The organism is Mesorhizobium sp. M0910, from assembly GCF_040319465.1.
GTDB lineage: Bacteria > Pseudomonadota > Alphaproteobacteria > Rhizobiales > Rhizobiaceae > Mesorhizobium.
Map to the genome: position 1 here is coordinate 226,304 of NZ_JAMYNZ010000006.1, position 114,075 is coordinate 340,378.

Annotated in this window: 105 protein-coding genes, 1 tRNA gene and 1 other RNA gene (2 of these 107 only partly in view); 40 read left to right on the forward strand and 67 right to left on the reverse strand. The window is 63.5% G+C overall.

The annotated features are described in order from the left end of the window. The 4 genes in view from infB to rimP are tightly spaced (at most 46 nt apart) and all read right to left on the reverse strand, a layout consistent with a single transcriptional unit that may run on beyond the window. A protein-coding gene (infB, locus tag NKH78_RS17110; RefSeq protein ID WP_352740335.1) for a translation initiation factor IF-2 crosses the window boundary here: on the reverse strand, positions 1-707 show its start. 1,861 nt of this gene lie to the left of the window's left edge; 707 of the gene's 2,568 nt are visible here — the first part of the coding sequence; its start codon is at positions 705-707; the stop codon falls past the left edge of the window. Further along, positions 704-1,354 (reverse strand): RNA-binding protein, encoded by a 651-nt coding sequence (locus NKH78_RS17115; protein WP_352740334.1) that lies wholly within the window; start codon positions 1,352-1,354, stop codon positions 704-706. Before NKH78_RS17115 ends, infB begins: the two co-directional genes overlap by 4 nt. A 38-nt stretch (positions 1,355-1,392) precedes the next feature. Then, positions 1,393-2,988, reverse strand: a complete 1,596-nt coding sequence (nusA, locus tag NKH78_RS17120; RefSeq protein WP_352686820.1) for a transcription termination factor NusA — start codon at positions 2,986-2,988, stop codon at positions 1,393-1,395. 46 nt (positions 2,989-3,034) lie between these two features. Beyond that, on the reverse strand, positions 3,035-3,667 hold the full coding sequence (gene rimP / locus NKH78_RS17125; RefSeq protein WP_352740332.1) for a ribosome maturation factor RimP: 633 nt from the start codon (positions 3,665-3,667) through the stop codon (positions 3,035-3,037). A 281-nt stretch (positions 3,668-3,948) separates the two neighbouring features. Here rimP and NKH78_RS17130 point away from each other — a divergent pair, with 281 nt between their 5' ends. Next, a complete protein-coding gene (locus NKH78_RS17130) occupies positions 3,949-4,113 on the forward strand; it encodes a hypothetical protein (protein ID WP_352644412.1) in 165 nt (54 codons plus the stop codon). A gap of 60 nt (positions 4,114-4,173) precedes the next feature. Here NKH78_RS17130 and trmB read toward each other — a convergent pair whose 3' ends face one another. The 17 genes from trmB to NKH78_RS17215 form a co-directional block, all read right to left on the reverse strand. After that, on the reverse strand, positions 4,174-4,875 hold the full coding sequence (gene trmB / locus NKH78_RS17135; protein WP_352740330.1) for a tRNA (guanine(46)-N(7))-methyltransferase TrmB: 702 nt from the start codon (positions 4,873-4,875) through the stop codon (positions 4,174-4,176). A gap of 11 nt (positions 4,876-4,886) precedes the next feature. Further along, positions 4,887-6,176, reverse strand: a complete 1,290-nt coding sequence (metK, locus tag NKH78_RS17140; protein WP_023719567.1) for a methionine adenosyltransferase — start codon at positions 6,174-6,176, stop codon at positions 4,887-4,889. 331 nt (positions 6,177-6,507) lie between these two features. Continuing rightward, positions 6,508-6,927: a helix-turn-helix domain-containing protein gene (locus tag NKH78_RS17145; protein ID WP_023676895.1), complete on the reverse strand. Its 420-nt coding sequence runs from the start codon at positions 6,925-6,927 to the stop codon at positions 6,508-6,510. A gap of 137 nt (positions 6,928-7,064) precedes the next feature. Then, a complete protein-coding gene (lnt, locus tag NKH78_RS17150; RefSeq protein WP_352686826.1) occupies positions 7,065-8,651 on the reverse strand; it encodes an apolipoprotein N-acyltransferase in 1,587 nt (528 codons plus the stop codon). A gap of 69 nt (positions 8,652-8,720) precedes the next feature. Continuing rightward, entirely contained in the window at positions 8,721-9,794 is a 1,074-nt protein-coding gene (locus NKH78_RS17155; RefSeq protein WP_352702339.1) for a hemolysin family protein, read from the reverse strand. A gap of 28 nt (positions 9,795-9,822) precedes the next feature. Further along, positions 9,823-10,320, reverse strand: coding sequence for an rRNA maturation RNase YbeY (ybeY, locus tag NKH78_RS17160; protein ID WP_352740329.1), 498 nt, complete (start codon positions 10,318-10,320; stop codon positions 9,823-9,825). 17 nt (positions 10,321-10,337) lie between these two features. Beyond that, on the reverse strand, positions 10,338-11,330 hold the full coding sequence (locus NKH78_RS17165) for a PhoH family protein (RefSeq protein WP_352464821.1): 993 nt from the start codon (positions 11,328-11,330) through the stop codon (positions 10,338-10,340). An 83-nt stretch (positions 11,331-11,413) separates the two neighbouring features. After that, complete coding sequence (gene miaB / locus NKH78_RS17170; protein WP_352883345.1) at positions 11,414-12,823, reverse strand: tRNA (N6-isopentenyl adenosine(37)-C2)-methylthiotransferase MiaB; 1,410 nt, start codon at positions 12,821-12,823, stop codon at positions 11,414-11,416. 62 nt (positions 12,824-12,885) lie between these two features. After that, positions 12,886-13,686 (reverse strand): lyso-ornithine lipid O-acyltransferase, encoded by an 801-nt coding sequence (gene olsA / locus NKH78_RS17175; RefSeq protein ID WP_352702343.1) that lies wholly within the window; start codon positions 13,684-13,686, stop codon positions 12,886-12,888. A gap of 21 nt (positions 13,687-13,707) precedes the next feature. Continuing rightward, on the reverse strand, positions 13,708-14,202 hold the full coding sequence (rimI, locus tag NKH78_RS17180; RefSeq protein WP_352702345.1) for a ribosomal protein S18-alanine N-acetyltransferase: 495 nt from the start codon (positions 14,200-14,202) through the stop codon (positions 13,708-13,710). Continuing rightward, positions 14,202-14,894 (reverse strand): tRNA (adenosine(37)-N6)-threonylcarbamoyltransferase complex dimerization subunit type 1 TsaB, encoded by a 693-nt coding sequence (tsaB, locus tag NKH78_RS17185; protein ID WP_352702347.1) that lies wholly within the window; start codon positions 14,892-14,894, stop codon positions 14,202-14,204. The genes rimI and tsaB overlap by 1 nt, the downstream gene beginning before the upstream one ends. A 159-nt stretch (positions 14,895-15,053) precedes the next feature. Next, entirely contained in the window at positions 15,054-16,160 is a 1,107-nt protein-coding gene (locus NKH78_RS17190; RefSeq protein ID WP_352702349.1) for a DUF1513 domain-containing protein, read from the reverse strand. A 2-nt stretch (positions 16,161-16,162) separates the two neighbouring features. Further along, positions 16,163-17,236, reverse strand: coding sequence for an imelysin family protein (locus NKH78_RS17195; protein ID WP_352740325.1), 1,074 nt, complete (start codon positions 17,234-17,236; stop codon positions 16,163-16,165). Then, the gene (locus NKH78_RS17200; RefSeq protein ID WP_352740323.1) at positions 17,236-18,840 is read right to left on the reverse strand and encodes a di-heme oxidoreductase family protein; all 1,605 of its coding nucleotides are present in this window, start codon (positions 18,838-18,840) and stop codon (positions 17,236-17,238) included. Before NKH78_RS17200 ends, NKH78_RS17195 begins: the two co-directional genes overlap by 1 nt. A gap of 12 nt (positions 18,841-18,852) precedes the next feature. Next, a complete protein-coding gene (bfr, locus tag NKH78_RS17205) occupies positions 18,853-19,338 on the reverse strand; it encodes a bacterioferritin (protein WP_023676883.1) in 486 nt (161 codons plus the stop codon). Further along, entirely contained in the window at positions 19,304-19,615 is a 312-nt protein-coding gene (locus NKH78_RS17210; RefSeq protein ID WP_352506130.1) for a (2Fe-2S)-binding protein, read from the reverse strand. Before NKH78_RS17210 ends, bfr begins: the two co-directional genes overlap by 35 nt. A gap of 54 nt (positions 19,616-19,669) precedes the next feature. Beyond that, on the reverse strand, positions 19,670-20,962 hold the full coding sequence (locus tag NKH78_RS17215; RefSeq protein ID WP_352740346.1) for an imelysin family protein: 1,293 nt from the start codon (positions 20,960-20,962) through the stop codon (positions 19,670-19,672). A 422-nt stretch (positions 20,963-21,384) separates the two neighbouring features. Between NKH78_RS17215 and NKH78_RS17220 the strand changes: the two genes are divergently transcribed. Further along, positions 21,385-22,635, forward strand: coding sequence for an NAD(P)/FAD-dependent oxidoreductase (locus NKH78_RS17220; RefSeq protein ID WP_352740321.1), 1,251 nt, complete (start codon positions 21,385-21,387; stop codon positions 22,633-22,635). A gap of 120 nt (positions 22,636-22,755) precedes the next feature. Continuing rightward, positions 22,756-23,358, forward strand: a complete 603-nt coding sequence (locus NKH78_RS17225) for a sulfotransferase family protein (RefSeq protein ID WP_352644430.1) — start codon at positions 22,756-22,758, stop codon at positions 23,356-23,358. Between the two features lie 63 nt (positions 23,359-23,421). Here the strand turns inward: NKH78_RS17225 and NKH78_RS17230 are convergent, their stop codons facing one another. From NKH78_RS17230 to ffs, 13 genes are all read right to left on the reverse strand, one after another. After that, positions 23,422-24,699: a 4-aminobutyrate--2-oxoglutarate transaminase gene (locus NKH78_RS17230; RefSeq protein ID WP_352740320.1), complete on the reverse strand. Its 1,278-nt coding sequence runs from the start codon at positions 24,697-24,699 to the stop codon at positions 23,422-23,424. A 144-nt stretch (positions 24,700-24,843) separates the two neighbouring features. Continuing rightward, a complete protein-coding gene (locus NKH78_RS17235) occupies positions 24,844-25,593 on the reverse strand; it encodes an ABC transporter ATP-binding protein (protein WP_352702353.1) in 750 nt (249 codons plus the stop codon). Next, positions 25,590-26,423, reverse strand: a complete 834-nt coding sequence (locus tag NKH78_RS17240) for an ABC transporter ATP-binding protein (protein ID WP_254816190.1) — start codon at positions 26,421-26,423, stop codon at positions 25,590-25,592. Before NKH78_RS17240 ends, NKH78_RS17235 begins: the two co-directional genes overlap by 4 nt. Continuing rightward, positions 26,420-27,340 carry a nickel transporter permease gene (nikC, locus tag NKH78_RS17245; protein ID WP_352740318.1) on the reverse strand — a complete coding sequence of 307 codons (921 nt, stop codon included), beginning with the start codon at positions 27,338-27,340 and terminating at the stop codon, positions 26,420-26,422. The genes NKH78_RS17240 and nikC overlap by 4 nt, the downstream gene beginning before the upstream one ends. 13 nt (positions 27,341-27,353) lie before the next feature. Further along, on the reverse strand, positions 27,354-28,421 hold the full coding sequence (locus tag NKH78_RS17250) for an ABC transporter permease (protein WP_254816192.1): 1,068 nt from the start codon (positions 28,419-28,421) through the stop codon (positions 27,354-27,356). 18 nt (positions 28,422-28,439) lie between these two features. Further along, complete coding sequence (locus NKH78_RS17255) at positions 28,440-30,083, reverse strand: ABC transporter substrate-binding protein (RefSeq protein WP_352740317.1); 1,644 nt, start codon at positions 30,081-30,083, stop codon at positions 28,440-28,442. Continuing rightward, a complete protein-coding gene (locus tag NKH78_RS17260) occupies positions 30,080-30,238 on the reverse strand; it encodes a hypothetical protein (RefSeq protein WP_352475995.1) in 159 nt (52 codons plus the stop codon). Before NKH78_RS17260 ends, NKH78_RS17255 begins: the two co-directional genes overlap by 4 nt. Positions 30,239-30,283: 45 nt before the next feature. Beyond that, complete coding sequence (locus NKH78_RS17265) at positions 30,284-31,516, reverse strand: lytic murein transglycosylase (protein WP_352740316.1); 1,233 nt, start codon at positions 31,514-31,516, stop codon at positions 30,284-30,286. 223 nt (positions 31,517-31,739) lie between these two features. Further along, positions 31,740-32,345 (reverse strand): recombination mediator RecR, encoded by a 606-nt coding sequence (gene recR / locus NKH78_RS17270; RefSeq protein ID WP_352740908.1) that lies wholly within the window; start codon positions 32,343-32,345, stop codon positions 31,740-31,742. Positions 32,346-32,491: 146 nt separating this feature from the next. Then, positions 32,492-33,430 carry a cell wall hydrolase gene (locus tag NKH78_RS17275; protein ID WP_352740906.1) on the reverse strand — a complete coding sequence of 313 codons (939 nt, stop codon included), beginning with the start codon at positions 33,428-33,430 and terminating at the stop codon, positions 32,492-32,494. A 412-nt stretch (positions 33,431-33,842) separates the two neighbouring features. Further along, a complete protein-coding gene (locus tag NKH78_RS17280) occupies positions 33,843-34,166 on the reverse strand; it encodes a YbaB/EbfC family nucleoid-associated protein (RefSeq protein WP_352740904.1) in 324 nt (107 codons plus the stop codon). 31 nt (positions 34,167-34,197) lie between these two features. Next, a complete protein-coding gene (locus tag NKH78_RS17285) occupies positions 34,198-36,024 on the reverse strand; it encodes a DNA polymerase III subunit gamma/tau (RefSeq protein WP_352644438.1) in 1,827 nt (608 codons plus the stop codon). A 104-nt stretch (positions 36,025-36,128) separates the two neighbouring features. Next, positions 36,129-36,225: signal recognition particle sRNA small type (ffs, locus tag NKH78_RS17290), an RNA gene on the reverse strand. 360 nt (positions 36,226-36,585) lie between these two features. Here ffs and NKH78_RS17295 point away from each other — a divergent pair. Genes NKH78_RS17295 through NKH78_RS17305 form a run of 3 tightly spaced genes read left to right on the forward strand, consistent with a single transcriptional unit; the run spans position 36,586 to position 38,312 of the window. Then, on the forward strand, positions 36,586-37,005 hold the full coding sequence (locus NKH78_RS17295; RefSeq protein ID WP_023676868.1) for an HIT family protein: 420 nt from the start codon (positions 36,586-36,588) through the stop codon (positions 37,003-37,005). Positions 37,006-37,042: 37 nt separating this feature from the next. After that, entirely contained in the window at positions 37,043-37,984 is a 942-nt protein-coding gene (gene nudC, locus NKH78_RS17300) for an NAD(+) diphosphatase (RefSeq protein ID WP_352475999.1), read from the forward strand. Between the two features lie 25 nt (positions 37,985-38,009). Then, positions 38,010-38,312, forward strand: a complete 303-nt coding sequence (locus NKH78_RS17305) for a Dabb family protein (RefSeq protein WP_254816201.1) — start codon at positions 38,010-38,012, stop codon at positions 38,310-38,312. 25 nt (positions 38,313-38,337) lie between these two features. Here the strand turns inward: NKH78_RS17305 and NKH78_RS17310 are convergent, their stop codons facing one another. The 9 genes from NKH78_RS17310 to NKH78_RS17350 form a co-directional block, all read right to left on the reverse strand. Further along, positions 38,338-39,279, reverse strand: coding sequence for a 2-hydroxyacid dehydrogenase (locus tag NKH78_RS17310; protein WP_352686856.1), 942 nt, complete (start codon positions 39,277-39,279; stop codon positions 38,338-38,340). Between the two features lie 95 nt (positions 39,280-39,374). Then, positions 39,375-41,003, reverse strand: coding sequence for an ABC transporter ATP-binding protein (locus tag NKH78_RS17315; protein WP_352740902.1), 1,629 nt, complete (start codon positions 41,001-41,003; stop codon positions 39,375-39,377). After that, complete coding sequence (locus NKH78_RS17320; RefSeq protein ID WP_352506117.1) at positions 41,000-41,500, reverse strand: type II toxin-antitoxin system VapC family toxin; 501 nt, start codon at positions 41,498-41,500, stop codon at positions 41,000-41,002. The genes NKH78_RS17315 and NKH78_RS17320 overlap by 4 nt, the downstream gene beginning before the upstream one ends. Continuing rightward, the gene (locus NKH78_RS17325) at positions 41,500-41,733 is read right to left on the reverse strand and encodes a hypothetical protein (RefSeq protein WP_352506116.1); all 234 of its coding nucleotides are present in this window, start codon (positions 41,731-41,733) and stop codon (positions 41,500-41,502) included. The genes NKH78_RS17320 and NKH78_RS17325 overlap by 1 nt, the downstream gene beginning before the upstream one ends. A 224-nt stretch (positions 41,734-41,957) precedes the next feature. Beyond that, a complete protein-coding gene (locus tag NKH78_RS17330) occupies positions 41,958-43,097 on the reverse strand; it encodes an ABC transporter permease (RefSeq protein ID WP_254816204.1) in 1,140 nt (379 codons plus the stop codon). Next, positions 43,097-44,191: a microcin C ABC transporter permease YejB gene (locus NKH78_RS17335; RefSeq protein ID WP_352740900.1), complete on the reverse strand. Its 1,095-nt coding sequence runs from the start codon at positions 44,189-44,191 to the stop codon at positions 43,097-43,099. Before NKH78_RS17335 ends, NKH78_RS17330 begins: the two co-directional genes overlap by 1 nt. A 30-nt stretch (positions 44,192-44,221) precedes the next feature. After that, on the reverse strand, positions 44,222-46,090 hold the full coding sequence (locus tag NKH78_RS17340) for an extracellular solute-binding protein (RefSeq protein ID WP_352740898.1): 1,869 nt from the start codon (positions 46,088-46,090) through the stop codon (positions 44,222-44,224). After that, positions 46,090-47,973, reverse strand: coding sequence for an extracellular solute-binding protein (locus tag NKH78_RS17345; RefSeq protein ID WP_352740896.1), 1,884 nt, complete (start codon positions 47,971-47,973; stop codon positions 46,090-46,092). The genes NKH78_RS17340 and NKH78_RS17345 overlap by 1 nt, the downstream gene beginning before the upstream one ends. 173 nt (positions 47,974-48,146) lie before the next feature. Continuing rightward, complete coding sequence (locus NKH78_RS17350) at positions 48,147-48,791, reverse strand: c-type cytochrome (RefSeq protein WP_352740894.1); 645 nt, start codon at positions 48,789-48,791, stop codon at positions 48,147-48,149. A gap of 191 nt (positions 48,792-48,982) precedes the next feature. Here NKH78_RS17350 and NKH78_RS17355 point away from each other — a divergent pair, with 191 nt between their 5' ends. Continuing rightward, positions 48,983-49,711, forward strand: coding sequence for a 3-deoxy-manno-octulosonate cytidylyltransferase (locus tag NKH78_RS17355; protein ID WP_352506112.1), 729 nt, complete (start codon positions 48,983-48,985; stop codon positions 49,709-49,711). Positions 49,712-49,744: 33 nt separating this feature from the next. Further along, positions 49,745-50,608, forward strand: coding sequence for a prephenate dehydratase (locus NKH78_RS17360; RefSeq protein ID WP_254816209.1), 864 nt, complete (start codon positions 49,745-49,747; stop codon positions 50,606-50,608). Positions 50,609-50,615: 7 nt separating this feature from the next. On the opposite strand, the gene NKH78_RS17365 is transcribed toward NKH78_RS17360, so the two are convergent. After that, positions 50,616-50,972 carry a hypothetical protein gene (locus tag NKH78_RS17365; RefSeq protein ID WP_352702377.1) on the reverse strand — a complete coding sequence of 119 codons (357 nt, stop codon included), beginning with the start codon at positions 50,970-50,972 and terminating at the stop codon, positions 50,616-50,618. 55 nt (positions 50,973-51,027) lie between these two features. Continuing rightward, positions 51,028-51,972 (reverse strand): methyltransferase domain-containing protein, encoded by a 945-nt coding sequence (locus NKH78_RS17370; RefSeq protein WP_352740891.1) that lies wholly within the window; start codon positions 51,970-51,972, stop codon positions 51,028-51,030. A gap of 109 nt (positions 51,973-52,081) precedes the next feature. Here NKH78_RS17370 and NKH78_RS17375 point away from each other — a divergent pair, with 109 nt between their 5' ends. Further along, positions 52,082-53,092 carry a ligase-associated DNA damage response exonuclease gene (locus NKH78_RS17375; protein ID WP_352702546.1) on the forward strand — a complete coding sequence of 337 codons (1,011 nt, stop codon included), beginning with the start codon at positions 52,082-52,084 and terminating at the stop codon, positions 53,090-53,092. Between the two features lie 238 nt (positions 53,093-53,330). Further along, positions 53,331-54,932, forward strand: coding sequence for a cisplatin damage response ATP-dependent DNA ligase (locus NKH78_RS17380; protein WP_352739409.1), 1,602 nt, complete (start codon positions 53,331-53,333; stop codon positions 54,930-54,932). Positions 54,933-55,033: 101 nt separating this feature from the next. Here the strand turns inward: NKH78_RS17380 and NKH78_RS17385 are convergent, their stop codons facing one another. Beyond that, the gene (locus NKH78_RS17385) at positions 55,034-56,179 is read right to left on the reverse strand and encodes a hypothetical protein (RefSeq protein ID WP_352777904.1); all 1,146 of its coding nucleotides are present in this window, start codon (positions 56,177-56,179) and stop codon (positions 55,034-55,036) included. Between the two features lie 341 nt (positions 56,180-56,520). Between NKH78_RS17385 and NKH78_RS17390 the strand changes: the two genes are divergently transcribed. Beyond that, positions 56,521-56,596 (forward strand) — tRNA-Thr (locus NKH78_RS17390). 192 nt (positions 56,597-56,788) lie between these two features. On the opposite strand, the gene NKH78_RS17395 is transcribed toward NKH78_RS17390, so the two are convergent. The 5 genes from NKH78_RS17395 to NKH78_RS17415 all read right to left on the reverse strand — a co-directional run bounded on the left by NKH78_RS17395 (position 56,789) and on the right by NKH78_RS17415 (position 63,720). Further along, complete coding sequence (locus NKH78_RS17395) at positions 56,789-58,378, reverse strand: indolepyruvate oxidoreductase subunit beta family protein (protein WP_352739405.1); 1,590 nt, start codon at positions 58,376-58,378, stop codon at positions 56,789-56,791. Continuing rightward, positions 58,371-60,524 (reverse strand): thiamine pyrophosphate-dependent enzyme, encoded by a 2,154-nt coding sequence (locus tag NKH78_RS17400; protein WP_352739403.1) that lies wholly within the window; start codon positions 60,522-60,524, stop codon positions 58,371-58,373. The genes NKH78_RS17395 and NKH78_RS17400 overlap by 8 nt, the downstream gene beginning before the upstream one ends. Before the next feature lie 44 nt (positions 60,525-60,568). Then, on the reverse strand, positions 60,569-61,048 hold the full coding sequence (locus tag NKH78_RS17405; RefSeq protein WP_352739401.1) for a MarR family winged helix-turn-helix transcriptional regulator: 480 nt from the start codon (positions 61,046-61,048) through the stop codon (positions 60,569-60,571). Continuing rightward, a complete protein-coding gene (locus tag NKH78_RS17410) occupies positions 61,048-62,619 on the reverse strand; it encodes a phytoene desaturase family protein (RefSeq protein ID WP_352739399.1) in 1,572 nt (523 codons plus the stop codon). The genes NKH78_RS17405 and NKH78_RS17410 overlap by 1 nt, the downstream gene beginning before the upstream one ends. A 309-nt stretch (positions 62,620-62,928) precedes the next feature. Next, positions 62,929-63,720, reverse strand: coding sequence for a cyclase family protein (locus NKH78_RS17415; protein ID WP_352506100.1), 792 nt, complete (start codon positions 63,718-63,720; stop codon positions 62,929-62,931). A 117-nt stretch (positions 63,721-63,837) separates the two neighbouring features. Here NKH78_RS17415 and NKH78_RS17420 point away from each other — a divergent pair, with 117 nt between their 5' ends. The 16 genes from NKH78_RS17420 (at position 63,838) to NKH78_RS17495 (ending at position 80,800) form a co-directional block, all read left to right on the forward strand. Next, entirely contained in the window at positions 63,838-65,412 is a 1,575-nt protein-coding gene (locus NKH78_RS17420) for a phytoene desaturase family protein (protein WP_352777905.1), read from the forward strand. Positions 65,413-65,519: 107 nt separating this feature from the next. Beyond that, entirely contained in the window at positions 65,520-67,046 is a 1,527-nt protein-coding gene (locus NKH78_RS17425) for an ABC transporter substrate-binding protein (RefSeq protein WP_352476014.1), read from the forward strand. A 64-nt stretch (positions 67,047-67,110) separates the two neighbouring features. Continuing rightward, positions 67,111-68,118 carry an ABC transporter permease gene (locus NKH78_RS17430; RefSeq protein WP_352506097.1) on the forward strand — a complete coding sequence of 336 codons (1,008 nt, stop codon included), beginning with the start codon at positions 67,111-67,113 and terminating at the stop codon, positions 68,116-68,118. Beyond that, positions 68,111-68,959, forward strand: coding sequence for an ABC transporter permease (locus NKH78_RS17435; protein ID WP_352739395.1), 849 nt, complete (start codon positions 68,111-68,113; stop codon positions 68,957-68,959). The genes NKH78_RS17430 and NKH78_RS17435 overlap by 8 nt, the downstream gene beginning before the upstream one ends. After that, positions 68,956-69,846: an ABC transporter ATP-binding protein gene (locus NKH78_RS17440; protein ID WP_352739394.1), complete on the forward strand. Its 891-nt coding sequence runs from the start codon at positions 68,956-68,958 to the stop codon at positions 69,844-69,846. The genes NKH78_RS17435 and NKH78_RS17440 overlap by 4 nt, the downstream gene beginning before the upstream one ends. Continuing rightward, the gene (locus tag NKH78_RS17445) at positions 69,839-70,669 is read left to right on the forward strand and encodes an ATP-binding cassette domain-containing protein (RefSeq protein WP_352476018.1); all 831 of its coding nucleotides are present in this window, start codon (positions 69,839-69,841) and stop codon (positions 70,667-70,669) included. The genes NKH78_RS17440 and NKH78_RS17445 overlap by 8 nt, the downstream gene beginning before the upstream one ends. An 80-nt stretch (positions 70,670-70,749) precedes the next feature. Continuing rightward, entirely contained in the window at positions 70,750-71,349 is a 600-nt protein-coding gene (locus NKH78_RS17450) for a VOC family protein (RefSeq protein WP_254816229.1), read from the forward strand. A 143-nt stretch (positions 71,350-71,492) separates the two neighbouring features. Then, a complete protein-coding gene (locus NKH78_RS17455) occupies positions 71,493-73,787 on the forward strand; it encodes a bifunctional salicylyl-CoA 5-hydroxylase/oxidoreductase (protein ID WP_352739390.1) in 2,295 nt (764 codons plus the stop codon). Then, positions 73,784-74,557 carry an SDR family NAD(P)-dependent oxidoreductase gene (locus tag NKH78_RS17460; protein ID WP_352739388.1) on the forward strand — a complete coding sequence of 258 codons (774 nt, stop codon included), beginning with the start codon at positions 73,784-73,786 and terminating at the stop codon, positions 74,555-74,557. Before NKH78_RS17455 ends, NKH78_RS17460 begins: the two co-directional genes overlap by 4 nt. Further along, complete coding sequence (locus tag NKH78_RS17465; protein WP_254816232.1) at positions 74,551-75,021, forward strand: MarR family winged helix-turn-helix transcriptional regulator; 471 nt, start codon at positions 74,551-74,553, stop codon at positions 75,019-75,021. The genes NKH78_RS17460 and NKH78_RS17465 overlap by 7 nt, the downstream gene beginning before the upstream one ends. Further along, complete coding sequence (locus NKH78_RS17470) at positions 75,018-75,830, forward strand: enoyl-CoA hydratase family protein (RefSeq protein WP_352476021.1); 813 nt, start codon at positions 75,018-75,020, stop codon at positions 75,828-75,830. The genes NKH78_RS17465 and NKH78_RS17470 overlap by 4 nt, the downstream gene beginning before the upstream one ends. 237 nt (positions 75,831-76,067) lie before the next feature. Further along, the gene (locus tag NKH78_RS17475; protein ID WP_352739386.1) at positions 76,068-77,216 is read left to right on the forward strand and encodes an acyl-CoA dehydrogenase family protein; all 1,149 of its coding nucleotides are present in this window, start codon (positions 76,068-76,070) and stop codon (positions 77,214-77,216) included. Positions 77,217-77,289: 73 nt separating this feature from the next. After that, positions 77,290-77,685: a RidA family protein gene (locus NKH78_RS17480; protein WP_352506088.1), complete on the forward strand. Its 396-nt coding sequence runs from the start codon at positions 77,290-77,292 to the stop codon at positions 77,683-77,685. A gap of 176 nt (positions 77,686-77,861) precedes the next feature. Continuing rightward, positions 77,862-78,653: an ABC transporter substrate-binding protein gene (locus NKH78_RS17485; protein WP_352506087.1), complete on the forward strand. Its 792-nt coding sequence runs from the start codon at positions 77,862-77,864 to the stop codon at positions 78,651-78,653. A gap of 108 nt (positions 78,654-78,761) precedes the next feature. Continuing rightward, on the forward strand, positions 78,762-79,436 hold the full coding sequence (locus NKH78_RS17490) for an amino acid ABC transporter permease (RefSeq protein ID WP_292656040.1): 675 nt from the start codon (positions 78,762-78,764) through the stop codon (positions 79,434-79,436). Between the two features lie 71 nt (positions 79,437-79,507). Beyond that, positions 79,508-80,800, forward strand: coding sequence for a cysteine desulfurase-like protein (locus NKH78_RS17495; protein WP_352506086.1), 1,293 nt, complete (start codon positions 79,508-79,510; stop codon positions 80,798-80,800). Here the strand turns inward: NKH78_RS17495 and NKH78_RS17500 are convergent. Continuing rightward, positions 80,731-81,603 carry an NAD(P)H-dependent oxidoreductase gene (locus NKH78_RS17500; protein ID WP_352739417.1) on the reverse strand — a complete coding sequence of 291 codons (873 nt, stop codon included), beginning with the start codon at positions 81,601-81,603 and terminating at the stop codon, positions 80,731-80,733. The genes NKH78_RS17495 and NKH78_RS17500 overlap by 70 nt on opposite strands. 93 nt (positions 81,604-81,696) lie before the next feature. On the opposite strand from NKH78_RS17500, the gene NKH78_RS17505 reads away from it, so the two are divergent. Next, complete coding sequence (locus NKH78_RS17505) at positions 81,697-82,617, forward strand: LysR family transcriptional regulator (RefSeq protein WP_352506084.1); 921 nt, start codon at positions 81,697-81,699, stop codon at positions 82,615-82,617. A gap of 22 nt (positions 82,618-82,639) precedes the next feature. Here NKH78_RS17505 and NKH78_RS17510 read toward each other — a convergent pair whose 3' ends face one another. The 6 genes from NKH78_RS17510 to NKH78_RS17535 all read right to left on the reverse strand — a co-directional run bounded on the left by NKH78_RS17510 (position 82,640) and on the right by NKH78_RS17535 (position 88,719). Further along, positions 82,640-83,470, reverse strand: a complete 831-nt coding sequence (locus NKH78_RS17510; RefSeq protein ID WP_352739384.1) for a dipeptide ABC transporter ATP-binding protein — start codon at positions 83,468-83,470, stop codon at positions 82,640-82,642. After that, positions 83,467-84,342, reverse strand: a complete 876-nt coding sequence (locus tag NKH78_RS17515) for an ABC transporter ATP-binding protein (RefSeq protein WP_023676824.1) — start codon at positions 84,340-84,342, stop codon at positions 83,467-83,469. Before NKH78_RS17515 ends, NKH78_RS17510 begins: the two co-directional genes overlap by 4 nt. A gap of 4 nt (positions 84,343-84,346) precedes the next feature. Next, positions 84,347-85,264, reverse strand: coding sequence for an ABC transporter permease subunit (locus tag NKH78_RS17520; protein ID WP_023676823.1), 918 nt, complete (start codon positions 85,262-85,264; stop codon positions 84,347-84,349). A 1-nt stretch (position 85,265) separates the two neighbouring features. Continuing rightward, positions 85,266-86,273 carry an ABC transporter permease subunit gene (locus NKH78_RS17525; RefSeq protein ID WP_254816243.1) on the reverse strand — a complete coding sequence of 336 codons (1,008 nt, stop codon included), beginning with the start codon at positions 86,271-86,273 and terminating at the stop codon, positions 85,266-85,268. Between the two features lie 58 nt (positions 86,274-86,331). Beyond that, positions 86,332-87,924 carry an ABC transporter substrate-binding protein gene (locus NKH78_RS17530; RefSeq protein WP_352739382.1) on the reverse strand — a complete coding sequence of 531 codons (1,593 nt, stop codon included), beginning with the start codon at positions 87,922-87,924 and terminating at the stop codon, positions 86,332-86,334. Between the two features lie 165 nt (positions 87,925-88,089). Beyond that, positions 88,090-88,719 carry a hypothetical protein gene (locus NKH78_RS17535; RefSeq protein ID WP_352739380.1) on the reverse strand — a complete coding sequence of 210 codons (630 nt, stop codon included), beginning with the start codon at positions 88,717-88,719 and terminating at the stop codon, positions 88,090-88,092. A gap of 16 nt (positions 88,720-88,735) precedes the next feature. Here NKH78_RS17535 and NKH78_RS17540 point away from each other — a divergent pair, with 16 nt between their 5' ends. Continuing rightward, complete coding sequence (locus NKH78_RS17540; protein ID WP_352739378.1) at positions 88,736-90,367, forward strand: long-chain-fatty-acid--CoA ligase; 1,632 nt, start codon at positions 88,736-88,738, stop codon at positions 90,365-90,367. Positions 90,368-90,374: 7 nt separating this feature from the next. After that, on the forward strand, positions 90,375-91,109 hold the full coding sequence (locus NKH78_RS17545) for a class I SAM-dependent methyltransferase (protein ID WP_352739376.1): 735 nt from the start codon (positions 90,375-90,377) through the stop codon (positions 91,107-91,109). Here NKH78_RS17545 and NKH78_RS17550 read toward each other — a convergent pair. The 3 genes from NKH78_RS17550 to NKH78_RS17560 all read right to left on the reverse strand — a co-directional run bounded on the left by NKH78_RS17550 (position 91,093) and on the right by NKH78_RS17560 (position 93,713). Next, on the reverse strand, positions 91,093-91,815 hold the full coding sequence (locus NKH78_RS17550) for an HAD family hydrolase (RefSeq protein ID WP_352506078.1): 723 nt from the start codon (positions 91,813-91,815) through the stop codon (positions 91,093-91,095). The two genes, NKH78_RS17545 and NKH78_RS17550, sit on opposite strands and share 17 nt — an antisense overlap. A gap of 5 nt (positions 91,816-91,820) precedes the next feature. Continuing rightward, positions 91,821-93,464: a glucose-6-phosphate isomerase gene (gene pgi, locus NKH78_RS17555; RefSeq protein WP_352739374.1), complete on the reverse strand. Its 1,644-nt coding sequence runs from the start codon at positions 93,462-93,464 to the stop codon at positions 91,821-91,823. A 93-nt stretch (positions 93,465-93,557) separates the two neighbouring features. Next, positions 93,558-93,713: a hypothetical protein gene (locus NKH78_RS17560; RefSeq protein ID WP_254816186.1), complete on the reverse strand. Its 156-nt coding sequence runs from the start codon at positions 93,711-93,713 to the stop codon at positions 93,558-93,560. Positions 93,714-93,718: 5 nt separating this feature from the next. On the opposite strand from NKH78_RS17560, the gene pdxR reads away from it, so the two are divergent. Both pdxR and NKH78_RS17570 read left to right on the forward strand, forming a co-directional pair. Further along, positions 93,719-95,212: a MocR-like pyridoxine biosynthesis transcription factor PdxR gene (pdxR, locus tag NKH78_RS17565; RefSeq protein ID WP_352702400.1), complete on the forward strand. Its 1,494-nt coding sequence runs from the start codon at positions 93,719-93,721 to the stop codon at positions 95,210-95,212. Positions 95,213-95,404: 192 nt separating this feature from the next. After that, entirely contained in the window at positions 95,405-96,994 is a 1,590-nt protein-coding gene (locus tag NKH78_RS17570; protein WP_352702402.1) for a trimethylamine methyltransferase family protein, read from the forward strand. A gap of 3 nt (positions 96,995-96,997) precedes the next feature. On the opposite strand, the gene chrA is transcribed toward NKH78_RS17570, so the two are convergent. From chrA to NKH78_RS17590, 4 genes are all read right to left on the reverse strand, one after another. Continuing rightward, on the reverse strand, positions 96,998-98,386 hold the full coding sequence (chrA, locus tag NKH78_RS17575) for a chromate efflux transporter (RefSeq protein ID WP_352739371.1): 1,389 nt from the start codon (positions 98,384-98,386) through the stop codon (positions 96,998-97,000). Beyond that, positions 98,383-99,216, reverse strand: a complete 834-nt coding sequence (locus tag NKH78_RS17580; RefSeq protein WP_352739369.1) for a chromate resistance protein ChrB domain-containing protein — start codon at positions 99,214-99,216, stop codon at positions 98,383-98,385. The genes chrA and NKH78_RS17580 overlap by 4 nt, the downstream gene beginning before the upstream one ends. Before the next feature lie 271 nt (positions 99,217-99,487). Next, a complete protein-coding gene (locus tag NKH78_RS17585) occupies positions 99,488-101,293 on the reverse strand; it encodes an IlvD/Edd family dehydratase (protein WP_352739367.1) in 1,806 nt (601 codons plus the stop codon). A gap of 232 nt (positions 101,294-101,525) precedes the next feature. Further along, positions 101,526-102,710: an Mrp/NBP35 family ATP-binding protein gene (locus NKH78_RS17590; protein ID WP_254816180.1), complete on the reverse strand. Its 1,185-nt coding sequence runs from the start codon at positions 102,708-102,710 to the stop codon at positions 101,526-101,528. A gap of 195 nt (positions 102,711-102,905) precedes the next feature. Between NKH78_RS17590 and NKH78_RS17595 the strand changes: the two genes are divergently transcribed. Next, a complete protein-coding gene (locus NKH78_RS17595; RefSeq protein WP_352739415.1) occupies positions 102,906-103,283 on the forward strand; it encodes a VOC family protein in 378 nt (125 codons plus the stop codon). A gap of 41 nt (positions 103,284-103,324) precedes the next feature. Here NKH78_RS17595 and NKH78_RS17600 read toward each other — a convergent pair whose 3' ends face one another. Continuing rightward, positions 103,325-104,329 carry an inorganic phosphate transporter gene (locus tag NKH78_RS17600; protein ID WP_352506070.1) on the reverse strand — a complete coding sequence of 335 codons (1,005 nt, stop codon included), beginning with the start codon at positions 104,327-104,329 and terminating at the stop codon, positions 103,325-103,327. Continuing rightward, positions 104,329-104,970: a DUF47 domain-containing protein gene (locus tag NKH78_RS17605; protein ID WP_254816177.1), complete on the reverse strand. Its 642-nt coding sequence runs from the start codon at positions 104,968-104,970 to the stop codon at positions 104,329-104,331. Before NKH78_RS17605 ends, NKH78_RS17600 begins: the two co-directional genes overlap by 1 nt. Positions 104,971-105,163: 193 nt before the next feature. Between NKH78_RS17605 and NKH78_RS17610 the strand changes: the two genes are divergently transcribed. The 7 genes from NKH78_RS17610 to NKH78_RS17640 all read left to right on the forward strand — a co-directional run. Continuing rightward, the gene (locus NKH78_RS17610) at positions 105,164-106,063 is read left to right on the forward strand and encodes a LysR family transcriptional regulator (RefSeq protein WP_254816176.1); all 900 of its coding nucleotides are present in this window, start codon (positions 105,164-105,166) and stop codon (positions 106,061-106,063) included. A 133-nt stretch (positions 106,064-106,196) separates the two neighbouring features. Beyond that, a complete protein-coding gene (locus NKH78_RS17615) occupies positions 106,197-106,676 on the forward strand; it encodes a formate dehydrogenase subunit gamma (protein ID WP_352702411.1) in 480 nt (159 codons plus the stop codon). Beyond that, positions 106,673-108,229: a formate dehydrogenase beta subunit gene (locus NKH78_RS17620; RefSeq protein ID WP_352739365.1), complete on the forward strand. Its 1,557-nt coding sequence runs from the start codon at positions 106,673-106,675 to the stop codon at positions 108,227-108,229. The genes NKH78_RS17615 and NKH78_RS17620 overlap by 4 nt, the downstream gene beginning before the upstream one ends. Before the next feature lie 12 nt (positions 108,230-108,241). Then, positions 108,242-111,154, forward strand: a complete 2,913-nt coding sequence (gene fdhF / locus NKH78_RS17625) for a formate dehydrogenase subunit alpha (protein ID WP_352739363.1) — start codon at positions 108,242-108,244, stop codon at positions 111,152-111,154. A 202-nt stretch (positions 111,155-111,356) separates the two neighbouring features. After that, complete coding sequence (gene fdhD / locus NKH78_RS17630) at positions 111,357-112,184, forward strand: formate dehydrogenase accessory sulfurtransferase FdhD (RefSeq protein WP_502899815.1); 828 nt, start codon at positions 111,357-111,359, stop codon at positions 112,182-112,184. Beyond that, positions 112,174-112,482 (forward strand): formate dehydrogenase subunit delta, encoded by a 309-nt coding sequence (locus NKH78_RS17635; RefSeq protein WP_352739359.1) that lies wholly within the window; start codon positions 112,174-112,176, stop codon positions 112,480-112,482. The genes fdhD and NKH78_RS17635 overlap by 11 nt, the downstream gene beginning before the upstream one ends. Before the next feature lie 107 nt (positions 112,483-112,589). After that, positions 112,590-114,075: the 5' portion of an alpha/beta fold hydrolase gene (locus NKH78_RS17640; protein ID WP_352883370.1), read on the forward strand. The gene runs 68 nt beyond the window's last position; 1,486 of the gene's 1,554 nt are visible here — the first part of the coding sequence; it begins with the start codon at positions 112,590-112,592; the stop codon falls past the right edge of the window.

Consider the following 114,075-nt stretch of genomic DNA (forward strand, 5'->3'; position numbering starts at 1 on the left):
GAATTCAGCGTCAGCTTGCCGCGGCGGCGGTCTTCCTCGCCCTTGGTCGGCTTGGCAGGACGTGCCACTTCGGGCGTGACCAGACGGCGCACCGGTGCACCGGCACCGGCCCGCTTCGGCTTGACCTCTTCCTCGTCATCGACTGTCGCCAGTTCGGCGGCGAGCGGCGCACGGCGGCGCGCCTCTTCCTCGGCACGGCGGCGGGATTCGGCCTCGGCTTGCAGCCGTGCCTCTTCCTCGGCCTGACGCCGAGCCGATTCCTCGCGCTCGCGGCGGCGGCGCTCTTCGTCCTCGCTGCGGCGCTTGGCCTCCTCGATGGCGCGCTGGCGATCCTCGACGTCGCGGACCTTCGAGCCCTCGAGAGCCCGGCGGCGTGCTTCCATTTCCTGGCGCGACAACTCGTTCAGCACCATGCCGCCGCGTTCGATCGGCGGGGGAGGCGGCGGCGCCTTGGGAGCTTCCTGCACGGCAGGCGCTGCCGCGACCGGCTTCGGCGTGAAAACGGACACAGGCGCTGCCGCCGGCTCCGGCTTGTCGCCAGGCAGCGAGAACTTGCGTTTCTTGGTCTCGACGACCACCGACTTGGTGCGGCCATGCGAGAAGTTCTGGCGCACCGTGCCCTGTTCCATACCGGGGCGCTTCAGCGTCAAGGTCTTCTTCGGCGTAACACTCAGCGTCTTGTCGTCGCCCGATTTCGTATCGCTCATTCCATATCCTCTGCGGCATCATCTTCGTCAGCAACGGCCGCAAGCATTGCCAGATCGTCCGGGGAACCGCCCCGATATCGGTCGAGCGCAACCATGCGCTTCTGGACCGCCCTGCCCGCGTCTCCCGCGAGAACGGCAGCATGTATCACATTTGTACCCCCCAATGCCAAGCTCAACTCGGCCTCGGAGAAAAGTTTGTAAGCGCGGATCGCAGGCCCGCCGAGGTGGACGGTTGCCCGTCGCGCCTGGCTTATCTTGCGGACGCCATCGTCGGAGGCCTCGGTCGCGTGGAGCACGAAAAGTGCAAGTCCGCCGCGCACGACGCTCTCGACCTTGGTCGCTCCGAGCGCTATGGCGCCCGCCTTGCGGGCCAAGCCAAGCATGCCCAGAGCGGACCTGGAAAGCAGCGCGTCGACCATACCGCCAAGATCGGCTGGCACGCTCACCTGCGCCTTGAAAGCACGGGCAAACAGGTTTTTGGCCGCCGCCTTTTCTATATGTAGGCGGTCGGCCGTCACCCAGCAACCGCGGCCGGGCAGGTTTCTCTTGATGTCCGGAACGACGGCCGAATCCGGGCCGACGACGAAACGGATCAGCTCATCCGGTTCGGCTTGCCTGCGGGTGACGATGCAGGTGCGATCGTTCATCTCGTCCAAGGGCGGGTTCGGTGCGATGCGGTTTCACCTCACGCACCGACGGTTTCGTCAGCCGGCGCACCCTCGGCGGCAAGCTCGTCTTCGGTGATCCAGCCAGCCTTCAGGCGAGCCGCCAGGACCATCTGCTCGGCATCGGCGCGTGATACGCCATGGTTGGCGAGCACACCCGGGAATACCTTCGTCTCGCCGTCCTTGCGTTCTTTCCAACCGGTCAGGTCGTCGGCGGCGTAGCCGGCGAAATCCTCGATCGTCTTCACGCCGTCCTCGCCGAGCGTCACCATCATGGCGGTGGTGATGCCGGGAATCTCCCGCAATTCATCCTTGACGCCGAGGGCCTTGCGCTTCTCGTCGTGCTCGGCTTCGATCTTCTCCAGATATTCGCGGGCGCGGGTCTGGATTTCCGAAGCCGTGTCCTCGTCGAAGCCGTCGATCGACGCGATTTCGCCGGAATCGACATACGCGACTTCCTCGACGCTGGTGAAGCCTTCGGACGCGAGCACCTGGCCGACCATCTCGTCGACGTCGAGGGCTTCCATGAACAGCGACGACCGTTCGACGAATTCCTTCTGGCGGCGTTCGCTCTCTTCCTGCTCGGTCAGGATGTCGATATCCCAGCCGGTGAGCTGCGAGGCAAGACGGACGTTCTGGCCGCGGCGGCCAATGGCCAGCGACAGCTGATCGTCGGGAACGACGACCTCGATGCGCTCGGCATCCTCGTCGAGCACGACCTTGGCAACTTCCGCCGGCTGCAACGCATTGACAATGAAGGACGCCGCCGAAGGCGACCACGGAATGATGTCGATCTTCTCGCCCTGCAATTCACCGACGACCGCCTGGACGCGGCTGCCGCGCATACCGACGCAGGCACCGACCGGATCGATGGAGCTGTCGCGCGAGATGACAGCGATCTTGGCGCGCGAACCCGGATCGCGGGCGACCGACTTGATCTCGATGATGCCGTCGTAGATTTCCGGCACTTCCATGGTGAACAGCTTCGCCATGAACTGCGGATGGGTGCGCGACAGGAAGATCTGCGGGCCGCGCTGTTCGCGGCGCACGTCATAGACATAGGCGCGGACGCGATCGCCATACTTGTAGTTTTCGCGCGGAATCAGCTCGTCGCGGCGGATGATCGCCTCGCCGCGGCCGAGATCGACGATGACGTTGCCGTATTCGACACGCTTGACGGTGCCGTTGACGATCTCGCCGATACGGTCCTTGTATTCGTCATATTGCCGGTCGCGCTCGGCCTCGCGCACCTTCTGCACGATGACCTGCTTGGCCGACTGGGCGGCGATGCGGCCGAAATCCATCGGCGGCAGCTGTTCGGCGATGAAATCGCCGAGCTGGGCGTCCGGATTTCGCTCGCGCGCCGAGGAAATGGCAATCTGGGTCGCGTAGTCGTCGACCTTCTCGACCACTTCCATCAGCCGCTGCAGCTTCATCTCGCCGGTATTCGGATTGATATCCGCCCGGATATTGGTTTCCTGGCCGTAGCGCGAGCGCGCGGCCTTCTGGATCGCATCGGCCATGGCGGCGATGACGATCGACTTGTCGATCGACTTTTCACGCGCGACCGCATCGGCGATCTGCAGCAGTTCAAGCCTGTTGGCGCTTACAACCATCTTCTTTCTCCCGAGCTTGTCGCCGACCTTACCGCCGGGAGCCCAATCACATTTCCTGTTCGGTTTCGTCTTCCGCACCCGCTGGTGCGTCTTCGGGTTCGCCGCGGCGTTTCCTGGCTTCCTTGCGCGCCCGGTTGTCCTTCGACAGTGCATCGCGGATAAGATCGTCGGTCAGAACCAGCCGCGCTTCGGCAATCGCATCGTAGGGAACACGCACCGTCGGCTCCTCGCCGTAAGCGGCCTTGTCGCGCTCGATCACCACACCGTCCGCGTCGCTTTCGGCGATCCTGCCCTTGAAGCGCTTGCGGTCGGCGACGAGAACCGACGTCTCCGTCTTCACCAGATGGCCGGTCCAGGCTGCAAAGTCCGATTTGCGGACCAGCGGCCGGTCGATGCCCGGCGACGACACTTCGAGATGATAAGCCTTCTCGATCGGATCATCGACATCGAGCGCCGGCGACACCGCCCGGCTGACCTCTTCACAATCCTCGACCGTCATGGTGCCGTCCTCGCGCTCGGCCATGATCTGCAGCGTCAGCCCGTTCTGGCCCGACAGGTGCACACGTACCAGGCGGAAGCCAATGGCCCGCAGTACCGGCTGAACGATCAGCGCGATGCGCGCATCGATGCCGCTTTCGCGGATGATGCGATCGTCGCCTTCGCTTGCCATGACTGTCATTCGGTCCTGTCGCTCGATCCCTGTTGGTCGGCAGGTAATAAAAAAGAGCGGGACCGGGTGGACCCACTCTTCGTCATACCGACCAAGAATTTGAAGCTGATATAGACGATCGTGGTCCTCGTTTCAAGCCCGTCGTGCATGACGGCAAGGCTCCGAGTCCGCAGCGCTGCGCCAAATGCATGGCGCCCATGCAGTGATCCCCCTTTGAGCACCGGCCACGCACGACTATCTATATTGCATTGCACAATTGGAGCGCTCACTGCGCTCGAAAGGGTACGATCATGAACAATCGTGGATTTTTTTCAGCCATAGGCGATGTCTTTAGCGTGTTCGGCAGCGCCGTAGCAGCGTCGCGGGCTGTGGAAAACGGTCGCAAGCCGCGTGCGCATGATCTGCGCAATCTCGGCATGGAGCCGGCAGCCTTCGACAATATCCGTCGCTTCTGAGCCAGGTGAGCGCCGAGAGCCTTCGGCCCGCTCGCCTTGTGCTCAGCTCTAATTTCCCGATTATTTCCGCACGAAGGTCAGATAGGCGGGCCGTCGGCCTTCGCGAATGGCCTTGGCCTCATAGCGCGTCCCCGGCCAGCCATCATAGGGCCGATGCCAGTCGGCGGCTTCGCTTGCCTGCCACGTGAAGGCGCCGTGCGCACGGCAATGCAGCAGCGTCCAGTTCACATAGCTGTCGATGTCGGACGCAAAGTGGAACTTTCCGCCGTGCTTCAGGACGCGCCCGAAGCGGTCGAGATTGACCGGGCTGACGAAGCGCCGCTTCCAGTGCTTCTTCTTCGGCCACGGATCCGGATAGAGGAGGTCAATGCCGTCAAGCGAAGCCTGCGGCAGCCAGTCCAGCAGGCGCGTGGCGTCGTCATCATAGACGCGCAGATTGGCAAGCGGCCGCTCCCGGACCGCCATCATCATCTTGGCCATGCCGTTGACGAAAGGCTCGACGCCGATAAAGCCGGTCGCCTGGCTGGCCGTAGCACGGTGCAGAAGATGTTCGCCGCCGCCAAAACCGATTTCGAGCTGGACAGCGGAAACTTCGGCTTCGAAAAGGCTGCGCAGATCGGCCGGCGGTTCAACCGTCAGATCGAGCCTGTAGGCGGCGAAGCCGCTCTCCAGCGCCGCTGCCTGCTGTGGTCGAATGGTCTTGCCGCGCCGGCGACCGAAAAAGGCCTCGGTCGCACGGCTTGGCCGGTCCTTCGGGTCCATAGGCGCCGCGGTTAGGCGGCGACTGCTTCGGCGACCGGTTCGGCGAGAGCGTCCTTGAGCGCCTTGGCGAGATCGGTCTTCTCCCAGGAGAAGGATCCGTCGCGGCCGGCCTTGCGGCCAAAATGGCCGTAGGACGACGTCTTGGCATAGATCGGCTTGTTGAGATCGAGGTGGCGGCGGATGCCAGACGGCGACAGGTCCATCACGGTGCGCAGTGCACGCTCGAGCTTTGCCTCGTCGACCTTACCGGTGCCGTGGAGGTCGACGTAGATCGACAGCGGCTGGGCGACACCGATCGCATAGGAAAGCTGGATAGTGCAGCGATCGGCGAGCTTCGCGGCAACCACGTTCTTGGCGAGATAGCGCGCCGCATAGGCGGCCGAGCGGTCGACCTTGGTGGTGTCCTTGCCGGAGAAAGCGCCGCCGCCATGGGGCGCAGCCCCACCGTAGGTGTCGACGATGATCTTGCGGCCGGTCAGGCCGGCGTCGCCGTCGGGCCCGCCGATGACGAACTTGCCGGTCGGGTTGATGTACCAGTTGCAATTGTCGGCGATCTTCAGGTCGCCCAGTGCTTCGCGAATATAGGGCTCGACGACGTTGCGCACCTTCTTCGAATCCCATGTCTCATCGAGATGCTGGGTCGACAGCACGATCTGCGTCACTTCCGCCGCTTTGCCGTCGACATAGCGGACGGTGACCTGGCTCTTGGCATCCGGCCCGAGCCTGCCTGCATCACCGCTGCCTTCATGGCGCGCAGCGGCCAGCAGTTCGAGGATCTTGTGGCTGTAATAGATCGGCGCAGGCATCAGGTCCGGGGTTTCGCGGCAGGCATAGCCAAACATGATGCCCTGGTCGCCGGCTCCCTCCTCACCTTGCCGGTCGGAGGCGTTGTCGACGCCCTGGCCGATATCCGGCGACTGGCCGTGCAGCAGGACCTCGATCTTGGCCGTCTTCCAGTGGAAGCCGGCCTGCTCGTAGCCGATTTCGCGGATTGCCTTGCGGGCGACCGACTTGAACTTGGCCGGGTTGACAATCGGATGGCCGGCCGCATCCTTCAGGACATTGCCCTCCTTGTCCTTCTTGAGCAGCGTCTCGGGGACGCGCACCTCGCCGGCGATGACAACGCGATTGGTTGTCGCAAGCGTCTCGCAGGCAACGCGGACCTTCCACGGGTCCATGCCGGTCTTTCTGGCTTCGCGATAGACGAGATCGACAATCTCGTCGGAGATGCGGTCGCAGACCTTGTCGGGATGGCCCTCGGCAACGGATTCCGAGGTGAAGAAGTAATTGTGCCGCGTCACGGGTGTCCCCTCTTGAAAAAATATCGGCAGGCCGCCGATTTTGGCGCGCCAGTTGTTAACGGTGCCGGGCGCCGCTCGTCAAGCCATGCAGCCGTTCTGGCATGAATTTTGACGTTATTTATCTCTGCATCCCGAGACGGCGGCAGGGCGCACTGCGATCAGCCCTTGCGCCAACAGACTGAGGGAAAACGACGTCGAGGAAGCGTGTCGAGCAAAATCGATCCGCGCTTTAGCGCATCGGCGGAACGCACATCCCTCGATGCGGGCAAGCGCGAGAAATTGCGTGCCCAGCGACGACGAACTCTACCTCTTTGAACTCTTCGCGAGCCAGTCAATCGACCTCGTCGGTGGAGAGCGACTTCACAAGCTCAATGATCTTACGGCGCACTTTCACGTCGGCGATCTTGACGAAGGCGCGGTTCAGTTGGAGCCCTTCCGGGCTGCCGCAGAATTCGACGGCGGAGGTCATCGACGCATCCTCGGCAAATCCACGGTTGCCCACGGGCTCCTGACCGGGCGCATCCTCAAAAAAGAAGGCGACGGGCACGCCGAGTATGGAGGCGATTGCCTGCAAACGGCTGGCGCCGACGCGATTGGTGCCCTTTTCGTACTTTTGGATCTGCTGGAACGTTATGCCGAGGTTTTCGCCCAGTTTTTCCTGGCTCATTCCCAGCATATTGCGGCGAAGCCGGATGCGGCTTCCGACGTGGATGTCGATCGGATTCGGCTTTTTCTTGTTTTCTTCTGTCATTTTGTCCTCGCCGAATTTTTCCGGCTTTTTCTATTTTGCTGCCCAAACGACGCCGCGGCCCGTGCCCCAACAGAACGACCTTATCGACTTCGAAAATTTTCAGGCGCTTACAGTATGAGTTTCTAATGTGTCGGCTGTCAATTCGCCCGTAGCCTTTGCCTTACGTTCAAAATGCATGCCGCTACGGCGAGCAAAAACATGATCAGCATTCCGTTAATGCGTCGTTGGCTGGAGGAAACGATGGCTTGGTTGGAGATCGGCACACGCACATCGACGGCGCCGCGTGCATCGATTGCCAGCGCGTCGACGATGCGGCCGCGCGGGTCGACAACGGCCGAAATGCCGTTATTAGCCGCGCGCAACAGGGGTACCCCATTCTCCACCGCCCGGATCTGCGCCTGCCTGAAGTGCTGGTACGGCCCTGGCGTGTCGCCGAACCAGGCGTCATTGGTGACGTTCACAATAAGCTCGGCTGACGTTGCGTCAACCGCGACGAGATCGGAGAAGATGACCTCATAGCAAATAAATGGCAGCGCTCGGATCCCGCCGGGCAGCGTGATCGGGTGCCGCTCATTGCCCGCCGCGAAGGTCATCGGACCGGCAACAAGCTGCTCAAGCCCGAAGCGGCCGAGCAGATCGGCGAAAGGCAGATATTCGCCGAAGGGCACCAGGTGGACCTTGTCCACGGCATCGACGATTTCGCCCCTGTCGTCGATCGCCACGACCGAGTTGTAGTAACGGCTGCGGGCCGCCGAGCCGCCTTCCTCGCGAACGACGCCGGCAACCAGCATCTGGCCATCGCCAAGCATCTCTCCGATGGCAGGCAAGGCATCCGGACGTTCGGTGAACAGAAACGGCACCGAGGTCTCCGGCCACAGGATCAATTGCGGCCTGTTATGGCCGGGTTCCGGTGCCTTGGCCGAAAGCCCCATCATGGTAGCGAAGATGCGGTCACGCACCGAGGCATCCCATTTTTCCGTGAGATCGACGGCAGGTTGCACGATACGGACGTCGAGGCTATGGGCCGCCGGTTTTTCGGGGGCGGCGAGCCGGATATAACCGAAGCCGGCATGGGCGGCGACGAGAACGACAAGCAACGCCGCGCCCAGGCGAAGATGCTGGCGCGCCGCAAGCAGCGCCGGCAGCGCGAAGACGAAGACCGCCAGCGCGTTCATGCCGACCATGCCGGTCACCGAGACGCTCTGCATCAGCAAAGGCACCGGCATCGCCGCATAGCCGACGGCATTCCACGGAAAGCCGGTGAACAGGAAGCCGCGCAGCCATTCCGCCAGCGCAAAGCCGAAGGCGAGCGCGGCGATGCGGCCGATGTCGTTGCTCCACAACAGCCGGGCAACCACGGCAGCGAAACCGTAAAAGAAGGCCAGCGCGAGGGGGATGCCGACCACCGCGAACGGCAAGGCCCAGGCAAAGCTGTCGGCCTCGACCAGAAGCGCCGAGCCGACCCACCAGAGACCGGCAAGAAAGTAGCCGAAACCGAACCACCAGCCGACGGCGAAAGCCGGCCGCAAGCGCCGCAGAAAACCGTCCGAGGCTTCGCCGGTCGCGCCATCGAGAAGCCACACCAGCAGTGGGAACGAAACGAAGCAGACGGCGAAGAAATCGTAAGGCGCCTGGGCAAGAACCGCCAGCGCCCCGGCAAGAAACGCCACCAGCGCGCGCCGCCAGCCCCAAAGCAGAATTATCCGGCCGGCCTGGCGCTCCATCAATGCTTCCGAGTCGTGCGAATCAGGACGCAAGATTTATCAGGCCGCGGGCTTGCCTCCAAACAAACCCTAAGCCTGCTCGGTGCGCACGGCGCGGCGCCGCCGCTCGCCCTTCAAGGTCTCGACGATGCGCACGCGCTTGACGCGGCGCGGATCGGCGTCGAGCACATGGAACTCGAAGCCGGGTATGGCCTGCACCACTTCGCCGCGCGCCGGCACCCGGCCAAGCGTGTTGAAGATCATGCCGCCGATCGTGTCGACATATTCGCCGTGCTCGCCGGCGGCGAAATCCTCGCCGATCATCTTGGCGACATCGTCGATCTCGGCCTTGCCGTCGACGATGAAGACGCCTTCGCCGGCCTGTGTAATCATCGGCTCGTCCTCGTCGTGCTCGTCCTCGATGTCGCCGACCACCATCTCGACGATATCCTCGAGCGAGACGAGACCGTCGGTGCCGCCATATTCGTCGATGACCAGCGCCATCTGGGTGCGCGTCGTCTGCATCCGTCCCATCAGGTCAGAGGCGAGCATCGACGGCGGCACGAACAGCACCGGTCGGATCAGGTTGAGATCGCCGATGGTGCGCGCCAGATCGACCTGGGCGAGATCGAGAACCGTCGCGACCGGGGTTTTCCTGGTCGTCCTGCCCTTTCTGACGCGGGCGACCTTGGTGATATGCGCCAGCACGTCGCGGATATGAACCATGCCGCGCGGGTCGTCGAGCGTCTCCGAATAAACCGGCATGCGGGAGTGGCCGGACTGTTCGAACAGCCCCAGAAGATCGCCGAGCTTCGTCGTGATCTCGACCGCCTCGATGTCGGCGCGCGGCACCATGACGTCCTCGACCCGCACTTCGCGCAGGCGCAGGATGTTATTGAGCATGGCGCGTTCGCCGGGCGAGAAGGATTCTGCATCGCTCGCCGTTTCGGCAAGCGCACCGGCAATTTCCTCGCGCAGGCTGGTGCCGTTGCGATGCCTGAAAAGCCCGAGCACGCGATCGAACAGGGAAGGACCGGCAGGCGATGCCTCGGTGGCGAAGCTGCCGGTCGTGGTACTCGGACTCGAGCCCTCTTCCGTCGTTTCGGAAGGCTTGATCACACTGCCGGCGTCGGAGCGGGCGGCAGTCTCTGGTTTGTCGTTCATCATCGTCCGGTCAATTGGTCTTTTGTAATTACGTGTAGGGATCGGGAATGGCAAGCCTCGCAAGTGCTGCGCGCTCTGTCGCTTCCATCAGATCCGCTTCGGCATCCGTTTCGTGATCATAGCCCAGCAAATGCAGCAGGCCATGGATGACGAGATGGGAGATATGGTCCTCGACGGGCTTGTCTTCCAGTGCCGCCTCGCGCGCGACAGTCTCGGCGGCCAGCACGATGCCGCCGAGCATCGGCGGCAGAGGCCCGCCCCTGGTAAAGGGAAAAGCCGGAAAAGACAGGACGTTGGTCGGCTTGTCCTTGCCGCGCCAGCCGGCATTGAGCGTACGGATATGGGCATCGTCGGAGAAGACGATGCTGAGCTCGGAACGGCCGTCCGCACCGGTTTCGACAAAGGCGGCCGATACGGCGTGGTCGACCAGCCGCGTCAGCGTCGTCTCGTCGGGCCAGTCGCCCGCCTCTATGGCGATATCGATCTCGACGGGAAGCGGCCCTCCCGCCTTTTGCTCCTCAGCCATGCGGCCGCATAATCATATCAGCTTTCGACACCTAAGCCCCTGGCCAGCTTGCCGTCACGGTCGTAGGCCTTGACGATCTCGGCGACCAGCGGATGTCTGACGACGTCGCCTTCATTGAAGCGGACCGTCACCATGCCGGTAACGCCGTCGAGAATTCTCAGCGCCTCGACCAGGCCGGACTTGGTGTTCGGCGGCAGATCGATCTGGGTCGGATCACCGGTGACGATCATGCGCGAGTTCTCGCCGAGCCGGGTCAGGAACATCTTCATCTGCATCGGCGTGGTGTTCTGCGCCTCGTCGAGGATGACGGCGGCATGCGCCAGCGTACGGCCGCGCATGAACGCCAGCGGCGCGATCTCGATGACCTCGGCGGCAATCGCCCGCTCGACCTTGTCGGCCGGCATCATGTCGTAGAGCGCGTCATAGAGCGGCCGCAGATAGGGATCGACCTTCTCCTTCATGTCGCCCGGCAGAAAGCCAAGCCGTTCGCCGGCCTCGACCGCGGGGCGCGACAGCACAATGCGTTCGACCATGCCGCGTTCGAGCAGCATTGCCGCGTGCGCCACCGCCAGGTAGGTCTTTCCGGTGCCGGCCGGGCCGATGCCGAAGACGAGTTCCGACCGCTCCAGCGCGCGCATATAGGCGTCCTGGTTCAGCGAGCGGGCATAGATGGTCTTCTTGCGTGTCGATATCTGGGCGGCGGACACCTTGCCCTTGCGCTCCAGCGTCGGCAGCGTCAGCTGGTCGTCGGTGGCGATCGCCATGCGCACCGCACCGTCGACATCGGACTGGCCGATATCAGTGCCTTTCTGCAGAATGCCGTAAAGATTGTCCAAGGCGCGGCGTGCCTGCTCGGCGGCCGAGGAAGAGCCCTTGATGGTCAATTGGTTGCCACGCGAGCGGATGTCGACGCCGAGCTTCTGCTCGAGCCTGGCCAGATTCTCGTCGAACTGGCCGTAAAGGGCGCTGGCAAGCTTGTTATTGTCGAAAGTCAGTACGATGTGCGCCATATCCGAGGCCCCGGAGGGTAGATTCTGGGGCAGGTTCTTGACTTCAGCAGCGCTCAACCGTCTCTCCTCATCTGCCGAGGCCTTCAGGCCAATTCGGCGAACAGGCTGTTGTAGCCTGTCTTCGTGATTCGTACCCGGATAATGTCACCGATTTCGCCAGCCTTTTCATCAACAATAACCGGCTGCAGCCACGGCGAGCGGCCAACCTTCTGGCCGGCTTGGCGGCCCGGCTTTTCGATCAGCGTGTCGATGGTCTTGCCGACCAGGCTTGCGCCGAAATGCTGCTGCTGTTTCAGAAGCAGCGCTTGCAATCGCTGCAGGCGCTCGTCCTTGACGGCCTCCGGCACCTGATCGTTCATTTCGGCGCCCGGCGTGCCGGGCCGCGGAGAGTATTTGAACGAGAAGGCCGAGGCATAGTTGACGTCTTCCACCAACTGCATCGTCGCCTCGAAATCCGCTTCCGTCTCACCGGGAAAGCCGACGATAAAATCGCCGGACAGTGCGATGTCGTTCCGCGCGGCACGGATGCGGTCGATCAACGTCAGGTAGTCCTTGGCCATATGCCTGCGGTTCATCGCCTTGAGTATGCGGTCGGAGCCGGATTGCACCGGTAAATGTAGATAGGGCATCAGCGCAGGCAAATCACGATGGGCGGCGATCAATTCATCGTCCATGTCGCGCGGATGGCTGGTCGTGTAGCGCAGCCGCGCCAGACCTGGAATCTCTGCGAGCCTGAACAGCAGCCGGCCAAGGCCCCATTCCTCGCTGTCTTCGCCTCTTCCATGCCAGGCGTTGACGTTCTGGCCGAGCAGCGTCACCTCGCGCACGCCGGCATCCGCCAGGCGCTCGGCCTCGGCGACGATCTGTGCCACCGGCCGCGAGACTTCCGAGCCGCGCGTATAGGGCACGACACAGAAGGTGCAGAATTTGTCGCAGCCTTCCTGAACGGTCAAGAACGCCGTCACGGCGCGCCTGATCAGTTCGGCGCGCTTGGGCTGCGGCAGATGTTCGAACTTGTCCTCGACGGCATAGTCGGTCTCGACGATCTTTTCTCCGCTCCGCGCCTTCGCCAGCACAGCGGGCAGCCGGTGGTAGGTCTGCGGGCCGATGACCAGATCGACCGCCGGCGAGCGACGGATGATCTCGGCACCCTCGGCCTGCGCCACGCAGCCGGCGACGCCGACCAGCATTTCGCGCCCGGCCTTGGCACGTTCCGCCTTCAACTCCCGGATGCGCCCAAGTTCGGAATAGACCTTTTCCGCCGCTTTCTCACGGATGTGGCAGGTGTTGAGCAGCACCAGATCGGCCTCGCCAATGGCGTCTGTCGCGGCATAGCCGTCGGTCGCCAGAGCATCGGTCATGCGCTGCGAATCGTAGACGTTCATCTGGCAGCCATAGGTCTTGACGAAGACCTTCCTGGTCGCGGCAGGCGGAACGACCAGGTCTTCGGCGGCAGCGCCGATGTCGTCGCGTTCTATCGTGTTCAATTCCATTTCGCGGCTTCTAGCGCCTTTCCCTGACAAAAAACAGACGAATCTGGCCGGTACCGCGCAGACTACCGGCTCGGGCGCGGTTCGGCGAGCGCCGCCTGCACCATCTCGCGCACCTGGCGTTCCATCTGCTTTGCCGTCTCCTTGCGGCTGGAGCCCTTGGAGAAAGCAATCGCTTCGCCAAAATGCACCTCGACGTCGAGAGCGCCCTCGGCCATCAGCACCCTGAGGTGCGGCATCAGTTCCTCATCGCCGATCCAGGCGGCAACCGGCCGATGCCGGCGGCCGAGTGGCACGCCATGCAGGCGCGTATAAACGATCGCCACCGGCTGGATGAAGACCTGTTCGGCCGCCCCTTCAGCAATCGCCATCGTAGCGGCGCCGAACAGTGTGCTCTTGAACGGCAGGATCATGTTGCCGTCGCCGGTTGAGCCTTCGGCGAACAGCACCATGGCGTCCCCCTTGGCCATCCGGCGGGCGATCTCGCTCGCCTGGTCGCCCGACGAACGTTTGCGCTCACGTTCGATGAAGACGGTGCGTTGCAGTTTCGAGAGCATGCCGATCAGCGGCCAGCCGGCCATATCGGCCCTGGCGATGAACGTCACGTCGACCATCGATCCCAGCACCATGATGTCGGTCCAGGAGATGTGGTTGGCAGCAATCAGCAATGGGCGTTGGCCGGATAGCGCGCCTTTGACATGGATGCGCAGCCCGAGCGCCCTGATGATCATCCTGTGCCAGATCTTCAGGATGAAGGTCTCGCGCCAGAGCCCGGTCTTCATCGACAAGACCTGCAGCGGCACAAGCACCAATGAGCCGACGACAACCAGCCCCAGCGCCAGGAAAATCCTGATTTTTCCTATCATCCGCACCACCCCGGCGTTTGGCTAGCGAAGATCGCGGCGCATGACAAGCGCGCCGGTCGGGCCGTGCTCCGGCGACTTGTAATAGTTGGCGCGCTTGCCGACCTCGCGGAAGCCGAGCCGCCGGTAGAGCGCGATCGCGGCGACGTTGGTCTCGTCGACCTCAAGGAAAAGCGCCTCGGCGCGCTGTGCGTGCAGTTCACGCAGCACCGCATCCATCAACTGCCAGCCGAGCCCCCGGCGCCGGTGCGAGCGTGCCACCGCGACCGTCAGGACCTCCCCCTCGCCGGCGGCCAGCCGCGCCAGCACGAAGCCGACCGGCGGCTTGGCACCCTGTCCGGTCTCGCGCGCGGCATAGCCGAACACCGTATCCTGCTCGAGCAGCGCGGCGAATTCGTCGTCGGTCCACGGCCGCGCGAAATCCTCGCGATGCAGCACCGACATGGCCGCGCTGTCGGCAACCGTCAGCGGCTCGAGCGCATAGTCCCTGCGACGCGGCTGGAGGAAGGGAATGCGCATCAGTTTTTTTGCCTCGACAAAACAAAGCCGGCCTGCGGCTTGGCGTCGGCACCCCGCAGATAGAGCGGTTTCGGCTTTTCGCCCTCGCCGTGTTTACCGGCACCTTGGGCCGCGGCCAGCCGGGCATAGACGCCGATGTCGGCGGTGGCCGCCGTCTCGCCGAGATCGAAGCTGCGTCCGGCCGCCGCGGCAATTTGGGTTGCCGCCGTGCCCGCCAGAACCGGAGAGATGTCGATCGCCATGGCTGCGGCTTGCGAGAGCGTGGCCACAGCCGGACCATAGATCAGAACCGACCTCTCATCGTAAAGTGCCGCATGGATCTCCTCGCGGCCTGCATCGAGCGCTGCGAGCACGGCGCGGCGGGGAAATATCGCTGCGGTCTCTGCCGCCAGTGCCTCCAGAGTCGTCACGCCGATCGCCGGGATTTTCAGCGCCAGCGCCAGGCCGCGCGCCGCCGAGACGCCGACTCGCAGACCAGTGAAGGAGCCCGGACCCGTCGAAACGGCAATGGCGCCGAGGCCGGAATAGTCGGTTCTGCTGGTCCCCAACGCCTTTTCGATGACACCCATCAGATGCTCGGCATGACCCTTACCGAGATCGAGCACCGAACGGCCGAGTTCTTTCCCGGCCGCCGCGTCGTAGACGCAGGCGGCGCAGAGATTGGCGGCACAGTCGATGGCAAGCAATTTCATGAAGCGGCCGGTTGAGACAGGTTTGAAAACAGCTTCCCTCTGCCCGCCAGGGCTGATCCCTGCAAGGGAATAATGGATAAATCGTCAGGCGACTTGGCTTCGGCGCGCGTCCAAGAATGTAAGTTCCAACGCACGCAATCGCCACAATGGGTATCGGGACTAGCCGACCTGCTCGATACGCAGCACGTGATTGTCCCAGACATAGTCCGGCTCGGAACGTATCGAGCCACCGGACTCGACGATATCGCCGGCGCCGGTCGTCGCCATGAAGCTTTCCCCATCGGGCGCAACGCCGCAAACCTCGACCAGCACTTTGGTGGCGACGATGCGGCCGCTGGCCGTGTCGATCACGGCAAGCGAATTCCCCTCAGGCGAAGACACGGCGACGGTGCCGGCGGCAGGGTTGGCGGCGACCGAGCCGATATAGTTCCTGAAGCCGGAGAGCACGTCCTGCGGCATATCGAGCAATTGCAACTCCTTGCCGCGCGGCGCGCGGCCGAGCAGTGGGGGACGATTGTTACCCGGCCCCCTGTACTGACAGCCGAACCAGACGGTGCCGGACCGGTCGGCATCCATATGGCGGATCGACAGTTGGTGTAGCGCCGGCGGCAATTCGTGCTTTTCGGTGAGATCGCCGGTAAGGCGGTCGACCAGAACATAGGAAGGCTTCATCGTTGCGATATTGAGCTCGGCGCGGCCATAATCCGGATGCGTCTCGATGCCGCCATTGGCGACAGCGATTGTCCTGCCGTCGGAGAGAAGCAGAAGTTCGTGCGGCCCCATGCCGTAGGTCGGGAACTCGCCGATACGCTTGAATTTCGCATGCGCGTCATAGACGCCGACGACGCCGGCGGCATTGTCGAAATCGTTCTCGGTTGCGTAGAGCAGCGTGCCATCGGCCGAAAACACGCCATGGCCGAAGAAATGCCGGCCGGCAACGCTGGCAATGGTGTGCGGTTCATCGCGGCCGGTATGGTCGAAGACGACAGCAAAGGTGCCCGGCTGCCTGGCAAACACCACCGAACGCTTAGACACCGGGTCGAAGGTAACGTCGTGGCCCCGATCGGGCAGATCGATCGTGTGCAACAACTTGCCGGCCTCGGACAGGACGGCCGCGCCATAGCTGCCGTCGCGCTTGACGAAAGCCGTGGCGAAGACCGCGTCGGCGTCGAGTGTATTTGCCCAGGCCGACGGCGCCATCGCCGCCACGAAACCAGCGCCCGCGGCCCTCAGGAAATCGCGCCGATCGATCAGCGGCGTCTTCATGATCAGTCGCCATCCAGTGACGAGAACCCGGCGGTCAGGCCGAATTCGGCGGTCAGCCTGGTGCCGATCAGGGCCGTCAGGCTGGATGTCACCAGTGCGAAGTAGTCGAGCTTCTGGCGCAACGTCGGATCGGCTAGTGCCTTGTCGATCGGACCCCTGATCGCCTTGGCGGCCTCGTTCCCGTTGGTGAATTGGATGTGGACCGATTCCGCCATCCAGCGTGCATCAGGCGGCAGCGCATCGCCAAGGTGGGAGGCCTGGAACAGCGCATCCACGCCCGCCAGATTGCCGGTCAGCGAGCGTGCGGTGTTCTGCGAGCGCCAATAAATCGCCTGTTTCGGTTTGTCGGCCTCCGGCTTGGCGCCCAGGAAGCCTTTCAGGCGCACGTCGCGAACCATTTCCAACTCGTTGATGAAGACGCCGACCAGTTCGGTCACCGCTTCAGTGCCGTCGTGATAGAGCGCGTTCTGCGGACCGGGATTGGCCCAGAGCGCGGCAAAGCCGTCGGGCTTGTTCCAGGCCTCGCCGACCTCGCCGGCAATCGTCTCGACATTGCCGGCAATGGCTGCACCATAGGCGCAGCGATAGGCGTCGCCCTTGCCGGCCAATTGACCGGCCCCATCGCCGTAGAGCACGAACTCCAATGCGCCGAGCCCTTGCATGGCGACACTCTTTGTCGCCAGTTGGGCCGGATCGGCGGCCGCCGGATCGTTGCCGGCCAGTGCTGCCTGCACCTGCTTCAGGCCGATGCTCTTGCGGTCCGGCCAAAACAGCATGCGCTCAAGCCGGTTGTTTTCGGCGATCGGCCCGAAACGGATGATTTCCACCACCGACCAGGCATCCACGACGCCTGAGAATTCGGCGCGTGCCGCATCGAGAGTATCTTGCGAAGGCGCCTGGCAAAGCGCGTGCATGGTCTTGGCCAAGCTGTCCGCATGGTCATGCAGCCTGGCATAGGCCGGGCGGACGAAGCCGTCGATCGCCCGCTGGATCACATCCGAAGCCTTCACTGCGGCGGATGCCGACAGCGCATCGGCGAGGACCAGCATCAGCGCGAGTGCAAGACGCTTCCGCATCAGAGCGACTCCAGAAACTTGATCAGCGCGGCGCGTTCGGCCGCATTGGCAGCGGCAAAGCGGTCACGCGCTTTCTGGCCCTCGCCGCCATGCCACAGGATTGCCTCTGCCAGGCTGCGTGCGCGCCCGTCATGCAGGAAGAAGGTGTTGCCGCTGACGGTCTGGGTGAGCCCGATGCCCCACAGCGGCGGCGTGCGCCATTCGCTTCCCCTGGCCTCGCCCACCGCCTGTCCGTCGGCAAGGCCGGGTCCCATGTCATGCAGCAGGAAATCGGAATAAGGCCAGATCAGCTGGAAGGCCTGCGCTTTGTTCGGGGTGCCGCGACGGGTGACGAATTTCGGCGTATGGCAGGAGATGCAGCCCATATCGTAGAACAGTTTTTTGCCGGCGAGCACGTCCGGTCTGTCGAGATCGCGCCGAGCCGGCACGGCAAGGTTTTGCGAATAGAAGGTCACGAGGTCCATGACCGGCGGCGGCGCTTCGACCGGACCGAGGCGCTCCTGCACACCGTTGGGTAGGGCAAGGCAGGTCTTTTCTGCGGCGCTGCAATCGCCCCAGTGCCTCGGCACCTCAGGCGTCGAAATGCCGATATCGCCGGCAAAAGCGTCCGCCGATTGCTGACGGATCGAAGCCGCCTGCGCCTTCCAGCCGAAACGGCCGAGCGTCAGTTCACCGCTGCTGCCGTCGCGTATTATGTTGGGCCTGCCGGAAATCCCGTCACCATCGCGGTCGGTCGCGTCGGCATGCGCAAGGATGTCGGCAGGAGCGATCTGCTCGACCAGGCCAAGGCCGATCATCGGCGGTGTCATGCGCGGCGACAGCGTGGTGTGCGGATCGAGCGGCCCGTAGGCGAGACCCTCGACCGAATAGCTCGGCTTGCGCAGCGACACGACGCTGCCGTCCGCCAGTTTTACTTTTTGCTCCTGATAATCGACATGCATCCTGCCTTCGCCCTGCAGGCCGGGAACGGCTAGCTCCTGAAGTTGTGTGCCATAGACCGGGTCGGGAAAGTTGAGCACCTTGTGATCGGCGAGCGCGGCTTTCTCCTCCTCGGTACTGGCTTCCCTTGCCAGGCGCAGGAACATCGAGGTGGTGCCGCTGTCCCCTTCGGGCGGATGGCCGCGGCCGTCCTTCAGATGACAGTTTTGGCAGGCGCGCTCGTTGAACAGCGGACCGAGCCCATCCGAGGCTTGTGTCGAGGATGGCGACGACACCCAGTTCTTGCGGAAAATGGCATTGCCGAGCTTGAAGGTACCCTCTTCCGCAAAGCCGATGTTGGCGGAGGATTGCGAGAAGGCATCCTTGTTGACGTCCTTCTTCGAGGTGCCGGCGCCGCCCTGCATCAATTCGAATTGCTCGGGCTTGGAGAAATCGCTGGTCGGCCTGGTGATCGCGATGACGCGCGCCAGATCCTTCGGCGTCAGATCGGTGCGGCTGGTGGCAAGCCCCGCCGGTTGCGGCGCTCCGGCCAGCGCCGAGGCTGTGAGCGTCGCCACCACGGCAAGAAAAGGGCCGCGAAGGATCCCGTACCGCGGCTTCTTCTGAGGCGGCAGGCCGCAATCTTCGGCCGGCAAGCGGCGCAAGAAATCTAGGGGGCGCCGCATTCCGGCATGTCCTTATTCCGCCTCGTCGGCCGACGCTGCGTTGAGTTGGCCGTACTTTTCCTCGCCGATGGAGGCGAGCAGGTCGAGTTGCGTCTCGAGGAAGTCGATGTGACCTTCCTCGTCAGCCAGCAATTCCTCGAACAGCTTCATCGTCACGTAGTCGCCTGCTTCGTTGCAAACCTCGCGCGAACGCTTGTAGGCGGTGCGCGCGTCATATTCGCCGGCAAGATCGGATTCGAGCACTTCCTTGACATTCTGCCCGATACGCAGCGGCGCCACGGACTGCAGGTTCGGATGGCCCTCAAGGAAGATGATGCGCGCCACGAGCCGGTCGGCATGGTGCATTTCTTCGATCGATTCAGCGCGTTCCTTCTTCGCCAGCTTGGCGTATCCCCAGTCTTCCAGCAGCCGGAAATGCACCCAATATTGATTGACCGCTCCAAGTTCCAGAAACAGAGCCTCGTTAAGCCGCTCTATGATCTGCTGTTCGCCTTTCATGGATTCTGCTCCCGTATTGGACGCGCAGGCCTCTGACGCGATCCAGGTGTGAAACGATGTCCACGCCGCTCGCCGCCGAGCGGGCGTGATAATTTTCGGTGACCCGAATGATCGTTTCGACCACATTTGGGAAGCAGCCGCAACAGCGACCGCGCTTGTGCATGGCATGGTAGACCTTCGCCGGCACGATCAGCTGCCAGGGGTCCTCATCCAGCAGTCCGACGATCGTCTGCTCTATCTCCTTTTCGGTGATGATGTTGCAATGGCAGATCAGCATTTGTCGCTCTGGCTAACGGCGCTCATTGCGCCGCGTGGCTGTTGGTTTCGAAGTTTACTGGAACACCTTGTCCGGTGAATCGAGGCTGTCCGAGCCCTCGAAGGCGATGGCATTGAGCTTCAGGGTGCCGACGGCGCGTTCGATCGACTTGGTCTGATCGACCAGCGCGTCGATCGCCGCCTGCACGGTGGCGTTGCCGTCAGCGTTACCCTCGGCGATCTGCTGGTCATAGGCCTCGCCGGCAAGCGCCCGCGCCTTGATGGCCTCCATCTTGGCGATGGTGATATCCAGTTTAGCCGACAATTCCTTGTCGATCGCCGGATCGGCCGCCTTGACCATGTCGGCCACCGACGGCCCCTCGACGACAGTGCCGTCAAGCCGCGTGTAGCTGCCGTGATAGGCGGCACGGATGCCGATCGCATCGTAGAGATGGGAGTTGTAGGTGTTGTCGGAGAAGCAATCATGCTCCTCTTCCGGATCGTGCAGCAAAAGGCCGAGCTTCATCCGCTCGCCGGCGAGTTCGCCATAGGACAGCGAGCCCATCCCGGTGAAGATGGTCGAAATGGCGGCGTTCGGCTCGCCATCGACAAGGTTCTTGCGGGCGGCGCCGCCTTCCTTCCAGTAGTCGACCATATCCTTTAGATCGGAAACCAGAAGGTCGCTCGCCGATTTCAGGTATCGCGCCCGACGGTCGCAATTGCCGCCGGTGCAATTGGCGAGGTCGTAATCGGTGTAGGGCCGCTCGCCGGCGCCCGGACCGGTTCCGTGCAGGTCCTGACCCCAAAGCAGGAATTCGATGGCGTGATAGCCGGTCGCCACATTGGCCTCGATACCGCCGGCCTCCTGCAGGGTGCCGGAGAGGAACTCCGGCGTCAGATTGGTGGCGTCGACCTTCTTGCCGTTGATCTCGATCGACTTATTGGCGATCACATTGGCGGTGTATAAAGCGTTGGCATCCGACTCGGTGCCGTAGCCCTTGGCGACATAGTCGATCAAGCCCTCGTCGAGCGGCCAGGAGTTCACCTTGCCTTCCCAGTCGTCGACGATGGCATTGCCGAAGCGATAGACCTCGGTCTGCTGATAGGGAACGCGCGATGCCTTCCAGGCCTCGCGGGCGGCGTTCAGCGTCTCGGCCGATGGCTTGGCGAGCAGCGCATCGACAGCCTTGTCGAGCGCCTCGGCCGTGATCAGCGAATCCTCGTATTTGGCGAGCGCGATGTCGGAATAGGTCTTGATGACCGCCTTGGCATCGGTTTGCGCCTTGGCCGGCAGCACGAACACCGCCGCCGTGAGCATCGCGGTGGCGCCGATCGCCGCAAGCCTGCCGCCATACCGTGCCGTGATCATCGTTCTCATGACTGTCTCTCCTCGGGAATCAATGAAATGCCGGCGCCGCGGCGGGCAGCTGCCAGCGGGCAAAGAAGGGTCGCGCCATCGCGCGGTTCGCGGAAGAAAGACACCGAAATGCCTCCAATCGAAAGGGTTCAAGGCCCAGACATCAAAGGGATGCGCTGACGCGCGAGCTTCCATAAAACGGCGAAGACACCGGATGTCAACTGGTGGCGTAGAAAAAATTCAATTGAAACAATAGTTTAGAATTATTCTAAACTAGAACTGTCAACTTTAACACCGATGTATAGGAATGCCGGCGCATGACGCGGTTGACAGGCGGCCGTTCCGGGTGCGACCCGGATCGGCGCTCTTGCGGCGGGACCAGACAATCGCCACCTGGCGGGACGTCCTAGATTTGGGTGAGGAATCGGGCTGTTATGAAGGTCGGGGTCGTCATTGTCGGTGCGGGTCATGCGGGCGTGCAAGCGGCCGCCAGTCTGCGCGAAGAAGGCTATGACGGGCCGGTAATCCTGATCGGCGACGAAAACGAATTGCCCTACCACAAGCCGCCGCTGTCGAAGACCTTCATCAAGGATCAGCAAGCAAAACCGCAGCCGTTGCGCGGCGAGGCTTTTTATACCGGCAGCGCCATCGACTACCGGCCAGGCCTCCGGGTCGAGCGGATCGACGTCGCCGGCCGCCGGCTGGAGATATCAGGCGGCGTGCTGCCGTTCGACCGGCTGATCCTCGCCACCGGCGCGCGTCCGCGCCTGCTGCCGCTGCCGGGTTCGAAGCTTTCTGGCGTTGTGTCGCTGCGCTCGCTCATTGATGCCCGCCTGATCCGCGAATTGAGCGCGCAAAGCGAGGAGGTCGTCATCCTCGGCGGCGGCTTCATCGGCCTTGAGATTGCCGCAACGCTCACCGCCGCCGGCCGCAAGGTCACGGTGGTCGAGGCGGTTGACCGGCTGCTCGGCCGCGCCGTGGCGCCGGTGATCGCCGGCCATGTGCGCCAGCGGCTGGAGGCGACCGGTGTGCGCATTCTTACCGGCACCACCATCGAACGGCTGGAGGGCGAGAACGGCCGTGTTTCGGCTGCAATCACCTCATCTGGCGAAGGATTGCCGGCGCAGATGGTCGTCATCGGCATTGGCGTCGTGCCGAATGTCGAATTGGCCGAAGCCGCCGGCATTGCCATCGCCAACGGCATCCGCGTCGACCAGCAGATGCGCACGTCGGTGCCGGAAATCCTCGCCATCGGCGACGCGGCGTCCTACCGGCACTGGTTCACAGGCGGCGACGTGCGGCTGGAATCGGTGCAGAACGCCACTGACCAGGCGCGGCTCGCCGCACGCACCATCGCCGGCCACACCGACAATTACTCGGCGGTGCCGTGGTTCTGGTCCGATATCGGCGACATGAAGCTGCAGATGGTCGGCCTGATTGCGGGCGGCGACAGCCATCTCGTGCTGGGCGACGTGGCCGAGAACAAATTCTCTATCTATCACTACGCCGAAAGCCGGCTGCTCGGCATCGAATCGGTCAACCGGCCCGGCGACCACATGCTTGGCCGCAAGATGCTCGGCGCCGGCTTTTCGCCGTCGCCGCAGATTGTCGCGACTGGGCCCGACGGGCTGAAGGCGGCGCTCGCCGCCTTCCAGGAAGAAGAGCCTGTCCGCGCTGCGGGATAAGATCAAACCCAATCACCCTGAATGACCTAGTCTAGTTCGACCGGGAGCTGACCTTCAAACATATAGCGAAGTAAAGGAAACAGCGGTATTTTGACCAATTGAAATCGTCGGGGGGTGCTCATGGCTCTATATGTCATTGGCGCAGGCATGGGTCGCACTGGCACATATTCGCTGAAGCTCGCGTTGGAGCATCTTGGGTTCGGGCCGTGTCATCACATGGCAGATGTCCACGCCAATCCCGAGCAGAAGACGCTGTGGCGCGCAGCCGGCCAGGGACAACTCCCGACCTGGGATGCGGCATATGCCGGCTATCTTTCGGCGGTCGATTGGCCAACGGCGCATTTTTGGCGCGAAGTGAGTGACCACTACCCTGATGCGAAGGTTATCCTGACAGTTCGTGACCCCGAAGCCTGGTATGACAGCATGGCGCAAACAATAGGGCTCACGATGGATGCTGCTACCAATGATCCACAGTCCTTTGGTGTGGCGGTGATTGGAAACACTGTCTTTGGCGGTCGATTTGATAACCGTGATCACGCAATCGCTGTCTATGAAGCACATAACGCTTCCGTGAAATCAACGCTGCCACCTGAACGCCTTCTTACTTATCAGGCCTCCGAAGGGTGGGAGCCGCTTTGTGCCTTTCTCGGTGTACAGTTGCCTTCCGAACCGTTTCCACGCACCAATTCGACTGCCGAATTTCGTGCTCGCATAGGGCGTTGAACGGCGGCTTGCCGCCTATCTCGGCCTTCGCCGCAGTTGAATCCCAGGCGATATCCTCGCCGCTTAGGCGGCGCGGGCGTCGCGGATCGAACTTTCCAGGATGTCGAGCGCCTCGTTCATGACGCCGTCCTGGATGGTGATCGGCGCGAGGAAGCGGATGACGTTGCCGTAGACGCCGCAGGTCAGCAGGATCAGACCCTTGTCGAGCGCCTTCAGCCGGACCGCATTGGCGAGTTCCGGCGACGGCAGGCCCTTCGTCACATCGTTGAACTCGACCGCGTTCATAAAGCCGGGGCCCCTGATATCGACGATCTCCGGCGCTTCGTCACGGATCGATTGCAGGCGCTGCTTCAGACGGTTGCCCAGCGTGTTGGCGCGGTCGCAGAGCTTCTCCTCGTCGATGACGTCAAGCACGGCATGCGCCGCGGCGACGCCGATCGGACTGCCGCCATAGGTGCCGCCGAGCCCGCCGGGATTCGGCGCATCCATGATCTCGGCACGTCCGGTGACCGCCGCCAGCGGAAAGCCGCCGGCAAGGCTCTTGGCCATGGTGGTGATGTCGGCCGCCACCTCGTGGTGGTCCATGGCGAACATCTTGCCGGTGCGGGCAAAGCCGGTCTGCACCTCGTCGGCGATCAGCAGCATGCCATGCTGGTCGCAGATCTTGCGCAATGCGGTCATGAAGTCGCGCGGCGCCTCGTAGAAGCCGCCCTCGCCCTGCACCGGCTCGACGATGATGGCGGCGACGCGGGCCGGATCGACATCGGCCTTGAACAGCCGGTCGAGCGCCGCCATCGAATCGGCGACCGAGACGCCGTGCAGCGCCACCGGGAACGGCGCATGGAAGACATCCGCCGGCATGGCGCCGAAGCCGACCTTGTAGGGCACGACCTTGCCGGTCAGTGCCATGCCCATGAAGGTGCGGCCGTGAAAGCCGCCGGAAAAAGCGATGACCGCCGGCCGGCCGGTGGCGTTACGGGCAATCTTGATAGCGTTCTCGACCGCCTCGGCGCCGGTGGTGACAAAAATCGTCTTCTTGTCGAACTTGCCGGGCAGCATGCCGTTCAGCCGTTCGGCCAGCCGGATATAGCTCTCGTAGGGCACGACCTGGTAGCAGGTATGGGTGAAGCGGTCGAGCTGCGCCTTGACCGCTTCGATGACCCTGGGGTGACGGTGGCCAGTGTTGACGACAGCGATACCGGACGAAAAATCGATATAGCGGCGGCCTTCGACGTCCCAGATTTCCGAGTTTTCGGCGCGATCGGCATAGATCTGAGTGGTCATGCCGACGCCGCGCGAAATCGACTGGTTCTTGCGTTCGGAAATGGCTGAATTTGTCATCGTATCCCTCACCGGACCGGCGCCCGCTCTCGTTTGATGGCTGTTGAGACTCTTTTGGGGTTATTTCAGGTTTTCCTCAAGTTGGCACCGTCGCCCGGCGATTGGGCCTGTCGATGCCGATGTCGGCAACCGAAGGCCCGTCGCTCATGCCGTCCTGACAAACCCCTCGCTCGCCCTCAGCAGATTGCGCGTGTAGTCCTTGGCGACGCGGCGCTCGACGAGGTCGCCGGCGCTGAGGTGCTCGACCGCCTCGCCGTTCTGCATCACCATCAGCCGCTCGCACATATGGGTGATGATGGCGAGGTCGTGGCTGACCATCAGGAAGGTCAGCTTGCGCCGCCGCCGGATCTCCTCCAGCAGGTTCAGCACCTCCGCCTGCACCGAAGCGTCGAGCGCCGAGGTCGGCTCATCGAGCAGCAGGATCGACGGTTCGAGGATCAGGGCACGGGCGATTGCCACGCGCTGGCGCTGGCCGCCGGACAATTGATGCGAATAGCGAAAACGGAAGCCGGTGCCCAGGCCGACCTCGTCCAACGCCCGCTGGATGCGCTTTTCGCCGTCAGCAAAGCCGTGAATGGCGAGCGGCTCCTGCAGCAAGCGGTCGACGGTCTGGCGCGGGTGCAGCGAGCCGTACGGGTCCTGGAAGACCATCTGCACCTCGCGGTAGAACGCCTTGTCGCGGCGCGCGCCGAGCTGTTTGCCGTTGACGGCGATGGTGCCCGAAGCGGCCGGCGCCAGGCCGGCGATTGCCCTGAGTAACGTCGACTTGCCGGAGCCGGACTCGCCGACCAGGCCGAAGGATTCACCGGACTCGACTTCAAGGCTGACGCCCTTCAGCGCGCGAAAACGGTCGAAGACCACCTCCAGCCGGTCGACGGAAAGGGCTGCCGTCATGCCGCCCACTCCGGCTTGCGGTCGAGCACCGGCAGCGGGTGACGGTCGGCGCCGATCTTGGGCATGCAGTTGAGCAGGCCGCGCGTATAGGGATGCTGGGCACGGCCGAGCTCCGAGGCTTTGAGCTGTTCGACCACCTTGCCGGCATACATGACGATGACACGATCGCAGAAAGATGAGACCAAGCGCAGGTCGTGCGAGATGAAGATCAGCCCCATGCCGCGCTCGCTGACCAGCCGGTCGAGGATGCCGAGCACGTCGAGCTGCACAGTGACGTCGAGTGCCGAGGTCGGCTCATCGGCGATCATCATCTCCGGCCCGGCGATCAGCATCATGGCGATCATGGCGCGCTGGCCCATGCCGCCGGAAACCTCGTGCGGATGCAGGTCGAAGACACGGGCCGGATCGCGGATCTGCACAGCCTCCAGCATGGCAAGCGCGCGGTCGCGGGCTTCGGCCTTGGAGACTTTCTCATGCGTGCGCAGTGTCTCGACGATCTGGCGGCCGATGCTCATCACCGGGTCGAGCGAATATTTCGGATCCTGCAGGATCATGGCGATACGCTTGCCGCGCAGTGCGCGGCGCTCGCGCGGCGAGGCGGCCAGCAGGTCGATGCCGTCGAAAGCAAGCGTCTTTGCGGTCACCTCGGCCTGCGGCGGGGTGACGCCCATGATGGCGCGGCCGGTCTGCGACTTGCCCGAACCGCTCTCCCCGACGATGCCGAGCCGTTCGCGGCCCAGCGAGAAGGAAACGCCGCGCACTGCCTCGATCAGGCCGGTGCGCGTCGGGAAGGTGACGCGCAGGTCGTCGACTTCGAGAAGCGTGCTCATTGGTCACCGCTTCGCGGATCGAGCGCGTCGCGCAGGCCGTCGCCGAGCAGGTTGAAGCCGAGGCTGACGATGAGGATGGCAAAGCCCGGCGCGCCCGCCACCCACCACTGGTCGAGCACGAAGCGTCGGCCCGACGCGATCATCGCGCCCCATTCCGGCAGCGGCGGCTGCGCGCCGAGGCCGAGGAAGCCGAGGCCGGCGGCGGTCAGGATGATGCCGGCCATGTCGAGCGTCACCCTGATGATCAGCGAGGAGATGCAGAGCGGCATGATGTGGCGAAGCACGATGCGAAACGGCGAAGCGCCCATCAGTTGCACCGCCTTGATATAATCGGAATTGCGCACCGTCAGCGTTTCGGCGCGGGCAATGCGGGCATAGGGCGGCCACGAGGTGATGGCGATGGCGAGCACCGCGTTTTCGATGCCGGGGCCGAGCGCGGCGACAAAGGCCAGCGCCAGGATCAGCTTCGGAAAGGCGAGAAAGATGTCGGTGATGCGCATCAGGATCGCATCGGTCCAGCCGCCGGTATAGCCGGCAACGGTGCCGACCAGCAAGCCGATGGGCGCGGCGATGATGGCGACCAGAATGACGACATAGAGTGTCCAACGCGAACCGAAGATGATGCGCGAATAGATATCGCGGCCGAGATCGTCGGTGCCGAACCAGTGCGCGGCACTTGGCGCCAGCAGCCGCGAGCCCTTGAGGTCGCCGAATGTCGGCGAATAGGGCGCCAGCACATCGGCGAAGGCCGCGACCACCAGCAGGGCGATGATGATGAGCAGGCCGACAAAGGCCAGCCGGTTGGCGGAAAAGCGCCGCCAGGCTACATAGGCGCGGCCGAGCCTTGCCTGCACGCGCGACGCCGGCCGCTCGCTGAGCAGCCAATCACGGCGGGTTTGAATCGCTTCTGCGCTCATCCTGCCTTGGTCCTCATCCTGCCTTGGTCCTTGGGTCGAGCAGCCGGTAGAGCAGGTCGGACAAAAGATTGATGCCGATGAAGACCGAGCCGATGATGATCGTGCCCCCAAGCACGGCATTCATGTCGGCGTTCTGCAGCGAGTTGGTGATGTAGAGGCCGATGCCCGGCCACGAAAACACCGTCTCGGTCAGCACCGAGCCTTCGAGCAGCCCGGCATAGGACAGAGCGATCACCGTAACCATCGGCACCGCGGCGTTGCGCAGCGCGTGACCCCAGATGATGCGCGTTTCCGACAGGCCCTTGGCGCGCGCCGCCACGATGTATTCCTGGGTGAGTTCGTTCAGCATGAAGGAGCGCGTCATGCGGCTGATGTAGGCGAGCGAGAAATAGCCGAGCAGCGAGGCAGGCAGGATGATGTGGCGGAAGGCATCGGCAAATACGTCCCACTGCCGCTGCCAGAGTGCATCCAGCAGGTAAAAGCCGGTAATCGGCGTGAAGGTGTATTCGTAGACGATATCGAGGCGGCCGGGAAAGGCGACCCATTGCAGCTTGGCGTAGAACAGCACCAGCGCCAGCAGCCCCAGCCAGAAGATCGGCACGGAATAGCCGACAAGACCGATGATGCGCACGATCTGGTCGATGATGCTGCCGCGCCGCACGGCCGCCAGCACACCAAGCGGCACGCCGATCACCGAACCGATCAGCGTCCCTAGTGTTGCCAGTTCGAGCGTCGCCGGAAAGGCGCGGCGGATGTCCGTCATCACCGGATTAGTGGTCAGCACCGAGGTGCCGAAATCACCATTCAAGGCATGTTTGACATAGATGTAGAACTGCTCGACCAGCGGCAGGTCGAGACCCATCTCGCGGCGCGTTCGTTCGACGACATTGGTCGGCGCCCGGTCGCCGAGCACCGCCAGCACCGGGTCGATCGGGATCACCCGGCCGATGAAGAAGGTCACCGCGAGCAGACCGAGATAAGTCGTTATGGCGATGACCAGGAACCGGGCGATCGATGAGGCAGCGGCAACGGCGCGAGCGCTGCCGCGCCCCGCCGTCGTTTCCCTTTCAGCCAAGCTCATGCGGCGCGTCCGCCGACATCACTCCTTCGAAACCGGGCCGACGAAGTTGGTGTCGAAGCTCGGACCGAGCGCAAAGCCCTTGAGGTTCTTGCGCAGGCCAGCCACTTCCAGCTGCTGGTGGATGATGACGAAAGGACTGGTATCGAGGATCTTCCTCTGAAGATCCTCGTACATTGCGGCGCGCTTGGCCGAATCCTTCTCGAGCAGGGCCGCCTCTGTCTGCTTGGTCAAGTCCGGAATGTCCCAAGCATTGCGCCAGGCCAGGGTCTTGGTCTTGGCTTCATCCGAATTGTCCGGGTTGCTGGCAAAGGTCTGGGCATTGGAGTTCGGATCGAAATAGTCCTGGCCCCACTGGCCGATATAGATGTCGTGGTTGCGGGCGCGGTATTTGGTCAGCGTCTGCTTGCCGTCGCCGGGGATGATCTCCAGCTTGATGCCGGCCTGTCCCAGCGTCTGCTGGATCGATTCCGCCATGCCGGTGGTCGGTTGGCCGGTGCGCACGTCCATGGTGACGTTGAAGCCGTCGGCGAGACCCGCCTTGGCAAGCAGGTCCTTGGCCTTGGCGACATCGAGCTTGAACGGGTTTTCGTCGAGAGCACCAAGGTCGCCCTTGGGCAGGAAGGTCTGGTGGATCTCGCCGATGCCCTTGAGGATGGTTGAGCTCAACGCGTCGTAGTCGACCAGATATTTGAAAGCCTGGCGGACCTCGGGCTTGGCGAGGTTCGGGTTCTTCTGGTTGAGGCTGATGTAAAAAACCGTGCCTTTCGGCGCGCTGGTGGTGGTGAGATCGGCGTTCTTGGCGATGGCGTCGAGATCGTTTGGCTCGAGATTGCGGGCGACGTCGATATCACCGGTTTCCAGCGCCAGGCGCTGGCCCGAGCTTTCCTTCATGTTGCGATAGATGACGCGGGCAAGCTTGGCCTTCTCGCCGTAGTAATTGTCGTTGCGCTCAAGGACGACAACTTCGTTGGCGCGCCATTCGCGCAGCTTGAAGGCACCGGAGCCGGCATAGCCGGTCTTCAGCCAGGCATTGCCGAAATCATTGTCCCATTTGTAGTCGGCGCTCGGCGTGACCGCCGCGAGATGCTCCTTGACCAGCTTGGCGTCGACGACCGAGGCGACCGTCGCCGACAGGCAGTTCAGCACGAAGCTCGGCGCATAGGCCTTGTCGACGGTGAACTGGAACGTCGTGTCATCAACAGCCTTGGCCTTCTCGGTGACGTTGCCGCCGTCGATGCCGAACTGGCCGATGATGAAGGCCGGGCTCTTGTCGAGCTTGATGGCGCGCTCGAACGAATAGGCGACGTCCGCCGCTGTGATCGGATTGCCGGAGGCGAATTTGAGGCCGGGCTTGAGCTTGAACGTGTAGGTCAGGCCGTCGTCGGAGACGCTCCAGCTTTCGGCGAGATCGCCTTTGACCTTCGAGGTGTCGCTGAGGTCGAGGCGCACCAGGAGATCGTAGGTGTTGCCGGTGACTTCAGCGGTAGACAGTTCGAATGCCTCGCCTGGATCCATGGAGATGATGTCGTCGATGGCGAAACCCTCGACCAGCGTGTCGGCGGGCGTGACCGCGAAGGCAGGCGCACCGGCCAGAAGCAGCGCGGACATGGCGGCGCCCGCGAGCAAGAAGCGGGTGCGTAGAGCAAACTTTTCCATCATCATTTCAACTGTTCCCTGTTTTTGTTGACCTGAGTTCCCGGCTCAGGGTTGTGGCATTTCTTGCCGCGTCGAACGGTGATCCCCGGACCGTCGTATTGGCAATTTTTGTGCGGTTCCAGCTCACCATATCCGGCGGTTTCGAGCGCGGCAACGAGCATTTGCAGAACGGTCGATTGGGCCAGACCGGCGGTGCGAAAATCCGGCTATTTCAGCGCGGTAACCAGGTCGGGGTCGGGAAAGCAGGTAGCGGAACGGCCGTTGCTGGCCTGCCATTTGCCGATCGAGCGGCGCGTCTTGAAGCCAGGCAGGCCGTCGGCGCTGCCGACATCGTAGCCCTTGGCTTCCAGCGCCCGCTGCAGGGCGGCGATGTCGGAGCGGTAGAGCCCGCCGACCGCGCCCCAATTGCCCGAGAAATTGCTGTCGCCATGGGCGATGCGATCGGCGCCATGGCCGATGAACAGGGCATAGAGATCGCTGGTGTTATACTGCTTCAGCACGTAGAAATTGGGGGTCACGATGAAGGCCGGGCCGCTACGCCCGGCCGGCATCAAAAGAAAGCCCTCGGCTTTCAGTTCGCTCGCCGGGAACGGTTTACCCGACACACGCCTGATGCCCATATCAGCCCATTGGGAAATCTTCCTGCCCTGGTCCGGACCTTCGAGCGAGCACGAGACGCTTTCCGGCACCATCACCTCGAAGCCCCAGCCGCGGCCCCTGACCCAGCCATAATGTACGAGATAATTGGCGATCGATTCCAGTATGTCGGGCGTCGAATTCCAGATGTCGGTGCGGCCGTCGCCGTCAAAATCGACGGCATGCTTGAGGAACGACGTCGGCATGAACTGCGGCTGGCCGAGCGCGCCGGCCCAGGACGATTTCATCGCACCGACCGGGGCAAGCCCGCGCTCGACGATCTCCAGCGCCGCCAAGAGCTCGGTGCGGAAGAATTCCTTCTTGGTCGACATGAACGCCTTGGTGCCCAGCACCTCGAAGGCGTCATAAGGCAGCTTCGCTGCGCCGAAGCCGCTCTCGCGACCCCAGATCGCCAGCAGCACTTCGCCAGGCACGCCGTAGCGTTTCTCGATCGCTGCAAGGGTCCTAGCGTTGGCCGCCTCGCGGGTGCGGCCGCCGGCGGTCACCGCACGGACGATCTTTTCGGCGAAATAGGCGCCTGGCGAACCGAACTCGGCCTGATGCTGCTTCCGCGGCGTCGTCGCCCTCTCGCCCGGCTTTACCAGGTCGGGCAGTTTGAGGTTCGGCTTGACGCCGTCGAAGGCGGCATCGAAGGTTTTCCTGGAAATGCCTTTGGCGCTGGCTTCGGGCCAGAGGTCGTTGCCAAGCCACGCGCGGAACTGGTCGTCGATCTTTGCCGCGGAGGCGGGGGTGGCGAGGAGGAAGCTGATGATGGCTGCTAGAAGAAATGCAAAGCTGAGCATGCAAAGGTCGCGTTCCTTCGCGCCCCCCTCTGTCCTGCCGGACATCTCCCCCTCAAGGGGGGAGATTGGCAGTTTCGATTTCGTTGCCAGTTTCGCAGCGTTGAAGATTGGCGAAAGCCGGCATGACAGCCAATCTCCCCCCTTGAGGGGGAGATGTCCGGCAGGACAGAGGGGGGCGTGAAAGAACGCAATCATCTCAGAGCTACCCTCCCCGCAACTCGCCTCAAAACACCGTCCGCGAGCGCAGTGCGGCGGCGAGCGTGCCTTCGTCGAGATAGTCGAGTTCGCCGCCGACCGGAACACCGTGCGCCAGGCGCGTCACCTTGACGTCGAAGCCGGAAAGCTGGTCGGTGAGGTAGTGCGCGGTAGTCTGGCCCTCGACCGTAGCGTTGACGGCGAGGATCACTTCCTTGACCTCGCCGCCGGCGACGCGATCGACCAGCGATCGGATGTTGAGCTCATCGGGACCAATGCCGTCGAGCGGCGACAGCGTACCGCCGAGCACATGATAACGCACGTTCATGGCGGTCGCCCGCTCCAGCGCCCAAAGGTCGGCCACGTCCTCGACAACGATGAGCGTGGTGGGGTCGCGGCGCGGGTCGGTGCAGATCATGCATGGATCGGAGGTGTCGACATTGCCGCAGGTCGAGCAGATGCGCACTTTGTCGACGGCCTCGCCCATGGCAGCGGCAAGCGGCGCCAGCAGCTGCTCCTTCTTCTTGATGAGGTGGAGCGCGGCGCGGCGCGCCGAACGCGGGCCAAGCCCCGGCACCTTGGCCAGCAGCTGGATCAGGCGTTCGATCTCGGGACCGGCGATTCGCTTCGACATCGCTCCGGTTTAGGATTTTTCAACGGGTTTTGGAACAGCGCTGAGGCGCGCTGTTCAGCCTGCAAAGAGGCAATCGCCCGGCGTTGCGCCGCCCCTCATTGCGTGCCGGGCATTTCTCCCCGTACAACGCGCCGACGCCGGCCGCCTCAGTTTTCCTCCAGCGGCCGGGTCTGGCCGGCGATCATCGCGCCGATGGCGTCGGTGTTCTCGGGCGTCGCCTCGAACGACATTGTCGGCTCTGCCGGCGCCGCCTGGAATGTTGTGACCGGCCGGGGGTTCACGGTTCCACCGAAACGGGCCGCGTCCGGTTCCTGCATTGGCTCCTGCAGCGCCACAAGGATTGGCTTCTCCGGTGCCGCCCTCGCCGCGGTCGCCATTCCTGCAGTCACCCTTGTCTGCCTTGCTGGCTGCGATGCGGCGGCGGTAACATAGGTTGCCTTGGCGAATGTCGGCTTGACCTCGCGAGCCGGCTCCGCCGAAGCGACAAGTATGGCCTGAGCGGCAGGCGCTTGCGGCTTGGCCTGGGCTATGGCGACCACCGGTTCGTCCGGCAGCGGCTGCCAGTTGCGGCCGCGCTTTTCATAAAAGGCATTGCCGCCGGCGACCATGGTGTAGTGCATGTTCTTGTAGGGGAAGCGCAGGCCGGCGGTGTGGAAATACATGGTGTTCTTCAGCTTGGCTTTGCGCTCGCCCTTGAGCACCGCCTCGGCGGCCTCCTCGACGTCGGGCATCGCCTTCGAATTCATCGGCCGTGTCATGACGCCCGGCGCGAACTGGCCGCGCTCGCCAACCACTTCGCAGATGGTGCTGCCGTGCTTGCCGGACCGCAGCCGGTTCATCACCACCGTGCCGACCGCAATCATGCCGTCACGGCTCGACCGGTTGGACTCGAAGAACATCGCCCGCTCCAGGCATTCCTTCTCCTTCGGCGTGGAATTGTAGGAGCGCGAGCTCAGGAAACCCGGCGTAATGGCATCGGTCAGGCTGGACATGCCGTGCGAGGCGGTCTGACTGCAAGCGGCCAAAAACAGCGGCGAGATAACGACGCCGAGCCGCAACGGCGTCTTCCATCGGGTAGAGATCAACAGGTGTCCCCTCATTCTGCTGCCAGCCCGCCCCTGGTTGCGGCAAGAATGAGACACTTTCAGGCAAAAAGATGGCTAAAGCGGTTATTAAGTTTGGGGCGTTGCCCAATAGACACAGCTGGCGGGCGAAGAGCGTTGGATCGCTGCCCTCTTCGGTCAGGTGCCGGCATGGTTCCAAGGATTCATGCCGTGACCTTGGAGCGCCGCAATCTCCGCAAGAGGGCTTGCCCAAGCCTGGAGAGATTGGTTCAGTCGACGCGGTAACTGTAAACACAGCTCGAGGTGTGCTGAGATTCAGGTCAGGCCGAGCCGAAAATGGCGGCTTCCGAGAACCGGAGCGGAGCGTACGTTTCGTACGTGAGCACCGGAAGCTGCCGTTTGCAGGCCGGCATCACCTGAATATCAACACACCTTAGAACGGCAGCTTCATTCCCGGCGGGATCGGCAGTCCCGCGGTCAGGGCCTTGGTCTTCTCCTGCATGATCTGCTCGACCTTGGTCCTGGCGTCGTTGTGGGCAGCGACAAGCAGGTCCTCGAGAATCTCGACCTCGTCCTCCTTGAACAGCGCCGGGTCGATCTTCAGCGACTTCATCTCGAATTTGCCGGTCAGCGTCACGCTGACCAGGCCGCCGCCGGCCTGTCCGGTGGCTTCCAGCGTGGCAATCTCATCCTGCATGGCCTGGAACTTGGCCTGCATTTCCTTTGCCTTGCCCATCAGGCCGAGAAGATCTTTCATCGCACGGTCCTTTGCAGTTGGTGCTGGTTGTTCAGGTTTCGTCGTCGTCGGCCGGCGGCTCGACCGGCACTTCGGCCTCTGCCGCATCGGCTTCCGGCGCGTCGGGAATGCGCACGTCGATGATCTTGGCGCCGGGAAAGCGCGCCAGGATGGCGGCGACCGTCGGGTCGCTCTTGGCATCGAGGAAGGCGTTTTCGCGCTTTGTCGATTCCATCTCGGCCAGCGTCTGGCCGCCCTCCTCCTTCGACAGCGACACCAGCCAGCTGCGGCCCGTCCAGGCGCGCAGCTTGGCGGTCAAATCGTTGAGCAGCATCTTCGGCGCATCGTCGGTCAGGCTGACGTCGATACGGCCGGGCTCGATGCGCACCAGGCGCACGCAACGCTTCACCAGCACCTTGAAGGCCATGTCGCGCTGGGCGTCGGCAAGGGCGACAATATCGGCCAGCGATTTCACCGGCACCAGCGGCGCCTCGACCACCGGCTCCGGCGGAGCAACGAAGTTCGTCGGCACGGGCTCGGCCTCGACCAGGCGCATCGTCTGCGCGCCGCCATTGGCCGTCGGCATCCGCGTCTGCGCCACGGCACCGGCACCACCGCTTGCAGGCGCATGGTTTGCGGGGCCGGGGCTTGCCGGCGCGCCATTCACGCGCGGCGCGGCGCCCGGCGGCGAAACGCCGTTCTCCAGCGATTTGAGCGCCTCGTCCAGCGTCGGCAGGTCGGCGGCATGCGCCAGCCGGATCAGCACCATCTCGGCGGCGCTGACCGGGCGGTTGGAGGTCTGCACCTCGGGAATGCCTTTCAAGAGCATCTGCCATGTCCGCGACAGCACCTTGACCGACAGCGTGCTGGCGAAATCGGCGCCGCGCCGGCGCTCGTCCTCGGACAGCGAGGCGTCGTCGATGGCAGCCGGCACGAAACGCAGACGGGTGACCAGATGGTTGAACTCGGCAAGGTCGGTCAGCACCGCGGCAGGATCGGCGCCGGTATCGTACTGGGCACGGAATTCGGCAAGGGCGGCGGCGACGTCGCCCTTCATGACATGCTCGAACAGGTCGACGATGCGGGCGCGGTCGGCAAGGCCGAGCATGGCGCGCACCGCTTCGGCGCTGACCGCGCCGCCGCCATGGGCGATCGCCTGGTCGAGGATCGACTGCGCATCGCGCATCGAGCCTTCGGCCGCGCGGGCGATCATCGCCAGCGCATCCTCTTCGACTTCGATGCCCTCCAGACCGGCTATCCTGGCAAGGTCGGCCTTGATCATTGCCGCATCGATGCGCCTGAGGTCGAAACGCTGGCAGCGCGACAGGACGGTGATCGGCACCTTGCGGATTTCGGTGGTGGCGAAGATGAACTTGACGTGCGGCGGCGGCTCTTCCAGCGTCTTCAACAGGCCGTTGAAGGCCTGGTTGGAAAGCATGTGCACTTCGTCGATGATGTAGACCTTGTAGCGCGCCGACACCGGGGCGTAGCGCACACGCTCGATGATGTCCCTGATGTCGTCGATGCCGGTATGCGAGGCGGCGTCCATCTCGATGACGTCGACATGCCGGCCTTCCATGATCGCCTGGCAATGCTCGCCGAGCACGGCAAGGTCGACGGAAGGCTGGTCGACCGTCGGTGTTTTGTAGTTCAGGGCCCGCGCGAGTATGCGCGCGGTCGTGGTCTTGCCGACGCCGCGCACGCCGGTCAGCATCCAGGCCTGGGCGATGCGGCCGGTGGCAAAGGCATTGGTCAAGGTGCGGACCATCGGCTCCTGGCCGATCAGCTCGGAGAAATTCGACGGTCGGTATTTGCGCGCCAGCACGCGGTAGGCGGCAGGCTTGTCCAATTTCCCGGCCTCGTTTCCGGCTTCGCTCATTCGCCCGTTAAGCTCCAAGGGCTGCCACTGGAGGCGGCCGATTCCTGCGCATAGTTTCGCCCGCACGGCTTGGCGCCGTCAATGTCGGGGCAAAAGGCGAAGAGGCGGGAGGCTGGAACAATGACCCGTTCCGGGCTCGTTAGGGCTGCTTCCTTCCGGACCTGACCCGGTTGGCGAGTGGACCGTCCACCACCAACCTCCCAGCCTCCATATCGGCAATCCGGCGATGAAATGCAAGTGCGGATGATAGGGGGCCTTGAGCGACGGCGAAAGCTGAAACCAAAAACCCGCCTCGGCGGGCGGGTCGTTGGTGCGAATAATCACCATAGCGGGATTAGTAGCATAGCTGCCGGCACAAAGCAAGAACAAAATGTGGCCACGATCAAAATCGTCGATCTCGGCGGGGCAGCGCCAACCTGATGCAATTTGCCCGGGCCTTCACTTCTTCGCGCACAATCAGCGCCGCGACGGCCAATGTTGCTTGCTCCCCCTTGCGGCCCTTCGGAAGCCGCTCTAGCGTCGATAGAGTTCAAAAAACGTCCAAAAGTGAGGGAAACGCCGATGCTGCCGGGCCTCAAGGCCGGATTCACGCTTGACGCCCAGCTGGAAGCCGACAGCGAACAGCTGATGTGGCTCGGCCTGTGCGAATTGCGCGTCATGAACGACCGCCGCTGGCCATGGCTGCTGCTGGTGCCGCAGCGGCCGGGCATCGAGGAAATCCACGATATGACGCCGCTCGACCAGGCGATGCTGACCTTCGAGACCAATATGGTGGCGCTGGCGCTGAAGCGGGTGACCGGCTGCACCAAGATCAATACCGGCGCACTCGGCAACATCGTGCGCCAGTTGCATGTACACGTTATTGCGCGCTCGGAAGGCGATCCCGGCTGGCCCGGCCCGGTGTGGGGGCACGGCCTGCGCGAACCCTATCAGCGCTCCGACCTTCGCAAGTTTGCGGAAAAGATCAAGGCAGCGCTATAAGCCTCCCCCGTGTCCACTTGAACCTTCCCGAGTCTGCATGAGCTTTCGCCTGTTTGACGCGCCCTTGCGCGAGCCGAGCCAGTTCGTCGGCTTCGCCGGCAACATTATCGACCGGCAGTCCGAAAACCGCGCCGACGATTCCGTCGAAAAGGCGCTCGCCGATCCCTCGGCGCGGCTTTTGCTGATGCGTGGCGGCCGGCTCTATCTGAAGCTTGCGCAAGGCGCATTCGACCCCTGGTTCGGCGTGGCCGAATGCCGGCCGCTCGAAGCATCGCTCGAAAACGGCGTGCTGCTCGGTTTTTCCGAAAGCGGCCCGGTGCTGGCGGTGCCGGCCGGGGTCGAGCCGGAGCAGCTTCCCGAGACGATCAAGGCCATCGACTATCGCTCGGTCTATATGCAGGGGCTGATCGACGAAGCGGCCGCCGGCGCGCTGGCGCAAGGGGCGGCGCTGCTTGCCTGGCATGCCAGCCATCGCTTCTGCAGCAAATGCGGCACCGAAGCCGAGATGCGGGCGGGCGGTTACAAGCGGCATTGCCCGGCCTGCGGGACGGAGCACTTTCCGCGCACCGACCCGGTGGCGATCATGCTGACGGCAACACCAGAAAAATGCCTGCTAGGCCGCGGCCGGCATTTCGGGCCCGGCATGTATTCGGCGCTCGCCGGTTTCATCGAACCGGGCGAGACGATCGAGGCGGCGGTGCGCCGCGAAACGCTGGAGGAAGCCGGCATTCGGCTAGGCCGCGTCGTCTACCACGCCAGCCAGCCCTGGCCGTTTCCCTATTCGCTGATGATCGGCTGCTTCGGCGAACCGCTCAACGACGATATCCACCCCGACTTCAACGAGCTGGAAGATTGCCGCTGGTTCTTTCGCGACGAGGTGCTCTCGATGCTGGCCCGCGAGCATCCGGGCGGCCTGGTGACACCGCCGAAGGGGGCGATCGCCTATAATCTCATCCGCGCCTGGGCCGACAGCGCGTGACACGAAGACATCGCAGGAGCAAAAAATGATCCGTCACACCGTCGTGTTCACGCTAAAGCACCCGCCGCATTCGCTCGAGGAAAAAAGGTTCCTCGCCGACGCCAAGACGATCCTCACGGCGATAAAGGGCGTCACGCATTTCGAGCAGTTGCGGCAGGTCAGCCCCAAGAACGACTACCGTTTCGGCTTCTCGATGGAGTTCGCCGATCAGCGGGCTTACTCCGGCTACAACGACCATCCCGACCACGTCGCCTTCGTCCGCGACCGCTGGATCCCGGAGGTCGAGGCGTTTATGGAGATCGACTACGTGCCGCTCGGCTGGGGCTGAGACTGAAAAGCGACGCTCTAAAAAATCAATACCCCGCGTCGCGATCCACCACATTTTCCAGCGCTTCGCCGCGCTCGAAGGCGTCCATCTGACGCAGCATGATCGGCGCCAGGTGGACCGGATCGGAAGTTGCCGCCGCGTGCGGCGTCACGAACACTTTCGGGTGGCTCCATAGCGGGCTGGTCTTCGGCAGCGGCTCGACCTCGAACACGTCGAGGCTGGCTTCCTTCAGCGTGCCGTCGTCCAGCGCGCGCAGAATGTCGGCGTCCTTCTGCAGCCTGCCGCGCCCGGCATTGATCAGCACCGAGCCGCCGAGGCCATTGGGCTTGCGCAGCTCCTTCAGCACGCCGTGGTTGATGATGCCGTGCGTCTGTGGCGTCAGCGGCAACAGCACCACCAGGATATCGGTGGCGTTGAGGAACGGGATCAGGCCGGCCTCGCCCGCGTAAGTCGAGACACCTTCCATCGGCCGATCGCTGCGCGACCAGCCATTAACGGGAAAGCCGAGCGACAACAGTACCGATGCCGCCGCGCGGCCAAGCGTGCCGAGCCCCATAATGCCGACCGAGATGTCGCCGGCCGGCCGCTGCTGCGGCTCGTGCCAGATCTTCTTCTGCTGCTGGGCGCGGTAGAGCATGCCCTGGCGATGGTGGTCGAGCACCCGCCAGACAACGTATTCGGTCATGTACTGGGTAAGGTTGTCGGCGACCACTTTGACGACCGGTACGTCGGGCAAGGTGGGATCGGCGAAAATGTGGTCGACGCCGGCGCCGATCGAGAAGATAGCCCGCAGATTGGGCAGCGACGACAACAGGTTCGGCCTCTGTTTCCACACCACAGCATAGGTGATCGAGGGATCGCCGGCGCCATTCGGCTCGAGCACCACTTCGCGCTCCGCCGACAGCAGTTCGCGCCAGCGCAGCGGATGAATACCGGTGAGGGCAAGCAGGATGCGGCCTTTTTCCATTGCGGATTGTTTTTCCCTTTTACCAACAGCGTTCGCGTCCGGACTCGCAGGGGCGCGGCAGCGTTTTGATTTAGTGCATGATCTCTGGCGAAAATCTACTCGCTGACGATACCGACCGGCGCCGTTTCGATCTTGAAGGCGGCCGAGATCAACGCCTTTGTATAGTCGGTCCGCGGGTTGCCGAAAATCTGTTCGGAAGGACCGGCCTCGACGATCCTGCCATTACGCATGACGATGACTTCGTTGGCGAGCGCGCGGATGACCCTCAGATCGTGGCTGATGAAGAGGTAGGCGAGATCGTGCTTGGCCTGCAGGCTGCGCAAGAGGTCGACGACCTGCGCCTGCACGCTCATGTCGAGCGCCGAGGTCGGCTCGTCCAGCATGACGAAACGCGGGTTGAGCACCATGGCGCGCGCGATGGCGACGCGCTGGCGCTGGCCGCCGGAGAATTCGTGCGGATAGCGGTTGCGCGTCGCCGGATCGAGGCCGACTTCCTTCAGGACGTCGACGACACGCTCGTCGCGCGCATCGGGAGACAGTTTCGGCTCGTGGATCTTCAACCCTTCCTCGATGATCTCGGCGACCGACATGCGCGGACTGAGCGAACCGAACGGATCCTGGAAGACGATCTGCAACTCGCGTCGCAACGGCCGCATTTCGCTGAAGGACAGCTGATCGATGCCGCGTCCGTTGAACTGGATGGTCCCCGTCGACGAGATCATCCTGGCCAGCGCCAGGCCGAGCGTCGTCTTGCCTGAGCCGGATTCGCCGACGACGCCAAGCGTCTGGCCGGCCCGCACGGTGACGTCGATGCCGTCGACCGCCTTCACATTGTCGACGGTGCGCCGGAAGAAGCCCTTCTTGATCGGAAACCAGACCTTGACGTCCTTGCCGACCATCACCGGCTTGGCGGCCTGGTTGGCCGCCGGCGGCTTGCCTTTCGGCTCGGCGGCAAGCAGATGCCGCGTGTAGGCGTGCTGCGGATTGGTGAATATCTCCTTGGTCGGGCCGGTCTCGACGATCTTGCCCTTGGTCATCACGCAGACCCGGTCGGCGATCTTCCTGACGATGCCGAGATCGTGGGTGATGAACAGCATCGACATGTTCTTGCGGCTTTTCAGGCCGGCCAGCAATTCGAGGATCTGCGCCTGGACGGTGACGTCGAGCGCGGTCGTCGGCTCGTCGGCGATCAACAGTTCAGGCTCGTTGGCGAGCGCCATGGCGATCATGACGCGCTGGCGCTGGCCGCCGGAAAGCTGGTGCGGATAGGCGTCGAGCCGTTTTTCCGGTTCGCGGATGCCGACCTCGTGCAGAAGTTCCAGCGTGCGCGCCTTGGCGTTGCGATCGCCCAGGCCCTGGTGCAGCTTCAGCACCTCGACGATCTGCTGCTCGATCGTGTGCAGCGGGTTGAGCGAGGTCATCGGCTCCTGGAAGATCATGGTGATCTTGTTGCCGCGCACGCGGCGCAAGTCTCTCTCGTCCGCGGCAAGCAGGTCGGCGCCGAGGAACAGGATCTTTCCCGACGGGTGGCTGGCGGTCGGATAGGGCAGCAGCTTCAGCACCGACAGCGCGGTGACCGACTTGCCGGAGCCGGATTCGCCGACCAGCGCCACCGTCTCGCCCTTGGCGAGGTCGAAGGAGATATGGTCGACGGCGACCGACTGGCTGCCGCCTTGCGTGAAGGCGACGCTGAGATCCTGGACCGAGAGGAGAGGGGGGGTCATAGCTCAACTTCCGCGACAACCCTGTCCAAGGCGGAAATTTCCGGTCGTATGATCGAAATTTTGGCTGCCATTTGAGGGGGGACGAGACGATTTGGTGCGATAGAATAGGTCTCTTTCAACCTCGTGTCCGCGGTCAGAAATTGGGTGCAGCCGAAGTGCATCGCTGTGGAAAGATGGATCGCGTCTGGTAATCTCAACGAAAGGAATTCCGAACGTAACTGTGCTGCGTGCCAGAGAACGTCGCGAGTTATCGTCCCAATTGAGATGAAGGCATTGCCGATTGAAATATTGTCGTAGAGCTCGATCAGTCGCTCATTGTTCTTTCTCAAGGGATCGACCATCAACTCCGCGAGCACGATCTCACTCGTCGCCAGGAAAGGCTGCTTTCTGCCCTCGTTCAGTGAAATGAGCTGAAGCAGTTTGTTTGCAAGCGCATCATTGTTTTCAAAGGCATAGATGAAAATGTTGGTGTCGACATAAAGCCGGACTGCAGCCATCAATCCTCCCACTCATCGCGGAGGGCACGAACACGCGCGACAGCCTCGTCGAGGCTTGTTCCCGGCGCGTTGGCCTGAGCATCCCGCATGAGTTCAAGCAATTGTTCGCGGCCAAGGGGCCTGTTGGCCTCCTCCTCCACTGTCACTCTGACCGAGGCGCTCGGCGCTATGCCTTTTCGCAGTTCATCCGGGAGCTTCGATGCCGGGTAGTGTTCAAGGATGATCCTATTCATAACCCTTCCTTCCCCAACGTGCGGATTGACGGACTGCACGGACGCCAACACACCGTCATGGCTCCGGGTTCGCTCATATCGGCCAATTTGCTCTCCAGTGATCGAGCGATGGCTGCCACTGGTGTTTCACCGATCAAAGCCGCCGGTCACTTGAGGGTACGTCCGCTTTTGTCCGGATTGCCATTTCCGGAATATAACATGCCGAATGCCAGCCTGCATCGCCCTCATCTGAACGTCTTGCGCGGATCGAAGGCGTCGCGGGTGGCCTCGCCGACGAAGACCAGCAGCGACAGCATCAGCGAGATGACGACGAAGCCGGAAATGCCGAGCCAGGGGGCATTGAGGTTGCGCTGCGCCTGCTTCAACAACTCGCCCAGTGAGGCGGAGCCGGGCGGCAGGCCGAAGCCGAGATAGTCGAGCGAGGTCAGCGTCGAGATCGAGCCGCTGAGCAGGAAGGGCAGGAAGGTCAGCGTCGCCACCATGGCATTGGGCAGCAGATGCCGGAACATGATGGTGATGTTGGGCACGCCGAGCGCGCGCGCCGCATTGACATATTCGAAGTTGCGGGCGCGCAGGAACTCGGCCCGCACCACGCCGACCAGCGCAACCCAGGAGAACAGCAGCATCAATCCGAGCAGGATGAAGAAACCGGGCGGCAGGATGGCGGCGACGATCAAGAGCAGATACAGCACCGGGATCGCCGACCAGATCTCGATGAAGCGCTGGAAAAGAAGGTCGGTCCAGCCGCCGAAATAGCCCTGCAAGGCGCCGGCCGCCACGCCGATCAGCGCCGAGCCGGCGGTCAGGATCAGGCCGAACAGCACCGATATCCTGAAGCCGTAGATGACGCGCGCCAGCACGTCGCGGGCCTGGTCGTCGGTGCCCAGCCAGTTCCAGTTGCCGACGTTGCAATTGGGGTCCGCTTCGCCTTTCGGATACTGGTTGCAGCGCGTCTTCTTGTCGTAGAGCCAGGACGGCTTGGTCGGTGCTGCTTCGGGAATGGCGTTGTTGACGGTCTGGTAGGAGTAGCGCACCGGCGGCCAGACCATCCAGCCATTGGCATTGATCTCGTCCTGGATGACCGGGTCGCGGTAGTCGGTGACCGCATAGAAGCCGCCGAACTTCTCCTCGGGATAGGCGACCAGGACCGGAAACAGGATCTCGCCCTTGTAGGAGGCGATGATCGGCTTGTCGTTGGCGATCAGTTCGGAAACCAGCGACAGCACGAACAGGAACAGGAAAATCCACAACGACCAGTAGCCGCGCCGGTTGGACTTGAAGTTCTGCAGGCGCCGCTGGTTGAGCGGCGACAGAAAGGGCCGCGCGATCCGAGGCGGCGCCGTTTCGGCTGTCGCCTGCGCCATCAGACGTCTCTCCGCTCGAAGTCGATGCGCGGATCGACCCAGGTATAGATCAGGTCGGACAGCAGCCCGACGAACAGGCCAAGCAGCGAGAAGATGTAGAGATTGGCGAAGACCACCGGATAGTCGCGTTGCACCACCGAGTTGAAACCAAGCAGGCCGAGGCCGTCGAGCGAAAAGATGTTCTCGATCAGCAGCGACCCGGTGAAGAATGCCGAGATGAAGGCACCGGGGAAACCGGCGATGACGATCAGCATGGCGTTGCGGAAGACGTGGCCATAAAGCACCTGCCGCTCCGACAGGCCCTTGGCGCGGGCTGTGACCACATATTGCTTGCGGATTTCCTCGAGGAAGGAATTCTTGGTGAGCAACGTCGTCGTGGCGAAGGCCGACAGCACCAGCGCCGTCAGCGGCAGGGTCATGTGCCAGAAATAGTCGACAATCCGCTGCGGCCACGACAGCTGGTCCCAATTGTCGGAGGTGAGGCCGCGCAGCGGAAACCAGTCCCAGAACGAGCCGCCGGCAAACAGCACCATCAGCAATATGCCGAACAGGAAGCCCGGAATGGCGTAACCGACAATGACGACGCCGCTGGTCCAGACGTCGAAGGTGGAGCCGTCCTTGACCGCCTTGCGGATGCCGAGCGGGATCGAGATCAGATAGGACAAAAGCGTGATCCACAGCCCGATCGAGATCGACACCGGCATCTTTTCCAGGATCAGGTCGAGCACCGATATGTCGCGGAAATAGCTGTCGCCGAAATCGAAGCGGAGATAGTTCCACAGCATCATGCCGAACCGCTCGAGCGGCGGCTTGTCGAAACCGAACTGCTTCTCCAGCTTCTTGATGAATTCCGGGTCGAGCCCCTGCGCGCCACGGTATTTCGAGCCGACGTCGCCGGCGACGTCGAAATTGGCGCCGCCGGCATCACCCCCGCCGCCGCCGAGGCGATCGCTGCCGCCCTGGTTGGTCAGCCTGGCGATGACCTGCTCGACCGGCCCGCCCGGCGCGAACTGGATGACGGCGAAGGATACCGCCATGATGCCGAACAGGGTCGGGATCATCAACAGGATGCGGCGCAGTACATAGGCGCCCATCAGGTTCCCTGCCTCGCTTGTGCAAAAATCTCAGCCTTTGCCAATCTTTGCCGCCTTGTCTTTGTCGAACCACCACGACGTCTCGACCGGAAAGTCGTAATCCGGCTTTTGAGCGGGAAAGCCGAACATGTCCCAGAAGGCTGCTCGGTGATTCGCCAGATGATATGTTGGAATCCAGTCTAGCCGCGCGCGCAAGACCCGATCGAGCGCGTTGAGCGCGGTGACCAGTTCGATCCGGCTCTGCGCCTTGCCGGCTGCCTCGATCAGCGCGTCGATGGCTTTGCTTTCCGTACCCGGATAGTTGCGCATCCCCGGCGTTTTCGCCATTCGGGAAGCATAGAGAATCTCCAAACCGTCGGCGGTGGGCGTCGCTCCGATCGACCATGCGAGCATGTTGAAGTCGAAGTCAAAATTGCTCTGCCGCGCTTCAAATTGCGTCGAGTCGACCTGCCGGATCGAAGCGTCGATGCCGATCGCCTTCATATTCTCGGACCACGGCGCGAAAATACGAACGAGACCCTCGTCCTCGGCAAGCATTTCCACGCGCAGGCGCTCGCCTTTGTCGTTGACGACGAAATTGCCCGCTCGCTTCCAGCCGCCTTCGGCAAGCAGCCTCGAAGCCGCGCGCAGCATCTTACGGTCGTGCCCGGAGCCGTCGGAGACGGGTTGCATCACCGGTTCGCCGAAGGTCTCCGGCGGCAACTCGGCTCGAAACGGCTCCAGCAGGGCCAACTCCCTGGGTGAGGGCAGGCCCTTGGCCTTGTAATCCGATCGCTCGAAGTTCGATTGCGAACGCTCGTAGGAGTCGAAAAACAGAACCCGCCTGGTCCATTCGAAGTCGAAGCAATAGGCGATTGCCCGTCTCACGCGAATGTCGCGGAACTGCGGACGGCGCTGGTTCAGCGCGACAGCCTGCATGGATGGCGTTTTCTCGCCGGGAAATTCGCGTTTGACGACCCTGCCATCCTTCAGTGCTGGAAAGTCGTAGCCGGTCGCCCATACCCGCGAGGTGAACTCCTCGCGAAAATGCGTATCCCCTTTCTTGAATGCTTCAAAGGCTGCCTGGCGATCAAGGTAGAAATCGATACGGATGCGGTCGAAATTATAACTGCCGCGGTTCACGGCCAGATCGCGGCCCCAATAGTCGGCGACGCGTTCATATTCGACAGTCTGCCCGGCCACCACCCGTCCAACCCTGTATGGTCCGGAGCTGAGCGGTGGGGTCATCGTCGAGACGTCGAAATCATTGGCGGTGTAGAAAGCTTTCGACACGATCGGCATTACGGCGATGGCGAGGATATTCTGCGCGGACTGTTGGCCGTTGAAGGTGAGGTTGACTGTAAGCGGATCGATTGCGACCGCTTCCGTCATATGCCGCAGCGCTTGGGAAAGGTTCGGATGTCCCCGGTCTTTGTAGAGGTTCAAGGCGAAGGCAATGTCGTCGGCGGTCAGCGGCGACCCGTCATGGAAGCGCGCTTGTGGCCGCAGGCTGAAGCGGTAGCCATTGCGATCCTGCGACAAGGTAACGGATTCGGCAAGCAGGCCGTAGACCGCATCCGGTTCGTCGACTGCCCTTGCCATCAGCGAATCGAAGCAGAGCTCGGTGCGCGGCGGCGAATCCCCCTTCAACACCAGTGAGTTCAGCGTGTTGAAAGTCAGGAAACTCTGATTGAGGGTGGAGTTCGGCGGGGCGAAATTCATCCGGCCGCCCTTGGGAGCGTCCGGATTGACATAGTCGAAATGCGTGAAATCCGGAGGATATTTGAGATCGCCAAAAGCCGACAACCCGTGCAGTTTTACGCCGGTTGGAATGGCCGCGAAAGCCCGGCCGGGCAGCAGCGCTGCGGCCGCGGCGGCACCGCCCAGGGCGAGGAAGTCGCGACGGGGCAGCGCCGCCATCAATTGCCGCTCTTGTATTTGGCCGCCAGCGCCTTTTCCCTGGCCGGGTCGATCCACCAGGAATTCTGGTCGACGCCGCTATAGGCGGGCTGCTTTTCCGGCATACCGAACTTGTTCCAGTAGGCGAGCCAGACCACGGCGCGGTAATATTGCGGCACGACGTAGAAATTCCACAACAGCACCCGGTCGAGCGCATGGGTGGCGGCAACGAGATCGTCGCGGTCGGTGGCATAAATGATCCGGTCGACCAGCGCATCGACGACCGGATTCTTGATGCCGGCGTAATTGCGCGATCCCGGCGAATCGGCGGCCTTGGAGCTCCAGAAATCGCGCTGTTCATTGCCGGGAGAGTCCGACTGGCCGAGTATCGAGGTGACCACGTCAAAGTCGAAATGGGTGACGCGGTTGATATACTGGGTCTGGTCGATCAGGCGCAGCGTGGCGTCGACGCCGATTTTGCGCAGATTGGCGATATACGGGCTGGCGATGACCTGGTCGGTGTCGTTCCAGCCGAGGATCTCGAATTTGAACGGTTCGCCGGTCTTGGCGTTGACCATCTTGCCGCCCTTGATCACCCAGCCTGCCTTGGCGAACAGATCGACCGCGGCCTTCAGGTATTTGCGCTCCGCCTGCGGGGTGTCGTAGACCGGCAGCTTGAATTCCTGGGTGAAGACTTCGGGCGGCAGCTTGTCGCGGTACTGCTCCAGGATCTCCAGTTCCTTGCCCTGCGGCAGGCCGCTCGACGCCAGTTCCGTGCCCTGGAAATAGCTGCTGGTGCGGGTGTTGGAACCGAAGAACAGGGTCCGGTTCATTGTCTCGAAGTCGAACGGGTACATCAGCGCGGCGCGCACCAGGCGATCCTGAAACAGCGGGCGCCTGGTGTTGAGCATGAAGGCCTGCATCGGTTCGGGCGACGCGGTCTTGAATTCCTTCTTGATGACGTCACCGGCCTTGACTGCCGGGAAATTATAGGCCGTGTTCCAGCGCCTCGAACTGTTCTCCGGCTTGATGTCGTCCAAGCCGCCCTTGGTGAAGGCCTGCCAGGCGGCATTGTCGTCGAGAAAATAGCTGAAACGCTGCCTGTCGAAATTCTCGCGGCCAATTTTTACGGGCAGCTTGGCCGCCCAGTAATCGGGCACGCGCTGCCAGATGATTTCGGAGCCCGGCTTGAAGCTGGCGATCTTGTAGGCGGCCGATCCCAGCGGCGGCTCCTGCGTCGGTTTGGTGACGTCGCGCTTCTTGCCGCTGGCATCGGTGCCTTCCCACCAGTGCTTGGGCAGCACGACGAGATCGCCGATGATCTTCGGTAGCTCCCGGTTGCCCTTCTGGTTGAAATGGAACTCGACCTCGCGGTCGGAGATGGCGACGGCGTCGGTGACGTTCTCGAAATAGCGGCTGTACATCGGGCTGTTGGCCTTCAGTACCTGGAACGACCAGATCACGTCGTCCGTGGTGATCGGCTGGCCGTCATGCCATTTGGCCCGCGGGTCGAGCCGGTAGGTCGCCGAGGAATAGTCGGCCGGATATTTATAGGCGTCGGCGATCAGCGGATGGCTGGTGCTGCCCTCGTCGGTCGCCTGCTCCATCAGCGTGTCGTAGAGCAGGCCGCCGCCGAACTGTGCAAAGCCGGCGGCCGGCGAACCCTGCACGATGTAGGGATTGAAGCTGTCGAACGTGCCCAGCACAACCGAATTCAGCGTGCCGCCCTTCGGTGCATCCGGATTGACGTAATCGTAGTGCTGGAAATTGTCGCCATATTTGGATTCGCCGATCAGCGACGAGGTCGTGCGCCATTGGTCCGCGAAGGCCACCTGCAGGCCGCTGGCAAAAGCAGCCAGCATCAGCACTGATTTCAGAAGCGTCCGCGCTCGGCCAACCGTCATGCGTTCTCCTCTTCGCGATATAGCGCCGTCACCATAGCGTCTGGGCCCAATCTAGATCATTTGGCGGCGCTGAAAACCGCAACCGAGCGGCTTTGTCGTCGCATATGCATTTTCCCAAACGAAAAAGCCGGGCTGAACCCGGCTTTTTCAAGGATTATGTCATTACAGTTTTGTTATTTTGCGGGAGCGGCCGGAGCGGCGCCTTCTGCCGGCTTGGCAGGGGCTGCACCTTCGGCCGGCTTGGCGGGCGCGTTCTCGGCCGAGGCGCCGGGGGCCGGCAGTGGCTTCGGATTGTCCGACAGCGTGCGCAGATAGGCGATGACGTTGGCGCGGTCCTCATCCTTCGGCAGGCCGGCGAAGCCCATCGCCGTGCCCTTCACGAACTTCTTCGGCGAGGTGATGAAGTGGTTGAGATTGTCGTAGGTCCACTTCTCGCTGCCGCCCTTGGAGAACTCCTTCATGCCGGCCGAATAGGCAAAGCCCTCATGCTCGGCGACCGGACGGTCGATGATGTCCCACAGATCGGGGCCAACCTTGTTGGGGCCGCCTTTTTCGCCGGAGTGGCAGGCCTGGCATTTCTTGAAGATGGCGGCACCCGCTTCGGCGTTGGCGGTGGCCAGCAGCTCGGCGATCGGCTTGGCCTCCGCGGCTGGAGCGGCCGGGCCGCCTTCGGCGGGCTCGGTCGCCTCGATGGCGAAGCCGGGCTTTTCCGGCGTCGGCGAGGCAAACAGCGCGTCAGATACGATGCCAACGGAAAAGACGATGAACACCGTGCCGAGGAAACCGGCGAGCAGCTTGTTGACTTCGTTGGAATCCATACGCCCCAGGCTCCCTTTTCCGGCGGACCGATCCGTCCACTCCGTCCGTCGGTTCGTGAACCACCCTGCGAGGCGGTCAAATCGCGCGGAAACTAGGTCTTTTGCTCCGGCGTTGCAACACCTATAAGGGCGCTGCCAGTGAGACCTTTTGCCACTTTTGTCCCCCTCTTTTTCGAGCCCCTGCCCGCCTCATGTCCACGCTCATCCTGATCCCGGCCCGCATGGCCTCGACCCGCCTGCCGGGCAAGCCGCTGGCCGACATTGCCGGCACTCCGATGATCGTCCACGTCGCCCGCCGTGCTGCCGAGGCGGGGCTCGGCCGGGTGGTCGTCGCCACCGATACGCAAGGCGTTGCGGAGGCGGTGCGCGCGCATGGTTTCGAGGCGGTGATGACGCGGGCGGACCACGAAACCGGTTCCGACCGCATCTTCGAAGCCCTGACCATTCTCGACCCCGGCAAGACGGTCGAGACGATCGTCAATGTGCAGGGCGATCTGCCGTCCATCGACCCCCTTGTTATCGGTGCCGCGCTGAAGCCTTTCGAGAACGCGGCGGTGGATATCGCCACGCTCTGCGTCGAGATCGTCCGCGATGAGGAAAAGACCAATCCGAACGTCGTCAAGCTGGTCGGCTCGCCACTCTCGACGACGCGGCTCAGGGCGCTCTATTTCACCCGCGCCACCGCCCCTTGGGGCGAAGGCCCGCTCTACCATCATATCGGCCTCTATGCCTATCGCCGCGCCGCGCTCGAACGCTTCGTTGCGCTAAGGCCATCGCCGCTGGAGCGCCGCGAGCGGCTCGAGCAGTTGCGGGCTCTGGAGGCTGGCATGCGCATCGATGCGGAGATCGTGCAGTCGGTGCCGCTTGGCGTCGATACGCCGGACGATCTCGAACGCGCCAGGGCGCTCCTTTCCAACTAAGAAATTCTTCCCCCAATTCCCGAGACTCCGCGCATGCCTGAAAAGACCAACAAAATATCCTTCCAGGGCGAGCCGGGCGCCAATTCCGACACCGCCTGCCGCAACATGTTCCCGTCGATGGAGCCGTTGCCGTGCCCGACCTTCGAGGACGCCTTCAACGCCGTCGAGACCGGCAAGGCCGATCTGGCCATGATCCCGATCGAGAACACCATTGCCGGTCGCGTCGCCGACATCCATCACCTCTTGCCGGAATCGAAGCTGCACATCATCGGCGAATACTTTCTGCCGATCCACTTCCAGCTGATGGTGCTGCCCGGCGTCAGGCGCGACGAGATCAGGACCGTGCACAGCCACATCCACGCGCTCGGCCAATGCCGCAAATACATCCGCAAGAACGGCTGGAAGGCGGCGGTTGCCGGCGATACCGCGGGCGCCGCCAAGATGGTCGCCGCGATGAAGGACCGCACCATGGCCGCGCTGGCGCCGGCGCTGGCCTCGACCCTCTACGGACTCGACATCATCGAGGAGAATGTCGAGGACACCGACAGCAACGTCACCCGCTTCGTGGTGCTGACCAAGAACAAGCAATGGGCCGAACGTCCCTCGGCCGACGCCAAGATGATGACGACCTTCATCTTCCGCGTCCGAAACGTGCCGGCGGCGCTCTACAAGGCGATGGGCGGGTTTGCCACCAACGGCATCAACATGACCAAGCTGGAAAGCTACCAGCTCGGCGCGTTTACAGCGACGCTGTTCTACGCCGACATAGAGGGCCATCCCGACGATCCGCTGGTGAAGCTGGCACTCGACGAGTTGCGCTTTTTCTCGCGCGAAATGCGCATTCTCGGCGTCTATCCCGCCAGCGCCTCGCGCGAGCAGTGGAAGGTGGCGGATTAGGATCCGGTCAGGTCAGGCCGAGCTTGTTCCTTTTGGCCGGCTTGCCGCATTCGCGGCGGGCAATCGACCGGTTCATGGCGTCGATCTTGCCGCTTGCCTGGTCGGCGTCGCGCTTGGCTTTTGAGCGAATATCCGGCGTGAACGGGCCAAAGCCCGTCGCCGGGTTGGAGAAGGACGGCTTGGCGTCCACCGGCAGATGATATTGCTGCGCCAGGCCGTTTCGTTGCGCCAGCAATTGATCGCAAGGCACCTTGTCATACAGCAGCGAGGACTGGACGTTTTCGTCCTGCCGTTCGGACATCGAATTGCCGACGCAGCCGGCCATCGCCAGGCAAGATGCCAAGACCGTCATGTTCCAGCGCATGAACGTGCTCCTTGTCTTTCGCCGCTGCGGCTTCTCATGCGCAGCGGCAGAAGTCTTAGCCAGATTTTACGCTGCCGGAAAGCAAGCTTGCCACTACGGCCAGCCCTTCGACCGGTTCGCGGCGATCCTGCCGGATGATCGTTGCCTGCAGCGACAGGACCGAAAAGCCGTCGGCATCCAGAACCCGCTCTATATAGCCTCGCGAATGCGCGTAGCGGCGCGACGGCTGCAGGGCGAAGCCGGCACTGTCAGACGATTCTCCGCCCGGGAGCGTCTCGACGGAGAACGCAAACAGACCGCCGCCGGCAAGCATTCCGGCAATCTTGTTCACCACCCTGTCGAGTGCGCCGACATAGATAAACACATCGGCCGCCGTCACCAGATCGGCTTTCGGGCCAGAATAGCAAAAATCCTGCAGGTCCGTCTTGACGAGCAGATCGTAGAGGCCTTTGGCGCGCGCCTGCCTCAGCATGCCGGCCGAGATGTCGTAACCCTCCAGCCGATCGGCGATTGGCCGCAGCTTCTGGCCCATGAGGCCGGTGCCGCAGCCGAGATCGAGCGCCAGCGAAAACCGGCCCGGCCGTGCTGCCCGGATGGCGCGGTCGAGGCATTCGGGCAGACGGTAGCCGAGCCTGTCGACCAGCTCACCCTCGAAGCTTTCGGCATAGTGGTCGTAAAGCGTCTCGACAAAGGCGCTGGGCGGCGCCTGGGCAGCCGCTGCCCTGCCGATCAATTGCAGCTTGAGCACCGCGCCGAGCCTGTCCGCCGGGTCGAGCCGCAGTGTCGTCGTCCAGGCCTGCGCGGCACGATCGGGCGCGCCCGCCGCTTCCTGCATCTCGCCGAGGCGGAACCAGCCGGCTGGCCATTGCGGCGCCAGTTCGAGCGCGCCGAGCAGCAATTCCGCGGCTGCCGCATGATCGCCGGATGCATAGAGCATTTCGGCATAGTCGGCGCGGCGGTCGGCGGTCAAATCGCCGGACGAGGTCTGGAGCGGTTTCATCGTGATCGAGTTCCGCCGGGTGTTTGCAGCCCGGCTTGCGCTCTATGCTGGAGTCAGCAGTGACTTACAACAGGCTTCCCGCGCCGGAATTAGCGCCTATCTTGGGGCCATGCGCGCCAGCGACCTGCTTCATCCCCGGCCGGAAGGGTTGTATTGCCCGCCCGGCGATTTCTTCATCGACCCGGTGCGGCCGGTCAACCGGGCGCTGATCACGCATGGCCATTCCGACCATGCCCGCTCCGGCCACCGCTCGGTAATGGCGACGCAGCAGACGCTCGATATTATGGGTCTGCGTTACGGCGAAGGTTTTGCCGGAACGACGCAAGCCGCCGTGCTCGGCGAGACGATTGCGCTTGGCGGTGTGGCCGTCAGCTTTCACCCGGCCGGCCATGTGCTGGGCTCGGCGCAGATCAAGGTCGCGCATCAGGGCACATGCATCGTCGCGTCCGGCGACTATAAACGCCAGAACGACGCGACCTGCGAGCCGTTCGAGCCGCTCCAGTGCGACGTCTTCATCACCGAGGCGACGTTCGGCCTGCCGGTGTTTCACCATCCACCCGATTCCGAAGAGATCGCCCGGCTGCTGAAATCGACCGAACAGTTTCCCGAGCGCACGCATCTGGTCGGCGCTTATGCGCTGGGCAAGGCGCAGCGTGTCATGCGGCTGCTGCGCCATGCCGGCTACGAAAAGCCGATCTACATCCATGGTGCGCTGGCCAAGCTCAGCGAATATTACCAGAGCCAGGACATAGATCTCGGCACATTGGAACCGGCGACCGTCGAGACCGGCCAAAAAAGCGACTTTGCCGGCGCCATCGTCATCGGCCCGCCATCCGCCTTCGCCGATCGCTGGGCGCGGCGCTTTCCCGATCCGATGTCGTGCTTCGCCTCAGGCTGGATGCGCATCCGCCAGCGCGCCAAGCAGGGCGGCGTCGAGCTGCCGCTGATTATCTCCGATCACTCCGACTGGGACGAGCTGACAGCAACGATCAAGGAGACCGGCGCGGAAGAAATCTGGGTGACGCATGGCCGCGAGGAGGCGCTGGTGCGCTGGTGCGAACTCGAAGGCATCGCCGCCAGGCCGCTGCATCTCGTCGGCTATGAGGACGAGGGCGATTGATGGCAATTGTTGAACCACCAATCGCGGGCGCCGCGATCCTTCACACCCCCCTCTGGCCTGCCGGCCATCTCCCCCGCAAGGGGGGAGATTGGCTTCTTCGCCGCCGCGCTCATTCCAGCGACGTTCGAGATTGGCGAAACCAGTCGCGACATCCGATCTCCCCCCTCGTGGGGGAGATGTCCGGCAGGACAGAGGGGGGCGCGAAGGATCGCAAACTTCCCCCCTTGGCGCTCCGCTCATGAACCGCTTCGCCGAGCTTCTCGACCGGCTGGTGCTGACGCCGTCGCGCAACGGCAAGCTGACGCTTTTGACCGACTATTTCCGCAGCGTCGAGGATCCGGATCGCGGGCTGGCGCTGGCGGCCATTACCGGCGATCTTTCCATCGCCGCGGTCAAGCCGGCAATGCTGCGCACGCTGGTGATCGAGCGCATGGATCCCGTGCTGTTCGGCTATTCCTACGACTATGTCGGCGACCTGGCCGAGACCGTGTCGCTGGTCTGGCCGCAATCGCCTCTCGATATTGCGAACCACGCGCCGACGCTGGCCGAGGTGGTGGCCAAGCTGCAGGCGGCAAGCCGTTCCGACGGGCCGCAGGTGCTGGCCCGGCTGCTCGACAGCGCCAGCACGTCCGCGCGCTTTGCCATCATAAAGCTGGTCACCGGCGGCCTGCGCATCGGTGTCTCGGCGCGGCTCGCCAAGCAGGCGCTGGCCGATTTCGGCAAGGTCGATATCGCCGAGATCGAGGAACTCTGGCACGGGCTGACGCCGCCTTATGCGGCTCTGTTCGCCTGGCTGGAGGGCAAGGCGGAAAAACCCAGGAAGACGGCGCTGGCGCTGTTCAGGCCAGTGATGCTGTCGAACGCCGTCGGCGACGGCGACCTCGAAAAGCTCGACCCGGCCGACTACGCGGCCGAATGGAAATGGGACGGCATCCGCGTCCAGGCGGTTTGCGAAGGCGGCATTCGCCGGCTCTATTCGCGCACCGGTGACGATGTCTCCGGCGCTTTTCCGGATCTTGCCGAGGCGATGGATTTTTCAGGCTCCCTCGACGGCGAGCTTCTGGTCGGTGACCCCAGGCAGGCGACGGGCACGTTCTCGGACCTGCAGCAGCGGCTGAACCGCAAGAGCGTGTCACCCAAGATCCAGCAGCAATACCCCGCCTTCATGCGCTGCTACGATGCGCTGCAGATTGGTGACGAGGATGTGCGGGGATTGCCCTTCCGCGAACGACGCGGCCGGCTCGAGGCCTTCGTCAGGACACTCGATCCGAGTCGCTTCGATCTGTCGCCGCTGGTCGCATTCACCACCTGGCAGGCGCTGGAGGAATTGCGCCGCAAGCCGCTGCATCCGGTCATCGAAGGCGTCATGCTGAAGCGCTGGGATTCGCCCTATGTGGCCGGGCGGCCGAAGGGGCCGTGGTTCAAATGGAAGCGCGATCCGCACACGGTCGACGCCGTGCTGATGTACGCCCAGCGCGGCCACGGCAAACGCTCGAGCTTCTATTCCGACTACACATTCGGCGTCTGGTCCGGGCCGGAAGGATCGGAGGAGCTGGTGCCGGTGGGAAAAGCCTATTTCGGCTTCACCGACGAGGAACTGAGGCAAATCGACAAATATGTCCGCGACAATACGATTGAGCGCTTTGGCCCGGTGCGCTCGGTACGGGCCGATCGCAGACAGGGCCTGGTGCTGGAGGTGGCGTTCGAAGGGCTCAACCGTTCGACGCGGCACAAATCCGGCGTCGCCATGCGCTTTCCGCGCATTTCGCGGCTGCGCTGGGACAAGCCGGCGGCGGAAGCCGACCGCATCGAGACGCTGCAGGCGCTGCTCGATAGTTAATGCATGTCGCGCAAAAGCGTGCAGCGGTTTTGCGGTAACGACATGCATCAAAACAAGAACCTAAACTGCGTCGCATGAGGCCCGTCCGAACGCGACGTGCTTTACGGAACGACCGAGACGCGAATCTCGTAGATGTCGACCGACTTGCCCTGCTTGTCGAAGTCGGAATTGATGGCGATGGTGCCGGCAGCACCCGGATGCTTGTCGGGAAAGCGCACGTCGAACAGATATTCATTGCGCTCGCGACCGACGGCATAGCGCTTGCGGCCGCAGTCGCCGAGTTCGCCGAAATTGCAATCGACGGAAATCTGCGTCTCCTGGCCCTCCTCGGAGCGCGCGATGATGTCGAATGTGGCATGCTTGCCGGCGAGTTTTTCCAGCGCGCCTTGCCCGACGTCGAAGCTGATGGCCGAACCGGATGCACCCGAGCGGATGCGCAGGAAGGAACCGCTTTCGTCCTGGATAACGTCGGCCTTGGCGTCCGACGGTGCATTGACCTGCGTCGGGTCACCCGGCGAAAACACGTTGATCCAGTCGCGCGCCTGGTCCGCCTCGCCCTGCTTTGGCGGCGAAGCGGTGTTGTCCGGCGTGAAATCATCGCCGTCGACCGTTGGCGGCGCTTCCGGCGGCGCCGTGTCGAGTTCGGTCGCCGATTTGAAGACGCCGGTCTGGTTGGCGAAATAAAGGCCGATGCCGGCGGCTGCGAGCAGCGTCACGCCGAAGAAGATCGCGGTCAAAGGCAGGCGCCGCCGCCTCGCCCGCCGGTCGTCGCGGTCGGGCGTCACTTCCGCGTCGTCGGTTTCGGCTTCGGTCGGAGCCGAGGCCCCCATGTCGATCACCGGCGCCTCGGGAACAGGCGCATCGGGCATTATGTCCGGGACGACCGGCAGGACGCGCGACCGGGGCGCATCGGATTCGGGCGGCTGCGGCGGACCGTCAACGACGACATCGGGCGACGGCGCGGGCTCGGCTTCGGCCGGAGGCTCCACCTCCGGTGCTGCCTCCAAACTGTCGGTCGGCGCGGCGACGTCGGTAACCGCCGGCAGGAATTCCGATTCGATTTCGGTGATCTTCGCCTGGACCGCCTTGCGGCGCTTGATGGCGACTTCCACGGTGACGTTTGGATTGGCCTGCAGGGCACGGTCGAGTGCCGCGAAAGCCGATCGGTAGACCCGCTCGCGAAACGCCCGGTCGTCGGCATTGCCTTTCTCAAAGGCGTTGCGGATCGCTTTTTCGATCGCGTCCAAACGAATTCCCTCTGCAATTCCACTCACATTGTCATGATCGTTAGCCGCAGGCGACCAATCAATCAACAAGCGAGCGGCTGCATTCTGCCTTGCCGAGGGATACAAAGCTCATTTCGGCGGTTTTCGGTAAAGAAATCAACCTTTTTCGCTGATTTTTCCGTCACGGCCCCGACGTGACGGACGGGGCGGCCTGCCGATACGGCATCGCATCGGCGCGGCGGCTGCCCTTGCGCCCGGCCTGGGACGGAGACGAATTGCTCGTCCTGAATTCGCGCAGCCATCTTGAATTCGCGGCCGGTTGCGTCTATCACCCAGCCCATCTTGGAAGCACGGCTTCCCGGGCCGCTTTAGCTCAGTTGGTAGAGCACATCATTCGTAATGATGGGGTCGCGTGTTCGAGTCACGCAAGCGGCACCAGTTATCCTTGGAATTGCCGGCAAATTTAGCCTGTCTGTTAGAAAGTTATTTGGACGCAAGCCCAAATAAGCGAAATCCATGTCCGTAACCGACACGTCGGGCAGTCCGGATTTCCAGGGTGCCCTTCGTAGACTGCCGCGTCGAAGGCGACATGGACGACAGACTGAGTTGCAGCCGGGTCGAAGGAGCGCCTCACCTCACCGGATTGTCGCCCAGCGACGCCACGGTCTTCAGCGCGCCGTCGAGCATGTCGCCCTTCTCGTCCTTCAGCGCCGCTTCGCGCAGGCGCCGGATCCAGTCGGCGGCGTCCGGGCGGCCCTTGACCAGGTCGAGCGCCGACAGCACCCGGTCGAATTTCGACTGCGCGCGGGCGTGGGTGTCGCTGTAACCCTTGATCAGCCGGCGGCAGTTGAGGATCTCCGTACCAAGCGCGTAGTCTTGGCCGACTTGGCCCAGCGCCAGCGCATACCAGCGATCGAGATGCGCGGTCTCGACCTTGTGACGCAGCAGGCGGCGGCGCCAGCGGCGCAAGCCGCCGATGAACCACAAAGCGGCAAAGCCGGCGAAACTGTCGGTGCGGATGTGGCGGCCGCGATTGATGCGGCGGTCGAGAAAGGCGGCGAGCTTCGGCCGGTCCTCGATGTAGCTGCCGAGCCCGGCCGGCAGCGTGCCGCAGAATTCCTCGATGCGCGGATGGAAATATTCGGTCACCTGCAGGACTGAGCCTTGCTTGACACCGACTTCGCGGCGTACGCGCTGGTCGCGCGTCGAGCGTGTCTTCAGATCGGCGACGCGGATCATGTCGTCGTAGCACATGGCGTTGGCCAGATGCTTGGCCGCGGCGATCGACAGCACGTAGTCATGTTCGGCATTGTCCAGGACGACCGCCCGGTCGAGCCGGTCGAGATACTCGCCGCCATAGGCGACGTCCTGGTAGTCGACGACTTTTTTCAGGCCGCGAAGCGCCATGTCGTGCACGGGTAAAGGCAAAGCAGCGACGCGCGCCGCCAGTTGTTGCCAGCCCTTCAACAGGCTTTCCGGCCCGCTGACATTTGTCGCCGCGGCCGAGCGGGTTTCAGCGGCCGCCGGCTGTGCAGTCTTGTCGCCCGAAGGCGCACTCGCGATGGCGCGCGCCCGATCGTAGGCGGCGGCGAAGGCGGCGAGGCTTGCCTTGACGCCGCGGCCGCCGGCGCCGATGGCCTGCTCATAGCTCTCGCGTGTGAACGGCAAGGCATCGGACCCGGCCAGCGCGCCGAGCAGGCTGGCCGAGATCATCGAGCCGTTATCGACGGCGATCTTCTCCATGTCGAAGGCGATGAAGCGCTTGGCCGCGGCTTCAGCCGTGGCGTGCACCTTCGAGGACGATGCGCGGCCGTCGCCGGGTTCGATCTTCTCGGAGACCGCTGCGATGCGGTGCGACGAGGCGATCAGCGTGGTGCGCTCCGGCGTGACGAACCCGCGGATGATGGCGCGGCCGGCTTCCATCAGTTCGGCGGCGATCAATATATCGACGTCGCCCTGCGACGGCGACAGCGCGAAGACCGGCAGCCGGCCGGTGTCGCGGCACATTTCGACATAGTAGATGGTGGCGCCGGTGCGCTGGGCGACGCCGGCAACCGAGGTCGATTGGGCGACGTAGCCGTTGCGCTCGGCGACGTCGGTGATCCAGTCGGCCAAAACGCCGCCGCCCTGGCCGCCAACCGCCAGCACGGCAAGCTTTATGATGCGCCCGTCGTCCAGCGCGCCGGCCTTGGAACGGGTTGATGGGACAGCGTCAAGCATCGGCGAATATCAGCCGCCGGCTTTCGCGGCGGCGCTGCAAGAGGCGGATCGTGGCGCGCCGCGCGGCTTCAAGCAAACGGTCCCAGCGGCTTGGATTATGCACCACGTCGGCGCGGTAGAAGGATGGGCACAGCACCGCCGCATCGGCAACCTCGCCGCAATTGCCGCAGCCGACGCAGCTCTGGTCGATATGCGCCACCGGATCGTCGCGCAGCGGGTCATCGAGCGACTTCACCGACAGCGACGGACAGCCGGAGAGCCGCATGCAGGCATGGTCGCCGGTGCAGATGTCCTCGTCGACGCCGAATTTCGGCTTGACGACCCGCTCACCGCCCTTGATCGCCTTGTCGACCAAAGGCTTCTCGCGACGCTGGCGGTTGAGCATGCATTCGGACGAGGCGACGATGACTTTCGGGCCCTTCTCGTCCGTCGTCAGCGCCTCGCGCAGCGTGTCCTGCATCCTGGTCACATCATAGGTGCGGTCGATGTGGCGCAGCCATTTGACGCCCATGCCTTTCACCGCCTCGGTGATCGGATGCTTGGTCGACTTCGTCTTGTTGCCGGCGCGGGAGGAAAGGATATCCTGCCCTCCCGTCGCCGCCGAATAGAAATTATCGACGATGACGATGACGCCATCGTTCTTGTTGAACACGGCATTGCCGATCGAGGACGTCAGGCCGTTGTGCCAGAAGCCGCCGTCGCCGACGAAGGAGATCGAGCGGCGCTTGGCATCGGGCGAGTTGAACGCCGAGGCCGAGGCCGGCCCCAGCCCGTAGCCCATGGTGGTGGCACCGAGCTCGAAAGGCGGCATGATCGAGAACAAATGACAGCCGATGTCGGAGGCGATGTGGTGCTTGCCCAGCTCCTGCTCGACCAGCTTGGTGGCGGCGAAGATCGGCCGCTCCGGGCAGCCGACGCAGAAGCCGGGCGGCCGGCCCGGGACGACGTTGATCAGGTCGGCGGTGTCGAGCCCGTCGCCGATCTTGTTGGGCGCGCGGACCTCGCTTGGCAGCAGATGCGGGATGGTGGCACGCAGGAACGATCCGATGCCGTCGAGCATCACCTGGCCGGTATATTCGCCGGCCATAGGCAGATGTTCCTTGCCAACGAGCTTGGTGCCGCGGCCGGCCTTGTGCAGCATCGCGGCAAAGGCCTGTTCGATGTAGTTGGGCTGGCCTTCCTCGACGACGAGCACGGCGTCCTTGCCTTCGCAGAAGGACAGGAATTCGTCATCGACCAGCGGGTAGACGGCGTTCAGCACATAGAGCGGCACGTCGGTGTCGCCATAGGTGTCGGCGAGGCCGAGCCGCTGCAGCGCCCGGATGACCGAATTGTACATGCCGCCCTGCATGACGATGCCGACCGAGCCGTGCTCCGGGCCGAAAAACTCGTTGATCTTATTGGTACGGATGAAATCGACCGCCGCCGGCCAGCGTTTCTGCACCTTTTCTTTCTCGTGCAGGAAGGACGCGGGCGGCAGCACGATGCGGCCGGTGTCGCGGCGCGGCGCCTCGAGCGCATCGGCCACCGTCATCGCCGGGCGCTTGTTGTCCTTGGCGATGAAATGGCCGTGGACATGGCAGCAGCGAATGCGGACCTGCAGCATGACCGGCGTGTTGGAAACCTCGGACAGCTCGAAGCCGTCCTCCACCGTCTTGACGATCGACGGCAGGTTCGGGCGCGGGTCGAGCAGCCAGACCTGACTCTTCATGGCGAAGGCGTGGCTGCGCTCCTGCATGATCGAGGAGCCTTCGCCGTAATCCTCGCCGACGATGATCAATGCACCGCCGGTGACGCCGCCGGAAGCGAGATTGGCGAGCGCGTCGGAGGCGACATTGGTGCCGACCGTAGACTTGAAGGTGGCCGCGCCACGGATCGGATAGTGCACCGATGCCGCCAGCATGGCGGTGGCGGTGGCTTCCGAGGCGCTCGCCTCGAAATGCACGCCGAGCTCGCCCAGAATATCCTGCGCGTCGGCCAGCACGTCCATCAAATGGCTGATCGGTGCACCCTGATAGCCGCCGACATAGCCGACGCCGCATTGCAGCAGCGCCTTGGTGATGGCGAGAATGCCTTCGCCGGAAAACTCCTCGCCGGCGCCGAGCCTGAGCTTTTCGACTTCCTTGGCAAAAGACCGTTCGGCCATTTTGGACTCCTTCCGTTGCCGCCGGGATCCGGCGGCGCGTAAGCTTAGATGTCGTGCTTGTGAATGTTCTTCAGCATCTTCTGCAATGTCGCGATCAGCGCCGCGTATTCGGCATCGTCGACATCGTCGAACATTGCCTCGAAAGCATCGTGCATGGCCGGCCAGGCGCGCGCGAACTCGGCGCGGCCATCGTCGGTCAGGAACACATGGCGGATACGGCTGTCGGTGACCCCCTGCTCGCGCCGAACAAACCCTTGCCCCTCCAGCGTGTCGAGCGTGCGGCTCAAGGTCGACTGCTCGATGACGGTATAGACCGAGAGATCGTTGACGGTGACGCCATCGGTGACCGACAACACGGCGAGCGTGCGCACCTGCGGAATGGTCAGGCCTTGCTTGCGGAAATTGTCGCGCAGCGTGGCGTTGTAGCGGCCCATGATGCGGTTCATCAGATAGGGCGCGAACTGCTGCAGGCCGATCTGGCCCAAAGTCGAGATGCGCTGGCGTTTTTCAACCTTCTGTTCCATCACAGCCTCCCCGCCAGGAGAAAGCCGGAGCCGCCGCCCAAGCCCGCACCCGGATGGGTCGAGGCGCCGATGTGGTAGAGACCCCTGACCCCGGTTTCGTGATTGCGGCTCGTCTTGAGCGGCCGCCACAGAAACGACTGGTCGATGGTCGAGGAACCGCCATAGGGGTCGCCGCCGACCAGATTGATGTTCATCGCTTCCAGGTCAGCCGGCGAACAGGCGCGGCGCGCGATGACGCTGTTCTTGAACCCATCGATATGGCTGGCGAGGATCGCTTCGGCACGGTCGGCGTAGGCTTCGCGCAGCGCCTCGGTCCAGCGACCGTCTGCCGGTGTTTGCAGTTTGCCGGCGGCATCGCCCTTGATATGGCGTGGCGCCTCGGGCAGTTGCAGCCACAGGATCGCCTTGCCGTCCGGGCAGCGCGACGGGTCGAGCGCGTGCGGCTGGCCGACGCAGATGGTCGGCACCTCCGGCAGCAGGCCGCGCACGGCCTCGTTGCAGGCCTTCGACACGCCGTCGAGCCCCGGTGTCAGATGCAGCAGCGCGACCTTGTCCAGGCCCTCGCTGCGCCATGCCGGCGGCTTGTCCAAGGCATAGTGGATCTGGAAATTGCCCTTGCCGTAGCGGTATTTTTGCGCTGCCTCGACGTCGGCTTTTGAAACCGCGCCGCCGAGCAGCCGCCCGTAAAGCTGGGTCGGCGTGACCGAGCAGATGACGCTCTGGTTCACGCTGATCGTTTCGCCCGAAGCCAGCCGCACGCCGGCGGCGCGGCCTCCGCCTTGGACAATAGCCGCCACGTCGGCGCCGGTGCGGATTTCGCCGCCACGTTCCCTGATCAGGGCTTCGAAGGCAGACAGCAGATTCCTGGCGCCGCCCTTGACAATCGGCGCGCCGGCCGCCTCAAGCGCGAAGGCGATGACCTTGGCGATCTGGCCGGAGAACGCGTCCTCAGGCCCAAGGCCGGCATGCAGCACCCAGGGCGCCCACAGCGCGCGCATGGTTTCCGACTGGTAGGTGCTTTCCAACCAACCGCGCGCTGGCACCAGCGCGCTGCCGAGAAAGGCGGCAAGGCCACGCGGGCCGCGCCGCCAGGCTTCGCCCGCGAGCAGCTTTGCCGTCGGGTAAGACCACAGGCTGCCGCCGAGCAGACCGAACAGCAGGCCAGCATTGCGTTCGATCTCGCCGACATCGTTTGCGTGCCGGTCGCCGTCGCCCGCGGCAAGCGCATTGATCGCCGCTACATTGGCGATACGATCGGTGCGCAGGACGGCATGGCTGCCGTCCGGGCGCAGCACACCGGTCGGCGTGGAGGTGTTGCAAAACTCCAGGCCGTGCCGCGCCAGATCCTTGCCCAGCGCCGCATAGGCCGGCGAGGTGATGAACAGGACAAAGGTCGTCGCCATCACGTCGTGGATGAAGCCGGGCGCGGTGATTTCTTCGGTGCGCATGCAGCCGCCGATGCGGTCGTTGCGCTCGAGCACCAGCACCTTCGCCCCCTTGCCGCCAAGCATCGCCGCGCAAACCAACGCGTTGATGCCGCTACCGACGATGATGTGATCGATATCGCTCATCGAGGGTTGCTCCGGGTGAGCGGAAGGTGGAATTCATTTGTGTGGATTGGCGTTTCTTCGCGCCCCCCTCTGTCCTGCCGGACATCTCCCGCACTTGGCGGGAGATCGGCTGTCACCGCGGCCTTCGCCACTCTCCAACGTCGCAGGAATGAGCGGGGCACCGAAACTGCCAATCTCCCCCTAAGTGGGGGAGATGTCCGGCAGGACAGGGGAGGGCGCCGTAGAGCAGCCTTGCAAGACTGCCGCTCCCAACTCGTCACCACAGCATTGCCTGCAAGCATGATCTTCTCCCGAAGACCGCCAGTTGCCCTATTGTCTCGGCACAAGCGCCAGTGCGCGGATCGGGCTGCCGGTGCCGTGCTCGATTTTGAGCGGTGCGGCGATCAGGATCGCGCCCTTCGGCGGCAGCCGGTCGAGATTGCACAGGCTGGCGAGCCCATAGCGGTTGGCCTTGTGCATCAGGCTGTGCGCCGGGAATGGCGGCTCCATTCCCCCTGCTTTGCCAGCATCCGTGCCGATCGTCTCGCTGCCCCAGCCCTTGATGTCCTTGCTGATCAGATACTGGATGGCCTCGGCCGTCGGTCCGGGCGTGTGCGGTCCGGTCTCATTGGCGTTGAGGAACTCGGCTTCCGAGCCGTTGCGCTTGTACCAGTCGGTGCGCATCACCACCCATTCGCCCGCGTTGATAGCGCCATGTTTGGCTTCCCAGGCCTTGATGTGGTCGACGGTGAGCAGGAAGTCGTGATCGGCGGCGGCTTGCTTCGAGCAGTCGATGACATTGACCGGGCCGACGAAATTCTGAACCGGAATGGTGTCGGTGGCACCGTCCGGATAATCCTTGCCGGTGATCCAGTGCTGCGGCGCGTCGAAATGCGTGCCCGAGTGTTCGCCGAGCTTCAGCCAGTTCCAGGCCCACCACGGACCGTTCTTGTCATAGTGGGAGATGGCGTGGATCTCGACCTTCGGCGTGTCCACCGCCAGCTCCGGCGGCAGCTTAATCAGCGGCGTGTTGGGCCCGAGCGGCGCCGTCAGGTCGACCACCTGGATGGCGCCTGAAAGAAGCTGGCCGGCGACGTCGCCGAGGAGTTGTTGTGTGTCCATGGTCTCTGTTCCCTCTTTCTCGATGGTTCTGAAGGCTCTCGCGGCCCTTAATATCCTACTAGACGAAAACATATGCATCTGCAATTATCTTTAAGCATAAAGGAAATGGGACGGGGCGTGAGCGAGTTCGACGCCATATTTGTCGGGGCAGGCCACAACAGTCTGGCATGCGCCGCGCATCTGGCGCTCAAAGGCTGGAAAACAGCGGTTTTCGAACGCAATCCAATGATCGGCGGCGCCATCCAGACGCGCGAATTCACGCTTCCAGGCTTCCGGCACGATTTCGGCGCAATGAATCTGGGCCTGTTCGCCGGCTCGGCCTTTCACAAGAAATATGCAAATGAATTGAAAACCTACGGGCTGGAATTCGTGCCGGTGGCCGACTGTTTTGCCAGCGCCTTCCCCGACGGTCGCTGGTTCGGCGTCAGCAGCGACCTGGAGAAGACCACTGGACGGATGGCCGCCTTCTCCGCGACCGACGCAGCCACATGGCGCCGTCTGGTTGCGGCATTCCCGGCGGAGGCCGAGCATCTGTTCCGGCTGCTGGGCTCGCCGATGAGTGGGCGTGCGCTCGCCGGCACGGCCTGGAAGCTCTGGCGCAAGAAGGGTATTGGCGGCGCGCTCGATACCGGCCGATTACTGCTTTCCTCACCCCGCGCGTGGCTCGAGCAGACTTTCGAGTCACCGCATGTCAGGGCGACGCTGGCCACCTGGGGCATGCATCTCGATTTCGCGCCTGACATCGCTGGCGGCGCGGTATTTCCTTACCTCGAATCCATGGCCAACCAGTGCTTCGGCATGCTGCTCGGCAGAGGCGGCGCCGACACGATCATCCGCGCTTTGTCGGGCATGCTCACGGCCGCCGGCGGCAAGATCGTCACTGGGGCTGATGTTGCCGAGATCACGGTTTCGGCCGGCAAGGCGACCGGCGTGCGGCTCGCTTCCGGCGAGACTCACACCGCCACCAGGGCCGTCATCGCCGGTGTCGCACCCAAGGCGCTGACCGGGAAACTGTTGCCCAATGGATCGGGCGACGCCGGCTTCGACACGGCCATGAAAAAATTCCGCCACGCGCCGGGCACGATGATGATCCATCTGGCACTCGACGATTTGCCGGACTGGCGCGCCGGCGCCGAGCTTCGGCAGTTCGCCTATGTGCATCTCTCGCCTTCGCTCGACGCCATGTCGCGAACCTATCAGCAGGCGATGGCAGGCATGCTGCCGGACGAGCCGGTGCTGGTCGTCGGCCAGCCGACGGCGGTCGATCCGTCGCGCGCGCCGGACGGCAAGCATGTGCTCTGGGTTCAGGTGCGCATGCTGCCGGCCGAGATTGTGGGCGATGCGGCGGGCATGATCGCGCCGGCCCACTGGGACGAGGCTAGGGAGCACTACGCCGAGCGCGTCCTCGACATTATCGAGCGCTATGCGCCCGGCCTTCGCCGGAAGATCCTCGGCCGCGCCGTGTTCTCGCCCATCGACCTCGAACGCGAGAATCCCAACCTGGTCGGCGGCGACCAGGTCTGCGGCAGCCATCATCTGGCGCAGAATTTCCTGTTCCGGCCGGCGCGCGGTTACGCCGGCTGGAACACGCCGATCGGCAATCTGCACCTGACCGGGGCGGCAACATGGCCGGGCGCCGGCACCGGGGCGGCGTCGGGCTTCATGCTCGCACAACAACTTGGCGGGAGGTAGGCTCCATTTTTCATCCAGGGTGAAGGAGGACAAGGCGCGGTTGCCCAAGGAGCCTGAACCCACCGATTGACAACGACACCGCGCATAAAAGCAACAGGGGAACGACCATGACAATCAACAGACGAGAATTGCTCGGATACGGCGCGGCCGCACTTGGCGCCACGGCGCTCGGCCTGCCGCAAATCGCCAAGGCTGCCGGCGAACTGACTATCGCCTACAACGTCAACCTACCGTCCTGGGACCCGACCACCGGGCCTTCGGCGGTCAACCCGACCATCCAGGGTCTCTACCAATCGGTGTTCGACCAGTTCATCCCGCAGAAGCCGGATCTTTCTTTCGCGCCCGGCCTGCTCACCGAATGGGGCTGGAACGAGGATCGCAGCAAGATCATGATGACGGTGCGCGAGGGCGTCACCTGGCATGACGGTTCGCCATTCACGGCCGAAGACGTGGTCTGGTCGCTGCAGCGGGCGGGCGATGAAAAGACCGGCAACCCGATCCAATTCGTCTGGAAGAACGTCAACAACTTCAAGATCGACGGCAACAAGATCACCGGCGACGTCGTGCAATTCGACCCGGTGTATTTCAAATGGATGTCGTTCCTCACCGGCTACATCATGCCGAAGGCCTATTACGAAAAGGTCGGCGCCGAGGGTTTTGAGAAAGCCCCGATCGGCACCGGGCCCTATATGGTCGACAAATTCGAGCGCAACGCCTTCCTGCGGCTCAAGGCCAACCCGAACTACTGGGGCGGCAAGCCGGCCTTCGAAAACGTAACCATCAAGTTCGTCACCGATGCGGCGAGCCGCGTCGCCGAGATCGAGTCCGGCTCCTCGCAGGTGACTCTCGAAATCCCCTATGAGGAATATGACCGCCTGATCGCCAAGGACGGACTTACCGGCTCATGCAAGAATGTTTCCGACATCGGCATGATCTTCTTCAACGACATCGACGTGATGCTGGACAAGAACGTGCGCCAGGCAGCGGTGATGGCGGTCGATAAAAAGCTTTTGGTCGACCGGCTGCTGCGCGGTTACGGCCAGCCCATCGATACGCTGGAGACGCCGGAATACGCCGCCTACGATGCGTCGATCAAAGCCGAGCATAACCCGGAAAAGGCCAAGGAATTGCTGGCCGCCTCCGGCTATTCGCCGGAAAAGCCGGTCAAGTTCACGATACAGACGACCAAGGGCTTCAAGCCCAAGGACTACGAGATGATCCAGGCGATCGTAGGCATGTGGCGCAAGGTCGGCATCGAGGCGACGATCGAGGTCTACGAGATCGCCAAGCACTATGAGTTGCGCGCCGCCGACAAGCTGGCGCCGGCCGCCTTCTACAATTGGGGCAACGCCATCGGCGACCCGACCACCTCGACCGGCTTTGCCATGTATGGCCCGAGCCCGCATTCGGTGTGGGACAGTCAGGATCTGATCGACATGATCAACCCGCTGTGGGGCGAGAAGGACGAGGCCAAGCGCATTGCCGGCTGGAAGGCCGTCGACAAGTACATTGCCGAGCAGGCCTATGTCCTGCCGCTGATCCAGTATGCGCAGCCGATCGTGCATGCCAAGGGCGTCAATGTCGTGCAGCATGTGTCGGGCGCGCTGTTGCCGGCGCTGATGAGCCCGGCCTGAGACAGTCTTCGGCTTGCCGCGCGCCGTCCGGAATGACGGCGCGCATTTTCTGTCACGGGCGACCATGCTGCTGCAAAGATTCCTGATCCGTCTTCTGACGATGGCGATCACGCTGTTCGGCGTGGCCGTCGTCGTCTTCGTCGTCATCCGTGTCGCGCCAGGCGATCCGATCGCGATGATGCTGCCGCCCGGTGCAACCGATGCCGACATCGCGCGTCTGCGCGCGCTTTACGGGCTGGACAAGACCATCGTCCAGCAATTTTTCATCTGGCTGGCAGGTGTCGTCAGGGGCGATTTCGGCACCTCGATTTCGCTCCGGCAGGATGTTCTGGGCCTGGTCCTCAACCGCCTGCCGGCGACGCTGGAACTCGCGATCGTCGCGCTCTTGATGGCGCTGGCAATCGGCGGCACGACGGCGATCCTCGGCGCGCGCGAACGCGGCACCGCAGTCGAGGCTGGCATCGACATCGCCAGCGGTGCGGCGCTCTCGATTCCCGATTTCCTGTGGGGTTTGGTGCTGATCCTTCTGTTCGGCGTGCTGGTGCCGGTTTTCGACATTTCCGGCCGGGTGTCGCCGCAGCTCGATCTGCCCTTCGTCACGCAGTTCTATTTGTTCGAGAGCATCGTGCGGCTGCGCTTCGACCTGACCAAGGACCTGCTGGCGCATATGCTGATGCCGGCCGTGGCTTTGGCGCTGCCACTCGCCGCAATCATCTCGCAGCTGCTGAAACAGTCGTTGAAGGAAGTGCTCGACCTCGACTATGTCGTGTTGGCGCGGGTAAAGGGCTTTTCGGAAACGCAGGTCATCCTGCGCGAGGCGTTGAAGAACGCCGCCCTGCCGACGCTCACTCTGGTCGGCGTGCAGTTCACCTTCCTGATCGGCGGCACGGTCATCGTCGAGCGGCTATTTTCCTATGAGGGTCTCGGCAACATGGCGATCGATGCCGTCATCAACCGCGACCTGCCGCTGATCCAGGGCATCGTGCTGGTGTTCGCGCTGTTGTTCGTGCTGATCAACCTCAGCGTGGACATGATATATGCGCTGCTTAATCCGAGGCTGCGCCGTGGATGAGGCCCGCATTTCAAGACATGGCTCGCGGGCACGCCTGTGGCTGGCCGGCGGTTGGCTGCTGATTGCGCTGCTGGCCGCGATTTTTGCGCCGTTGGTCGCGCCGCAGGACCCACTGGCGCAGGATTTGATGCTGGAGCGGCTGCCGCCGTTCTGGCTGAGCGATGCTGAGCCCGGCTACTGGCTCGGCACCGACAGCCTCGGCCGCGATCTTCTGTCACGGCTGATCTTCGGTGCCCGCATCGCCTTCATCGTCGCCTTCGCGGCAGCCCTTGCCGCCTGCCTGGTCGGCTCGACGCTGGGGCTGATCGCCGGCTATTTCGGCGGCTGGGCCGACCGCATCATCTCGCGTATCGTCGATGTCTGGATGGCGTTTCCCCCGGTGCTGTTTGCCATCCTTCTGGTCGCAGTGCTCGGCACCGGCTTGAGCTCGGTTATCATTGCCATTGCCGTCATCGACTGGACGCGCTTCTGCCGGGTGATCCGCGCCGAGACGATGGGCCAGTCGCGCATGGACTATGTCGAGAACGCCCGCATCGCCGGTTACGGCCGCATCGGCATCATGCTGCGCGAAGTGCTGCCCAATGTGGTGCCGTCGATCGTGGCGCTGCTGTCGCTGGAGATGGGCATTGCCGTCATCGTTGAGGCGATCCTGTCCTTCGTCAATCTGTCGATCTCGACCGACGACCCGACCTGGGGCGGCATCATCGCAGAGGGTCGCTTGTCGGTCCATCAGGCCTGGTGGGTGCTGGTGTTCCCGCTGGTCACCCTGATCCTTACGGTGCTGTCGTTCGGCCAGTTCGGCGAAGGTCTCAGGGCACGTTTCGATCCGGTGCTGCGATGAACGCGCTGGCGAAATCCTGCCTCGACATACGCGACCTTAGCGCGGTGCTGCCTAATGGCTTGCGCGTGTTGCGCTCGGTATCGCTTTCCGTTCAACCCGGCGAGGTCCGCGCGCTGGTCGGCGAGAGCGGCGCCGGCAAGACGATGATCGGCAAGGCGGTGCTCGGCGTGCTGCCACCCAGCGTGCGCATTGTCGAAGGCGACATGCTGCTCGAGGGCGAGGACCTCGGCAAGCTTCAGCCGAAGGCAAGGCGCACGCTGATCGGCGCGCGCACCGCGCTGATCCCGCAGGACCCGCTGACCGCGCTCAATCCGTCACGGCGAATCGGCCCACAGATGACCGACCGGCTGGTGCGCATCCTCGCCTGGAGCGGTGAGAAGGCCGATACACGCATCCGCCAATTGCTGGACGAGGTGCAGATCCGCGACCCCGAGCGTGTCCTCAAATGCTATCCGCACGAGCTGTCCGGCGGCATGCGCCAGCGCGTGCTGATCGCCGCCGCCTTCGCCGCCGAGCCAAGGCTGATCGTCGCCGACGAGCCGACGACGGCGCTCGACGTCACCGTACAGAAACAGATCCTGCGCTTGATCGCTGCGTTGCAGCGCGAGCATGGCACGGCGATCCTGTTCGTTACCCACGATCTCGGCGTCGTCGCCAAGATCAGCCAGAAAGTTTCAGTGCTCTACGCCGGCAAGGTGGTGGAGGAGGCCGAGACGGCTGCTCTCTTCGCTGCCCCGCAGCACCCCTATACGCGGGCGCTGATGGCCGCGACGCCGCGCTACACCGATCCCCTCGCTTCGCTGAAACCCGTGGACGAGGCGGTACTGGCCGGGCTAGCCGCGGAGATCGCCGCCGCCGACCAGGCCTGGAGGCACCCGCATGGCTGAGCCGCTGTTTTCCGTGCGCGGGCTGAAGGTTGCCTTACCCGACATGACGCGCAAGCCGTTGTTTGGCCGCGCTCCGTTGGCCGAGATCCTGAAAGGCCTGGACTTCGATCTGCCCAGGGGATCGGTGACCGGCATCGTCGGCGAATCCGGGTCGGGGAAATCGACGCTCGGCCGCGCGCTGGTGCGTCTGCTGGAGCCCAGCGCCGGCAGCGTCAGCTTCGACGGCCGCGACATCACGCATCTGCCAGAGGCGGAGCTGCGGCCCGTACGCCGCAATCTGCAGATGATCTTCCAGGACCCGATGTCGTCGCTTAACCCACGCCGCACCATCGCCAGCATCATCGCCGCACCACTCAAACAGAATGGCCTCGGCGACAATCTGAAAGCCCGAGTTGCTGAAGCGCTTCAGCGCGTCGGCCTGCCGCAAGGCTTCGCCAGCCGCTATCGTCATGAATTGTCGGGCGGCCAGCGCCAGCGCGTCGGCATTGCCCGCGCGCTGGCGCTGTCGCCGAAATTCGTGCTAGCCGACGAAATCGTCTCAGGCCTCGACGTGTCGACCCAGGCACAGATCCTGACGCTGTTGGAAAAACTCGCCGCCGAGATGGGCCTGACCGTTGCCTTCATCAGCCATGACCTGTCGGTGATCCGGCGGCTCTGCCGGCAAGTGATCGTCATGCGCGAAGGCGCGATCGTCGAAGCCAGTGCGACGGATACTTTGTTCGAGAAGCCGCAGCAGGCTTACACGCGCGACCTCCTCGCCGCCATTCCGCTGCCCGAGATCGATGACGCCTGGCTGCTTCCCGCCGCAAAGGCGCCGGCATGAACACATTCCTACTCGCACACCGAAGAGCGGGCCTCGGACGTGCGCCGACAAGTCAGCTCGCGAAACGGAGGAGAACTGGAATGAAATACGCAATCAGAAACACGATGCTTGCGGCCGCTCTGGCCGGCTCGATGGGAGCAGCCTCGGCTGATTCGATACCCGGCATGCGTGGCCACGACCACACCGGCGTCACCGTCCCCGACATGCAGCAGGCCGTCGAGTTTTTTACCGAGGTGGTCGGCTGCAAGAAGGCGATGTCGTTCGGCCCGTTCGCCGACGACAAGGGCACGTTCATGCAGGATCTGCTGGGCGTCGATCCCAAGGCAGTGATCGAGGAGATCACCCTGGTCCGCTGCGGACACGGGTCGAACATCGAGCTGTTCAAATACACCGCGCCGGACCAGAAGGACCTGACGCCTCGCAACAGCGACATAGGCGGCTTCCACATCGCCTTCTATGTCGACGACATCGCCGCCGCAAAAGCCTATCTTGACGGCAAGGGCGTCAAGACGCGGATGGGGCCGCTGCCGGTTACCGAAGGCCCGGCCGCCGGCCAGACTATCCTCTACTTCCAGGCGCCCTGGGGCTTGCAGTTGGAAGCGATCAGCTATCCCAATGGCATGGCCTATGAAAAAGATGCGGAGACGGTGCTGTGGAGCCCGAAGAACCCGGAGAAATAGCCCGGAGCTTCCCTGGCCAGCGCAAGCCGACTGCCGGCAAGCTTGGTTTCTGAGGCGGATTGTTTCAATCCTGAAACTTCAAGGTTGAATTAATCTGCTTCAGGCGTAAACTCGACAAACAGAAGCGAAGAGGAGATCGCACGATGAAAGTTGCGGTTCTCGGTGGCGGACCAGCCGGGCTCTACTTTGCAATCTCGCTGAAGCTCAGGGATGCCGCGCATGAGGTCACGGTATTCGAGCGCAACCGTGCCGATGATACGTTCGGCTGGGGCGTCGTGCTGTCGGCCGAAACGCTGGAGAACCTGACCAAAAACGACCCGGTCAGCGCCGTCTGGATCCGCAAGCATTTCGCCTATTGGGACGACATCGCCGTCATCCATGACCGCGTGCGAACGGTCTCGACCGGTCATGGCTTTTGCGGCATCGGCCGCAAGCGGCTGCTCACCCTGCTGCAACGGCGGGCGCGCGAGCTCGGCGTCAAGCTGGTCTTCGAAACCGACATCGCCGATCCAAAGCCGTTTATGGAGACGCACGACCTGGTTGTCGCCGCCGACGGGCTGAACTCGAAAGCGCGGGGCACCTTCGTCGACGTGTTCAAGCCCGATATCGACATCCGTAAATGCAAGTTCGTTTGGCTCGGCACCCACCAGAAATTCGACGACGCCTTCACGTTCATCTTCGAGAAAACCGAGCATGGTTGGGTGTGGGCGCATGCCTACCAGTTCGACAGCGATACCGCGACCTTCATCGTAGAATGCAGCGAGCAGACCTGGCAGCGCTTCGGCTTCGGCGCGATGTCGCAGCAGGAATCAATCGCCGTCTGCGAGCGCATCTTTGCCCGTCATCTCGGCGGCCACGCGCTGATGACCAACGCCAATCATATCCGCGGCTCGGCGTGGATCAATTTCCCGCGCGTCTTGTGCGAACGCTGGTCCTACAAGAACCTGGCGCTGATGGGCGACGCGGCGGCGAGCGCGCATTTCTCGATCGGTTCCGGCACCAAGCTGGCGCTGGAAAGCGCGGTGGCGCTGGCCGACTATGTCGAGTCCGAACCGGACCTCGAAGCAGCCTTCCGCAAATATGAGGACGCCCGCCGCACCGAAGTGCTGAAGCTGCAGTCGGCGGCGCGCAATTCGCTCGAATGGTTCGAAGAGGTCGAGCGCTATCTCGGCCTCAATCCGGTGCAGTTCAACTATTCGCTTTTGACGCGTTCGCAGCGCATCAGTCACGAGAATTTGCGGCTGCGCGATGCCGAATGGCTGGCCGGCGCCGAGGAATGGTTCCAGCGTCAGGCCGGCGCCGGCGGCAACAATCTGCGTCGCGCGCCGATGTTCGCGCCGTTCCGGCTGCGCGGCATGGCGCTGCAGAACCGCGTCGTCGTCTCGCCGATGGCGCAGTACAAAGCGGTCGACGGCTGTCCGACTGACTGGCATTTCGCCCATTACGCCGAACGGGCCAAGGGCGGCGCCGGTCTCCTCTACATCGAGATGACCTGCGTCAGCGCGGAGGGCCGCATCACGCCTGGCTGCCCCGGTTTCTATGCGCCCGAGCATGAGGTCGCCTGGAAGCGGCTGGTCGAGTTCGTCCATGCCGAGACCGAGGCCAAGATCTGCGCCCAGATCGGCCATTCCGGTGCCAAGGGGTCGACCAGGCTCGGCTGGCAGGGAACCGACGTGCCGCTGCCCTCAGACAATTGGCCGGTCATGGCAGCCTCTTCCGTGCCGTGGTCGCCGGAAAACCAGGTGCCGAAGGCGATGGACCGCGCCGACATGGATATGGTGCGCGACCAGTTTGTCGCTTCGGCCGAGATGGCGGCGCGCTGCGGCTTCGACATGCTCGAAATCCACGCCGCGCACGGCTATCTCCTGTCCTCCTTCATCACGCCCTTGACCAACCGGCGCACCGACTCCTATGGCGGCTCGCTGGAAAACCGCATGCGCTATCCCTTGGAAATCTTTCATGCGGTGCGCGCCGCGTGGCCGGCCGAGAAGCCGATCTCGATGCGCATCTCCGCCAATGACTGGCTGGGCATCGAAGGCGTGACGCCGGCCGATGCCGTAGAGATCGCGCGGCTGCTGCATGAGGCCGGCGTAGACATCTGCGACGTATCGGCCGGCCAGACTTCGGCCGTGGCAAGACCGGTCTATGGCCGCATGTTCCAGACGCCGTTTTCCGATCGCATCCGCAACGAGGTCGGCATGGCGACGATGGCGGTCGGCAATATCTATGAGCCGGACCACGTCAACTCGATCCTGATGGCGGGCCGCGCCGATCTCGTCGCACTGGCTAGGCCGCATCTTGCCGATCCGTACTGGACGCTGCACGCGGCCGTCACGCTTGGCGATCGCGGCGTCAAATGGCCGGATCCCTATCTGCCCGGCCGCGACCAGCTCTACCGGCTGGCCGAGCGCGAAGCGGCAGCGGGGTTGAAGGTATGAGTGCCACGGCGACGATTTCGGGGCGTCATGCGCTGGTCACCGGCGGCGGCTCCGGCGTCGGCCGCGCGATCGCGCTGGCGCTGGCCGGCGCGGGCATTAACGTGACCATCTGCGGCCGGCGCGTGGAGCCGCTTGCCGAGGTCGCCGCCGAGAACAAACGCATCTTCGCCATTGCCGCCGACGTCACCGACGAGGCATCGATGGCGTCGCTCTACGAGGCCGCGGAAGCGGCACGCGGAGCGTTCGACATCGTCGTTGCCAATGCCGGCATGTCCGGCAGTGCTCCGGCGCAGCGGACCTCGCTGGCAGACTGGCAGCGCACGCTCGACGTCAACTTGACTGGTGCGTTCCTGACGGTGAAGCCGGCGTTGGCCGGCATGGCAGGGCGCAAGACTGGCCGTATCATCTTCGTCGCCTCCACCGCCGGACTGAAAGGCTATCCCTATGTCTCAGCTTACGTTGCCGCCAAGCATGGCGTCGTCGGCCTGATGCGGGCACTCGCCGTCGAGACCGCCAAGTCCGGCATAACAGTGAATGCCGTGTGCCCAGGGTTTGTCGAAACCGAGATGCTGGAGAGCGCCGTCCAGCGCATCGTCGAAGCGACCGGCCGCTCGTCCGAGCGGGCACGGGCAAGCCTTGCAGCGACCAACCCGCAAGACCGCTTCATCCAGCCGGAGGAAATTGCGGCCGCGGTACTTTATCTGTGTGGCGACGCCGCCCGGTCGATTACCGGGCAGACGATTTCGATCTCCGGAGGTGAGACATGGTAGCCGGTCCCCTACCCGCCCCGTCCGGACCCGGCAAGGACCGCCTGCGGCTGTGGATTCGCCTGCTGCGCGCCTCGCGCACCATCGAGGCCGAGCTGCGCGAACGCCTGCGGCAAGAGTTCAACACGACGCTGCCACGCTTCGACGTGATGGCCGCGCTCTACCGCGCGCCGGAAGGCATGCTGATGAGCGATCTTTCGCGCTTCCTGCTGGTGTCCAACGGCAATGTCACCGGCATCATCGACCGGCTGGTCTCGGAAGGGCTGGTGATGCGGGCCCGACGCAATGGCGACCGCCGCACTTCGATGGTGCGGCTGACGGAAGAGGGATCGAAGACTTTCGCCGTGATCGCCGCCGCGCATGAAAAATGGGTCGGCGAGTTGCTGGGCAATGTGAGCGAGGACGAGGCGCGCCGGCTGACCGGCATGCTGACCTCCTTCCGCAGCAATTGGGAGGGACGGGAATGACGAAGATGGCTGGCCGCAAGCCGAAGCATTTCCTCTGGCAGGTCGAAGGCAAGATCGCAAAAATCCGGCTCGATCGGCCGGAGCGCAAGAACCCGCTGACCTTCGACAGCTATGCCGAATTGCGCGACACTTTTCGCGATCTCGTCTATGCCGACGATGTCGATGCGGTGGTGTTCCTTCCCAATGGCGGCAATTTCTGCTCGGGCGGCGATGTCCACGAAATCATCGGCCCACTGGTCAAGATGGACATGAAGGCGCTGCTCGCTTTCACCCGCATGACCGGCGATTTCGTCAAGGCGATGCTGAATTGCGGCAAGCCGATTATTGCTGCGGTCGACGGCGTGGCGGTCGGCGCCGGCGCAATCATCGCCATGGCGTCCGATATCCGCATCGCCACGCCACAGGCCAAAACGGCTTTCCTGTTCACCCGCGTCGGCCTTGCCGGCTGCGACATGGGCGCCTGCGCGATCCTGCCGCGCATCATTGGCCAGGGCCGCGCCGCCGAGCTGCTCTATACCGGCCGCACGATGAGCGCCGAGGAAGGCGAGCGCTGGGGCTTCTACAACCGGCTGGTCGATGCCGCAACGCTAGAGGCCGACGCGCTCGACATGGCCGCGCGCGTCGTTTCCGGCCCGACCTTCGCCCACGGCATGACCAAGACGCAGCTGAATCAGGAATGGTCGATGGGGCTTGACCAGGCTATCGAATCGGAAGCGCAGGCGCAGGCGATCTGCATGCAGACACGCGATTTCGAACGGGCGTACGAGGCTTTCGTCGCCAAGGAAAAGCCGGTGTTCGAGGGGAATTGAGGATGTTTTCTTCGATAAAGACCGACAGGTTCGCGGGACAGCGCCCCCCTCTGTCCTGCCGGACATCTCCCCCTCAAGGGGGGAGATCGACTTTGGTTCCCACCTTAGCCAATCGCAACCGCCGCAAGATGCGGGCGGACGCCGGAGCTGCCAATCTCCCCCCTAGAGGGGGAGACGGCCGGCAGGCCAGAGGGGGGCGCCGTAGAGCGCGAGGCCCGAAGCATAGCGGAGGCAGAAATGCCTGACCGCTCTTTCCTCAACTGGCCGTTCTTCGAGGACCGCCATCGTGAACTGGCCGAGCGGCTGGACGCATGGTGCTCCAAGACCCTGCCGGTCGCCCATGACGATGTCGACGCCGCTTGCCGCGAGCTGGTGGCCAAGCTCGGCCGGGACGGCTGGCTGAAGCCGACGGCGCTCGACACCGAAAACCCCTCGCCGCTCGACGTCCGCGCGCTCTGCCTCACGCGCGAGACGCTGGCCCGGCATGATGGGCTGGCCGATTTCGCCTTCGCCATGCAAGGGCTCGGCACTGGCGCGCTCAGCCTGTTCGGCACGCCAGACCAGCAGCACTGGCTGGCAAAGACACGGGCCGGCAAGGCGATTTCGGCTTTCGCGCTTTCGGAGCCGCGTTCGGGCTCGGACGTTGCCAATATGGAAATGACCGCCGCGCGTGACGGCGACAGCTATCACCTATCCGGCGAAAAGACCTGGATCTCCAACGGCGGTATCGCTGACTTTTATGTTGTCTTTGCCCGTACCGGCGAGGCGCCCGGCGCCAAGGGGCTTTCCGCCTTCGTCGTGCCTTCCGAGGCCGAGGGGCTGACCATCGCCGAGCGGCTGGAGGTGATCGCGCCGCACCCGCTCGCCCGGCTATCTTTCGACAATGCACGCGTCCCAGCCTCGGCGCTGATCGGCAAACCCGGTGACGGTTTTCGCATAGCCATGTCGGTGCTCGACGTATTCCGTTCGACTGTCGGCGCAGCGGCGCTCGGCCTTGCCCGGCGCGCGCTGGACGAAAGTATCACAAGAGTGGCCGAGCGCAAGCTGTTCGGTGCACCGATGGCCGAGCTGCAGATGGTGCAGGGCCATATCGCCGACATGGCGCTGGATGTCGATGCCGCCGCCTTGCTGGTCTACCGCGCCGCCTGGACCAAGGACATGGGCGCGGCCCGGGTTACCCGCGAAGCCGCCATGGCCAAGCTGTTCGCTACCGACAAAGCGCAGGAGGTGATCGACAAGGCTGTACAGCTGCATGGCGGCGACGGCGTCCGCAAGGGCCATATCGTCGAAAGACTGTATCGCGAGATCCGGGCACTGCGCATCTACGAGGGAGCGTCCGACGTGCAGAAGGTGGTGATTGCACGGCAGGTGATGGGGGCGGCCTGAGACGGAGTTGTGTGGAAGAATTGATTGTCTTTGAGTTTTAAGCGACCGGATTTGAGCATTGGGAGGTTTTGACATGCACACCATCCTGCAGCCGGAAGGCTGGGCGAAACCCGTCGGCTACGCCAATGGCGTCGCCGCGCGTGGACAGCTTGTCTTCGTCGGCGGGCAGGTCGGCTGGAACGGACAGGGCCGCTTCGAGACGGATGATCTTGTCGGCCAGGTGCGGCAGACGCTGGCCAATATTGTCGCCGTGCTCGCCGAGGCCGGCGCCACGCCTGAGCATATCACCTCGATGACCTGGTACTTTACCGACAAGGCGGAATATCTGGCCAATCTCAAGGGGATCGGCGAGGCCTATCGCGAGGTGATCGGCCGGCATTTTCCGGCGATGGCCGCTATCCAGGTGATGGCGCTTGTCGAGGACCGCGCCAAGGTTGAGATCCAGGCCACGGCGGTTATTCCGGAGTGACGGCAACACGCGGCAAATTTTTTAAGCTTAAAACTTTCGCCTTGAAAAGCGCGGTACTTTGGATAGCATCCGATCTTACGACTGCCGTGCCGGGAGGGCTTTCCGGCAGTCCGGTCACTTGGCGTATCAAAGCCGTGCGGGGCCAACCCGTCCGATCACAACCAGAGGGAACGAAAATGAACTTCACCCGTCGCAACCTGCTGCTTCTTGCTGCCGCCATCGGCATCGCCGGCGGCCCGGCCTATGCCGAAGGCACGCTGAATGTCGGCGCCTATCCGACCAATCCGCCTTTTGAATACAAGAACGAGAGCGGCACGTTCGAGGGTTTCGAAGTCGACATCATCAATGAGGCGGCAAAGCGTATCGGCATGACCACTGATATCGCCGACCTCGGTTTCCAGGCGCTGTTCGCCGCCACCACCTCGAAGCGCATCGACGTCGCCATCTCGTCGATCACCATCACGCCGGAGCGGCTGAAGTCGCAGTCGTTCACGCAGCCCTACTATGATTCCGACATGGGCATCGCCGCGAAGGCCGACAGCCCAATCAAAGCCGAGGCCGACCTCAAGGGCAAGATCGTCGGCGTGCTGTCCGGCTCGACCGGCGAAGCCTGGGTCAAGGCCCACCAGGAAGCGGACGGGTTCAGTGACGTCAAAGGCTACGACACGCAGCAGAATTTGCTGCTCGACCTCAGCTCCGGCCGCGTCGATGCGGCGGTCAGCGATATTCCGGGCCTGGAATATTCTTTCACCAGGATGAAGGATCTCGCCGTAAAAGAGCGCATCAAGACCGGCGAGCAGTACGGTCTGATGATGACCAAGGACCACCCGCTGCTCGGCAAGCTGAACGACGCGCTGACGGCGATGAAGAAGGACGGCACGCTGGCCGCGATCCACAAGAAGTGGTTCGGCAGCGACGCACCGGCCGATTCCTCGACCGTCAAGGACATGCCTATGCCGAAGGCCTGAGCGGCAGTTCGCGCTTAAATGTCGTGCCGGCTTTCGTGCCGGCACGATTTCGGATTTCGGGCTCGGGCTCGAGCGTCGCGGGACGCCAAACGTTTCGGGAATGCTGCGATGTCGCTGCTGGACACCTTCTTCAACGCCGACGTCATGGTCTCCAGCCTGCCGGCGCTGCTGCGCGGTTTCCTGAACACCCTGCTGCTTGGAATCATGAGCATCGGCATCGGTATTCCCGTCGGCCTCGCGATCAGCCTAGTGCGGCTCTATGCGCCAAAGCCGCTTCGGCTGCTGGCTGTCGGCTACATCGACATTTTCCGGGCGATGCCGGTGCTGGTGGTGCTGATCCTGATCTACTATGCGCTGCCGTTCCTCGGCATTCGCCTGTCATCGTGGACTTCCGCGGTGATGGCCTTCGCCATCATCATGGCGGCCTATTCGGCCGAGGTGTTCCGCTCCGGCATAGAGAGCATTCCGCGCGGCCAGTTCGAGGCGGCGCAGGCGCTCGGCCTGCCGTTCTTGCTGACCTTGCGCAAGGTAGTGCTGCCGCAGGCGATCCGCGTCGTCATTCCGCCAATGACCAGCAATTGCGTGTCGATGTTCAAGGACACCTCGCTCGCCTCCACGGTAGCATTGCCTGAACTGCTGAAGGAAGCGACCAACGCGCAATCGCTCTATGCCAATCCCTCACCGCTGATCGGCGCGGCGCTGGTCTATCTGATCTTTCTCTGGCCGATGGTCCGACTCGTCAGCCTCCTGGAACGCCGCTTCCAGACCGAAAAGACCCGCTGAGGTCGCCAACGATTTCCGTCCGCCAATTCCCCGAATATCAACTTCCGTTAGGCACTTCGCAGGAGACGAGCTTGAACCAGCATCAGATTTCGAAAACCGGCGATGCCGCAGCTTTCCCGGTCGAGACGATCCGCGCCATGTTTCCCGCCTTGCAGCAAGCCGGAGACTTCGTCTTCATGGACAATGCCGCCGGCGCGCAGATCCCGCAAAGCGTGCTCGATGCGGTCACCAACCATTTGGTCGCGCATAATGTGCAGCGCGGCGGCCGCTATGGCCGCAGCGTCACCGTCGATCAAGCAGTGGCCGGCGCGCGCGAAAGCGTGGCCTTGCTGATCAACGCTACCAACCCGGCGGAGATCTGCTTCGGCATGAACGCCACTTCGTTCATCCGCCTGGTCAGCCTCGGCATCGGCCAGATGCTTTCCGAGCGCCCAAACGGGGAGCGTGACGAGATCGTCATCACCGACATGGATCACGACGCTAATATCGCGACGTGGCTGGCGCTGGCGCCCGCCGGCGCCAAGTTCAAATGGTGGCGGATGCGCGAGGACGGCAATCTGCATGTCGACGATTTGCGCCCGCTGGTCTCAGAGCGCACCCGGCTCGTCGCCTGCACGGTGACGGCGCATTCGATCGGCTCGATTGTCGACGTTGCTTCCGTGGCTAGGATTGCGCATGCGGCAGGCGCCGAAGTGTTCCTAGACTGCGTGCATTACGGCCCGCACGGGTTGATCGATGTGCAGGCCTGGGATTGCGATTATCTGGTCTGCTCCGGCTACAAGAATTTCTCGCCGCATATGGGCTTCCTGTGGGGCCGCTTCGAAACACTGAAGCGCTTGCCGACCTTCCGCGAGGATTTCATCCCCGACGAGCCGCCTTACAAGATCGAGGCCGGTACCTTCATTTACGAGAACGTCTCCGGCATGGATGCCGCGGTGCGCTATCTCGAGTCGATCGGCCGCAATTTCTTGTCCGAGAATAACCGGTCGCGTCGCGACAACATCGTCGCCGGCATGAATGCCATCCGCGATTACGAGCAGGTGCTGGCGCGCGAAATGCTGGCGGTGCTCAAGGGTTGCGGCGCGACGATCTATGGTGTCGCCGACGAAGCACGCCTCAGCGAGCGCGTGCCGACTTTCTGTTTCAACATCGGCACGCTGTCGCCGCAGAGGATCGTCGAGGAAATGGCCGAGATGCAGATCGGCATTCGCGACGGCCATATGTATGCGCCGCGCCTGATGAAGCGGCTCAACTTAAGCATGGACAGCGGCGCCGTCCGCGCCTCGCTGGTGCATTACAATACGATTGAGGAAGTTCGGCGTTTCGGCGAGGCGCTGCGTACCGTCATCGCCCGGCTGTCCTGATCGGGCTGTCCGGCTGCGCTTGCGCCGTTCTGGTGGAGCGCGAAAGCGGTTGCACCCCGGCTCTCCAGGCCGGGGCGCAACTGCATGCTTGGGATCAGGTAATCGCCGCCATTCTGCTGCCGATAAGGAATGGGCCGGATTGTCTCGAGCGTCCGCATCCTCTCGCGCAGCCGCTCCGCGACAGGCTCGAAATCGGCTTCCCCAAAACGGTCCACCCTGTAAACCACGAACGGCGGAAGCACGTCGTAGCCCGGATAATAGAGAATTCCGTGATTGATCGGGAACAGCACGTCGTCGATCGGGCCGTTGACGCCGCGGGCAGAATAATGCTCCTCCCAGCCGCCGGTGGTCACGATCAGCATTGCGCGCTTGCCGGCGAGCGTTCCCTCACCAAAGCGGTCACCCCACCGCTTGTCGCTGTGCTCGCCAACGCCATAGGCGAAGCCGTAGGCGTACACGCGATCGACCCAGCCCTTGAGGATCGCCGGCATGGCGTACCACCACAGCGGGAACTGGAGGATCAGGGTGTCGGCCCATAGCAGCTTGTCGATCTCGGCTTTGACGTCATCGGTCAGAGTGCCGCTCGCAAAAGCTTTTTTGGAGGCGCCGGCCGGCAGGAAACGTGCTTCCGGCGGCCACGACGGAAAGTCGGCACGGTCCACCTCGGATTTCCAGCCATCGGCATAGAGGTCGGACACCCGCACCTCGTGGCCCTGGGCCTGGAGTTCCCTGATGGCGACGTCACGCAGCGCGCCGTTGAGCGAACGCGGCTCAGGATGAGCAAAAACAAGCAGGACTTTCATGGGTCTACTCCGAAGAAGGACGATAGACACCAAAGATAGCCAGCCGCGGGCGGATCCACTATATGTAGGAAATGTATAAGATTATGCCGAATAATGGATAGATCGGACGTCACTCTCGAGCGCATGCGCACCTTCGTTCGCGTCGCCGAGCGCGGCAGCCTCTCGGCGGTGGCGCGCGAGCTCGGAGTTGGGCAGTCGACGGTCACACGGCATTTGCGAGAACTCGAGGAGGCCGTCGGCGTGCCCTTGCTCAGCAGGACCACCCGGCGTGTGACGATGACCGATGAAGGCAGCCGTTACTATGCCGACAGCGTCCAGATCCTGCGCCTCGTTGAGCAGGCCGGCGATGAGGCGCGGGGCACGCGCGGCGCGTCGGCCGGCACGATCCGGATATCCTGCACGGCGGCGCTCGGGGTCTTGCACGTCAGCCGGTTGATCTTCGCCTTTCAGGACCGCTATCCCGATATCGGCATCGATCTTAGCCTCACCGACGAGCGCATCGACCTTGTGCGGGAGGGCGTCGACATTGCGCTTCGCCTGGGTCCGCTCACCGACAGCTCGATGAAACTGCGGGCGCTCGGGCAATCCCGGCGTCTGCTGGTGGCGGCGCCGGCCTATCTGGCGGCGCGGGGCAGACCGGCTGTCCCGCAGGGTCTGCCTGGCCATGAAGGCATCCGGATGTCGAACATCGCGGGAAGCGACACACTCACCTTGCAGGGGCCAGGCGGCGAGACCTTTGCGGTGCCCTTTGGCGGTCGATTTCGAGTCGACCATGGGCTTGCCGCGCGCGAAGCCCTTGTCGCCGGACGCGGCATCGCACCCGCCCACCATTGGCTTGTCGACGATCTCCTGACGGCCGGCCGGCTGGAAGTGGTCCTGCCGGGCTGTTTTCCGCCCCCCGTCCCGCTGAGCATGCTGATCGTCCCGGAACGCGCCGGCATTGCCCGGGTGCGGCTGCTGGTCGACTTTCTCGTCGAGCAGATCTCCAGCATTCCGGGGATCGAGAAGCCGTAGCCGGCCGGCAAACCTCGCCGGATCAGGCGGCCTTCTTTTTCGCCAACCTTGCCTTGATGCTGGCGACGTCGGCACGCGGCGTCGCCGCGAACAGCGTCCTGGTGTAGCTGTGCTTGGGGTCGGCGAAGACCTCGTCGCGCGAGCCGTATTCGACCGCCTCGCCGAAATACATCACCATCACGTCGTCGGCGATATAGCGTACCACCGACAGGTCGTGGCTGATGAAAACATAGGTCAGCTGAAACTCGTCCTGCAGGTCGGCGAGCAGGTTCAGCACCTGCGCCTGCACCGAAAGATCAAGTGCCGAGACCGGCTCGTCCAGCACCAGAAGGCTGGGGTTGAGCATCAGCGCGCGGGCGATGGCGATCCGCTGGCGCTGGCCGCCCGAAAACATATGCGGGTAGCGATTAAAGTGCTCGGGGCCGAGACCGACCTTCTTTAGCATCTTCATGGCAAGATCGCGCCGCTCGTCGGCCGTGCTGGCGGTATTGATGAGCAGCGGCTCGCCAAGCACGTCGCCGATCTTCTGGCGTGGATTGAGCGAACCATAAGGGTTCTGGAAGACGATCTGGACCTTGCGGCGCATTTCCTTCGACAGGCCGTTCCTGCCGATGTCTACCTTCTTGCCGTCGATGAAAAGCTCGCCGGAGGTCGCCGGGTCGATCAGGGTGATGATGCGGGCGAGTGTTGACTTGCCGCAGCCGCTCTCGCCGACGATGGCCAGCGTCTTGCCCTTGTCGACGCTGAACGAAACACCCTTGACCGCATGAACCGTACGGGAGGGGCGGAAAAGCCCGCCACCAACATGATAGTCGCGCACGATGTTCTTGCCTTCGACTACCGTCACGCTCATGAAGCGGTTCCTCCTGCGGACCGGGCTGCGACTACAGATGGGGCCGGCTCAAACAGCATGTCGGAAACAGTAGGCAACCGGTCGCCGACGGCATTTTCCGGCAGCGCCGACAGGAGCGCGCGCGTGTAGTTGCTCTTGGGGGACTCGAACAGCGACAGCACGTCGGCCTCTTCCATCTTGCGGCCCTTGTACTGGACGATGACACGGTCGGCGGTCTCGGCAACCACTCCCATATTGTGGGTGATCATGATCAGGCCCATGCCATATTTGGCCTGCAGGCCGACCAGCAGATCGAGGATCTGCTTCTGGATGGTGACGTCGAGCGCCGTGGTTGGCTCGTCGGCGATCAAAAGCTTGGGATTGCAGGCGATGGCGATGGCGATCATGACGCGCTGACACTGACCACCCGACATCTGGTGCGGGAACGAGCCCAGCCGTTCCTCGGGGTCGGCGATGCCGACGAGCTTCATCAGTTCAATGGCGCGCGCCCGGCGCTGAGCGCGGTCCATGCCCATATGAAAACGCAGCACCTCCTCGATCTGGAAGCCGACGGTGAAGCATGGGTTGAGGCTGGCGACTGGTTCCTGGAAGATCATCGAAATGTCCTTGCCGACGATCTTGCGCCGCTCGGATGGGCCGAGCTTTAGCAGGTCGATGCCGTCGAAGGCCATGCGGTCGGCCCTCACCGTCGCCGTGTTGGGCAAGAGCCCCATCACCGCCAGCATCGCCACCGATTTTCCGGAACCGGATTCGCCGACGATCGCCAGCACCTCGCGCGGTTCGACCGACAGGTCGATGCCTTGTACCGCCATGAATGGTCCGGCGGCGGTGTCGAAGGAAACGGTCAGGTTCTTGATCTCGAGAAGAGGCATTGGATCATGACCTCTTCAGCTTGGGGTCGAAGGCATCGCGCAGGCCGTCGCCGATCAGATTGATTGCAAGCACAGTGATCAGGATGGCAAGGCCGGGGAAGGTCACCACCCAAGGCGCGCGCAGGATGAATTCGCGCGCCGAAGCGAGCATCGTGCCCCATTCCGGTGTCGGCGGCTGCGCACCGACACCGAGGAAGCCGAGCGCCGCAGCCTCGAGAATAGCGTTGGAGAAGGACAGCGTGGCCTGCACGATCAGCGGTGCCAGGCAGTTCGGCAAGATCGTCCTCACCATCAAGCGAAGATGACCGGCGCCGGCCACCTTGGCGGAGATCACATATTCGCGGTTCTTTTCGGCCATCACGGCGGCGCGGGTGAGACGTGCGAAATGCGGCTGCAGCACCAGTGCGATCGCCAACATGGCATTGAACAGGCCCGGGCCGAGGATCGCCACCAGCACCAGCGCCAGAAGCAGCGACGGGAAGGCCAGGATGATATCCATGATGCGCATGATCAGCGTGTCGACCCAGCCGCGGAAATAGCCGGCGAGCACGCCAAGCACGATGCCGCTGGTGAGTGAGAAGACGACGACCACCAGGCCGATGAACAGCGAAAAACGTGCCCCGAAGATCAACCGCGAAAGCATGTCGCGGCCGACCGCATCGGTGCCGAGCAGGAACATCGATTTGCCGCCTTCCTGCCAGGCAGGAGGCGCCAGCAGTGCATCGCGAAACTGCTCGTCGGGCGAATGCGGGGCGACGAACGGCGCAAAGATCGCCACCAGCACGAGCGCCGAAAACACGACAAGACCGATGACGGCCCCGGTGTTCATCGAGAAGTAATGCCAGAACTCGGCAAACGCCCTTTGCCTGCCGCCTGTCGGGATGGAGGCAGCGGTGGCTTCGGCGGCGGATTCGTCGGTCATCTCACTGCACCCGGATGCGCGGATTGATGACGGCGTAGAGCACGTCGACGATCAGGTTCACCGCCATGACGATCAGCGCGATGATCAGCAATCCGCTCTGCACGACGACATAGTCGCGCTTGCCGATGGCGTCGATCATCCATTTGCCGATGCCTGGCCAGGAAAAAATGGTTTCGGTCAGAATGGCGCCTGCCATCAACGTGCCGACCTGCAGTCCAATGGTGGTGACCACTGGGATCAGCGCGTTGCGAAAAGCATGCAGCCCGATGACACGGCGCGGCGCCAGGCCCTTGGCACGCGCGGTGCGGACATAGTCCTCGCCCAGCACCTCGAGCATCGCCGAGCGCGTCTGGCGCGCTATGACGGCGAGCGGGATCGTCGCCAGCACGATCGATGGCAGGATCAGATGGCTGACGGCGGATTTGAAAGCGCCGCTCCTGCCGGAGATCAGGCTGTCGATGAGCATGAACCCGGTCGTCGGCCTGAAGAAATACTGCAGGCCGATACGGCCGGAAACCGGCGTCCAGCCGAGATAGCCGGAGAAGAAGATAATGAGCAGCAGCCCCCACCAGAAGATCGGCATCGAATAGCCGGTCAGCGCGACACCCATCGTCGCCTGGTCGAACCAGGAGCCCCGCTTGACCGCAGCGAAAATGCCGGCAGGGATGCCAAGCAGGATGGCGATGATCAACGCCACCGTCGCCAGTTCCAGCGTGGCCGGAAACAGCGCCTGGAATTCGCCGAGCACTGGCCGCTTGGTGGCAATGGATATGCCGAAATCGCCGGTGAGGACCCTGCCGATATATTCCAGGTACTGGATGACATAGGGCCGGTTGTAGCCAAACTGCTCGATGAGCTGGGCGTAGCGTTCGGGGCTGACGCCGCGCTCGCCGGCCAGGGCCAGGATGGGATCGCCGGGCAGAAGCCGGACGAAAGCGAACGCCGCCAGCGATATGCCGAACACGGTCGGGATGATCAAAGCGAGCTTGTGGAGGAGATAACGGAGCATCTTGCTTCATAGAACGGCGGCGCGGGAAGTCCAGCGCCGCCGTTCAATTTCTCAGGACTTATTCGGTGACGTCGACGCCGTCAAACCGATGAATGCCGAGCGGGTCCATAACGAAGCCGGACACCTTCTTGTTCATCGGCATGAAGACCTTGGAGTGGGCGATGGTCAGCCACGGAGCCTCACGCTTGAACACCACCTGAGCTTCCTCGTAGATCTTGGTGCGCTCGGCGACGTCCGTCGTTGCCTTGCCTTTTTTCAGCAAGGCTTCAAATTCCTGGTTGCACCAGATCGCATAATTGGACTGGCCGATGGCATCGCAACCGAGCAGGAAAAAGAAGTTGTCCGGATCGCCATTGTCACCGGTCCAGCCCAGTTGGAAGGCGCCGTCGCGATCCTTAGCCTTGCCGCGCTGGCGATACTCGGTCCATTCGTAGCTGACGATCTCCGCCTTGACGCCGACGGCGGCATAGTCGGCCTGGATCAACTCGGCAACGCGCTGGGCGTTCGGGTTGTAGGGGCGGCTGACCGGCATAGCCCAGATCTTCATCGACAGATCCTTGACGCCGGCGTCGGCCAGCATTTTCTTGGCCGCCTCTGGATCATAGGGATCGTCCTTGATGTCCTTGTTATAGGACCACATGGTCGGCGGGATCGGGTTGATGGCCGGCGTGCCGGCGCCCTGATAGACCGCGTCGATGATCGCCTTCTTGTTTACCGCCATGTTGAGGGCCTTGCGGACCTCAACCTTATCGAAGGGCGGCTGCGTTGTGTTGTAGGCCATGTAGCCAATATTCAGGCCTTCCTGCTCATCGACCTTGAGGTTCGTGTCGGCCTGCAGTCCGGCAATGTCGGCTGGCGCCGGGTACGACATGATATCGCATTCGCCCGCCTTCAGCTTCTGCGCGCGCACGGCGGGATCGGGCGTGATGGCGAAGATCAGATCATCGATCTTCTGGCGGCCGCCATAGTAGCCGTCCCATGCCGCGTAGCGGATGACCGCGTCGACCTGGTAGTCGACGAACTGGAACGGACCGGTGCCGACCGGCTTCTGGGTGAACTGCTGCCTGGTGCCGGCCTTGTCGAGCTGGTCGGCATATTCCTTGGAAACGATCGAGGCGAAATCCATGCCGAGGTCCGGCAGGAACGCGACTTCAGGCTTGTTCAACACGAATTTCACCGTCAGGTCGTCGACCTTGACGATTTCCTTCAGGAGATCGGGGAAGCCCATGCCGGTGAAATATTCCCAGCCGGTGCCTTCCAGATAGCTGTACCACGGGCTTTCTTTCTTCCACTGGCGTTCGAAGGAAAAGATCACGTCGTCGGCGTTGAGGTCGCGCGTCGGCGTGAAATAATCGGTCGTCTGGAATTTCACACCCGGGCGAAGCTTGAAGGTGTATTCGAGACCGTCGTCGGAAACCGTCCAGCTCTCTGCCAGGCCGGGCGAGATGGTGGTCTTGCCATGCTCGAACTCGACCAGGCGCGAATAGATGGTGCGCGACGAGGCGTCGAAGTCGTTGCCGCCGCTCCATGGCGACGGGTCGAAGCCGGCCGGCGAAGCCTCCGAGCAATAAATCAGTTGTTTTGCATTGGCCATGCCGCCGAGGACGCTTGCAGCCAGCAACGCGGCTGCAAAAGTCAGTTTCTTTTTCATTGAGCACTCCCTGATGTTCTTCCAAGCCCCTCTATCAGGCTCGCGAAGGCCGCATATAAGCACCGTTTTTCTAGCTTTGGAACTGCTTGTTTGCCTAACCCACGGGAAGCAGAAAAAAATTCCGGCACGCGGCAAATTGTGGAAAAAACGAGCCGAATCCGCAGATCACGACATTATTAGCGACTTCAATTTTTTGTTGATCGGCGATGCCGCCAATTGTGGGAATCGAGCCTTTCGGTTCAAGAGACGCGCGTCCGAAAACCGGTCGCGGCCGAGAGGTTTGACGGCAAGTCTTACCGCACTCCTGGTGGCGAAGGCTTGCATGGCCGCCGCTTGTGGCAATACATAGATAGATGGGCAGCGTGCCGGATTTTCCCGGGTTTCGGGCATCGCGGCAAGCGTTGGGATATCTTTGTTGATCAGGGCGGTGGTGGCGCGCAAGCATGCCGAAAACAATAAGAAACGATTGAGGGAGCGACAGGTGGCAAAACCGGCAAAGACAACCAGCGCGGCGAAAGCAAAGGCCGAGGCAACATCGAAAGCAGTCAAGTCAAAAGCGGCCGACGCCAAGCCGGCGGCTACCGCGAAGGCAAGCGCGAAGCTGGCGGCGAAGACCACGGCTGGAACGGCTGCTAAACCGGCAACCCGCAAGATGGCGCCTGCTGCAAAGTCTGCCGCCAAGCCGGCGGCGAAGGCAGTGCCGACAGCGCCCCGACCGTCGGCAGGTCCGGCCAAGAGATTACCAAAGGCGATCACGTCGCTGGCCGCCGGCCTGCCGGAAAAACCGTGGCTCAAGAGTTATCCAAAGATCGTGCCGGCCGAGATCGGCGCCCTGCCCGCCAGCTCGATCGGCGACTTTCTCGTCACCGTGTGCAAGCAGTTTGCGAATCGGCCGGCCTTCGTCTGCATGGGCAAATCGATCACCTATGCCGACCTCGAGCGACAGTCGGCCGCCTTCGGCGCCTATCTGCAATCAACGGGGCTGCAGAAGGGCGCGCGCGTCGCACTGATGATGCCGAATGTGCTGCAATATCCGGTGGCGATCATGGCAGTGCTTCGCGCCGGCTATGTCGTGGTCAATATCAATCCGCTCTACACGCCGCGCGAGCTGGAGCACCAGCTCAAGGATTCCGGCGCTCAAGCCATTGTCATCCTCGAAAATTTCGCCTGCACCCTGCAGGCGGTGATCGCCAGGACCGCAGTCAAGCATATCGTGGTCGCCTCGATGGGCGACATGCTAGGCGGGCTCAAGGGAACGATCGTCAACTTCGTTGTACGCCGCGTCAAAAAGATGGTCCCGGCATGGTCGCTGCCCGGCCATGTCAAATTCAGCGCCGCGCTGAAGGCAGGCGCCGGCATGGCCTTCAGGCCCGCAAAGGTCGCGGCCGACGACATCGCCTTCCTGCAATACACAGGCGGCACGACCGGCATCTCCAAGGGCGCGATGCTTTTGCACAGCAACATTTTGGCGAACGTCGCGCAGAACGCGCTGTGGGCTGAAGACGCCTTTACCGTCAAGCCTAAGCCGGCGCATCTGAACTTCCTCTGCGCGCTGCCGCTCTATCACATTTTTGCGCTGACGGCGAACGTGCTGGTAGGCATGCAGCAAGGCGCACAGAATGTCCTCATCCCCAATCCGCGCGACATTCCCGGCTTCGTCAAAGAGCTGCAGAAATACCCGATCCACATCTTTCCGGGCCTCAACACGCTGTTCAATGCGCTGCTCAACAATGAGGATTTTCGCAAGCTCGATTTCAAGCCGCTGATCCTGACGCTGGGTGGCGGCATGCCGGTGCAGAGGGCCATCGCCGAACGCTGGAAGGCGCTGACCGGCTGCCCGATCAGCGAGGCCTATGGGCTTACCGAAACCTCACCGGGGACAACCATCAACAAATTCAGCGACGGCGTTTACACCGGCACGATCGGCCTGCCGCTGCCCTCGACCGAGATCGCCATCCGCGACGACGACGGCAACAATTTGCCGCTCGGCGAAGTCGGCGAAATCTGCATCCGCGGACCGCAAGTGATGGCCGGCTACTGGAACCGGCCGGACGAGACCGCCAAGGTGATGACTGAGGACGGCTTCTTCAAGTCGGGCGACATGGGCTTCATGGACGAGCTTGGCTACACCAAGATCGTCGACCGCAAGAAGGACATGATCCTGGTTTCCGGCTTCAACGTCTATCCGAACGAACTCGAGGAAGTGGTGGCGCAGCATCCGGGCGTACTCGAAGTGGCGGCGATCGGCGTGCCGGACGAGCATTCGGGTGAAGTGCCGAAGCTGTTCGTCGTCAAGAAGGACCCTGGGCTGACCGCCGAAGCGCTGGCGGCTTATTGCAAAGAGAACCTGACCGGCTACAAACGCCCCAGGCATATCGAGTTCCGCACCGAGCTGCCCAAGACACCGGTCGGCAAGATCCTGCGACGGGCGTTGCGGGGCTAGGCGCAGCTTGAGCGATTGCATCGCCGGCGCCAATGCGGTGGGTATAGGCTCGCGCCCAGATCCGGCAGAGTTCATCCGGGCGAACATGCGGATCGCGGCAGTACCTGCGGTTCCCGAAATTCGGCTTTACACCGCCCATCCGGGAAGCGGGCTCAGGCGGCTTGTCGAGTGGAACCAACACGCTACCGAAGAAGACGGACCTGAACCGGAGCCACCGTATTGGGCCTATGTCTGGGCCGGCGGCGCGGTGCTCGCCCGCTATATTTTCGACCGGCCGGAGACCGTGACCGGCCGTCGCGTGCTCGACCTCGGCGCCGGCTCGGGCCTCGTCGGCATCGCAGCGGCAAAAGCCGGCGCAAGCGCGGTGATCGCGGCCGAGATCGACCGCAACGGCGTTGCCGCGATCGGCCTCAATGCGATGGCGAACGGCGTTGTGATTGCGACGATCGGCGGGGACATAACCAGCGGTCCGCCGCCACCGGTGGATGTCGTGGTGGTCGGCGACCTGTTTTACGCCCATGATCTTGCCGGCCGGGTCGTTCCCTTCCTCGACCGCTGCCTCGCTGCCGGCATCGAGGTGCTGGTCGGCGATCCGGGCCGCGCCTATCTGCCCCGCTCGCGGCTTCGCCTGCTGGCCGAATACGAGGTGGCGGATGTCGGCGAAGGCAGGAATGCGGCGATGAAACCGAGTGGCGTGTTCTCGTTCGGACAGTTTAGCTGCGAGTCTAGACCGTCTCGCTGACTCGGGCCGCAAGAAAATCGGGCAGATCGGCAACTGAATCGAGGATGACGTCGGCGATCTGCGACAGCGATTCCCGTGTGCCGGTGCCGGACAGCACGCCGATCGCCAGGCCACAGCCGCCGGCCCGCGCCATCTCCAGATCGTGGCGATTGTCGCCGACCATTGCGATCGTCGCCGGCCTGAGCCCTGTCAGATCCGAGAAGGCAAGGATCGTATCCGGCGCCGGTTTTGGATTGGCCACCGCATCGTAACCATAGGCGGCGTCGAAAAGCTGCGCGACGCCGAGAGTGACCAAGGTCTTTTCCGCGCCGCTGGTCGAGTCGTTGGTGGCGACGCCAAGCCGGTAGGATTTTCTGTGAAGCAGGCCAAGCGTCTCGACCACACCCGGCAGCGCCACCGCCATTGCCGATCCCTGCGCCGAAGTGATGGCGTTGAAGCGGGCGACGGCAAGCATCTGGTCCTCGTCTGACAGCCGTGGAAACCACAGCTCGACGACGTCCATGTTGGTCCCCGAGGCAAAAATCGAATCCGGCTTGAAGCGCTTGCTGGCGAAGTCGAAGCCCGCCGCCGCAAGCAGCCTGTCTGCTTTCCAGCGATCGCCTTCGGCCGCATCCATCGCCATGAAGTCGGCGATGCCCAGCCATGTCGCGTTGAAATCTACGAGCGTGCCGTCCTTGTCGAACAATATTCCCTTGATGTCCGCCAAGCTTTTCACTCCGGGCCGCGCAAGCGGTGAATGTATTCCACCAGTCCGGCAGTCGAGGCGTCCCGCTTTGCGGCGTTCTCCTTGCCTTCAACGACGGGCAGCAGCCCGGTCGCCAGTTCCTTGCCGAGTTCGACGCCCCATTGATCGAAGGAGTTGATGTTGAACAGCGTGCCTTCGACGAAGACGCGGTGCTCGTAGAGCGCAATCAGCCGTCCGAACGTGTGGGGGTCGAGCTTTCTGTAGAGGATCGTCACCGAGGGGCGGTCGCCGGAGAAGACGCGGTGCGGAGCAATCCTGTCGACATCAGCCGGCTTCATGCCTTTCGCCAGCATCTGTGCGCGGGCTTCCTCCAGTGTGCGGCCCTTCATGAAGGCTTCCGACTGCGCCAGGCAATTGGCGAGCAGAAGGTCGTGGTGATGCTTCAGTTCCGGCTCGTGGCCGACGGCAGCGGCGAGGAATTCGACCGGAATGAAATCGGTGCCCTGATGCAGAAGCTGGAAGAAGGCGTGCTGGCCATTGGTGCCGGGCTCACCCCAGACCAGCGGGCCGGTCGGCGTCGTCACAGCGCCGCCGTCCAGGGTGACGCTCTTGCCGTTCGATTCCATGTCGAGCTGCTGCAGATAGGCCGGGAGCCTGGACAGACGCTGATCGTAAGGGATGACGGCGCGAGCGGGGTATTTGCAGATCACGCGGTGCCACCAGCCGATCAGCCCCATCAGCGCCGGCAGGTTCTTCGCCAGCGGCGCGGTGCGGAAATGCTCGTCCATCTCATGGGCGCCGTCGAGAAAGGCGCGAAAATCCTTCGGGCCGATGGCGATCATCACCGGCAGGCCGATCGCACCCCAGACGGAATAGCGGCCGCCAACCCAGTCCCAGAAGCCGAAGACGCGATCGGGCGCGATGCCGAACTTGTCGACCAGGTCGAGCGCCGTCGAGACGGCGGCGAAATGCTTGCCGACCGCTTCCTTGCCGAGCGCCTTCTCAACCCATCCGCGCGCGGTCTCGGCATTGGTCATAGTTTCGACCGTGGTGAAGGTCTTGGAGGCGATGATGAACAGGGTGGTTTCGGCGGAAAGACCCTTCAGCGTGTCGTGGATATGGGCACCGTCGATATTGGATACGTAATGCGCGCGCGGCCCGTCATGATAGGGCGCCAGCGCCAGCGTCGCCATGGCAGGGCCGAGATCGGAGCCGCCGATGCCGATGTTGACGATGTCGGTGATCTTCTTGCCGGTCGCGCCGGCCGCCTTGCCGGAACGCACCGCGTCGGCGAAGGCACCCATCGCGTCGAGTACGGCAAGGACTTCCGCCTTCACGTCCTGGCCGTCGAGCACGATGCCTTTGCCGGTCAGGTTGCGCAGCGCCGTGTGCAGCACGGCGCGGCCTTCGGTGACATTGATCTTCTTGCCGGCAAACATCGCGTCGCGCCGGCCTTCGAGGTCGGCGGCCTCAGCCAGCTTCTCCAGCAACTCCATCGTCCGCGCATCGACCGCACATTTCGACCAGTCGAGCAGCACGTCGCCGTCGCTGGCGGAGAATTTCGCGAAGCGCTGCGGATCGGCGGCGAAAGCCTCGCGCATCGAGCCCGATTTGGCCGCACGATGATCGCGCAACGCGCCGAGCTGCTTTTGAAAGGACGGTTGATCCACTGCCTCGCTCCGGTTCTTGAGGTGCATCTTATCAGGCCGGATGTTTCCGGCGCGTGTCGTCGCGGCAAACTATCGGGTCGAATTCCATCTGTTTCAATGCGCAGCGATGCCGCAGCGCAGCGCGGGCCGGCGCAAAGGATCACTGGCATAAATCCCAGCGATCAGAAAAATTGATTGGCGCAACACCTTGTGCCACCGGTACATTCGACTGGTCCAGCCAAGTGAAAAAAGCTGGCCATCGAGGAACATCTCCCATGCCACAGCGAAACGACACGGCCATATGGTCCGGCCTGTTCCGGATTTCGGCGGACTCCGGTCAGACCCTGCAGGCGCAGATCCGCCAGGCGATCGTCGCCGCCATCCTCGACCGGCAGATCGCGGCTTCGATGCCGCTTCCGTCCTGCCGGATTCTTGCCGAAAAACTCGGCGTGGCGCGGGGCACCGTGGTGCTGGCCTTCCAGCAGCTGGTCGACCAGGGCTTCCTGGTGGCGCGCGAGCGCCGCGGCCATTTTGTCAATCCCGAGGTGCTGGCGACGCCGGCCAAGCCGCACCAGAAGGCGCCCGACCAGGCCAACGAGATCGACTGGAAGGCGCGCCGGCAGATCGCGGCGAGCGACATGCCGCCGCCGGCCAAGCACGACAACTGGATCAAGTCGTCCTACCCCTTCGTCTACGGCCAGTTCGACCCGGCGCTGTTCCCGACCGCCGAATGGCGCGAGTGCAACCGCATGGCGCTGGCGGTGCTCGAAATCCGCAACTGGGCATCCGACATGGTCGACCGCGACGATCCGCTCCTGATCGAGCAGATCCAGGCCCGGCTGCTGCCGCGGCGCGGCATCTTCGCCAATCCGGACGAGATCATCGTGACGCTGGGCGCGCAGAACGCGCTTTACATGCTGGCCACGCTTTTGATGACGAAGGGCTCCAAGGTGGCGATGGAAGACCCCGGCTATCCCGATGCACGCTCGATCTTCCGGCTGGCCGGCGCCGATATCCAGCCGGTTCCAGTCGACCCCTCCGGCATCGTAACCTCTGCCATTCCCAGTGATTCCGGCTTCGTCTTCGTCACGCCCAGCCACCATTGCCCGACCATGGTGCCGCTGTCGGCGGAGCGGCGGCAGGATCTTCTGGCGCGCGCCAACCGGCACAACCAGATCATCATCGAGGACGGCTATGACAGCCAGCTCCTGGACGAGGCGCCGCAGCAGGCGCTGAAGAGCCTCGATCGGTCCGGCCGCGTCGTCTACGTCGGCTCGATGTCGAAGACGCTGGCTCCCGGCCTCAGGCTCGGCTACATCGTCGCCTCGGCCGGGCTGATCTCCGAGCTTCGGGCGCTGCGCCGCTTCATGCTGCGCCATCCGCCGGCCAACAACCAGCGCGCCGTGGCGCTCTTCCTGTCGCTCGGCCATCACGAGGCGCTGGTGCGGCGGCTGTCGAGCGCCTTCGACGAGAGGCGCAAGCGTCTGGTCCATGCGATTTCCGCCTTCCTGCCTGAATGGCGCTCGACCGATTCGGCCGGCGGTACGTCGCTCTGGCTCGAGGGGCCGCGCGGCACCGATTCGCGCGGACTGGCGGAGGCCGCAGCCTCGCGCAGCGTCATCATCGAGCCCGGCGACCGCTTCTTCGATCGTACCGAAAAGCCATCGCGTTTCATGCGCTTGGGCATTTCCTCGATCGCGTTGCAGCACATCGAACCCGGCATCCGCGAACTGGCGACGGCAGCTGGACGCAGGCCGGCAGCGGCCTGATCTCCCTTCCCCGACCGGAGCCTGGCGCATGTAGTGCGGCTCCGGTTCTTTAGCTCCTTGGCATATGCGACGGGATCGGCTGGCACATAGGCTGTGCCAATGCCGGCGGCATAGTCGGAGTATAGGGGACGAAGCAGGCAGATGGTGGACCAACCGCCGCGCCCGCTCCGCAGCTAAAGTTGGAGTGCCTTCATGCCAATGGCCCATGAGAAGCAGGACGTGTCCGCAGACCAGCGTTCGCGGCGGTCCGGCGGGCGCGAGGCGCGCCGCGCCATGCGGGCGGCGCCGCTTGCCGACGACGTCAAGCCGGTGCGCGCCGGCCTCGAAGGCGGAAGCTACAGCCCGCTCAGCGGCAGCGATTGCGAACGTATCCACGAGGCCGTGCTTACCCTTCTGGAGACGGTCGGCTTCGCCAATGCCATCCCCTCCTGCATCGAGGCGCTGACCAAGGCGGGCGCGACCCTCGGTGAGGACGGCCGCCTGCGCTTTCCTCGCGGCCTTGTGCTCGAGACCATCAAGAAAGCGGCGCGGCATTTCACCCTGCACGGCCAGGATCCGAAGCACGACATGGTGATCCAGGGCAAGCGTGTGCATTACGGCACGGCTGGTGCTGCGGTGCATCTTGTCGATGTCGAAAAGCGTGAGTATCGCGAGTCGCTGCTGCAGGACATTTACGATGCCGCGCGCCTGGTCGAAGGGCTCGACAACATCCATTTCTTCCAGCGGCCAATGGTGCCGCGCGACATTCCCGACCCGCTCGATATGGATTTCAACACGCTCTACGCCTGCGTCATGGGCACGTCGAAGCATGTCGGGACCTCGTTTACCGTGCGCGAGAACGTCAAGCCGGCGCTCGACATGCTCTATGCGATCGCGGGCGGCGAAGCGAATTTTCGCGCCCGGCCTTTCGTCTCCAATTCGAACTGCTTCGTCGTGCCGCCGATGAAATTTGCCGAGGACGCCTGCGGCGTTCTCGAAGCCTGTGTCGAGGGCGGCATTCCGATCCTGCTGCTGTCGGCAGGACAGGCGGGTGCGACGGCACCGGCGGCGATTGCCGGCGCCGTGGTGCAGGCGGTCGCCGAAGTGCTCGTCGGCCTCATCTACGTCAACGCCATCAAGCCCGGCCATCCAGCGATCTTCGGCACCTGGCCGTTTGTCTCGGATCTCAGGACCGGCGCCATGTCGGGCGGTTCGGCCGAGCAGGCGGTGCTGACCGCGGCCTGCGCGCAGATGGCGCAATTCTACGACCTGCCGGGCGGTTCGGCCGCCGGCATGACAGATTCGAAACTGCCTGACATTCAGTCCGGCTACGAAAAGGGCATAACCGACGTGATGGCCGGTCTCGCCGGCCTCAACCTGGTCTATGAGTCGGCCGGCATGCATGCCTCGCTGCTCGGCTTCTGCCTGGAGAGCCTGATCATCGACAATGACATGCTCGGCCACTGCCTGCGCTGCGTGCGCGGCATCGAGGTGACGGACGAGTCGCTGTCGATCGACACCATTGCCGATGTCTGCCTGAAAGGGCCGGGCCATTATCTCGGCAACGAGCAGACGCTGCGGCTGATGCAGACCGAATATTTCTATCCGGCCGTCGGCGACCGCTTTTCGCCGAAGGAATGGAATGAGAAAGGCAGGCCCGATATCCTGCAACGGGCGATCATCGAGAAGAAACGCGTGCTTGCCGAACGCTTCCCGCGCCATGTGCCAAAACCGGTCGACGACAAATTGCGCGCCCGCTTCGGCGATATGATCAAGCTGCCGCGCGACAGAATGGGCGGCTGAGCGTTACCCGCTCGCAGCCAGCAACAAGACACCGGCCAGTGCCGATCCGGCGAGCGTCGGCAGCATGCCGATCTTCAGCTTCAGGATGGCGATCATCGAGGCACAGGAAAGCAGCGCCGCGCGCCAGTCTATCGATGAAAGCACCGGCACGTCCATTCCAAGCCCGACATTGCGCACTTCGCCGAAGATGACGTGCAAGCCGAACCATAGAGCGAGATTCATGATGACGCCGACGACGGCGGCGGTGATCGCACCGAGCGCCGCCGACAGTGCCTTGTTGCCGCGCAGCGCTTCGATGTAGGGCGCGCCAAGGAATATCCACAGGAAACATGGGGTAAACGTCGCCCACAGCGTAAGCAGCGCTCCAAACAATCCGGCAAGAAGCGGCGCGAGCGCGCCGGAGTGGCGGAAGGCGGCGACGAAGCCGACGAACTGCAAGACCAGGATGAGCGGACCCGGCGTGGTTTCGGCAAGTCCGAGGCCGTCGACCATTTCACCCGGGGCGAGCCAGCCGAAGGATTCGACCGCTGCCTGCGCGACATAGGCAAGGACGGCGTAGGCGCCGCCGAAGGTGACGACCGCCATGACACTGAAAAAGCCACCGATTTGCGTCCATACGCTGGCAGAGCCGGTGACAGCCCAGACGAGCAGAACAGGCCCGAGCCAGATCGGTAGCCAGATCGCCAAAGTGCGCGGCGCATGCCATCGCGTCGGCCTGACGTGGGTCAGTTCGCCGCGCTCGAACATCAGATCGACCGCGCCCTTAACGTCGGGAACATCGCCCTTGCCATGCGAGACGCCGGAAAAAAATGCCGGCGCACTACGGTTGCCGATCCAGCCTGCCAGCCCGGCAAGCAGGACGATCAGCGGAAACGGCACGTTCAACGCGTAGATGGCGATGAAGGCGGCGAGTGCGATCGACACCATGACGGGGTTTTTCAGCGCGCGTCTGCCGATCCGGATCACCGCCTCGATGACGATGGCGAGCACGGTCGCTTTGACCCCGAAAAACAGCGCCGCGACGAGTGGTACGTCGCCATAGAGCGCATAGAGGCTGCTCAGGACGAGCATGACAAGCGCGCCCGGCATGACGAAGAGAATGCCGGCAACAAGGCCGCCGACCGTTTTGTGCAGCAACCAGCCGATATAGATGGCGAGCTGCTGGGCCTCAGGGCCAGGCAGCAGCATGCAGTAGTTCAACGCATGCAGGAAGCGCTGTTCGCCGATCCAGCGCCGGTCCTCGACCAGTTCCTTGTGCATGAGCGCGATCTGCCCGGCCGGGCCGCCAAAGCTGAGCACCCCGATTTTCGCCCAGACCTTCACGGCCTGCCGGAAGCTCGGCACAACCGGCTCCCGGATCTCCGCCGGCTTTTTCGAAAGGACGGCGCTCACGATGGTTTGCCCGTGCTGACTGCGCCGGCGGCCGGCCAGTTATGCGTCTCCTCGGTGGCATCGCGGCACCAGCGGAAGAACGCATCGTAGAGCAGCATGCCGGCCTCGAGCTGCTCCAGATCGTCGCGAAACATCCGTGACAGGCCAAGCGAGGCGGCCAGGAACCCGGCCGCCTGTGGAACAAGATCGAGGCTCGCAGTATCGGCAGCGCGTATGATCGTGGCCAGGCGATCGAGCGCTTCGGATTTAAACCCGAACTCCTCGATCATGGTGTCGAAGGTGCAGCGTTCGCCGCGGTGGCTCCAGAACACGTTCTCGATGTCGAAAGGCACGGCCTGAAAGCGATCGGCGACGGCCGACACTTCAGCCGGCTCGACGAAGAGAAAGACCGCGTGCGGATCGATGAAGCGTCGGATCAGCCAAGGGCAGGCGATGCGATCGACCTTCGGGCGCGTACGCGTCACCCAAACGGTGCGGCCCTTGGCGTCAACGGGCGGTATCTTGTCGGCGTGAACGAGAAGGCCCTTGGCATCGCGCCATGCTTCAAACCCGCCGTCGAGCGATTCGGCGGCTATGCCCTCGTGGCGCAGCCATGCGGCGACGCCTTGCGAGAGCTTTTTCCCCTGCTGGCAGACGACTGTCACTTGCCTGCCGGCGAAGTCGGCAGCCCAGTTCGAGACAGTCCTGAAATCACGCCGATCCGACCCCGGCAGCAGGCGCGGATCGGAGTTGTAGTCATCATCGATGCGGACGTCGATGACTGCGGGCGCACCTGGCAGCCCAATCAGACGGGATAGTTGCGATACGGTGATAGCGGTTGTTGACGGCATGGCGTCCACCTCCTTGAAAGAGAAGCTTGGACGCGAACGTTGGGCTGACGCCTCACGGGGTCGTCGCGATGCACCCCTTGCGATGATCGTGGATTTGTCACGCTCGCTTGTCAAGCATTTGTCCCTGCTGTCGCAGGACAATCGTTTTTGACAAACGATGGCGTCCAACTCTGTGCCGGGCATTTCTCCCCGTTAGCGGGCTGTTAACGGGGAGAAATGAGGTGACCGCAACACCGGCGACCTGACGGCTGGCCCGTGCGATGGACCCTGGTCAGTGATTGTCCCTCGGCACGCCGCTTGTATGCGCCACATCCTGGTATTTCACCGCCGGCTTCAGCACCATGCCTTCGGAAAACTGGTCGACCATGCCGCGCTGGATTTCCTGCCAGGGCGTCTGGTGCTTCGGATAGTGATAGCCGCCATTGTTCTGCAGCTCGGCGCGGCGCCGCGCGATCTCGTCGTCGCTGACGAGGATGTCGGCGGTGCCCTTGCGCAGGTCGATGCGGACGCGGTCGCCGGTCTTCAGTAGTGCTAAGCCGCCGCCGATGGCGGCTTCCGGCGAGGCGTTGAGGATCGATGGTGAGCCCGACGTGCCCGACTGGCGACCGTCGCCGATGCAGGCCAGCGCGTGGATGCCCTTTTTGATCAGATAGGCAGGCGGCTGCATATTGACGACTTCAGCGCCGCCGGGATAGCCGATCGGACCGGCGCCGCGCATGAACAGGATGGTGTGCTCGTCGATGCCCTGTGCCGGGTCGTCGATGCGGGCGTGATAGTCCTCGGGGCCGTCGAAGACCATGGCGTTGCCCTCGAAGGCTTCGGGGTCCTTCGGGTTCGACAGATAGCGCTCGCGGAACTCGGGCGAGATGCCGCTGGTCTTCATGATCGCCGAATCGAACAGATTGCCCTTGAGATTGATGAAGCCGGCATTGGCTTTCAGCGGCTCGGCAACCGGGCGGATGACGTCGAGGTTCTCGTTAACGGCGCCGCGGCAATTGTCGCCGATGGTCTTGCCGTTAGCGGTCGTGGCTTCCGGATAGGGCAGCAGGCCGCCCTTCATCAGTTCGGCGATCACGGCCGGCACGCCGCCGGCATGGTGATAGTCCTCTCCGAGATATTCGCCCGTCGGCTGCAGATTGACGATGAGCGGTATGTTGAGGCCGACCTTCTGCCAATCGTCATTGTCGAGCGGCACGCCGAGATGGCGGGCGATGGCGTTGAGGTGGATCGGCGCGTTGGTCGAGCCGCCGATCGCCGAGTTGACGACGATGGCGTTCTCGAAGGCCTTACGGGTCATGATGTCGGAGGGCTTCAGATCCTCATGCACCATGTCGACGATGCGCTTTCCGGTCTCGTAGGCGATCTGGCCGCGTTCGCGATAGGGGGCGGGGATAGCGGCCGAGCCCGGCAATTGCATGCCGAGCGCCTCGGCCAGCGAATTCATCGTGGTGGCGGTGCCCATCGTGTTGCAATAGCCGGTCGACGGCGCCGAGGAGGCAACGATATCCATGAACTCGTCATAGCCAATCTCGCCGGCCGACAGGCGCTGGCGCGATTCCCAGACGATAGTGCCGGAGCCGGTGCGCTTGCCCTTGTGCCAGCCGTTGAGCATCGGCCCGACCGAAAGCGCGATAGCCGGGATGTTGACGGTGGCCGCGGCCATCAGCATGGCAGGCGTCGTCTTGTCGCAGCCGATGGTGAGCACCACACCGTCGAGCGGATAGCCGTAGAGCACCTCCACCAGGCTGAGATAGGCAAGGTTGCGATCAAGTGCAGCAGTCGGCCGTTTGCCGGTCTCCTGGATCGGGTGGCAAGGGAACTCGAAAGGGATGCCGCCCATCGAGACAATGCCTTCGCGCACCCGCTTGGCCAGTTCGATGTGGTGGCGGTTGCAGGGCGACAGGTCCGAGCCGGTCTGCGCGATGCCGATCAGCGGCTTGCCGGACATCAGTTCGGCCCGCGTCAGCCCGTAATTCAGGTAACGTTCCAAATAGAGTGCCGTCATGCCCGGATTGTCGGGATTGTCGAACCACTCCTGCGAGCGAAATTTTTTCTTGCTGGTGGGGGCGCCTGCCATCGTGGTCTCCGTATTTGTATGACAAATCGATATGACAACGCGCGGGAGCAGGCAAGGGGCACGCGCCATCCGAATCCGCACTTTGGTGCGATAGACACACATCTGCCTCCGCGCTAGACGGGATCGTGGTTTGTCAGCCGCGCTATCCCGGAAAAGCTGGAACGTGTCGCCGCGGACCTAGCCCCTCCGGCCGCCCTCCCCTCAAGGTCCCACTTGGGGGAGGACATCCGCATCACTCGAACACGATGCTCGGCACTGCAGCCTCGGCCGCGCCGCGCTCTTCATTGACGCGGTCCCAAACCTTGGCGGCGATGTCGCGGTAGATTTTCGCCTCGGCGCCATCGGGTTTCGAGACCACCACCGGCGTGCCAGCATCCGAGCTTTCGCGGATGCCCATCTCGAGCGGCACTTCGCCAAGGAAGGTGACCCCGAGACGCTCGGCCTCGCGGCGCGCGCCGCCATGGCCGAAGATGTCGTAGCGTTTTCCCGTATCGGGGGCGAGAAAATAGCTCATATTTTCGACGATACCCAATAGCGGCACGTCGACCTTTCTGAACATGTTGAGGCCTTTGCGCGCATCGATCAGGGCCAGGTCCTGTGGCGTCGAGACGATGACGGCGCCGGCCAGCGGCACCTGTTGGGCCATGGTCAGCTGGGCGTCGCCGGTGCCGGGCGGCATGTCGACGACGAGCACATCGAGCGGTCCCCATTCGACCTCGCGCAGCATCTGCGTCAATGCCGACATCACCATCGGCCCGCGCCAGATCATCGGCGTCTCCTCATCGACGAGAAAGCCCATCGACATGACCTTGAGGCCATAATTTTGCATCGGTTTCAGGATCTTGCCGTCGACGGTCTGCGGCCTGCCTCGAATGTTGAGCAGACGCGGCATGGAAGGGCCATAAATATCGGCATCGAGCACGCCGACCCGCAGCCCGTTGGCGGCAAGCCCAAGGGCGATATTGACGGCGGTGGTCGACTTGCCGACGCCGCCCTTGCCGGAAGCGACGGCGATGATGGCCTCGATGCCGGGTACGCCGCGCTTGCCCTGGCTGTGCGAGGCAGGCGCCTGCGGGGCGGGACGCGCAGGTGCAGCCGATGGAGCGGGCCTCTGAGCCGGTCTTTGCGGAACCGGCGCCTCCATGCCGCCGCCCTTCTTTTCCGCCGTCAGCGCGACCACGGCGCCGGCGACACCGGGGATCGCCTTGACGACACGTTCGGCCGCCGCACGCAGCGGCTCCATCTCCTGGGCACGGGCAGCGGGAACGGTGATCGAGAAGAACACCTTGGCATCGGCAATGAAAATCTCGGAAACCATGCCGAGGTCGACGATATTGCCGGTGAAATCCGGCCCATTGACCGTCTTCAGGCGCTCGATAACCATTTCCTTGGTCACGTTTTCATGGGCGGCGGGCATGAGTTTTTCCTCTACTTTTCCGCTCCAGATAATGCAGTTCCGGAACAGAACCAAGCGATGGACCAACAGTTGCAGCGGCGTATCGGGGAGGAAGCGACCATACGACAGCATTTCCAGCGGGAGTGGCCGTCGCCAAATCGTCAACGCAACCTATTTCAGTGGACATGGAATGACCGCCAGGGAAGGAGACGAATCATGCTCGCAAACAGCAACGCAACGGCCAATCTCGCTGTGAAGGACCTGGCCAAGGCCAGGGCATTCTACGAAGGGGTCCTCGGCCTGAAAGAAGTGAACAATGAGGGTGGTGAACTGATCGTCTATAAGAGCGGCGACACCAGCATCAACGTGTATCGTTCGAACTTCGCCGGGACCAACAAGGCGACGGCTGTGACCTGGACGGTCGGCGATGAACTCGGCAAAATCGTTGAGGCATTGAAATCGAAGGGCGTGACCTTCGAGCATTACGACATGCCAGGCCTGGCGCTGGAGGGCGATGTCCATGTCGGCCAGGGCATGAAGGTCGCGTGGTTCAAGGATCCGGACGGCAACATCCTGAACCTTGTGGACAGGTAGTCGCCGCGCCAGAGGCGGCTCCAGACGCTGGCCCGTTCACATCACTTTGCCAGGCCGACCGCGAGGTAGGTGAGAGCCGCGATCGCCGCGGTTGCCGGCAAGGTGACGATCCATGCCACCACGATGTTGCCGGCAATGCCCCAGCGAACCGCGGAGACGCGGCGGGCGGCGCCGACGCCGATGATGGCGCCGGTGATCGTGTGCGTGGTCGATACAGGAATACCGAGCCAGGTGGCGGCGAACAGGGTAATCGCACCGCCGGTCTCGGCGCAGAAACCCTGCATCGGGTTCAGCCGGGTGATCTTCGAGCCCATGGTGTGGACGATGCGCCAGCCGCCGAACAATGTGCCCAGCGCCAGCGCCGACTGACAGGTGATGACGACCCACAGCGGCACGTAAAAATTCGCGCCGAGCATGCCTTGCGAATAGAGGAGCACGGCGATGATGCCCATGGTCTTCTGCGCGTCGTTGCCGCCATGGCCGAGCGAATAGAGCGAGGCGGAAAAGAACTGCATGACGCGGAAGGTGCTGTCGACGGCAAACGGTGTCTGCCGCAGGAACAGCCAGGAGACCGCGAGGATCAGGACGAGCGCCAGCAGAAAGCCTGCCGCCGGCGATAGCACGATGGCCGCCGTGGTCTTGCCCAACCCGGCCCAGACGATGGCGCCGGTGCCTGCCTTGGCGACGCCGGCGCCGACCAGACCGCCGATCAGCGCGTGCGAACTGCTGGACGGGATGCCGACGAGCCAGGTGACGATGTTCCAGACGATGGCGCCGACAAGTGCTGCGAAGATCACTGCCGGCGTGACGATGCTGGCGTCGATGATGCCGGTTCCCAGCGTCTCCGCCACGTGGAGACCGAAGAACATGAAGGCGATGAAATTGAAGAAGGCCGCCCAGAACACCGCATAATGCGGCCGCAGCACCCGGGTGGAGACGATGGTGGCGATGGAGTTGGCGGCATCGTGCAGGCCGTTGAGGAAATCGAAGAACAGCGCGACGACGACAAGGCCGACCAGCACGGGAAAGGCTATCGCGGCTTCCACTATACGTTCTCGATGACGATGCCGCTGATTTCGTTGGCAACGTCCTCGAAGCGGTCGACCACCTTCTCCAGCTGGCCGTAGATCTCGCTGCCGATCAGATAGGCCATCGGGTCGCTGCGGCCATGCCGCTTGAACAGGTCCTTCAGGCCTTGCTCGTGCAGGTCGTCGGCCCGGCCTTCGGCGCGCATGACTTCCTCGGCGATGGCATTAAGGCGCACCGTGTGCGCCCCGACCTTGCCGAGCAGCGGGATCGCCTCGGCCACCAGCTTGGCGGCCTCGACGATGACGCCTCCCATTTCCTGCATCAGCGGGTCGAATTCCTTCTTCTCGAACAGCCTTACCGTCTTGACGGTCTTGTGCATCATGTCGATGGCATCATCCATCGACTGGATCAGGTCCTTGATGTCGCCGCGATCGAAGGGCGTGATGAAGGAGCGCCGCACCGCAAGCAGCACCTCCGCGGTGATCTGATCGGCTTCGTCCTCGAGATCGATGATCGTCTGACACCAGCGGTCGATGTCGTTGCCCTGCAACAGCTGCTGCAGTGCCTCGGCGCCACCGACCACGGTGCGGGAATGCCGCTCGAACAGGTCGAAGAAGCGATCTTCGCGCGGCAAAAGCTTGCGGAACCAGCCCAGCATGTTCGGTCTCCCATCGTGTCCAGTCCACGACCCCGTCTGATCCACATAGCGCCGCATTCCATTGCGGGAAACAGTAAGCCGGCTGAAAGATGTGGATGCGGACGATTTACACAGGCGGCTTGCGGCCGAAGGCGATTTCCACGACCTTGCGCGCTACGACAGGACATATCGTCCGTGACAGGCTCCCGACGGCATGATCGACAAGCTGGAATTCTTCATAGCACTTGCCAAGGAAGAGCATTTCGGCCGGGCGGCCGAAGTATGCGGCGTCACCCAGCCGACACTTTCGGCCGGCATCAAGCAGCTGGAGGGCCAGCTCGGCGTGATGCTGGTGCTGCGCGGCTCGCGCTTCCAGGGGCTGACGCCGGAAGGCAAACAGGTGCTGGTGTGGGCGCGCCGCATCGTCGGCGATAGCAGGACCATGCGCGAGGAGATGCGGGCGGCGCGTCACGGCCTGTCAGGGCGTATCCGCATCGCGGCGATCCCGACGGCGCTGGCCATGGTGGCGCGATTGACGACGCCGTTTCGGGCAAAACACCCCGGCGTCACCTTCTCGGTGCTGTCGCGGACCTCGATCGAGGTGCTGTCGCTGCTCGGCAATTTCGATATCGACGCCGGCATTACCTATCTCGACAACGAGCCGCTCGGACGCGTCACCAGCGTGCCGCTCTACGACGAGCGCTATCAGCTGATCACCGCCGTCGGGAACCCGTATTTCGACCGCGACAAAGTGACATGGGCCGAGCTCAGTCAGCTGCCGCTCTGCCTGCTGACGCCGGACATGCAGAACCGCCGCATCATCGACCAGCATCTGGCCGAAGCCGGCGTGCAGGTGCGGCCGACATTGGAATCCAACTCGATGATCGTGCTGTTCTCGCATATCCGCACCGGCAAATGGTCGTCCATCATGCCGCTTAACCTTGCGGAAACGTTCGGCTTTTCCGAGCCGATCCGGGCTATCCCGATCGTCGAACCGGATGCCAGCCACACCGTCGGGCTGGTGGCGGCGCCGCGCGAACCGCACACGCCGCTGGTCTCGGCGCTGTTGGACGAGGCAATGGCGCTGGCGGACGATTTCCGCACCCGTCGCTAGGCTAGACAATGCTGGTGATCGCGAACGATAGAAAATTTCTATCGAGCAACGGATCGGCTTTATTGATTTAGCGGGTTTCCTCTGATTTCCTAAGCACTTAGCGGAAGACCGCCACGACCAGGGAGGGCGCTGCATGACGATGCAGCCTGCAAGTACCGAGATCGCATCGCGCACCGCGGCGATCATCCACGAGCTGAAAGGCCTCGAAGGCCCGCTGTTGCCGATCCTGCACGGCATACAGGAAGAGTTCGGCTATGTGCCGCAGGATGCGCTGCCGGTCATCGCCGAGGCGCTGAACATCTCCAGGGCCGAGGTGCATGGCGTCGTCACCTTCTATCACGATTATCGCAGCCAGCCGGCCGGCCGGCATGTGCTGAAGCTCTGCCAGGCGGAAGCCTGCCAGTCGATGGGTTCGGATGCGATTGCCGCCAGGCTCAAATCATTGCTGGGCATAGGCTTCCACGAGACAACCCGCGACGGTTCGGTGACGCTGGAGCCGGTCTATTGCCTCGGCCTTTGCGCCTGCTCGCCGTCGGCGATGCTGGACGGCGAGGTGATCGGGCGGCTCGACGACGAAAAGCTCAATGAAATCGTTGCCGAGGTGCGCTCATGATCCCGCGTATCTATATTCCCGGCGATTCCGGCGCGCTGGCGCTGGGTGCGGAAAAGGTCGCCAAGGCGGTTCGGGCGGAATTGGCCGAGCGCGGCATCGAGGCCAAGATCGTGCGCAACGGCTCGCGCGGTGCCTATTTCCTCGAGCCGATGGTCGAGGTGGCAACGGCCAATGGCCGTGTCGCCTATGGGCCGGTGAAGCCATCCGACGTCAAAAGCCTGTTCGACTGCGGCTTCCTCACCGGCGGTCACCACAAGCGCTGGCTCGGCGCTCCCGACAAGATCCCATTCCTGGCCAGGCAGACGCGGCTGACCTTTGCGCGCTGCGGCGTCACCGATCCGCTGTCGCTCGATCACTACAAGGCGCATGGCGGGCTGAACGGCCTGCAGAATGCAGTGGCGATGACGCCGGCCGACATCGTCAAACAGGTGACCGAGTCCGGGCTGCGCGGTCGTGGCGGCGCCGGCTTCCCGACCGGCATCAAATGGAAGACGGTGCTCGATACGTCGGCCGACCGCAAATACATCGTCTGCAATGCCGATGAAGGCGATTCCGGCACGTTCGCCGACCGCATGATCATGGAAGGCGACCCTTTCGTGCTGATCGAAGGCATGGCGATCGCCGGCATCGCCACCGGCGCGACGAAGGGGTTCATCTATATCCGCTCCGAATATCCGCATGCGGTGGCGGTGATGCAGAAGGCCGTCGAGATCGCCCGCAAGGCCGGCGTGCTCGGCGTCAATGTGCTCGGCTCGGCCAATTCATTCGACATGGAAGTGCGCGTCGGCGCCGGCGCCTATGTCTGCGGTGAGGAGACCGCGCTGCTTGACAGCCTCGAAGGCAAGCGCGGGCAGGTGCGGGCCAAGCCGCCGCTGCCGGCGCATAAGGGCCTGTTCGGCAAACCGACGGTGATCAACAACGTCATCTCGCTGGCCTCGGTGCCGGTGATCATGGACAAGGGCGCCGCCTTCTACAAGGATTTCGGCATGGGCCGTTCACGCGGCACCATCCCGATCCAGATTGCCGGCAACGTCAAGTATCCCGGTCTCTACGAGGCGGCGTTCGGCATGACGCTGGGCGAGATCGTCGACGATATCGGCGGCGGCACGGCGACGGGACGCCCGGTCAAAGCGGTGCAGGTGGGTGGCCCGCTCGGCGCCTATTTCCCGCGCGCGCTGTTCGACACGCCGTTCGATTACGAAGCGTTTGCCGCCAAGGACGGGCTGATCGGCCATGCCGGCATCGTCGTTTTCGACGACAGCGCCGACATGCTGAAGCAGGCACGCTTTGCCATGGAATTCTGCGCCATCGAGAGCTGCGGCAAGTGCACGCCGTGCCGCATCGGCTCGACGCGCGGTGTCGAGGTGCTGGACCGGCTCGCCCAGAACGTCGAACCGGAAAAGCAGATCGCGCTGGTCACCGACCTTTGCAACACGATGAAGTTCGGCTCGCTTTGCGCTCTCGGCGGCTTCACCCCATATCCAGTGATGAGTGCACTCAACCATTTCCCGGACGACTTTCGGCCGACGCCGGTCGCCGAAGCAGCGGAATAGGAGCGGACAGGCATGAACGCGGCATTCGACATCAAATCGCTGGTCCAGGAAATCGACTACGGCACACCCGCCTCTGAAGCGGAACAAAAGGTAACGCTGACGGTCGACGGCAAGTCGATAACGGTGCCGGCCGGTACCTCGATCATGCGCGCTTCGATGGAAGCGGGCGTCGAAATCCCGAAACTCTGCGCCACCGACATGCTGGACTCGTTCGGCTCTTGCCGGGTCTGCCTCGTCGAGATCGACGGGCGCGGCGGCACGCCGGCCTCGTGCACGACGCCGGTCGGCGAAGGCATGGTCGTGCATACGCAGAGCGACCGGCTAGACGCCATTCGCCGCGGCGTGATGGAACTCTACGTCTCCGACCATCCGGCGGCGTGGGGCGAGAAGGCCGGCACTGGCGCCAGCGAGTTCGACAAGGTCGTCAGGACGGTCGGCCTGACCGAGAACCGCTATGGCGTGGACGGCCGCAACCACGTCAAGCAGGAAAACGGCGTGGCGCCCGGCCATGGCTCGCTGACCATCGATTACATCGCCCGCGATGAATCGAACCCGTATTTCACCTACGATCCGACGCAGTGCATCGTCTGCTCGCGCTGCGTGCGCGCCTGTGAGGAGGTGCAGGGCACGTTCGCGCTGACCATCGAGGGCCGCGGCTTCGAATCCAGGGTCTCGGCCGGCATGCACGAGGCGTTCGTCGATTCCGAATGCGTGTCGTGCGGGGCCTGCGTGCAGGCCTGCCCGACCGATGCGCTGAGGGAAAAGACCGTGCTGGCGAAAGGCCTGCCCGAGCGCTCGACCGTCACCACCTGCGCCTATTGCGGCGTCGGCTGCTCGTTCAAGGCCGAGGTCAAGGGCGACGAGGTCATCCGCATGATGCCCTACAAGGCAGGCAAGGCCAACCACGGCCACTCCTGCGTCAAGGGCCGCTTCGCCTATGGCTACGCAACGCACAAGGACCGTATCCTGAAACCAATGATCCGGGAGCGGGTCAGTGATCCGTGGCGCGAAGTGTCGTGGGAAGAGGCGCTCACCCACACGGCGAATGAATTCCGCCGCATCCAATACCAGTACGGCCGCACCTCGATCGGCGGCATCACCTCCTCGCGCTGCACCAACGAGGAGACCTACCTCGTCCAGAAGCTTGTCCGGCAGGGCTTCCGCAACAACAATGTCGATACCTGCGCCCGCGTCTGCCATTCGCCGACCGGCTATGGTCTCGGCCAGACCTTCGGCACCTCCGCCGGCACGCAGGACTTCGATTCGATCGAGCAGACGGACGTGATCCTGCTGATCGGCGCCAATCCGACCGATGCGCATCCGGTGTTCGCCTCGCGCATGAAGAAGCGCATGCGCGAGGGCGCCAAGCTGATCGTGCTCGATCCGCGCCGCACCGACATCGTGCGCTCGGCCCACGTCGAGGCGCAGTTCCATCTGCCGCTGAAGCCGGGCACCAACGTCGCCATGCTGACCGCACTTGCCCATGTCATCGTCACCGAGGGCCTGTTCGACGAGGCCTTCATCCGCGAGCGCTGCGACTGGGACGAGTTCCAGGACTGGGCATCGTTCGTGGCGCTGCCGGAAAATAGCCCGGAAGTGGTCGGCCAGCTTGCAAATGTCGATCCCGACGACATACGCGGCGCGGCGCGGCTCTACGCCCGCGGCGGTAACGGCGCGATCTATTACGGCCTCGGCGTGACCGAGCACAGCCAGGGCTCGACCACCGTCATCGCCATTGCCAACCTCGCCATGGCGACCGGCAATATCGGCCGGCCGGGCGTCGGCGTGAACCCGCTGCGCGGCCAGAACAATGTGCAGGGCTCCTGCGACATGGGCTCGTTCCCGCACGAGCTTCCCGGCTATCGCCACATTTCAGGCGACGCGGTGCGCGCCATCTATGAGAGCCTGTGGGGCGTCAAGCTCGACGACGAGCCCGGCCTGCGCATCCCCAATATGCTGGATGCGGCCGTCGATGGCTCGTTCAAGGGGCTCTATGTGCAGGGCGAGGACATCCTGCAGTCGGACCCCGACACCAAGCATGTCGCCGCCGGTCTCGCCGCGATGGAATGCGTCGTCGTGCACGACCTCTTCCTCAACGAGACGGCCAACTACGCGCATGTGTTCCTGCCCGGCTCGACGTTCCTCGAGAAGGACGGCACCTTCACCAATGCCGAGCGCCGCATCAACATGGTGCGCAAGGTGATGGAGCCGAAATGCGGCTATGCCGACTGGGAAGCGACGCAGGAGCTCGCCAAGGCGCTCGGCCTCGGCTGGAACTACACGCATCCGTCGCAGATCATGGACGAGATCGCCAAGACAACACCGAGTTTCGCCGGCGTTTCCTTCGACCTTCTCGACCGGGTGGGCTCGGTACAGTGGCCCTGCAACGAGAAGTCGCCGGAAGGCACGCCGATCATGCACATTGGCGGCTTCGTGCGCGGCAAGGGCAAGTTCATCCGCACCGAATACGTCGCGACCGACGAAAGGACCGGACCGCGCTTCCCGCTGCTGCTGACCACCGGCCGCATCCTGTCGCAATACAATGTCGGCGCGCAGACCCGGCGCACCGACAATGTGGTCTGGCATAGCGAGGACCGGCTGGAGATCCATCCGCACGATGCCGAAAATCGCGGCCTGCGCGACGGCGACTGGGTGCGGCTGACCAGCCGCTCCGGCGAGACGACGCTGCGCGCGCTGATCACCGAGCGGGTGTCGCCGGGCGTCGTCTATACGACCTTCCACCATCCCGACACCCAGGCCAACGTCATCACCACCGACTTCTCCGACTGGGCGACCAACTGCCCGGAATACAAGGTGACCGCGGTGCAGGTGGGTGCATCCAACGGCCCGTCGGAATGGCAGCGCGACTATGACGAGCAGGCAAAGCAAAGCCGCCGCATCGCCCCGCTGCAAGCAGCGGAGTAGCGGTTTTGGTTTCGTGCCGGAGTACCCCCCTCTGGCCTGCCGGCCATCTCCCCCTCAGGGGGGGAAATTGGATGTCATCTCGACTTTCGCCAATCACCAAAGTCGAAAGGTGCGACGCGACGCCTGAACTGCCGATCTCCCCCCTTGAGGGGGAGATGCCAAATGATGACAAAGAGGGCAGGCCAGAGGGGGGTGCCGCGTGATGCCCAAACGTCGTGCTGTCACACAGATCAGCCGCCTCGCGCGCCGCGCCGGCGGCACTGCGGCCGCCAACCGCATGGTGCCGGAAGAGACGCCGGTGGCGTTCTCCTTTGCCGGCACCACGCATGCGGTGATGATGGCAAGCCCGGCTGATTTCGAGGATTTCGCGCTCGGCTTCTCGCTGACCGAAGGCATCATTGCCTCGCCGGACGAAATCGAAGCGATCGAGGTCGAGGATCACGGTGCCGGCATCGATATCCAGATCCGGCTGAAGGACAGCGCCAACACCCGCTTCGAAGCGCGTCGCAGACGGCTGGCCGGCCCGGTCGGCTGCGGGTTGTGCGGCATCGAATCGATCGAGGAGGCGATGCGCTCGGTAAACCCGGTCGGTGCGTCGCAACTTACACTTCAGGCCGATGACATCGTCCGCTCGGTCAAGCTTTTGTCGAAGCTGCAGCCGCTGCACGCCGAGACCGGTGCCGTCCACGCCGCCGGTTTTTACCTCCCCGGCAAGGGCATCGTCATGGCGCGTGAGGATGTCGGCCGCCACAACGCGCTGGACAAGCTGGCTGGCGCGCTGGCCAAAGCCGGTATCGACGGCAGGTCGGGGGCCGTCGTCGTCACGTCGCGCGTTTCGGTCGAGATGGTGCAGAAGACCGCGGCAATCGGCTCGGCCGTCATCATTGCCGTCTCGGCGCCGACGGCACTTGCCATCCGCACCGCGGACGATTCCGGCATGACGCTGGTGGCGCTGGTGCGCGGCGACGATTTCGATATTTTCACCCATCCTGACCGAGTGGTTTCCGGAGTTGCCAAGCATGTCGCATGACGAGGGCCACCTCATGAGCACCAGCGAAAAGCTGGTTCGCATGGCCAACCAGATCGCCGCTTTTTTCCACTCAAAGCCGCGCGAGCAAGGCATTGCCGGCGTCGCCGAGCACATCAACAAGTTCTGGGAGCCGAGGATGCGCCGGCAATTGTTCGAGATGCTGGACAGCGGCGGCGAGGGGTTCAACGAGCTTGTCGTCGCGGCCGCGCCCAGGATCAAGCGGCCGGGCGCGCCGGAGGGCGCAGGTTTCAGCGCTGGCGGAGCGAACACCGAGACGACCGCCGCGCCACAGAAGTAGGCGCCGCGGGCCCACATTCACGCCCTCTAAAGTTTCATCTGCCGCAAGCTGCGCGCCTCTGCTATGATCCGGCGATAAGAAGTCGTCGGGTCGGGCGGACAAACCTCGTGAGGCCGATCGAAACTCGATACGCGCTCAGTGGCGACGTGCGGATCGCCTATCAGGTGGTCGGTCAGGGATCGCTCGATCTCGTCTTCGTGCCGGGTTTCATTTCCAATCTCGACCTGCACTGGGAAGACGAGGGCTACACCCGGCTGTTGAAGCGGCTTTCCGCGTTCTCACGGCTGATCCTGTTCGACAAGCGCGGCACCGGTCTGTCCGACCGCGTCGATGTCCACCACCTGCCCAGCCTCGAAACCCGCATGGACGATGTACGCGCGGTGATGGATGCGACCGGCAGCGGCCGCGCCGCCTTGCTCGGCGCTTCGGAAGGCGCGCCGATGGCAATGCTGTTCGCCGCCACCTACCCGGAGCGGACGCGGGCGCTGGCGCTTTATGGCGGCTATGCGCATTTCCACAAATGGGTGATGCCGCCGGAACGCCTGGAGGCGTTCATCGCGACGGCGGAGACCGCATGGGGCACCGGCGCCACCCTGCCGCATTTCGCGCCCGGCCGCGTCGACGATCCGCGTTTCGCCACATGGTGGGCGCGCTTCGAGCGGCTGTCGGCGAGCCCGACCGCGGCAATCGCCCTGGCCCGCATGAATGCGGCTATCGACGTGCGCGGCGTGCTGGCGGCGATCAGCGCACCGACGCTGCTCATGCATCGCCGCAACGATGCGCGCGTCGACCCGGAGGCCAGCCGCTTCCTGGCAAGGAAGATCCCGAATTCGCGGCTGGTCGAGGTGGCCGGGCGCGACCACCCGATCTGGACCGGCGATATCGACCGGGTGGCCGATCTGATCGAGGAATTCCTGACCGGAGCGCGCGCCGTTGCCGAGGCCGAGCGCGTGCTGGCTGCACTGCTGGTCACCCGGATCTACGACACGGCGCGGCTTGGCGACCGCATGTGGAGGGAGCGCAGCCAGCGTTTCCAGGAAACATGGCGGCTGCTGGTCGGGCGCCATGGCGGCCGCCCGGCCGGCACACATAGCGAGCTGATGATGGCGCGCTTCGACGGCCCGGCGCGGGCCGTACGCTGCGCGGCGGCGCTGCGCGATGCGGCGCAGGAGATCGGCGTCGCCAGCGCGCAAGGCGTGCATGTCGGCGAGGTCGAGTTGCGTGGGCCGCCGACGGGGTTGACGGCGCGCGTGACGATGCAGCTTGCCGCGCATGCCGGGCGCGGCGACATCCTCGCTTCGCGGCTGGTCGCCGACCTCGCCGCCGGTTCAGGCCTTCATTTCAATGACGCCGGGCGCATCGCGCTTGACGAGCTGGATGAGCCGCTGGCGCTGGTGCAGGCGACCTCGGAACAGCATCTGGAGCCGGCCTGCCGGCCGAAGGCCAAGGCTGCCGAGCCGGCCGCACTGACGGCGCGCGAAAGCGAGGTGGTGAACCTCATCGCCGATGGCAAGAGCAATGCCGCGATCGCCGCCGAACTCGAGCTGAGCGAACACACCGTCAAGCGCCACGTCGCCAATATTCTGCTCAAGC

Bases quoted from the DNA above. Each gene is read 5' to 3' on its own strand.
- NKH78_RS17585 (WP_352739367.1), bottom strand. From the start codon at position 101,293: ATGGCAGGCGCCCCCACCAGCAAGAAAAAATTTCGCTCGCAGGAGTGG.
- NKH78_RS17395 (WP_352739405.1), bottom strand. From the start codon at position 58,378: ATGCTTGACGCTGTCCCATCAACCCGTTCCAAGGCCGGCGCGCTGGAC.
- rimI (WP_352702345.1), bottom strand. From the start codon at position 14,202: ATGCGCATTCCCTTCCTCCAGCCGCGTCGCAGGGACTATGCGCTCGAG.
- NKH78_RS17215 (WP_352740346.1), bottom strand. From the start codon at position 20,962: ATGATCACGGCACGGTATGGCGGCAGGCTTGCGGCGATCGGCGCCACC.
- NKH78_RS17305 (WP_254816201.1), top strand. From the start codon at position 38,010: ATGATCCGTCACACCGTCGTGTTCACGCTAAAGCACCCGCCGCATTCG.
- NKH78_RS17430 (WP_352506097.1), top strand. From the start codon at position 67,111: ATGCTGCTGCAAAGATTCCTGATCCGTCTTCTGACGATGGCGATCACG.
- NKH78_RS17225 (WP_352644430.1), top strand. From the start codon at position 22,756: ATGGCTCTATATGTCATTGGCGCAGGCATGGGTCGCACTGGCACATAT.
- NKH78_RS17130 (WP_352644412.1), top strand. From the start codon at position 3,949: ATGAACAATCGTGGATTTTTTTCAGCCATAGGCGATGTCTTTAGCGTG.
- NKH78_RS17560 (WP_254816186.1), bottom strand. From the start codon at position 93,713: ATGTTCCTCGATGGCCAGCTTTTTTCACTTGGCTGGACCAGTCGAATG.
- NKH78_RS17235 (WP_352702353.1), bottom strand. From the start codon at position 25,593: ATGACGGCAGCCCTTTCCGTCGACCGGCTGGAGGTGGTCTTCGACCGT.
- miaB (WP_352883345.1), bottom strand. From the start codon at position 12,823: ATGGAATTGAACACGATAGAACGCGACGACATCGGCGCTGCCGCCGAA.
- nudC (WP_352475999.1), top strand. From the start codon at position 37,043: ATGAGCTTTCGCCTGTTTGACGCGCCCTTGCGCGAGCCGAGCCAGTTC.
- NKH78_RS17230 (WP_352740320.1), bottom strand. From the start codon at position 24,699: ATGACAAATTCAGCCATTTCCGAACGCAAGAACCAGTCGATTTCGCGC.
- NKH78_RS17375 (WP_352702546.1), top strand. From the start codon at position 52,082: ATGCGCGCCAGCGACCTGCTTCATCCCCGGCCGGAAGGGTTGTATTGC.
- NKH78_RS17410 (WP_352739399.1), bottom strand. From the start codon at position 62,619: ATGAGCGATATCGATCACATCATCGTCGGTAGCGGCATCAACGCGTTG.
- fdhD (WP_502899815.1), top strand. From the start codon at position 111,357: ATGCCCAAACGTCGTGCTGTCACACAGATCAGCCGCCTCGCGCGCCGC.
- NKH78_RS17525 (WP_254816243.1), bottom strand. From the start codon at position 86,273: ATGCTCCGTTATCTCCTCCACAAGCTCGCTTTGATCATCCCGACCGTG.
- NKH78_RS17195 (WP_352740325.1), bottom strand. From the start codon at position 17,236: ATGCGGAAGCGTCTTGCACTCGCGCTGATGCTGGTCCTCGCCGATGCG.
- NKH78_RS17285 (WP_352644438.1), bottom strand. From the start codon at position 36,024: ATGAGCGAAGCCGGAAACGAGGCCGGGAAATTGGACAAGCCTGCCGCC.
- NKH78_RS17415 (WP_352506100.1), bottom strand. From the start codon at position 63,720: ATGGACACACAACAACTCCTCGGCGACGTCGCCGGCCAGCTTCTTTCA.
- NKH78_RS17440 (WP_352739394.1), top strand. From the start codon at position 68,956: ATGAACGCGCTGGCGAAATCCTGCCTCGACATACGCGACCTTAGCGCG.
- NKH78_RS17480 (WP_352506088.1), top strand. From the start codon at position 77,290: ATGCACACCATCCTGCAGCCGGAAGGCTGGGCGAAACCCGTCGGCTAC.
- NKH78_RS17510 (WP_352739384.1), bottom strand. From the start codon at position 83,470: ATGAGCGTGACGGTAGTCGAAGGCAAGAACATCGTGCGCGACTATCAT.
- olsA (WP_352702343.1), bottom strand. From the start codon at position 13,686: ATGATAGGAAAAATCAGGATTTTCCTGGCGCTGGGGCTGGTTGTCGTC.
- NKH78_RS17470 (WP_352476021.1), top strand. From the start codon at position 75,018: ATGACGAAGATGGCTGGCCGCAAGCCGAAGCATTTCCTCTGGCAGGTC.
- rimP (WP_352740332.1), bottom strand. From the start codon at position 3,667: ATGACAGTCATGGCAAGCGAAGGCGACGATCGCATCATCCGCGAAAGC.
- NKH78_RS17425 (WP_352476014.1), top strand. From the start codon at position 65,520: ATGACAATCAACAGACGAGAATTGCTCGGATACGGCGCGGCCGCACTT.
- NKH78_RS17380 (WP_352739409.1), top strand. From the start codon at position 53,331: ATGAACCGCTTCGCCGAGCTTCTCGACCGGCTGGTGCTGACGCCGTCG.
- NKH78_RS17580 (WP_352739369.1), bottom strand. From the start codon at position 99,216: ATGCCGTCAACAACCGCTATCACCGTATCGCAACTATCCCGTCTGATT.
- fdhF (WP_352739363.1), top strand. From the start codon at position 108,242: ATGAACGCGGCATTCGACATCAAATCGCTGGTCCAGGAAATCGACTAC.
- NKH78_RS17360 (WP_254816209.1), top strand. From the start codon at position 49,745: ATGCCTGAAAAGACCAACAAAATATCCTTCCAGGGCGAGCCGGGCGCC.
- NKH78_RS17485 (WP_352506087.1), top strand. From the start codon at position 77,862: ATGAACTTCACCCGTCGCAACCTGCTGCTTCTTGCTGCCGCCATCGGC.
- NKH78_RS17310 (WP_352686856.1), bottom strand. From the start codon at position 39,279: ATGGAAAAAGGCCGCATCCTGCTTGCCCTCACCGGTATTCATCCGCTG.
- NKH78_RS17355 (WP_352506112.1), top strand. From the start codon at position 48,983: ATGTCCACGCTCATCCTGATCCCGGCCCGCATGGCCTCGACCCGCCTG.
- NKH78_RS17250 (WP_254816192.1), bottom strand. From the start codon at position 28,421: ATGAGCTTGGCTGAAAGGGAAACGACGGCGGGGCGCGGCAGCGCTCGC.
- NKH78_RS17615 (WP_352702411.1), top strand. From the start codon at position 106,197: ATGACGATGCAGCCTGCAAGTACCGAGATCGCATCGCGCACCGCGGCG.
- NKH78_RS17500 (WP_352739417.1), bottom strand. From the start codon at position 81,603: ATGAAAGTCCTGCTTGTTTTTGCTCATCCTGAGCCGCGTTCGCTCAAC.
- NKH78_RS17315 (WP_352740902.1), bottom strand. From the start codon at position 41,003: ATGACCCCCCCTCTCCTCTCGGTCCAGGATCTCAGCGTCGCCTTCACG.
- lnt (WP_352686826.1), bottom strand. From the start codon at position 8,651: ATGGAGCGCCAGGCCGGCCGGATAATTCTGCTTTGGGGCTGGCGGCGC.
- NKH78_RS17340 (WP_352740898.1), bottom strand. From the start codon at position 46,090: ATGGCGGCGCTGCCCCGTCGCGACTTCCTCGCCCTGGGCGGTGCCGCC.
- NKH78_RS17405 (WP_352739401.1), bottom strand. From the start codon at position 61,048: ATGGAACAGAAGGTTGAAAAACGCCAGCGCATCTCGACTTTGGGCCAG.
- NKH78_RS17590 (WP_254816180.1), bottom strand. From the start codon at position 102,710: ATGCCCGCCGCCCATGAAAACGTGACCAAGGAAATGGTTATCGAGCGC.
- NKH78_RS17320 (WP_352506117.1), bottom strand. From the start codon at position 41,500: ATGGCTGCAGTCCGGCTTTATGTCGACACCAACATTTTCATCTATGCC.
- NKH78_RS17570 (WP_352702402.1), top strand. From the start codon at position 95,405: ATGCCAATGGCCCATGAGAAGCAGGACGTGTCCGCAGACCAGCGTTCG.
- NKH78_RS17475 (WP_352739386.1), top strand. From the start codon at position 76,068: ATGCCTGACCGCTCTTTCCTCAACTGGCCGTTCTTCGAGGACCGCCAT.
- NKH78_RS17165 (WP_352464821.1), bottom strand. From the start codon at position 11,330: ATGGCGCACATCGTACTGACTTTCGACAATAACAAGCTTGCCAGCGCC.
- NKH78_RS17365 (WP_352702377.1), bottom strand. From the start codon at position 50,972: ATGCGCTGGAACATGACGGTCTTGGCATCTTGCCTGGCGATGGCCGGC.
- NKH78_RS17455 (WP_352739390.1), top strand. From the start codon at position 71,493: ATGAAAGTTGCGGTTCTCGGTGGCGGACCAGCCGGGCTCTACTTTGCA.
- NKH78_RS17515 (WP_023676824.1), bottom strand. From the start codon at position 84,342: ATGCCTCTTCTCGAGATCAAGAACCTGACCGTTTCCTTCGACACCGCC.
- NKH78_RS17370 (WP_352740891.1), bottom strand. From the start codon at position 51,972: ATGAAACCGCTCCAGACCTCGTCCGGCGATTTGACCGCCGACCGCCGC.
- nusA (WP_352686820.1), bottom strand. From the start codon at position 2,988: ATGGTTGTAAGCGCCAACAGGCTTGAACTGCTGCAGATCGCCGATGCG.
- NKH78_RS17325 (WP_352506116.1), bottom strand. From the start codon at position 41,733: ATGAATAGGATCATCCTTGAACACTACCCGGCATCGAAGCTCCCGGAT.
- NKH78_RS17335 (WP_352740900.1), bottom strand. From the start codon at position 44,191: ATGGGCGCCTATGTACTGCGCCGCATCCTGTTGATGATCCCGACCCTG.
- NKH78_RS17220 (WP_352740321.1), top strand. From the start codon at position 21,385: ATGAAGGTCGGGGTCGTCATTGTCGGTGCGGGTCATGCGGGCGTGCAA.
- pdxR (WP_352702400.1), top strand. From the start codon at position 93,719: ATGCCACAGCGAAACGACACGGCCATATGGTCCGGCCTGTTCCGGATT.
- NKH78_RS17460 (WP_352739388.1), top strand. From the start codon at position 73,784: ATGAGTGCCACGGCGACGATTTCGGGGCGTCATGCGCTGGTCACCGGC.
- NKH78_RS17255 (WP_352740317.1), bottom strand. From the start codon at position 30,083: ATGATGATGGAAAAGTTTGCTCTACGCACCCGCTTCTTGCTCGCGGGC.
- NKH78_RS17635 (WP_352739359.1), top strand. From the start codon at position 112,174: ATGTCGCATGACGAGGGCCACCTCATGAGCACCAGCGAAAAGCTGGTT.
- NKH78_RS17190 (WP_352702349.1), bottom strand. From the start codon at position 16,160: ATGAAGACGCCGCTGATCGATCGGCGCGATTTCCTGAGGGCCGCGGGC.
- NKH78_RS17530 (WP_352739382.1), bottom strand. From the start codon at position 87,924: ATGAAAAAGAAACTGACTTTTGCAGCCGCGTTGCTGGCTGCAAGCGTC.
- NKH78_RS17115 (WP_352740334.1), bottom strand. From the start codon at position 1,354: ATGAACGATCGCACCTGCATCGTCACCCGCAGGCAAGCCGAACCGGAT.
- NKH78_RS17345 (WP_352740896.1), bottom strand. From the start codon at position 47,973: ATGACGGTTGGCCGAGCGCGGACGCTTCTGAAATCAGTGCTGATGCTG.
- NKH78_RS17465 (WP_254816232.1), top strand. From the start codon at position 74,551: ATGGTAGCCGGTCCCCTACCCGCCCCGTCCGGACCCGGCAAGGACCGC.
- NKH78_RS17450 (WP_254816229.1), top strand. From the start codon at position 70,750: ATGAAATACGCAATCAGAAACACGATGCTTGCGGCCGCTCTGGCCGGC.
- NKH78_RS17445 (WP_352476018.1), top strand. From the start codon at position 69,839: ATGGCTGAGCCGCTGTTTTCCGTGCGCGGGCTGAAGGTTGCCTTACCC.
- NKH78_RS17620 (WP_352739365.1), top strand. From the start codon at position 106,673: ATGATCCCGCGTATCTATATTCCCGGCGATTCCGGCGCGCTGGCGCTG.
- trmB (WP_352740330.1), bottom strand. From the start codon at position 4,875: ATGGACCCGAAGGACCGGCCAAGCCGTGCGACCGAGGCCTTTTTCGGT.
- tsaB (WP_352702347.1), bottom strand. From the start codon at position 14,894: ATGAAATTGCTTGCCATCGACTGTGCCGCCAATCTCTGCGCCGCCTGC.
- NKH78_RS17595 (WP_352739415.1), top strand. From the start codon at position 102,906: ATGCTCGCAAACAGCAACGCAACGGCCAATCTCGCTGTGAAGGACCTG.
- bfr (WP_023676883.1), bottom strand. From the start codon at position 19,338: ATGAAAGGCGAACAGCAGATCATAGAGCGGCTTAACGAGGCTCTGTTT.
- NKH78_RS17350 (WP_352740894.1), bottom strand. From the start codon at position 48,791: ATGGATTCCAACGAAGTCAACAAGCTGCTCGCCGGTTTCCTCGGCACG.
- NKH78_RS17605 (WP_254816177.1), bottom strand. From the start codon at position 104,970: ATGCTGGGCTGGTTCCGCAAGCTTTTGCCGCGCGAAGATCGCTTCTTC.
- NKH78_RS17210 (WP_352506130.1), bottom strand. From the start codon at position 19,615: ATGCTGATCTGCCATTGCAACATCATCACCGAAAAGGAGATAGAGCAG.
- NKH78_RS17265 (WP_352740316.1), bottom strand. From the start codon at position 31,516: ATGCTCAGCTTTGCATTTCTTCTAGCAGCCATCATCAGCTTCCTCCTC.
- NKH78_RS17155 (WP_352702339.1), bottom strand. From the start codon at position 9,794: ATGAACGACAAACCAGAGACTGCCGCCCGCTCCGACGCCGGCAGTGTG.
- NKH78_RS17330 (WP_254816204.1), bottom strand. From the start codon at position 43,097: ATGGCGCAGGCGACAGCCGAAACGGCGCCGCCTCGGATCGCGCGGCCC.
- NKH78_RS17295 (WP_023676868.1), top strand. From the start codon at position 36,586: ATGCTGCCGGGCCTCAAGGCCGGATTCACGCTTGACGCCCAGCTGGAA.
- NKH78_RS17520 (WP_023676823.1), bottom strand. From the start codon at position 85,264: ATGACCGACGAATCCGCCGCCGAAGCCACCGCTGCCTCCATCCCGACA.
- NKH78_RS17200 (WP_352740323.1), bottom strand. From the start codon at position 18,840: ATGCGGCGCCCCCTAGATTTCTTGCGCCGCTTGCCGGCCGAAGATTGC.
- NKH78_RS17505 (WP_352506084.1), top strand. From the start codon at position 81,697: ATGGATAGATCGGACGTCACTCTCGAGCGCATGCGCACCTTCGTTCGC.
- NKH78_RS17610 (WP_254816176.1), top strand. From the start codon at position 105,164: ATGATCGACAAGCTGGAATTCTTCATAGCACTTGCCAAGGAAGAGCAT.
- NKH78_RS17260 (WP_352475995.1), bottom strand. From the start codon at position 30,238: ATGCTCGTTGCCGCGCTCGAAACCGCCGGATATGGTGAGCTGGAACCG.
- NKH78_RS17490 (WP_292656040.1), top strand. From the start codon at position 78,762: ATGTCGCTGCTGGACACCTTCTTCAACGCCGACGTCATGGTCTCCAGC.
- recR (WP_352740908.1), bottom strand. From the start codon at position 32,345: ATGTCGAAGCGAATCGCCGGTCCCGAGATCGAACGCCTGATCCAGCTG.
- NKH78_RS17240 (WP_254816190.1), bottom strand. From the start codon at position 26,423: ATGAGCACGCTTCTCGAAGTCGACGACCTGCGCGTCACCTTCCCGACG.
- NKH78_RS17400 (WP_352739403.1), bottom strand. From the start codon at position 60,524: ATGGCCGAACGGTCTTTTGCCAAGGAAGTCGAAAAGCTCAGGCTCGGC.
- NKH78_RS17145 (WP_023676895.1), bottom strand. From the start codon at position 6,927: ATGACAGAAGAAAACAAGAAAAAGCCGAATCCGATCGACATCCACGTC.
- NKH78_RS17280 (WP_352740904.1), bottom strand. From the start codon at position 34,166: ATGAAAGATCTTCTCGGCCTGATGGGCAAGGCAAAGGAAATGCAGGCC.
- nikC (WP_352740318.1), bottom strand. From the start codon at position 27,340: ATGAGCGCAGAAGCGATTCAAACCCGCCGTGATTGGCTGCTCAGCGAG.
- ybeY (WP_352740329.1), bottom strand. From the start codon at position 10,320: ATGGCTGAGGAGCAAAAGGCGGGAGGGCCGCTTCCCGTCGAGATCGAT.